Origin of the sequence: Nocardia flavorosea, from assembly GCF_015477805.1 — a bacterium.
GTDB classification, from domain to species: Bacteria; Actinomycetota; Actinomycetes; order Mycobacteriales; family Mycobacteriaceae; genus Nocardia; species Nocardia flavorosea_A.
Map to the genome: position 1 here is coordinate 918,583 of NZ_JADLQL010000002.1, position 115,343 is coordinate 1,033,925.

The 115,343-nt window shown below is 67.0% G+C and carries 94 protein-coding genes, 1 tRNA gene and 1 pseudogene (2 of these 96 only partly in view); 39 read left to right on the top strand and 57 right to left on the bottom strand.

The genetic code is table 11. From position 1 onward, the window contains the following. The 5 genes and pseudogenes from IU448_RS13170 to IU448_RS28920 form a co-directional block, all read right to left on the bottom strand. Positions 1-328, bottom strand: the 5' portion of a protein-coding gene (locus IU448_RS13170; protein WP_280457420.1) for a putative glycolipid-binding domain-containing protein. The gene continues 287 nt to the left of window position 1, outside the view; the window shows 328 of its 615 coding nt (coding positions 1-328); it begins with the start codon at positions 326-328; its stop codon lies beyond the left edge, outside the window. A 168-nt stretch (positions 329-496) separates the two neighbouring features. After that, positions 497-910, bottom strand: a complete 414-nt coding sequence (locus tag IU448_RS13175; RefSeq protein WP_195055809.1) for a type II toxin-antitoxin system VapC family toxin — start codon at positions 908-910, stop codon at positions 497-499. Beyond that, positions 903-1,154, bottom strand: coding sequence for a type II toxin-antitoxin system Phd/YefM family antitoxin (locus IU448_RS13180; RefSeq protein ID WP_195055810.1), 252 nt, complete (start codon positions 1,152-1,154; stop codon positions 903-905). Before IU448_RS13180 ends, IU448_RS13175 begins: the two co-directional genes overlap by 8 nt. Before the next feature lie 54 nt (positions 1,155-1,208). Beyond that, complete coding sequence (locus IU448_RS13185) at positions 1,209-2,075, bottom strand: DEAD/DEAH box helicase family protein (RefSeq protein WP_228812664.1); 867 nt, start codon at positions 2,073-2,075, stop codon at positions 1,209-1,211. A 43-nt stretch (positions 2,076-2,118) separates the two neighbouring features. After that, positions 2,119-2,202, bottom strand: a pseudogene (locus IU448_RS28920) (type I restriction-modification system subunit M N-terminal domain-containing protein); the annotation flags it as partial. Between the two features lie 228 nt (positions 2,203-2,430). Here IU448_RS28920 and IU448_RS13195 point away from each other — a divergent pair. Beyond that, positions 2,431-2,664 (top strand): type II toxin-antitoxin system Phd/YefM family antitoxin, encoded by a 234-nt coding sequence (locus IU448_RS13195; RefSeq protein ID WP_228812666.1) that lies wholly within the window; start codon positions 2,431-2,433, stop codon positions 2,662-2,664. On the opposite strand, the gene IU448_RS13200 is transcribed toward IU448_RS13195, so the two are convergent. Next, positions 2,646-2,730 (bottom strand) — tRNA-Ser (locus IU448_RS13200). The two genes, IU448_RS13195 and IU448_RS13200, sit on opposite strands and share 19 nt — an antisense overlap. A 78-nt stretch (positions 2,731-2,808) precedes the next feature. Beyond that, positions 2,809-3,984, bottom strand: coding sequence for a lactate 2-monooxygenase (locus tag IU448_RS13205; protein ID WP_195055813.1), 1,176 nt, complete (start codon positions 3,982-3,984; stop codon positions 2,809-2,811). 204 nt (positions 3,985-4,188) lie between these two features. Here IU448_RS13205 and IU448_RS13210 point away from each other — a divergent pair, with 204 nt between their 5' ends. Then, complete coding sequence (locus IU448_RS13210; protein WP_195055814.1) at positions 4,189-5,184, top strand: NAD(P)H-quinone oxidoreductase; 996 nt, start codon at positions 4,189-4,191, stop codon at positions 5,182-5,184. Between the two features lie 24 nt (positions 5,185-5,208). On the opposite strand, the gene IU448_RS13215 is transcribed toward IU448_RS13210, so the two are convergent. Beyond that, the gene (locus tag IU448_RS13215; protein WP_195055815.1) at positions 5,209-6,411 is read right to left on the bottom strand and encodes a cysteine desulfurase-like protein; all 1,203 of its coding nucleotides are present in this window, start codon (positions 6,409-6,411) and stop codon (positions 5,209-5,211) included. Between the two features lie 146 nt (positions 6,412-6,557). Between IU448_RS13215 and IU448_RS13220 the strand changes: the two genes are divergently transcribed. From IU448_RS13220 to IU448_RS13235, 4 genes are all read left to right on the top strand, one after another. Then, the gene (locus IU448_RS13220; protein WP_195055816.1) at positions 6,558-7,148 is read left to right on the top strand and encodes a bacterial proteasome activator family protein; all 591 of its coding nucleotides are present in this window, start codon (positions 6,558-6,560) and stop codon (positions 7,146-7,148) included. A gap of 204 nt (positions 7,149-7,352) precedes the next feature. Further along, entirely contained in the window at positions 7,353-8,207 is an 855-nt protein-coding gene (locus IU448_RS13225; protein ID WP_280457427.1) for an ABC transporter permease, read from the top strand. A gap of 13 nt (positions 8,208-8,220) precedes the next feature. Then, the gene (locus IU448_RS13230; protein WP_195055817.1) at positions 8,221-9,102 is read left to right on the top strand and encodes an ABC transporter ATP-binding protein; all 882 of its coding nucleotides are present in this window, start codon (positions 8,221-8,223) and stop codon (positions 9,100-9,102) included. 242 nt (positions 9,103-9,344) lie between these two features. Further along, positions 9,345-10,220 (top strand): glycosyltransferase, encoded by an 876-nt coding sequence (locus IU448_RS13235; RefSeq protein ID WP_416383006.1) that lies wholly within the window; start codon positions 9,345-9,347, stop codon positions 10,218-10,220. Between the two features lie 102 nt (positions 10,221-10,322). On the opposite strand, the gene IU448_RS13240 is transcribed toward IU448_RS13235, so the two are convergent. Further along, positions 10,323-10,664, bottom strand: a complete 342-nt coding sequence (locus IU448_RS13240; RefSeq protein WP_195056354.1) for a hypothetical protein — start codon at positions 10,662-10,664, stop codon at positions 10,323-10,325. 60 nt (positions 10,665-10,724) lie between these two features. On the opposite strand from IU448_RS13240, the gene IU448_RS13245 reads away from it, so the two are divergent. Both IU448_RS13245 and IU448_RS13250 read left to right on the top strand, forming a co-directional pair. Then, complete coding sequence (locus IU448_RS13245; protein WP_228812668.1) at positions 10,725-11,066, top strand: hypothetical protein; 342 nt, start codon at positions 10,725-10,727, stop codon at positions 11,064-11,066. 429 nt (positions 11,067-11,495) lie between these two features. Continuing rightward, positions 11,496-12,347, top strand: a complete 852-nt coding sequence (locus IU448_RS13250) for an SDR family oxidoreductase (RefSeq protein WP_195055818.1) — start codon at positions 11,496-11,498, stop codon at positions 12,345-12,347. A gap of 269 nt (positions 12,348-12,616) precedes the next feature. Here the strand turns inward: IU448_RS13250 and IU448_RS13255 are convergent, their stop codons facing one another. Continuing rightward, a complete protein-coding gene (locus IU448_RS13255) occupies positions 12,617-14,515 on the bottom strand; it encodes a glycosyltransferase (protein ID WP_195055819.1) in 1,899 nt (632 codons plus the stop codon). A 137-nt stretch (positions 14,516-14,652) separates the two neighbouring features. Further along, positions 14,653-15,171, bottom strand: coding sequence for a GtrA family protein (locus IU448_RS13260; protein WP_280457416.1), 519 nt, complete (start codon positions 15,169-15,171; stop codon positions 14,653-14,655). A 195-nt stretch (positions 15,172-15,366) separates the two neighbouring features. On the opposite strand from IU448_RS13260, the gene IU448_RS13265 reads away from it, so the two are divergent. Then, positions 15,367-16,362 carry a glycosyltransferase gene (locus tag IU448_RS13265; RefSeq protein WP_195055820.1) on the top strand — a complete coding sequence of 332 codons (996 nt, stop codon included), beginning with the start codon at positions 15,367-15,369 and terminating at the stop codon, positions 16,360-16,362. Continuing rightward, positions 16,359-17,879: a DUF2142 domain-containing protein gene (locus tag IU448_RS13270; RefSeq protein WP_195056355.1), complete on the top strand. Its 1,521-nt coding sequence runs from the start codon at positions 16,359-16,361 to the stop codon at positions 17,877-17,879. The genes IU448_RS13265 and IU448_RS13270 overlap by 4 nt, the downstream gene beginning before the upstream one ends. A gap of 38 nt (positions 17,880-17,917) precedes the next feature. On the opposite strand, the gene rfbB is transcribed toward IU448_RS13270, so the two are convergent. Continuing rightward, positions 17,918-18,928, bottom strand: coding sequence for a dTDP-glucose 4,6-dehydratase (gene rfbB, locus IU448_RS13275; protein ID WP_195055821.1), 1,011 nt, complete (start codon positions 18,926-18,928; stop codon positions 17,918-17,920). Positions 18,929-19,200: 272 nt separating this feature from the next. Here rfbB and IU448_RS13280 point away from each other — a divergent pair, with 272 nt between their 5' ends. Continuing rightward, positions 19,201-19,902 carry a hypothetical protein gene (locus IU448_RS13280; protein ID WP_195055822.1) on the top strand — a complete coding sequence of 234 codons (702 nt, stop codon included), beginning with the start codon at positions 19,201-19,203 and terminating at the stop codon, positions 19,900-19,902. 99 nt (positions 19,903-20,001) lie between these two features. Here the strand turns inward: IU448_RS13280 and IU448_RS13285 are convergent, their stop codons facing one another. Both IU448_RS13285 and IU448_RS13290 read right to left on the bottom strand, forming a co-directional pair. Further along, positions 20,002-21,984 carry a hypothetical protein gene (locus tag IU448_RS13285; RefSeq protein WP_195055823.1) on the bottom strand — a complete coding sequence of 661 codons (1,983 nt, stop codon included), beginning with the start codon at positions 21,982-21,984 and terminating at the stop codon, positions 20,002-20,004. Positions 21,985-22,095: 111 nt separating this feature from the next. After that, positions 22,096-23,136: an ATP-grasp domain-containing protein gene (locus tag IU448_RS13290; protein WP_228813069.1), complete on the bottom strand. Its 1,041-nt coding sequence runs from the start codon at positions 23,134-23,136 to the stop codon at positions 22,096-22,098. 596 nt (positions 23,137-23,732) lie between these two features. Between IU448_RS13290 and rfbA the strand changes: the two genes are divergently transcribed. The 3 genes from rfbA to IU448_RS13305 all read left to right on the top strand — a co-directional run bounded on the left by rfbA (position 23,733) and on the right by IU448_RS13305 (position 26,069). Beyond that, complete coding sequence (gene rfbA, locus IU448_RS13295) at positions 23,733-24,605, top strand: glucose-1-phosphate thymidylyltransferase RfbA (protein ID WP_195055824.1); 873 nt, start codon at positions 23,733-23,735, stop codon at positions 24,603-24,605. A gap of 8 nt (positions 24,606-24,613) precedes the next feature. Further along, a complete protein-coding gene (locus IU448_RS13300; protein ID WP_195056297.1) occupies positions 24,614-25,168 on the top strand; it encodes a dTDP-4-dehydrorhamnose 3,5-epimerase family protein in 555 nt (184 codons plus the stop codon). 409 nt (positions 25,169-25,577) lie between these two features. Next, entirely contained in the window at positions 25,578-26,069 is a 492-nt protein-coding gene (locus IU448_RS13305; RefSeq protein WP_195055825.1) for a hypothetical protein, read from the top strand. A 142-nt stretch (positions 26,070-26,211) separates the two neighbouring features. Here the strand turns inward: IU448_RS13305 and IU448_RS13310 are convergent, their stop codons facing one another. Then, on the bottom strand, positions 26,212-26,580 hold the full coding sequence (locus tag IU448_RS13310) for a GtrA family protein (protein WP_195056298.1): 369 nt from the start codon (positions 26,578-26,580) through the stop codon (positions 26,212-26,214). Positions 26,581-27,140: 560 nt separating this feature from the next. Here IU448_RS13310 and IU448_RS13315 point away from each other — a divergent pair. Next, positions 27,141-28,622, top strand: a complete 1,482-nt coding sequence (locus tag IU448_RS13315) for an FAD-binding oxidoreductase (protein ID WP_195055826.1) — start codon at positions 27,141-27,143, stop codon at positions 28,620-28,622. Next, positions 28,619-29,398, top strand: coding sequence for a decaprenylphospho-beta-D-erythro-pentofuranosid-2-ulose 2-reductase (locus tag IU448_RS13320; protein WP_195055827.1), 780 nt, complete (start codon positions 28,619-28,621; stop codon positions 29,396-29,398). Before IU448_RS13315 ends, IU448_RS13320 begins: the two co-directional genes overlap by 4 nt. Before the next feature lie 230 nt (positions 29,399-29,628). Here IU448_RS13320 and IU448_RS13325 read toward each other — a convergent pair whose 3' ends face one another. The 6 genes from IU448_RS13325 to IU448_RS13350 form a co-directional block, all read right to left on the bottom strand. Beyond that, positions 29,629-29,790 (bottom strand): hypothetical protein, encoded by a 162-nt coding sequence (locus IU448_RS13325; protein ID WP_195055828.1) that lies wholly within the window; start codon positions 29,788-29,790, stop codon positions 29,629-29,631. Between the two features lie 122 nt (positions 29,791-29,912). Beyond that, positions 29,913-33,272 carry an arabinosyltransferase domain-containing protein gene (locus tag IU448_RS13330; protein ID WP_195055829.1) on the bottom strand — a complete coding sequence of 1,120 codons (3,360 nt, stop codon included), beginning with the start codon at positions 33,270-33,272 and terminating at the stop codon, positions 29,913-29,915. A 197-nt stretch (positions 33,273-33,469) separates the two neighbouring features. Beyond that, positions 33,470-35,710, bottom strand: a complete 2,241-nt coding sequence (locus IU448_RS13335; RefSeq protein ID WP_195055830.1) for an arabinofuranosyltransferase — start codon at positions 35,708-35,710, stop codon at positions 33,470-33,472. Positions 35,711-35,862: 152 nt separating this feature from the next. Further along, positions 35,863-36,234 carry a VapC toxin family PIN domain ribonuclease gene (locus IU448_RS13340; protein ID WP_228812675.1) on the bottom strand — a complete coding sequence of 124 codons (372 nt, stop codon included), beginning with the start codon at positions 36,232-36,234 and terminating at the stop codon, positions 35,863-35,865. 53 nt (positions 36,235-36,287) lie between these two features. Further along, positions 36,288-36,509 (bottom strand): type II toxin-antitoxin system VapB family antitoxin, encoded by a 222-nt coding sequence (locus IU448_RS13345; RefSeq protein ID WP_195055832.1) that lies wholly within the window; start codon positions 36,507-36,509, stop codon positions 36,288-36,290. A gap of 85 nt (positions 36,510-36,594) precedes the next feature. After that, a complete protein-coding gene (locus tag IU448_RS13350) occupies positions 36,595-39,912 on the bottom strand; it encodes an arabinosyltransferase domain-containing protein (RefSeq protein ID WP_195055833.1) in 3,318 nt (1,105 codons plus the stop codon). 193 nt (positions 39,913-40,105) lie between these two features. Between IU448_RS13350 and IU448_RS13355 the strand changes: the two genes are divergently transcribed. Beyond that, positions 40,106-40,606 carry a peptidylprolyl isomerase gene (locus IU448_RS13355; protein ID WP_195055834.1) on the top strand — a complete coding sequence of 167 codons (501 nt, stop codon included), beginning with the start codon at positions 40,106-40,108 and terminating at the stop codon, positions 40,604-40,606. Between the two features lie 68 nt (positions 40,607-40,674). On the opposite strand, the gene IU448_RS13360 is transcribed toward IU448_RS13355, so the two are convergent. The 18 genes from IU448_RS13360 to IU448_RS28925 form a co-directional block, all read right to left on the bottom strand. Further along, a complete protein-coding gene (locus IU448_RS13360; RefSeq protein WP_195055835.1) occupies positions 40,675-42,219 on the bottom strand; it encodes an acyl-CoA carboxylase subunit beta in 1,545 nt (514 codons plus the stop codon). Beyond that, positions 42,216-47,786, bottom strand: coding sequence for a polyketide synthase Pks13 (pks13, locus tag IU448_RS13365; protein ID WP_195055836.1), 5,571 nt, complete (start codon positions 47,784-47,786; stop codon positions 42,216-42,218). Before pks13 ends, IU448_RS13360 begins: the two co-directional genes overlap by 4 nt. A gap of 296 nt (positions 47,787-48,082) precedes the next feature. Beyond that, entirely contained in the window at positions 48,083-49,993 is a 1,911-nt protein-coding gene (fadD32, locus tag IU448_RS13370) for a long-chain-fatty-acid--AMP ligase FadD32 (RefSeq protein WP_195055837.1), read from the bottom strand. Positions 49,994-50,179: 186 nt separating this feature from the next. Next, positions 50,180-51,199 (bottom strand): LLM class F420-dependent oxidoreductase, encoded by a 1,020-nt coding sequence (locus IU448_RS13375; protein WP_195055838.1) that lies wholly within the window; start codon positions 51,197-51,199, stop codon positions 50,180-50,182. A 346-nt stretch (positions 51,200-51,545) separates the two neighbouring features. Further along, entirely contained in the window at positions 51,546-52,487 is a 942-nt protein-coding gene (locus IU448_RS13380) for a cutinase family protein (protein WP_324188587.1), read from the bottom strand. Positions 52,488-52,550: 63 nt separating this feature from the next. Further along, complete coding sequence (locus IU448_RS13385) at positions 52,551-53,093, bottom strand: DUF732 domain-containing protein (RefSeq protein ID WP_195055840.1); 543 nt, start codon at positions 53,091-53,093, stop codon at positions 52,551-52,553. 359 nt (positions 53,094-53,452) lie between these two features. Beyond that, positions 53,453-55,303 (bottom strand): alpha/beta hydrolase-fold protein, encoded by a 1,851-nt coding sequence (locus IU448_RS13390; RefSeq protein ID WP_195055841.1) that lies wholly within the window; start codon positions 55,301-55,303, stop codon positions 53,453-53,455. A gap of 176 nt (positions 55,304-55,479) precedes the next feature. Then, positions 55,480-56,499: an alpha/beta hydrolase gene (locus IU448_RS13395; RefSeq protein ID WP_195055842.1), complete on the bottom strand. Its 1,020-nt coding sequence runs from the start codon at positions 56,497-56,499 to the stop codon at positions 55,480-55,482. 436 nt (positions 56,500-56,935) lie between these two features. Beyond that, positions 56,936-57,985 (bottom strand): alpha/beta hydrolase, encoded by a 1,050-nt coding sequence (locus IU448_RS13400; RefSeq protein WP_195055843.1) that lies wholly within the window; start codon positions 57,983-57,985, stop codon positions 56,936-56,938. A 284-nt stretch (positions 57,986-58,269) separates the two neighbouring features. After that, a complete protein-coding gene (locus IU448_RS13405) occupies positions 58,270-59,364 on the bottom strand; it encodes an alpha/beta hydrolase (RefSeq protein ID WP_195055844.1) in 1,095 nt (364 codons plus the stop codon). Positions 59,365-59,534: 170 nt separating this feature from the next. After that, positions 59,535-61,496, bottom strand: coding sequence for a flagellar motor control protein ZomB (gene zomB, locus IU448_RS13410; protein ID WP_324188588.1), 1,962 nt, complete (start codon positions 61,494-61,496; stop codon positions 59,535-59,537). Beyond that, positions 61,474-62,400, bottom strand: a complete 927-nt coding sequence (locus IU448_RS13415) for a decaprenyl-phosphate phosphoribosyltransferase (RefSeq protein ID WP_195056299.1) — start codon at positions 62,398-62,400, stop codon at positions 61,474-61,476. The genes zomB and IU448_RS13415 overlap by 23 nt, the downstream gene beginning before the upstream one ends. A gap of 1 nt (position 62,401) precedes the next feature. Beyond that, on the bottom strand, positions 62,402-62,968 hold the full coding sequence (locus tag IU448_RS13420) for a phosphatase PAP2 family protein (protein ID WP_195055845.1): 567 nt from the start codon (positions 62,966-62,968) through the stop codon (positions 62,402-62,404). A 5-nt stretch (positions 62,969-62,973) separates the two neighbouring features. Next, positions 62,974-64,908, bottom strand: coding sequence for a glycosyltransferase (locus IU448_RS13425; protein WP_195055846.1), 1,935 nt, complete (start codon positions 64,906-64,908; stop codon positions 62,974-62,976). Then, the gene (gene glf, locus IU448_RS13430) at positions 64,905-66,134 is read right to left on the bottom strand and encodes a UDP-galactopyranose mutase (protein WP_195055847.1); all 1,230 of its coding nucleotides are present in this window, start codon (positions 66,132-66,134) and stop codon (positions 64,905-64,907) included. The genes IU448_RS13425 and glf overlap by 4 nt, the downstream gene beginning before the upstream one ends. 174 nt (positions 66,135-66,308) lie before the next feature. Beyond that, positions 66,309-66,935, bottom strand: coding sequence for a hypothetical protein (locus IU448_RS13435; RefSeq protein ID WP_195055848.1), 627 nt, complete (start codon positions 66,933-66,935; stop codon positions 66,309-66,311). 135 nt (positions 66,936-67,070) lie between these two features. After that, positions 67,071-67,844 carry a MerR family transcriptional regulator gene (locus IU448_RS13440; protein WP_195055849.1) on the bottom strand — a complete coding sequence of 258 codons (774 nt, stop codon included), beginning with the start codon at positions 67,842-67,844 and terminating at the stop codon, positions 67,071-67,073. Positions 67,845-67,929: 85 nt separating this feature from the next. Then, positions 67,930-69,630 carry a SpoIID/LytB domain-containing protein gene (locus IU448_RS28925; RefSeq protein ID WP_228812681.1) on the bottom strand — a complete coding sequence of 567 codons (1,701 nt, stop codon included), beginning with the start codon at positions 69,628-69,630 and terminating at the stop codon, positions 67,930-67,932. Between the two features lie 238 nt (positions 69,631-69,868). Between IU448_RS28925 and IU448_RS13450 the strand changes: the two genes are divergently transcribed. Then, on the top strand, positions 69,869-72,220 hold the full coding sequence (locus tag IU448_RS13450) for an N-acetylmuramoyl-L-alanine amidase (protein WP_195055850.1): 2,352 nt from the start codon (positions 69,869-69,871) through the stop codon (positions 72,218-72,220). Between the two features lie 640 nt (positions 72,221-72,860). On the opposite strand, the gene IU448_RS13455 is transcribed toward IU448_RS13450, so the two are convergent. Next, positions 72,861-73,718, bottom strand: a complete 858-nt coding sequence (locus IU448_RS13455) for an HAD family hydrolase (RefSeq protein WP_195055851.1) — start codon at positions 73,716-73,718, stop codon at positions 72,861-72,863. Between the two features lie 537 nt (positions 73,719-74,255). Between IU448_RS13455 and IU448_RS13460 the strand changes: the two genes are divergently transcribed. The 5 genes from IU448_RS13460 to IU448_RS13480 are packed head-to-tail and all read left to right on the top strand — an operon-like array spanning position 74,256 to position 80,514. Then, on the top strand, positions 74,256-75,233 hold the full coding sequence (locus IU448_RS13460) for an ABC transporter permease (RefSeq protein ID WP_195055852.1): 978 nt from the start codon (positions 74,256-74,258) through the stop codon (positions 75,231-75,233). Then, a complete protein-coding gene (locus IU448_RS13465) occupies positions 75,230-76,207 on the top strand; it encodes an ABC transporter permease (protein WP_195055853.1) in 978 nt (325 codons plus the stop codon). The genes IU448_RS13460 and IU448_RS13465 overlap by 4 nt, the downstream gene beginning before the upstream one ends. Continuing rightward, positions 76,204-78,105 carry an ABC transporter ATP-binding protein gene (locus IU448_RS13470; protein WP_195055854.1) on the top strand — a complete coding sequence of 634 codons (1,902 nt, stop codon included), beginning with the start codon at positions 76,204-76,206 and terminating at the stop codon, positions 78,103-78,105. The genes IU448_RS13465 and IU448_RS13470 overlap by 4 nt, the downstream gene beginning before the upstream one ends. Positions 78,106-78,148: 43 nt before the next feature. Further along, a complete protein-coding gene (locus IU448_RS13475; RefSeq protein WP_195055855.1) occupies positions 78,149-79,825 on the top strand; it encodes an ABC transporter family substrate-binding protein in 1,677 nt (558 codons plus the stop codon). Next, a complete protein-coding gene (locus IU448_RS13480) occupies positions 79,822-80,514 on the top strand; it encodes a hypothetical protein (protein ID WP_280458639.1) in 693 nt (230 codons plus the stop codon). The genes IU448_RS13475 and IU448_RS13480 overlap by 4 nt, the downstream gene beginning before the upstream one ends. Before the next feature lie 366 nt (positions 80,515-80,880). Here the strand turns inward: IU448_RS13480 and hemC are convergent, their stop codons facing one another. The 4 genes from hemC to IU448_RS13500 form a co-directional block, all read right to left on the bottom strand. Beyond that, positions 80,881-81,807, bottom strand: coding sequence for a hydroxymethylbilane synthase (gene hemC, locus IU448_RS13485; RefSeq protein ID WP_195055856.1), 927 nt, complete (start codon positions 81,805-81,807; stop codon positions 80,881-80,883). Positions 81,808-81,911: 104 nt separating this feature from the next. Further along, positions 81,912-82,112: a DUF397 domain-containing protein gene (locus IU448_RS13490; RefSeq protein WP_195055857.1), complete on the bottom strand. Its 201-nt coding sequence runs from the start codon at positions 82,110-82,112 to the stop codon at positions 81,912-81,914. Further along, positions 82,112-82,993, bottom strand: a complete 882-nt coding sequence (locus IU448_RS13495; protein ID WP_195055858.1) for a helix-turn-helix domain-containing protein — start codon at positions 82,991-82,993, stop codon at positions 82,112-82,114. The genes IU448_RS13490 and IU448_RS13495 overlap by 1 nt, the downstream gene beginning before the upstream one ends. A gap of 311 nt (positions 82,994-83,304) precedes the next feature. Next, positions 83,305-83,589, bottom strand: a complete 285-nt coding sequence (locus tag IU448_RS13500; protein ID WP_195056356.1) for a hypothetical protein — start codon at positions 83,587-83,589, stop codon at positions 83,305-83,307. Positions 83,590-83,658: 69 nt separating this feature from the next. Between IU448_RS13500 and IU448_RS13505 the strand changes: the two genes are divergently transcribed. Then, positions 83,659-85,122 (top strand): ATP-binding protein, encoded by a 1,464-nt coding sequence (locus IU448_RS13505; protein ID WP_228812683.1) that lies wholly within the window; start codon positions 83,659-83,661, stop codon positions 85,120-85,122. Between the two features lie 41 nt (positions 85,123-85,163). Here the strand turns inward: IU448_RS13505 and IU448_RS13510 are convergent, their stop codons facing one another. Together IU448_RS13510 and IU448_RS13515 are read right to left on the bottom strand one after the other, a co-directional pair. Continuing rightward, positions 85,164-86,741, bottom strand: a complete 1,578-nt coding sequence (locus tag IU448_RS13510) for a Rieske 2Fe-2S domain-containing protein (protein WP_195055860.1) — start codon at positions 86,739-86,741, stop codon at positions 85,164-85,166. A gap of 44 nt (positions 86,742-86,785) precedes the next feature. Further along, positions 86,786-87,751, bottom strand: coding sequence for a hypothetical protein (locus IU448_RS13515; protein WP_280458642.1), 966 nt, complete (start codon positions 87,749-87,751; stop codon positions 86,786-86,788). Positions 87,752-87,850: 99 nt separating this feature from the next. Here IU448_RS13515 and IU448_RS13520 point away from each other — a divergent pair, with 99 nt between their 5' ends. The 4 genes from IU448_RS13520 (at position 87,851) to IU448_RS13535 (ending at position 93,148) form a co-directional block, all read left to right on the top strand. Beyond that, positions 87,851-88,612 (top strand): lysophospholipid acyltransferase family protein, encoded by a 762-nt coding sequence (locus IU448_RS13520; RefSeq protein WP_195055861.1) that lies wholly within the window; start codon positions 87,851-87,853, stop codon positions 88,610-88,612. Positions 88,613-88,671: 59 nt separating this feature from the next. Further along, positions 88,672-89,412, top strand: coding sequence for a lysophospholipid acyltransferase family protein (locus IU448_RS13525; protein WP_195055862.1), 741 nt, complete (start codon positions 88,672-88,674; stop codon positions 89,410-89,412). 510 nt (positions 89,413-89,922) lie between these two features. Continuing rightward, positions 89,923-90,843, top strand: a complete 921-nt coding sequence (locus IU448_RS13530) for a hypothetical protein (protein WP_195055863.1) — start codon at positions 89,923-89,925, stop codon at positions 90,841-90,843. 25 nt (positions 90,844-90,868) lie between these two features. Beyond that, positions 90,869-93,148 (top strand): heavy metal translocating P-type ATPase, encoded by a 2,280-nt coding sequence (locus IU448_RS13535; protein WP_195055864.1) that lies wholly within the window; start codon positions 90,869-90,871, stop codon positions 93,146-93,148. Positions 93,149-93,242: 94 nt separating this feature from the next. Here IU448_RS13535 and IU448_RS13540 read toward each other — a convergent pair whose 3' ends face one another. The 4 genes from IU448_RS13540 to serS all read right to left on the bottom strand — a co-directional run bounded on the left by IU448_RS13540 (position 93,243) and on the right by serS (position 99,525). Then, entirely contained in the window at positions 93,243-94,265 is a 1,023-nt protein-coding gene (locus tag IU448_RS13540) for a DMT family transporter (RefSeq protein ID WP_195055865.1), read from the bottom strand. 486 nt (positions 94,266-94,751) lie between these two features. After that, positions 94,752-96,170 (bottom strand): MFS transporter, encoded by a 1,419-nt coding sequence (locus IU448_RS13545; RefSeq protein ID WP_280458647.1) that lies wholly within the window; start codon positions 96,168-96,170, stop codon positions 94,752-94,754. Positions 96,171-96,325: 155 nt separating this feature from the next. Further along, complete coding sequence (locus IU448_RS13550; protein WP_280458648.1) at positions 96,326-98,179, bottom strand: putative bifunctional diguanylate cyclase/phosphodiesterase; 1,854 nt, start codon at positions 98,177-98,179, stop codon at positions 96,326-96,328. Between the two features lie 83 nt (positions 98,180-98,262). Further along, entirely contained in the window at positions 98,263-99,525 is a 1,263-nt protein-coding gene (serS, locus tag IU448_RS13555) for a serine--tRNA ligase (RefSeq protein ID WP_195055866.1), read from the bottom strand. Positions 99,526-99,679: 154 nt separating this feature from the next. Here serS and IU448_RS13560 point away from each other — a divergent pair, with 154 nt between their 5' ends. From IU448_RS13560 to IU448_RS13580, 5 genes are all read left to right on the top strand, one after another. Continuing rightward, positions 99,680-100,963, top strand: a complete 1,284-nt coding sequence (locus IU448_RS13560; protein WP_195055867.1) for a septum formation family protein — start codon at positions 99,680-99,682, stop codon at positions 100,961-100,963. 14 nt (positions 100,964-100,977) lie between these two features. Beyond that, on the top strand, positions 100,978-101,328 hold the full coding sequence (locus IU448_RS13565) for a metallopeptidase family protein (RefSeq protein WP_195055868.1): 351 nt from the start codon (positions 100,978-100,980) through the stop codon (positions 101,326-101,328). 175 nt (positions 101,329-101,503) lie between these two features. Then, entirely contained in the window at positions 101,504-101,836 is a 333-nt protein-coding gene (locus IU448_RS13570; RefSeq protein WP_062971714.1) for a PE family protein, read from the top strand. Between the two features lie 99 nt (positions 101,837-101,935). Further along, a complete protein-coding gene (locus IU448_RS13575) occupies positions 101,936-103,093 on the top strand; it encodes a PPE domain-containing protein (protein WP_195055869.1) in 1,158 nt (385 codons plus the stop codon). Further along, complete coding sequence (locus IU448_RS13580) at positions 103,090-103,920, top strand: ESX secretion-associated protein EspG (RefSeq protein ID WP_195055870.1); 831 nt, start codon at positions 103,090-103,092, stop codon at positions 103,918-103,920. Before IU448_RS13575 ends, IU448_RS13580 begins: the two co-directional genes overlap by 4 nt. Positions 103,921-104,059: 139 nt before the next feature. On the opposite strand, the gene IU448_RS13585 is transcribed toward IU448_RS13580, so the two are convergent. The 3 genes from IU448_RS13585 to IU448_RS13595 form a co-directional block, all read right to left on the bottom strand. Continuing rightward, positions 104,060-104,722 (bottom strand): histidine phosphatase family protein, encoded by a 663-nt coding sequence (locus IU448_RS13585; protein WP_195055871.1) that lies wholly within the window; start codon positions 104,720-104,722, stop codon positions 104,060-104,062. Further along, positions 104,719-105,636: a prephenate dehydratase gene (gene pheA, locus IU448_RS13590; RefSeq protein ID WP_195055872.1), complete on the bottom strand. Its 918-nt coding sequence runs from the start codon at positions 105,634-105,636 to the stop codon at positions 104,719-104,721. The genes IU448_RS13585 and pheA overlap by 4 nt, the downstream gene beginning before the upstream one ends. 83 nt (positions 105,637-105,719) lie before the next feature. Continuing rightward, positions 105,720-106,151, bottom strand: coding sequence for a hypothetical protein (locus IU448_RS13595; RefSeq protein WP_195055873.1), 432 nt, complete (start codon positions 106,149-106,151; stop codon positions 105,720-105,722). A 225-nt stretch (positions 106,152-106,376) separates the two neighbouring features. Between IU448_RS13595 and IU448_RS13600 the strand changes: the two genes are divergently transcribed. The 5 genes from IU448_RS13600 (at position 106,377) to IU448_RS13620 (ending at position 110,743) form a co-directional block, all read left to right on the top strand. After that, positions 106,377-107,135: a DUF2470 domain-containing protein gene (locus IU448_RS13600; RefSeq protein WP_195055874.1), complete on the top strand. Its 759-nt coding sequence runs from the start codon at positions 106,377-106,379 to the stop codon at positions 107,133-107,135. 76 nt (positions 107,136-107,211) lie between these two features. After that, on the top strand, positions 107,212-107,991 hold the full coding sequence (locus tag IU448_RS13605) for a CPBP family intramembrane glutamic endopeptidase (RefSeq protein WP_195055875.1): 780 nt from the start codon (positions 107,212-107,214) through the stop codon (positions 107,989-107,991). Between the two features lie 113 nt (positions 107,992-108,104). Next, a complete protein-coding gene (locus IU448_RS13610; protein WP_195056305.1) occupies positions 108,105-109,475 on the top strand; it encodes an LCP family protein in 1,371 nt (456 codons plus the stop codon). A 69-nt stretch (positions 109,476-109,544) separates the two neighbouring features. Next, the gene (locus tag IU448_RS13615) at positions 109,545-110,099 is read left to right on the top strand and encodes a ferritin (RefSeq protein WP_195055876.1); all 555 of its coding nucleotides are present in this window, start codon (positions 109,545-109,547) and stop codon (positions 110,097-110,099) included. Positions 110,100-110,191: 92 nt separating this feature from the next. Continuing rightward, on the top strand, positions 110,192-110,743 hold the full coding sequence (locus IU448_RS13620; protein WP_195055877.1) for a ferritin: 552 nt from the start codon (positions 110,192-110,194) through the stop codon (positions 110,741-110,743). Between the two features lie 276 nt (positions 110,744-111,019). Here the strand turns inward: IU448_RS13620 and IU448_RS13625 are convergent, their stop codons facing one another. The 4 genes from IU448_RS13625 to IU448_RS28930 form a co-directional block, all read right to left on the bottom strand. Further along, positions 111,020-111,940, bottom strand: a complete 921-nt coding sequence (locus IU448_RS13625) for a DUF5926 family protein (RefSeq protein WP_195055878.1) — start codon at positions 111,938-111,940, stop codon at positions 111,020-111,022. Between the two features lie 78 nt (positions 111,941-112,018). Next, positions 112,019-112,804 (bottom strand): glycerophosphodiester phosphodiesterase, encoded by a 786-nt coding sequence (locus IU448_RS13630; protein ID WP_195055879.1) that lies wholly within the window; start codon positions 112,802-112,804, stop codon positions 112,019-112,021. Next, positions 112,801-113,757: a DUF4328 domain-containing protein gene (locus IU448_RS13635; RefSeq protein WP_324188589.1), complete on the bottom strand. Its 957-nt coding sequence runs from the start codon at positions 113,755-113,757 to the stop codon at positions 112,801-112,803. The genes IU448_RS13630 and IU448_RS13635 overlap by 4 nt, the downstream gene beginning before the upstream one ends. Positions 113,758-113,865: 108 nt before the next feature. Then, positions 113,866-114,234, bottom strand: coding sequence for a rhodanese-like domain-containing protein (locus IU448_RS28930; protein ID WP_280456703.1), 369 nt, complete (start codon positions 114,232-114,234; stop codon positions 113,866-113,868). A 477-nt stretch (positions 114,235-114,711) separates the two neighbouring features. Between IU448_RS28930 and IU448_RS13645 the strand changes: the two genes are divergently transcribed. Beyond that, positions 114,712-115,343, top strand: partial view of a hypothetical protein gene (locus IU448_RS13645; RefSeq protein ID WP_195055881.1) — the 5' portion only. It continues 7 nt past the right edge of the window; 632 of the gene's 639 nt are visible here — the first part of the coding sequence; the start codon lies at positions 114,712-114,714; the stop codon falls past the right edge of the window.

Sequence of the window (115,343 nt, forward strand, 5' to 3'; positions counted from 1 at the left end):
CGCCGGTGGCGTCGATGAGCCAGTAGTTCTCCTCGTCGCGCGCGATCGACGCATGCCGTTCCCCGGCCGCGGTCGTGCTGCGCAGCGATAACCGCCTGGTCGCCCCGTTCTCGTCGGTGACCAGATCGTAGGAGGCGCTGAACGCGGGATGCTCCCCGCAACCCCCGCCGATGATGCGCCCGCTGGCCCGGATCCGGTTGCCGTTGAGGGTTACGCGAACCGATTCCATCCGCGAGGAATCGTGGGAGCGCCAGGTGAGCACAGCGGGCCACCGCACCGGCTCCGGCACGGTGCCCGGACCAGGGGTTTCGTCGCTCGTTTCCGTCACATGTCCACCGTACGCAACCAACCGGCTACACAGCTGACGCCAGGCGCCGCGCCGGACGGTGTTTCCGTACCTGTGGCCCGCCATCGGTCCACGAACCCGACGTTCTCCGGAGACCGACGTGGCGGCCGGGGGTGGGCCCGGCTCCGGGCCCAGGAAAAAGGTAACGGGCTACACCGGGAGAACATTCAACAGTGGACCGAGCCCCTTGAAATCGTCGGGATTTCGGGTGTACAGCGGTAGGGCATGTTGCACCGCGGTAGCGGCGATCTGCAAATCGGCCACTCGCTTACGCGGCTTACGGCCGATCTGCTCCACGAGCAATGCCAGCGACCCGTACACAAGGGCCGTCTCGTTATCGAACGGCAACGGAGCGAAGGACCGTAGCACCCATTGCAACTGCAGCTGGCGCTGCGCTTGCCGTACCGGGTCCTTCGTTGCGTGCACACCCGCGGCGAGTTCGGCGAGACTGACGGCGCTGATCGCTGCCTCCGCATCCTCGGGGAGAGCGCGGTGCACGTCTGCATAGTCGATCAGCACGGAGGTATCCAGAAGGATATGGCGGGGTGCGGCGGATTCACTCACCTTCGGGCATTTCCTGGTCGATCAGCGAATCCATCTCCGCGCGCCATTCGTTGTAGTCGATGCGCGGCAAGTGGGCGGAGGTGCGGGCCAGCTCGGCGATCGGCACGAAAGTCCGCTGCGTCAACGGCTTCAGCTCGGCGACCGGCTTGCCGTTTCGGGTGATCGTGAAGCTCTCGCCGCTCTCGACCGCAGCCAGGACTTTGCCACTGTCGTTGCGGAGGTCCCGCTGCTGGATCGTTCGCATACCACCAGTGTACCCGCATGCTACAGCGTGTACACAGTGCTACGGCGGAGTCGCTCAGCACGAGCCCGCTTGGGCCGGTCGCGCTGTGGGCGAGCGCGGCTCGGGGCGAGGTAGAGGGCTTCGGAGCGCAGGCGGCGCAGGTCCAGCAGATTCCAGCGGTCCGACGGTGACCGGGCCGGGTTGGTGGTCCGGCCATTCGGCGAGGAATGTCAGGGCCGCCGATAGGCAGACCGAATAATCGAACCGAATGCCGTGAAGCCGAAAGGTCGGCTGAATATCGGGCTCGTCTGGGCGCGGACTGGAAAGGGTCATCGGCCTGGCCGGCGGAACGTCCGATGGGCCGGGTCGGGGCCTGCACCGAGGCCCGAACTTCCCTTCCTGGGAACGGTGGGCCTCATCGACGAGCACCACGATATTCGACCGGTCGTTGAGATGCCCGGCCTCGGCGAACTTGTGCACCGTCGTGATGATGACTCCGGGCTCCCCGCTACGGAGCAGGGCGAACAGTTCACGCCGGTTCCTGGGCACGGTCATGCGCGGCATACCGGCGGTCTCGAACATCTCTGCGGTCTGCCGGACCAGGTCCTTGCGGTCGGCGATCACGATCACCGTCGGCGCACCACCGAACTTCTCGGTCACGGCGGGATCGCGCAGCAGACGGGCCGCGGCGAACGCCATCAGTTCTGTCTTGCCCGAGCCCTGGTGATGCCGGATCAAGCCACCGGGCCGGCCGTCGAGGACTTTCCGGTGGATCCCCAGGGCCGCTTCGAACTGCGGGTAGCGCGGCAGGAACTTGATATCGACCTCGGACGCGTCCCGCGCGTGCCGGAACATCACCAGGTCCTTCAGGATCGGCAAGATCGTCTCCGGCCGCAGCAGCAACCGCGCCGCCCGATCGACCCGGGCCGGGCCCGTACTCATCGACCGCCTCATCGTGCTCGTAGACCCAGGTATCGCTGATCCACTTCCAGAACAGCATCGGGAAGACGTAGGTCTTGAAATCGGCCGGATCGACGGGTCCGCGCAGTGCGTTCGCCGCAGCCCACAGCCGGGATTCGAGCTATTGCTGAGTGATCGTCACCGAGATGAGGTCCTTCGTCGGATGTCGGTGCACTCAGTATGGCGGAGGGCTCCGACATCCGGCGGGGGGATCGACATGCTCGGACACGGACTCGCCGCATGAGTACGCTGAGACCCATCGGAGTCTCCTCGACGCGGCGCTGGACGAGGTTCAGAGCAGGCACATATGGAGGAGCCTGGCGAAGGAGTACCTGCCGTGACGGATCATCTATCCGATGCCACCTCGTTAAACGTGCACGGTGAGCCTGCCGCGGTGCTCGTTGCCGTCGAGTACCTCGAATCTCTCGAAGAAACGATCGCTGTGCTTTCCGACTCGGAAGCCGTCGCGCGACTGATCGCCTCGGACGCCGAGATCGCGCGCGGTGAAGCCGTCACCGTCGATGACTTGGCGACGGCCATGGCCAACCGCAGCGGAGACGGAGGGATTTGAACCCCCGGTCGCTCTCACGACTCTCGCTTTCAAGGCGAGTGCATTCGGCCGCTCTGCCACGTCTCCAGGGCCTCGATGTTAACCGATACCCCCGGCCGGAACCGAAATCCGGGCGGGCGGCCCCGGGCGGTGGCCTATCCCGGCTCAGCGTGGAACGGCGAGCAGGTCGCGGGTGATTCCGGCGAGGTCGGCGCAGCCGGACAGGCCCATGGCGGAATCGAAATCGGCCAGCAGTAAACGCAGGGCGTGGCGCACCCCGGAGGCCCCGGCGATGCCGAGGGCGTAGGCCCAGGGGCGGCCGTAGCAGACGGCCTTCGCACCGAGAGCGAGTGCGGTCAGTATGTCCGAACCGGTGCGGATACCGGAGTCGAACAGCACATCGGCGCGGTCGCCGACGGCGGCGACGATCGGGCCCAGCGCATCGAGGGCGGCGATCGAATTATCGATCTGGCGGCCGCCGTGATTGCTCACCAGAACGCCGTCGGCGCCGGCGTCGACGACCAGGCGGGCGTCGTCGGGATGCAGGACACCTTTGACGGCGATCGGCAGATCGGTCCAGTCGCGCAGTTTGGCCAGATCGACGGGCCGCAACGTGTGGTTGCCGAACAGCCCCACCCAGGTGAGAATCGCCATCCGCATGGCGTCCTCGCTCTCCTCGGGCGGGGTGGGCAGCTTGGCGCGGAAGACCGGGTCGGAGAGATAGTTCGCGATGCCCTTCCCCAGCAGGAACGGCAGATGGGCGAGTTCCAGGTCGCGGGGGCGCCAGCCGAGCGACGGTGTGTCCACGGTGACCACGATCGCCTTCGCGCCGGCCCGTTCGGCTCGCTGGACGAACGATCGGGCCAGCTCGTCGTCGGCGGGCCAGTACAGCTGATACCACCAGTCCCCCGCCGCCTCGCCGACTTCCTCGATCGTCGACGAGGACGCCGTGGACAGGATCGTCCCCACCCCGAGTTCCTGCGCGACCCCCGCCACCACGACCTCGCCTTTCTCGTGCAGCAACTCCAGCACCCCGACCGGAGCGGTGAGCACCGGCGCGGCGAGTTTCGTGCCCAGAACCTCCACAGCGGTATCCCGCGTGCCGGGACCGCTGGTACCGCGGAGCATGCGCGGTACCAGCCGGAACCGTTCGAAGGCCGCCAGATTCGCGGCGGCGGTGCGTTCGCTGGAGGCACTACCGGCCACATAGGCGAAGGCGCGCGCATCGAGCAACTCCCGGGCCCGAACCTCGAACCCGTCCGCCGTCATCGGCAGCTCGGGCACCGCACCGCCCATTCCCTGGAGGTAGATCTCGTTCTGGAAGTCGATGAAGCTGCTCACGGACGCACACGCTAGCCCCGCCGGGCCGATCCAGGGCGCATATCGGCGAGGACCTTGCGGTCACGCGGTGCCGCCCCCGGCCGGAACCATACAAGCCGCCTCCATGGGCCGTGGTGCGGTGTGGTCCTCGTACCACTGCGGCGGCTGACTCGCCGACAGGTACGCCAGACCCCGTTCGGTGATCGCTGTTGGCACTATGGGGCGATGCGCGCGATCAATTTGAACGGTTTCGGCGGCCCCGAGGTGATGGAGTGGTCGGACGCACCCGACCCGGTACCCGGGCCCGGTGAGGTGCTGATCGAGGTGGCGGCGGCCGGGGTGAACCGGGCCGATCTGCTACAGCGCCGCGGTTTCTACGCACCGCCGCCCGGGACGACGGCGGTTCCGGGGCTGGAGTGTTCCGGCGTTATCGCGCAGGTCGGCGACGGTGTCCGCGAATGGTCGGTGGGTGACCGGGTGTGCGCGCTGCTGTCCGGTGGCGGTTACGCCGAAAAAGTCGTGGTGCCCGCCGGTCAGGTACTGCCGGTACCGGACGGCCTGGATCTGGCGGCGGCGGCCGGGCTGCCCGAGGTGGCCGCGACGGTCTGGTCGAATCTGGTGATGACCGCCGGTCTGCACTCCGGGCAGCTGTTGCTCGTACACGGCGGCGGCAGCGGTATCGGCACGCACGCCATCCAGGTGGCGCGGCAGCTGGGCGCCCGGGTCGCGGTGACGGCCGGCTCGGCGGCCAAGCTCGAACGCTGCGCGGAACTCGGGGCGAATGTGCTGATCAACTACCGGGAGCACGATTTCGTCGATCTGATCCGCGCCGAGCAGGGTCTGGGCGGGCCGGGCGCCGATATCATCCTCGACAATATGGGCGCCGCCTACCTCGGCCGCAATATCGAGGCGCTGGCCCTGGACGGCCAGGTGGTGGTCATCGGCATGCAGGGCGGTGTGAACGCCGATCTGAACCTGGGTGCGCTGATGGCCAAACGGGGTACGGTCCGCGCGATCAAACTGCGTGACCGTCCGGCCACCGGACGCGGCAGCAAGGCCGACATCATCGCCGAAGTGCGCGCGCACGTCTGGCCGCTGCTGGAAAAGGGCGAGATCGTGCCGGTGATCCACGCCGAGGTACCGGTGGCCGATGCGGGCCGCGCGCACGAAATGCTCGACGAGCACGACACATTCGGCAAGGTGATCCTGCGGGTCGGATAACCGGTCCGCGGCGCGCCGCCGGCCTCAGCCGAGGGACGCGAGCGCCCGGCCGAACAGATCGATCTCGCGCCGGGTGGTGTACGGCGCGAGACCGATCGTCACCGCACCACCTTCGTCGTTGACGCCCAGCGCGTCCAGCAGGCGGCTGCCGCCGTGCGAACCGGCGAGCACGGTGATCCGTTTATCGGCCAGTTCGGCCGCGATCTTCTCCGCCTGCATACCGTCGATGGTGAAGCTGACCGTCGGGATCCGGGTGGACGCCCGGCCGATCACGGTGAGACCGCTGATCTTGTCGAGCGTGCTCATCAGATGCTCGAACAGCTGGTCGTGATAGTCCTGCAGCGAGGTCACCGATATTTCGAGCCGTTCCCGCCGGGTGCCCTCGGCGCGTTCGTCGAGACCGGCGAGATAGTCGATCGAGGTGGTGAGCCCGGCCAGTAACGCGTACTGGTGCCCGCCCACCTCCAGCCGTTCGGGCCCTTTCGCGTACGGGTTCAACGCCATGGACGGGATCCGGTCCAGGAACGCCGGGTCCCGGAAAACCAGTGCGCCCACCTGCGGCCCGCCCCAGCTCGGGCCGCTCAACGCGACCACATCGGCGTTCAAGTCCTCGATACCGATCAGCGCGTACGGCGCCGCGCCGACCGCATCGGCGACCAGCAGCCCGCCGACCTCGTGGACCCGTTCCGCGGCGACCCGCACCGACGGCGCAGACCCCACGATCGGGGACGCCGCCGTCAACGCGACCAGCCGCGCGGTGGGACCGATGAGCTCCTCGAACTGCCAGGCCGGCATCTCACAGGTTTCGATCTCCACCTCGGCCCAGCGCACATGCGCGCCGTACCGGTTGGCGATCCGCAGCCACGGCGCGACGTTCGCCTCGTCGTCGAGGCGGGACAGCACGATGCCGGTACCGAGGCCCAGCCGGGAACTCAGCGATTCTGCCAGCCAGGACAGCAGCACCGCGCGGTCGGGCCCCAGCACGACCCCGCTCGGGTCGGCGCCGACGAGATCCGCGACGGCCACCCGGGCCTCGTGCAGGATGTCCGCGCTGCGCTTGGCGGTGCCGTGCCGGCCGATATGGGTGAAAGACGACGAGCGGAACCCGATCGACACCGCGCGCGAGACAGAATCCGGAACAAGCATGCCCGCCTGCGGAGCCAAGTTGATCCAGCCGTCGGCCAGGGCGGGGATCAGTCCCCGGACCCGCGCGACGTCGTAAGTCATGCAGGCCACTTTAAGGCAGCGCGCTCAGCTCGGTAACCCTGGTCCGGCCCAGTGCGGGGAGCCGCCGCGGGCGGCACAGCCGGGCCGACCCGCGCTACCACCACCGGCTTTAGCGTGTTCGCCGCGAACACGACATGATGGGGAGCATGACGCATTCGGATGATGCCTCGGATCCCGTTGTCGTGATCGGCCCCGAAGGCCGCCCGCTGGTGTTGCCGCCGGGCGCCGCGTCGAACGCGTCGTATTCCGGCACAGAGAACTCCCCGGACGACGAAACCGAGGGCGACCGCACCGAAACGCTCGCCGATATGGTCGAGCAGCCGGCCAAGGTGATGCGGATCGGCACCATGATCAAACAGCTGCTGGAGGAGGTGCGGGCGGCCCCGCTCGACGACGCCAGCCGCACCCGCCTGGCCGAAATCCACAAATCCTCGATCCGCGAACTGGAGCAGGGCCTGGCGCCGGAGCTGCGTGAGGAGCTGGAACGACTGGCGCTGCCGTTCAGCGAAGACGCCGTCCCCTCGGACGCGGAACTGCGGATCGCGCAGGCACAGCTCGTGGGCTGGCTCGAGGGTTTGTTCCACGGAATCCAGACGGCGCTGTTCGCCCAGCAGATGGCCGCGCGGGCACAGCTCGAGCAGATGCGCCAGGGCGCCCTGCCGCCCGGTATCCACGCCGGTGAGGGCCGTGGCGGCCAGCAGGGGCACTCCATCGGGGGCACCGGGCAATACCTCTGAACCCGGTGGTGTATATGCCAGGCGTTACCGAGTCGTGTTGCCGGGGTAGTGTCGTGCACCGTGCCTGCAGCTTCCGCTCGCCCCGACCTGGTAACCCCTGAAGATCCGGCGAGCACCGACGAGAGCTCGGTGCGCGCCGACCACACTCCCGCCGCAGATGAGAAGCCCGTGAGTTCCGAGCAGACCCCGGTAGCCGATACCGATATCGCCCAGGTGAGGACCCCGGCGCCGATCGAGGCCGATTCGCAGTCCTGGGCACGCGCCTGGCGCGATATCCGCGACGGCTTCGGGCAGCGCGAACTATGGCTATCGCTCGGCTGGCAGGACATCAAACAGCGCTACCGGCGTTCGGTGATCGGGCCGTTCTGGATCACCATCGCGACCGCCGTGCAGGCCACCGCCATCGGCATCCTGTACGCGGCCCTGCTCGGCCAGCCGCTGCAGGAATACCTGCCCTACGTCGCGGTGGGCCTGATCGTGTGGAACGTCATCAACGCTTCGATCCTCGAGGGCGCGGATGTGTTCATCGCCAACGAGGGCCTGATCAAACAGTTGCCCTCGGCGCTGAGCGTGCACGTGTTCCGGCTGGTGTGGCGGCAGATGCTGTTCTTCGCCCACAACCTGCTGATCTATGTCGTGGTCCTGGCGCTGTTCGGGGTCTGGCGCGATCTGCACTGGACGGCGATAACCGCGCTACCGGCACTGGCGTTGCTGTTCATGAACGCCATGTGGGTTTCGGTGCTGTTCGGTATTTTCAGTACGCGCTACCGCGATATCGCGCCCATCCTCGGCAGTATGACGCTGATGCTCTTCGTGCTGACCCCCGTGATGTGGAGCACCAAGAGCCTCGAGGACCAGGGCGGCGAGGTCGCCGAACGGGCCCGGGTGGCCGAAGTGGTTCCCACCTACCACTACCTGGAGATCGTGCGCGCGCCGCTGCTCGGTGACGACCAGAAGCTCTACCACTGGGCGATCGTCGGCGCGATCACCGTGGTGGGCTGGATCGCCGCCGCGGTCGCCCTGAAGAAGTACCGTTCGCGCGTGCCCTACTGGGTTTAGGAGTCAGCCGGTCATGACCGATCAGGTGAGTATCGAAACCCGCGACGCGTGGGTGGAGTTCCCGATCTTCGACGCGAAATCGCGGTCGCTGAAGAAAGCGTTCCTGGGTAAGGCGGGCGGTTCGATCGGCCGCAACCAATCCGATGTGGTGGTCGTGGAGGCGCTGCGCGACATCACCCTGTCGTTGCAGGAAGGCGACCGGGTGGGCCTGGTCGGCCACAACGGCGCCGGTAAATCCACCCTGCTGCGACTGCTGTCCGGTATCTACGAACCTTCGCGCGGCAGCGCGCGCATCCGCGGGCGGGTGGCGCCGGTGTTCGATCTGGGCGTCGGGATGGACCCGGAGATCTCGGGGTACGAGAACATCATCATCCGCGGCCTGTTCCTCGGGCAGACGCGTAAGCAGATGATGGCCAAAATCGACGAGATCGCCGATTTCACCGAACTCGGCGAATACCTGTCCATGCCGCTGCGTACCTATTCGACCGGTATGCGGGTCCGGCTGGCGATGGGTGTGGTGACCTCCATCGACCCCGAGATCCTGCTGCTGGACGAGGGGATCGGCGCGGTCGACGCGGAGTTCATGAAGAAGGCCCGGGTCCGGCTGCAGGAACTGGTGGCCCGCTCGGGCATCCTGGTTTTCGCCAGCCACTCCAACGAATTCCTCGCCCAGCTCTGCGATACCGCGATGTGGATCGATCACGGCCATATCCGGTTGCAGGGCGGAATCGAAGAGGTGGTCCGCGCCTACGAGGGGCCCGAGGCGGGTAACCATGTGGCGACGGTGCTGCGGGAACTGGAGGCGGAGAAGGCCGCTGTTTCCGCAGCCGGGACCGGCGAGCCCGAACCACAGCCGGCCGACGGCGAACGAGAACTGGAGAACAATCAGGTATGAGCGAGTCGAGCCCGGAGGGGGCGGCGAAGCGTGACGACGCGGAGCCCTCGCTCACGTCCGATGGCCCGAGCCCGATCGAATCGGCCGCCTCGGCGGCGGTAACGCAGCACGACGACGCAGAGTCGTCTCTCGCCGCCGATGGATCGACCACGGTTGCCCGGGGAGTATCGGCCGCCGGCGTGCCGGCCGACCCGGCAGCGGCGGCACTTCCGGAAGTCGACTACAGCGCGAATGCCACCGTCGTGGCCGTGGTGGTGACGCATAAGCGGCGTGACCTGCTCGCCGAATCACTGAAAGCCGTGGCGACCCAGTCGCGTCCGGTCGATCACCTGATCGTGGTCGACAACGGGAACGAGGGCGAGGTGGCCGAACTGGTCGCCGACCAGCCGGTGCCGACCACCTATCTCGGTTCGGCGCACAATCTCGGCGGTGCCGGTGGTTTCGCGCTGGGCATGCTGCACGCGCTGAGCCTGGGCGCGGACTGGGTGTGGCTGGCCGACGACGACGGCCGGCCCGACGGCCCGGAAGTGCTTGCCACGTTGTTCGATTGCGCCCGCCGCCACGAACTCGTGGAGGTTTCGCCGGTGGTCTGCGATATCGACGAACCGGATCGGCTGGCCTTCCCGCTGCGCCGTGGCCTGGTGTGGCGGCGGCGGCGTTCCGAACTCGGCGACGACGATTTCCTGCCGGGTATCGCATCCCTGTTCAACGGCGCCCTGATCTCGGCGCAGGCCGTCGACGTGATCGGCGTACCGGATCTGCGGTTGTTCGTACGCGGTGACGAAGTGGAGGTCCACCGGCGGCTGGTGCGTTCCGGGTTACCCTTCGGCACCTGTCTGCAAACGGCCTACCTGCACCCGAACGGGGCGGCCGAGTTCAAGCCGATTCTCGGCGGGCGGATGCATACCCAGTACCCGGACGACCCGGTGAAACGCTATTTCACCTATCGCAACCGCGGCTATCTCATGTCGCAACCGGGTATGCGAAAGCTGCTGCCGCAGGAATGGATTCGTTTCTCCTGGTTCTTCCTGGTGACCCGCCGCGATCCGGCCGGGTTGCGCGAGTGGTTCCATCTGCGCAGCCTCGGCCGCAACGAGCAGTTCCAGAAACCGGATTGATCGCGGAACCGCCCGGACGACTCGAATCGGTCAGCCACGGCGTAACAGGGGTTGACGGCGGATGCGAGAGTTTCCTCCCCAGCAGGTACCTTCGGCTGGCAATCAGCATGATTCGGGAGGAGATCGATGAGTTACCCCGGCGGTCAGCCGCCACAAGGCATGCCCGCACCCGGCCAGTTCCCGGCGTCGCAACCACAGTTCGCGCCGCCGGCACCGCATCCGGGTGGGCAGCCGCAGCAACCAGGGGGACCACAGGGGCAGCAGCAGTGGGGTGTGCCGCCGCAGGGATTCGGGCCGCCCCCGGGACAGCCGCAGTACCCGAGCAGCCCGCAACCCCAGCCGGTGGGGCAGCCACAATTCCAGAGCGGGCCGTATCCGCAGCCGGCCGGACAACCGCCGGCACAGTTCGGGCCGGGCGGGCACCCCGCGCCGTACGGTCAGCAACCGGGGCAGCCGGCGCCGAACGATCCGCCCGGTATCACGGTGGACTGTTCCTACACACCCATGGAATTCCTGCTCGCCATCACCAAACCGAAAATTTTCGTGAACGGGCAGCAAGTGCCGAATACGCGCTGGGGAGCGAACCATATCCCGGTCGGCGCGGGTAACTATCACGTACGCGTGGTTACACCGTGGTTGTTCGATATGGGCCCGGCGGATGCCCCCGTTTCTGTTCAACCCGGGCAGGCGGTTCGTTACTACTACCGGGCGCCCGCGATCATCTTCATGAACGGCGCGATCGGGCCGGTACCGCAGAAAACACCCGGCATGGTGTTTCTCTACGTGTCGTGGGGGATTGCGGCGCTGATCATCCTGATGAACCTGCTGATGATCGCCGCCATGTGAGTTGACTCGTACCGCTCGGCGGATCGCTACCGGTCCGCCGAGCGTCCGCACACCCGAGCGCCCACGCGGTCGAGCAATCACGAATACCGGTGACGGACGCCGCGGAACCGCCGGTGCCCGATTGTCCCCGAACACCGCAGAGCAGAGTGGGAAGCAGATGTAGCCGTGCTCCCACTCGGAGCGCGGTCGCGACGATCGCGCCGAACCCGGATCGCCGAGACCTGTCGCCATCCGCGCGAACCGAGCGCGTCGACGGTAACTGCCATTGCCGCGGGGACACGGTCATGCAGCGAAGGCAACCCCTGTCTACCTGCGCTGATCGCGCGTCCCCTGGGCAACGCAGGGCCGGTGGGCCTACGCTCGAACCCGCATGCGCCGAGCGCGTCGGGTAGAACGTGGCGGCGGCCGCAACGACTGAAGGGGCAGGCTATGACGGCAACCGGAGGCAAACCGCTGAGCGGGCGGACGATGATCATGTCCGGTGGCAGCCGGGGGATCGGCCTGGAGATCGCCAAGCGGGCCGGCGCCGACGGCGCGAATATCACCCTGATCGCCAAAACCGATCAGCCGCATCCCAAACTACCCGGCACCATCCACACCGCGGCAGCCGAGATCGAAGCCGTGGGCGGAACGGTGCTGCCGTTCGTGGGCGATATCCGGCTCGACGATTCGGTGGCCGAAGCCGTCCGGCAGACCACCGAACGTTTCGGCGGAATCGATATGGTGGTGAACAACGCCTCCGCCATCGACCTGTCCCCCACCGATGCGCTGGCGATGAAGAAGTACGACCTGATGCAGGACATCAACTGCCGCGGCAGTTTCCTGCTGTCCAAACTGTGCATCCCGTATCTGCGCGAATCCGCCGCGGCCGGGCGTAATCCGCATATTCTGACCCTTTCACCGCCGCTGAACCTGGACCCGAAATGGGCGGGGTCTTCCCTGGGTTACACGATCGCCAAGTACGGCATGTCGCTGACGACGCTGGGTTTGGCCGAGGAACTGAAATCCGACGGCATCGGCGTGAATTCGCTCTGGCCGCGCACCACAATCGCCACCGCCGCGGTGCGCAACCTGCTCGGCGGTGAGGAGATGGTGAGCACCTCGCGCACCCCGGATATCTACGCCGATGCCGCCTACCTGGTGCTCACCGCACCCGCCGCCGAAACCACCGGCAATTTCTTCATCGACGACGACGTCCTGGCCGCCCACGGCATCACCGACCTCGATAGGTACCGGGTAACCCCCGGCGACGGCCCGCTCACCACCGACCTCTTCCTCTGATCGCCCGGCGGCACCGAATCGCCCACTGGCACCGGTACCCGCGGACGGCCACAACCCCGTACCCGAACCCGGCCGACGGCGGTCACCCCCGCCACATCGCGCCGGGTGCGGTGCGCCGCGGGGTTCGGTGCGCCGGTCGCCAGTGGTGACCGCGGATCGCGAGGAGTGACCCCGGCAGCGGCGGCGGACAACTGCCCGTCACGGATCGCTGCGGCGGGGCCCGGAAAGAGCGGACTGTTACGGGTGGATCGGCACCACCCGTAACCGGCTCATTTGCCGTTGATCCCGTACAGCCGTTCCCAGTTCTCGCGGCTGGTCAGTTCGGCGTGGGCGCTGCGGTAGCGCTCCTGCAGTGTCGGCAGTTCCTTGCGCAACCGGCGCAGGACCCGCAGTGTGCGCAGCAGCAGGGCACGGGCCCGCGCCTTGTCACGCTTGCGCACGCGCACCCCGGATTGCGAGGCATCGGTGACGACCACATGGTCGAACAGCGAGACATGCCACCAGTGCGCGTCCTCGCGGGTCACCCCGACCAGCCCGTACTGCACCCGGCCGGTCCACTGCTGGATAGCCCGCTTGATCAGCACCGCCAGCAACCGGCTCGGTTCGCCGCCGGCCCGGCGCACCCGGATATCGGCGGATTTCACCGGTGCAGTGGCGGCCGGGTGTTTCACGGTTTCCGAGTAGTCGGCGCGGCTGGTACGGGCCCGGCGCAGGACCTCGGTGCCGCCGTCGCGCAGGATACTCGGGCCTTCCAGGAAGTCCTCGATACCCTGCAGCGTGGTGTGCGCGAGACCGTACTGCATCCCGACCAGATATTCAGCGATATTGCGGAGCAACTGCCGGGAGACCGTGCCGGGGTCGAGATCGGTGTGCATGGCGCTGACGATCAGCGAATTGCGGGTGCTGAAGTAGCGAGCCCAGTCGTCGAAATCCTTCCAGTAGAAGTCCGCGTGCCAGACCGCCGCGTTCGGCAGCGTGACCGTGACGAATCCGTTCGCACGCGCGCGGACCCCGTACTCCACATCGTCCCACTGGAAGAAGATCGGCAGCGGCAGCCCGATCTTCTGCACCACCTCGGCCGGGATGAGGCAGGTCCACCAGGCGTTGTAGCCGGCGTCGACGCGGCGTTCCTGGTTCTTCTTGAGCATGCTGGTGTTGCGCAGCGCCTTGGGCACCTTCTGGCCGTGCATCAGCTTGTTCAGGTGCACATCCTCGGCGCCGACGTTCAGGTAGTCGGGGTTGAGCAGGAAGAGCATCTGCGCGCCGACGAGGGTCGGTTCGACGGTGAGGTTGGCGAATGCCCGCAACCGCAGGACGGTTTCGGGTTCGCAGAGGATATCGTCGTCCATGAGGATGACGTCGGCGTGTTCGTTGGCCGCCGACACCTCGTACAGCCCTCGGGTGAAACCGCCGGCGCCGCCCAGGTTGGGTTGGCGGATATAGCGCAGTTTTTCGCCGAGCGCGGGGCGTGTTTCCTGGTATCGCGGCTGGTTCTCCACCAGATCGGTGCCCTGGTCCACCACGTAGACCGCGTCGAGGGTGCCGAGCACGGTCGGGTCGGAGGCCAGTGCCGCCACGGTTTCGGCGCAGTCCTGGGCACGGTTGAAGGTGCAGATGGCGATGGCCACCGGGCGGACGCTGTCGGGCGCGGGGGCGGTCCATGTGAGGTCCGAGACGGCCAGTTCGGCCCCTACGGCGTCGAATTCGAGCCAGAGCGCACCGCCGTCGACGAATTGGTCCAGCGGTGCGGTCAGGGTCACCGGGCCGCTGGCGTTGACCTCGGCGCTGCCGACGATGCGGCGGTGGCCGGCGATATCGGAGGCGACGATCCGCACTCGGGCCTGTTTGCCGACGTGCAGGGTCATGGTCGCCTGTACTTCGGTCACCACGGTCCAGCGCTGCCAGTAGCTGGCGGCGAAACGGCCGAAGTAGGTGTTGGTGTGTGCGGTGGCGCCCTTCTCCAGGTGCAGGCTCAGCCGATCGCGGGTGGCGCGGCCTTTGACCACTGCGTACAGCTCGTCGTTGATCTTCGGCGACGGTCCGGTGAAGATGCCCCGGGCCAGCACCAGCCGGTCGGGCGCCTGGTGGTGTTCGGTGCGCAGCGACTCCGGCGCGACCGCCGAGTGTTCGTTCGTCTCGCTAACGGCCTGCATAGCCGACTGGTCCATGAAGTCCTCGAAATCCTCGTATATCGCGCATGAGCGAGGGCCCTGCGTGGTTACACTCCTGCCACCGCCTCCGGGCCCGACTCATTCATGCTGGACCGATATGTCCCGGAATACGGTTCGCGGCGGGCCCGACAATATCAATCAGCCACGCCGGGCGCCCGTTCGGTCGTTGCCCTTTCGCCTTCGCCGGTAAACACGAACTTGTCATAAGCCCAATACCGGAACACCACCGCGACGATCTGACCTATCAGTGTTCCAGAAATATTGTCGGCCAGCGGCGTGGACAGATCCAGCACATAGCGGGAGAAACCCAGGCAACCCAGCTGCAGCCCGATGGCGATCACATTGATCAGCGCGTACATCACATATTCGCGGGCCGGGCTGCCGGATTGCTTGTGCGAGAACGTCCACCATTTGTTGCCGAAGTAGGTGACCACGGTCGCCACCCCGATCGCGATGATCTTCGCGGGCAGCGGGACGTGGAACATCACCCCCTCGCCACCCCAGGCGCCGAAGTTGAACACCAGCAGGTTATAGGTGCCGGCATCGACCAGGAACCCGATCACCCCGACCACCAGGAACGCCGCACTCTGACGCAACCCGGCGCGCACGCGCGCGGCGAACGAACGCGGGACCGGCGCGCCGGTGTCGACCACGGCCGACGACTCACCAGATGACACGCGCCGACGGTACCGCAGCGACCTGAGCCGCCGGTCGGTACACGGCAGAAGCGAGTCGGGCGCGGAGGCGGCAGCCGACGCAACCACGCAGGGCCCTCACTTCTGCCCGGCCGATACAGCCCGGTACTCTCCCGGTGTTCCCATATCCATCGATTTCGAGGATTTGACCAGGTGGAGTCCACCGTTCTGCGCGTTGCCGCCGTGGTTCCTTGCCACAACGAAGAAGCGTCGGTCGCCAAAGTCGTCACCGACCTGAAGGCGGCTGTTCCGGGGATCGTCGTATACGTGTACGACAACCTCAGCACCGATGCCACGGTCGAGAAGGCAGCGGCCGCCGGCGCCATCGTGCGCAGAGAACTGGCCAAGGGCAAGGGCAATGTCGTACGCCGCGCCTTCGCCGATATCGAGGCCGATGTGTACCTCATGATCGACGGCGACGACACCTACGAGGCGTCGGCGGCCCCGGAAATGATCGAAACCCTGCTGTCGGGCCCCTTCGATCACGTACTCGGTGTCCGGAAGCAAGACGTGGGCGGATCGGCCTACCGGGCCGGCCACGAAACCGGCAACAAGGTGCTCAACGGCGTGGTCGGCAAGGTTTTCGGCGAGAACGTCGAAGATATGCTGAGCGGGTTCCGGGTGTTCTCCCGGCGCTTCGTCAAAAGTTTTCCCGCCGTCTCCCGGGAATTCGAGATCGAAACCGAACTCACCGTGCACTCGCTGCATTTGCGCGTCCCGCAGACCGCGGTCCCGGTCGGCTTCCGGGATCGCCCCGCGGGTAGTGAGAGCAAATTGCGCACCTACCACGACGGATTCAAAATCCTGGCCCTCATCTTCGGGTTGGCCCGGCACGAACGGCCGGTCGCGTTCTACGGCCTGTTCGGCACGCTGAGCTGGTTCGTCTCGGTGGTACTGACCATCCCGATCATCGCGGAATACTACGAATCGCATACCGTGCCGCGCTTCCCCACCCTTTTCCTCGCGTGCACACTGCTGCTGGTGGGCTTCCTCGCCTGGACAGCGGGCCTGATCCTGGACGGCATCCGCCGCTCCCGGCACGAAGCCGCCCGGCTGATCTACCTGCGCTACGAGGCACCGACCGCGCCGCGATCGGCCGCACCCACCGGCGAACCCCAGCCGGACCCCGTGGCCGGGGATATCCGTTGAGCGCCGATACCGAGACCCGCCCCGCCGGAACCGAGCGGGTTGCGGGCAGTAAAGCCCGGTCCGGACCGGTTCGCGCCGGCCGTGCCCTGGTCCACCGCGCCGGCCCGGCGACCGTCGCCTTCCTCCTGCTCGCCGGGATCTTCGGCCTGGTGTTCGCCGTGATGAGCCCGCCGTTCTGGGGCCACGACGAACTCACCCAGTTCGGCCGCGCCTACCAGGTATCGCAAGGCGGACTGGGCCCCACCGAGATCGAGGACGACCGTGGTGTCGCGTACGGCGGTGAAGTACCGGCCTCGGTGGAAGCGCTCATGGGATTCGCCCTCGACGATTACACCCACAACCCGGGCGAACCATTTCCCATGGTCGCCGAACCCGATACCTACCAGCGGCTCAGCGACGCACCGGTCACCGACGAGCGGAAAACGGTGTGGTTCACCAACACAGCGGCGTATTCGGCGGTGCCCTATATCCCGAACGCGATCGGCATCTGGGCCGCCGATCTGGTCGGCGCCGATACGGGCACCCTGGTACGCCTCACCCGGCTCGCCGGATTGGCCTCCTACCTACTGGTGGTCGGTTTCGCGCTGTGGGCGCTGCGCGCACACCGCGTCCAATGGCTGGCATTCACCGTCGCCGTACTGCCGATCGCGGTGTTCCAGGCCGGCACCGTCACCGCCGACACCCTCACCAACGCGCTCGCCCTGCTGGTCTCCGCGCTGCTGGTCAAGGGACTGTTCCTCGGCGATCGGCTGGGTCGCACCGAAACGGTCGCGGTGATGGCCTGCGCCGTCCTGCTGCCGCTGTGCAAACCGACCTACATCCTGCTGGCCATGCTGGTGGTGCTGATCCCGGCCGAACGGATGGGCTTGACCGGGTGGCGCCGCTGGATCACCTGGGTCTGCGCCGCCGTGGGCGCCATCGGTTTCGCGGTATGGATGAAGATCGCGGCGCCGACCGGCGAGGGCACCAGCCTGATGCGCCCACAACACCAGTGGTACACGGTCGATACCGGCGAACAGCTGATCGGCATCCTGACCGACCCGTTCGGTTTCCTGCGGACCTTCTGGGAAAGCATTCTGCGCCGCGACCACGAATGGTTCACCGAATTCTTCGGCGAACTCGGTTTCGCGTACGTGAACGTCCCCGCCACCGCGATCGTGGCCTGCCTGCTGGCACTGGCCGTGAGCGTCGGGACCGCCGAACGCTTCGCGAGCCCGGATTTCCGGCGGACCCTGGTGGTCGCACTGACCATGGCCGCCAGCGTCGCGATGATCTACGTAACGCTGTACATGTCGTTCACGCCGGTCGGCTATTACATCATCGACGGGGTCCAGGGGCGGTACTTCATTCCGTTGGCCATCGTGACACTGGCGGTGCTGCTGCGGTGGATGCCGCTGCGACTGCGGGGTCCCGGGGATCGTGAACCCGGGCGCGGTGCCGAGGTGACGATTGTTGTGGCGGCGACGATCGCGTTGATTGCCACGGTTGCGAAATACCATATCTACGTCTGGGCGTAGTCGGGTGTGTTGTGCACAGCCTCCAGACACCCTACGACTCAGGGGGACGCGATGGTTTGTTCGCCGGCTTCGGCGTAGGCGCGTTCGGTAGCCGCTTTGACCGGGCGCCACCAGGATTCGTTGTCCCGGTACCAGGCGACGGTGGCAGCCAAGCCGGTTCGGAAGTCCGCATAGTGGGGGCGCCAGCCGAGTTCGTCGCGGAGCGTGCTCGCATCGATGGCATAGCGTTGATCGTGGCCGGCGCGGTCGGTGACGTAATCGAAATCGTCGGGGGCGCGGCCGAACTCGGCCAGCAGCAGTTCCACGACGGTGCGGTTGTCGAGTTCGCCGTCCGCCCCGATCAGGTACGTCTGCCCGATCCGGCCGCGTTCCAGCACATCCCAGACGGCGCGATTGTGATCGTCGACGTGGATCCAGTCGCGGATCTGATGCCCGCCGCCGTACAGCCGCGGGCGCACGCCGTCGATCAGGTTGGTGATCTGGCGCGGAATGAACTTCTCGACGTGCTGATACGGCCCGTAGTTGTTGGAGCAGTTCGACAGGGTGGCGCGAATGCCGAATGACCGCACCCAGGCGCGGACCAGCATATCGCTGGCTGCCTTGGTGGCCGAATAGGGACTCGACGGGTTGTAGGCGGTGCGTTCGGTGAACGCGGGATCGTCGGCGGCGAGATCACCGTAGACCTCGTCGGTGGACACATGGTGGTAGCGCACATCGTGGCGGCGCACGGCCTGGAGCAGGGCGTAGGTGCCGACGATATTGGTCTGCACGAACGGCCACGGCTCGGCCAGCGAATTGTCGTTATGCGATTCGGCGGCGAAATGGACCACCGCGTCCACTCCGCTGACCAGTTCGTCGACCAGGTCCAGATCCGCGATATCGCCGTGCACGAAATCGATGCGGTCGGCCACCGGATCCAGTGAGGAACGGTTACCGGCGTAGGTGAGCGCGTCGAGCACCGCGACCGTGACCTCCGGCCGTTCGGTGACGGTCTGCTGGACGAAGTTGGCTCCGATGAACCCGGCCCCACCGGTCACGAGAAGACGCACGCACCCACTCTACGTCCGGACCACTCGGTCCGGGATACCTTGCCCCCGGTGCGGCATGCGGGGGATCGCGTCACTGCACGACCGAACCCGCGGGCGCGTCCATGGCATCCGGGAAGTCAAGGGCCGGAGCGTATTCCGTATCCCCTGTGCTGATAAGACGAGAAAAGTAAAGCTAAGGTAAATACCCGGATCCGCTTGTGGCCGCTATTTCACCGGCCGGCTCCGATCGATGCGTTGCGCTCCATCCCAGCACTCCCACATGAGGTGATCACATGCTTGTCAAAAGAACAGCCGCGATCGCGGGGCTGCTCGCCGCCGTAATCGGTATCGCCACCGGCACAGCCCAGGCGGCGCCGGTGGCCGAGCCCGCAGCGGTCGGCTTCACCGCGGAGGTCGTCGGCGACCGCGCCGTCGTCACCACCGATTCCGGGTCTCTGGTGGTCGAGGACGGGATGCTCGAGATCGAAGCATCCGACGGAACCGTACTGGCGGGCGCACCCCTGACATTCCGGGTCGACGATTTCGAGTTCCCGATCGCCGCCGAAATCTCCGGCCGGACCGCCACGCTCACCCCACAACTGGATCCCGCGCAGGCCGTGTACCGGCCGATCGCCCTGCCGCACCAGGACTCGGCCCCGTGGAAAACCCCGTACGACCGGGAAGTCGCGGCTTTCACCCGGCTCAAGGACACCATCGCCACCGGCGCATCCATCGGCACCCTCGTCGGCGGACTGGGCGGTGCGGGCCTCGGCTGCGTACTCGGCGGGATCGCCGGCGCGACCGTGGCCGCGGCGACCATCGTCGGCCTCTTCGGCCCCTTTGTCCCGGCCGCGGTGGTCGGTTGTCTGGGCGGGGTCATCGCGGTCGGCGCCCTGGGCACGGTAGCCGGGCAGCTGCTGATCACCGCACCGGTGGCGATCGGGGCGATCATCCAATACGTCACCACGATCAATGAGCCGTTCCCGGTGAAATAAGTCGTCCGCCGGAAACGGAGTTCCGCGCCGGGCCGTGCCGTCAGCGTTCATCGACCGAGATGGCCCGGTCCGGGTACCGCGGTCCGGACCGAGCCGGCCTCACGCAGGCAGTCGGTCGGCGCCCCAGCTACGGTGCACATATCCCACGACCCGGTCCAGTTCGGCGCGGTCCACCGAGGCCAGTTCGCCCGGCTCGAGCGGATCGAAGTGGAAGATGTAGAGCCGGGAGGCGAACTGTTCGAACGGCAGTGATGCCTCGCCGAAGCGTTCGCCGTGCCCGGCGGTTCCGACCACGACTCCGTCGCCCCAGTCCTGACCGCTGTCGTTGTTCGGGTTGTAGAAGTAGACCCGCATCCGGTCCTGCGGATCCAGCGCGACCCGCAGAATCGTGATCGCATGCCAGCCCACGAACCGGGCGGCGCTGTCGGTCACCGCGACTCCGGCCGGCTGCGGGTGGATCAGCGGCTGGTTGCCGTTGTGGAACGGGTGATAACTGGCGTAGAAGTGGCGCAGGAACTCGTCCAGTTCGGTGAGCTGCCCGGTGGCCACATCGACGTTGATCCGGAATCCCCGGCCCGACCACCAGCCGTGGAATTCCGGGTTCACCCAGCGGTGCGGATCACCTTCGCGATCGGCGCACTGCCGGCCCATTTCCGCGTAGATACGGTCCAGATGCGGCACCACCAGCAGCGATACCGGGTCCAGGTCGACCGGCAGTTTCGTGGCGAGCCCGCCCGCGCTGTCACGTGAGGAGATGGGCCGGCCCTCGAAATGCATGACGACCTCGTCGTCGCGCGCCGCCCACGCCAGTGTTTGCAGCAGGTAGTCGGGGTCGTTGTAGGCCCACATCGACAGGGCGCGGGCCGACTGGCAGGTCGGGTTGTCGCCCTGACCTACGCCGAGCGGCAGTCCCAGGATGGACAGCATGCCCGCGAGCAGGCGGGCGCGCGGATCCGGATCGGGTCCGAATGCCCGGGTGAGGCGTTCGGCCGAGTACGGCGACAGCTGCAGCGCGAGCTGGCGCCACAGTGCCGGGGCGACCGGCGGCTGATAGAGGATGCCGCGTTCCAGTAGCAGCGCGATCCCGTAGATGCACTGTGCGGTTTCGACGTGCACGGCGTCGGCGATGAGACGGCGGACCAGTTCGTGGTAGCAGAGCAGGCATTCGCGGCCGGTGCTGGACAGGCCCAGCGCCTCCCCCAGCAGGTACTCGCCCTTGCCGAGCAGGAACCGCACCAGTACGGCGTGATACGGGGAAACCAACCCCGTATCGTGCATGGACCGGGCGAAACCCGCCGTCTCGTACGCCAGCGCACTGTCGTCCATGGTCTCGAGGCGTGCGCGGTAGATCTCGACACCGGGATCTTCCCGGCACGCCTCGGTGGTGCCGTACAGGCTGCTGATCAGCCGGTCGGCGCCGAGTCCGGCGGAGCCCAGATCGATATCGGGGTTGGTCCGGGCGACGGCTATCTGGGTGATCATCCGCTTCACCGGCTCCACCTGGATCGGGCGCTGGCGCAGAATCCGCCAGATCTCGTCGACCAGGTTCTCCAGCACCTTCTCGTAGCCGATCTCCTCGACGAGATGGCGCAGCAGTTCCCGCGAAACCTGGGCCATCCGGCCCTGCTGTTCCCGTTCGGCCTCGGTCGGGGGCGTGAACAGCAGAGTCAGATTCATGGCCAGCACCTGGGACAGGTGGTGATCGGCCTGTTCGGCGGAGATCATCGGGTGCAGGTATTCGCCCTTGGCCACCGCCAGCAGCCGCAGATTGCTCACCGTCTCCAGCACGACGGTGTCGGCGTTGGCGCTGCGCAGCGAACCGGTGCTCAGCGACGGGATGAGGATCTGCGGCTGCGCCCAATCCGTACCGCGGAACAGGCCGGCCGATTCCAGCCGGGTGGCCCGCGCCCGTACGGCCGCACAGCCACCGGGTAGCAGCAGTGCGCGACGCAGCGCCGCGAGAACCCTCGACAGTTTCAGGTGCTTGCCGAAATCGCTGGCGTCCGCGAGCAGTTGGGTCGCGTCGTCCAACACGGCCAGGCGTCTGTCGAGGGTTGCCCCGTCGCCGCTGAGTGGGGTCAAATGCGGATCCTCCCCGTGATCAGTGTCTATGGCGTATGAGCACGGTCCCACGTGGTTGCGCTACCGCCTCCGGGTCCGAGTGCCGCTCATACGCGAAAACTGCCGAACGAATCAAATGTAGAAATCGAGCTCTTCCTGTCGCTTCAGCAGATCCCGCAGAGTGTACGGGTCGTCACCGAAGAAGTACAACAAGCCCCAATGGTTGCCGAATGCGGTACGTTTGGTCACTTTTTCCGTCAGCGGCTCCGTGAGCTCGTGAGTTTCGAAATATTCGTGGTCCTCGGTCTCCTCGGGTAACGACAACTGACTGACCACGCGCCGCCGCGGATAGACACCGAAGCACCCGGCATGCCCTTTCGCGTCCTCGACCTCTCGTGGAAAGAAGTCCTCGATCTCTTTCTCGGTCGTCTTCGGGTCGAAGGCGAGAACGAGGGCGTGGTAGGCGTTGAATCCATAGGAACGCTCCAGTAGTTCGAACACTTTGAACCCGGGCGGCCGGTAGGCGACCTCGCCGAAGTACATCTCACCGTCACTGGTGACGAAATATTCCGGATGCACGAAACCGAACTCGATATCGAAGGTTTTCACCAGCCGTTCGACCTGGCGCGTGATCTCCGGCCGATACTTTTCCAGTTCAGGCGTCGCAGGGACGAAAACAGAATACCCGAGTGTGACATATTCGGAAATGTTCAGGAAACATATCCGGCCGTTGTGTATCCACGCCTCCACCGCGAATTCCCAGCCGTCCAGATGCGATTCCATGAGGACCGGGAACTCGTCGTCGGGAATCGTATCGATCTCGTCCGGTGTCCGGATGACCCGATGCCCGAGGCATCCGGCCTTGTCGAAAGCCTTCACGTGGATGGGATCGTTGGGGTCGCCGTCGAGCTTCAGCAGGGTCTGGTTCACCCGTTTCAGGAAACGGATCACGTCATCGCGTTCGTGGGCTTCCTCGAATATTCCGACGCGTATCCCGCCCAATTGCGCCCGCCGCTTCATCAGCGCTTTGTCACGTAACAGCATGGCCTGCCCGAAAAGGCGGGGATTGTCCATCAGCACCGAGTTGATGGCACCCGCCCACTCGACGGTTTCCTCGAAGATGGGAATGGCGACGTCCACTCCCATGTCCTGAAGTGTCTCGGCGATTTCCATCGATCGATCGTTGAGCCGTTCGAAATTCCAGGGAAGATAGGGTATGCCGTTTTCGGCGCAGTAATCCGCCACCCACTCCGGCGCCACCACCACATAGCGCCGGTCGAATCGGTCCACCGCTTCCACAGCGTTCAAACTCCACCCCAAAAGGGCAACATAACCTTTTTCCGGATCGTACTTGTCATCCGTTTTCCGGACTCTGGACTCCGATACCGAAATCGACAAAACCTCTCCCCTCTCGACCACATCTGCAGCTCGTTGAATCACGAGGGCGTCGGTTCACACGCGAAGAATCCGGCCGCGCCGCCGGCACAGATATCGGGCCGCTACCGAATCCGCGTCGAGAGTTCGAATTCGCCGTGGACCGGATAATGTAACGCCCTCATTTCCTCCGAGTACCCGATGTTGCCGGAACGAAACCGTGCGCGGGCCCGGCGCACCGCGGACCGCACTCGAAAGCCGCGGCGCCACACCGCCGATCGGGTCGTCCGCGCCGGCCGTGGCCCGGGGCCGCACACCCGGCCGGTGCGGCGATCCGGCACCCACGGGCCTGCCGCACGAGCGTCTCCGCATCCCGGCTGGCACACTGATCGAACATGCGCGGAATCATTCTGGCGGGCGGCACCGGGTCACGGCTGCATCCGATCACGCGCGGGGTGAGCAAACAGCTGGTCCCGGTCTACGACAAACCGATGGTCTACTACCCGCTGTCCACGCTCATGCTGGCCGGTATCCGGGATATTCTGGTCATCACCACACCCGAGGACGCCGAATCCTTCACCCGGCTACTGGGTGACGGCTCGCAGTTCGGTATTTCGATCAGCTATGTCGTGCAGCCGGTACCCGACGGTATCGCGAAAGCCTTCGTGCTCGGCGCCGGCCATATCGGCGGCGACAGCGCCGCACTGGTCCTGGGTGACAACATCTTCCACGGGCCCGGTCTGGGCACCAGCCTGCACCGGTTCACCGATATCGACGGCGGCGCCATCTTCGCCTACCGGGTCTCGGATCCGACCGCCTACGGTGTCGTCGAATTCGCCGACGGCAAGGCGATCTCGATCGAGGAGAAACCGAAGGTCCCGCGCTCCAACTATGTGGTGCCGGGGCTGTACTTCTACGACAACGACGTGGTGGAGATCGCCCGCGGTCTCGTCCCGTCGGCACGCGGGGAATACGAGATCAGCGATATCAACCGGGCTTACCTGGAGGCGGGCCGTCTCGGCGTCGATGTGCTGGCCCGGGGCACCGCCTGGCTGGACACCGGCACCTTCGATTCGCTGCTCGACGCCGCCAACTACGTGCGCACCATCGAGGAACGCCAGGGATTGAAGATCGGCGTGCCGGAGGAGGTCGCCTGGCGGATGGGCTATATCGACGACGAACAACTGTGCCTGCTGGCCGACCCGCTCACCCGCTCCGGTTACGGTAAATACCTGCTCGATCTGCTCGAGCACGGACGGAGTTGGTGAGTAGGTACATGCGGGTCAGTGAGATGTCGGTCCCCGGCGCGTGGGTTTTCAGCCCCACAGTCCACGGCGACGATCGCGGCTGTTTCGCCGAAACCTTCCGCGCCTCGGAGTTCGAGAAGGTCACCGGCCGGCCGTTCGATCTGCTGCAGGTCAACACCTCGGTATCCGCCGCCGGGGTGCTGCGCGGGATCCACTACACCGACGATCCGCCCGGCCAGGCGAAATACGTCACCTGCGTACGCGGGGCGTTCTTGGATGTGGTGATCGACCTGCGGGCCGGATCGCCCACCTTCGGCCGCTGGGACAGTGTGCTGCTCGACGACCGCGACCGGCGCTCGGTTTTCATCTCCGAGGGACTCGGACATGCCGTCCTGTCGCTGGCCGACGATTCCACCCTCACCTACCTGTGCTCTCTCGAATACAGCCCCGAACACGATCACGACCTGGACGCCTTCGATCCGGATCTGGCCATCGACTGGCCCACCGCCGGTCGCGACGGGCAACGGCTCACCTATCTCCGTTCACCGAAGGACGCGGCAGCACCGCGCCTGCGCGACCGCTGACCCCGGCTCCGGAAAGCAAACGGCGCAACGTCGCGCGGATTCCGTTCGCCTGGGCGGGTTCCACCGGATTCGCCGAGAGGCCGGTTCGGCGGTAATGTCGCTGCCCGGCGGTTCCGTCGCGGAACCGTCCCGCGGTGCCGGTACGACCACCGGCCCAGGCGCCCCGGCTGCTGCCGGGCCGGTTCTCGGGGATTCGTCCGCTGATCTCACTGGCCGTACCGGAATCCGCCCTGGATTCCCCACCGGAAGCCAACCGTGACCACGTATATCGGCGCCGGCCGCTGCTATACCCCCGTGGAGAGGAATGAGACGTAGCCGACAGTCGAAAAAATTCGCTGGAACGGCGTAACGCCACGGGGACCCGGCACCGATACGACCCATGAAAGCCGGAGCTGATCTAAACCGGGGAATGGAGATGACAGTGCGTACGACGTTTTCGACTTCCGTCTCGGCGGGCGCCAAGTCCGCGGCCGCGCGGGACTACGTCCAGCGTGGCTGGACGGTCGCCGAAACGACCAACGGCCTGTGCCTGATCACCGATGCCGACGTATCCGCCGTCGAGGTCACCGGGGAGTTGGCCGCGTCGGTACGCCGGTACCTGCGCGCGAACAACCTGACCGGTCCGGTTATCGAGATCCCAGGCGCAGAGCGTCGCGAGATCCACCTGGTCACCGGTATGCGCAAGGCCGAACGGGCCGTCGAGGCGCTGCGTGAGGCCGGTGCGGTCGTGCACACCGACGGCGCCGGGATCCCCCTGCCGCCCACCCACCTCTCGGCGGGTTCGGCAAGCTGGGGCGTCTCCCCCGACGAGGCCCGTTGGATCCCGCCGGTGGTCGCGCTCGGTGCGGCGGTGCGTTCGGCTCTCGCCCGGCGTCCGCGCCGGCTGACCAGCGTCGCCTGAGCAGGCACAACCCACAGCCGACAGTGAAAAACCCCGGTCGCAGCGTGCGACCGGGGTTTTCGGCGTGCCGGAACACTGCCGGGCCCACCGAGCCGCGCCCGGATACGCGGATCCGCATCGGGCCGGGTGGCGCCGAGCCGGATCAGCGGATACGGAAGATGACCAGTCGCTGCACCACGAAGTTGATAACCGTCGCGGTCCCCTGGGCGATCACGAAAGCCAGTGGCACCCGCCACCACAGCCCTTCATCGAAGGCTTGGTAGAACACCCAGTTGATGCCGACCTGGACGCAGAAGGTCAGCGCGTAGAGCACGACCACCGCGACGAAACGAGCCCGGCTGGGCGGTGCGTCGAAGGTCCATCGCCGGTTGATCAGATACGCCGTCGTGGTACCGGCGATGAACCCGATCGCTTTCGCGATATTCACCGGCAGCCCCGCCACCTCGAGCAGAACCCAGTACAGCCCGAAGTCGACCACTGCCGAGAGCGCACCGGTGGCCACGAACCGCATCAGCTGCGTCTTCAGCCCGATTCCCGCACTCTGCTGCCCGGAAACGTCCGGCGCGAGCCCCGGAGCCACCTGCTCCTCGCCCGAAACGGAAAGATCCCCGGCTCCCCCCGGCACTACCCGAGGTTCCCGGCTCACGGCATTGCTTTCAGGACCCACCGCCCGAAATCTACTTGCCGACCCCCACCGCAGCACCCCTGGGTACCCGGCACCCCCGTACACCCCGCTCCCCCGACCAGCATCCATCCCAGGTGCAGCGCCACCGGTGTCCCGTCCACCCCAAACCACTTCCACCGATCGCCTACCCCGAGACCGGAGACACCCCTGCTCCCGTCCGCCCGCTGGACCGTTCCCCGCCTGATTTCACCGCATTGCTCACCCTCGGAGTTACCACCCGACCACTCACGGATCCTCTGCCCCGCCGGCAGCCGCACCGCGCCCACACCCCGTGACATGGACCACTCCGAAGCACCCACCCTCCACGAACGCCCCACTCCGATAGCACCCGTCGATAAGCCCTCGACCCGCGACACCGCAGGGGTCGCAATGTTGCAGTAGCCTCTATGCCGATGTCCACGAAAGCTCCGACCTCGACCCAGTCGGCCGGTACCGAGACCCCGGCGGCCGGCGAACCCGATACTGCTGTTACCGGGTTCGCGCTACCCACCACCACCCGGAAACTCGCCGGATGGGCTCGTACCGCCGCGACCACCGCCGAGGTGCTCTCGACGAGCGACCCGGAACTCATCGCCGAAGCGGTCACCAAGGTCGCCACGGACAACGATGGCAAACCGGCGCATCTGCGGCGCGGTGTGATCGCCCGCGGTCTCGGCCGCTCCTACGGCGACAACGCGCAGAACGCGGGTGGCCTGGTGGTCGATATGACCGCGTTGAACAAGATCCACCGGATCGACCGGGACAGCCGGCTGGTGGATGTCGACGCGGGCGTGAACCTGGATCAGCTGATGAAGGCCGCGCTGCCGTTCGGTCTGTGGGTTCCGGTGTTGCCCGGGACCCGGCAGGTCACCGTCGGTGGTGCGATCGGTTCCGATATCCACGGCAAGAACCATCACAGCGCGGGCAGTTTCGGTAACCATGTGCGGTCGATGCAGTTGCTCACCGCGGACGGCACCGTGCAGACGATCAGCCCGAAGAAGAACGCCAAATTGTTCTGGGCCACGGTCGGCGGCTGCGGTCTGACCGGGATCATCCTGCGGGCCACCATCGAGATGACCCCGACCGAGACCGCGTACTTCATCGCCGACGGCGATGTGACCGCGGGCCTCGACGAAACCATCGCCTTCCACAGCGACGGTACCGAGGACAACTACGAATACAGTTCCGCGTGGTTCGATGCGCTGAGCCCGATGCCGAAACTGGGCCGGGCGGTGATTTCGCGCGGTTCGCTGGCCAAACTGGATCAGCTACCGAAGAAGCTGCAGAAGAACCCGCTGGATTTCACCGGGAAGACCTTCCTCACGTTCCCCGATATCTTCCCGAACGGCCTGCTCAACAACAAGACTTTCACGCTGGCCACCGAGGTCTGGTACCGCAAGGGCGCGACCTACCGGCAGAAGCCGCAGAACCTGACCGCTTTCTACCACCCGCTGGATATGCTGGGCGAGTGGAACCGCGCCTACGGTTCGCGGGGTTTCCTGCAGTACCAGTTCGTGGTTCCGCCGGAGGCGGTGGCGGAGTTCAAGCAGATCCTCATCGATATCCAGGCCAGCGGCCACTATTCGTTCCTCAACGTGTTCAAGTACTTCGGCGGAGGCAATCAGGCGCCGTTGAGTTTCCCGATGCCGGGCTGGAATGTCTGCCTGGACTTCCCGATCGCACCCGGCCTCAACGAGTTCGTCACCGAATTGGATCGGCGGGTCCTGGAATTCGGTGGCCGGCTCTACACCGGGAAGGATTCGCGTACCACCGCCGAAACCTTCCACCAGATGTATCCCCGGATCGACGAGTGGATCAAGGTGCGCCGCAGCGTCGATCCGACAGGCGTATTCATGTCCGATATGGCGAGAAGGCTGGAGCTTCAGTGATCAACGCGGTAGGCAATCCGCAGTCCATTCTGCTGTTCGGCGGGACCTCGGAAATCGGCCTCGCGATCTGTGCGGAATACCTGAAGAAGGGCCCGGCCCGGGTGGTCCTGGCGGTCGTGCCCGGTGATCCGCTACGCGATACCGCTGTCGCCCAGTTGAAGGCTTCCGGGGCGAGCCGGGTCGATGTGATCGATTTCGATGCGCTGGATACCGCCGCGCATCCCGAGGTCGTCGAGAAGGCTTGGGCCGAGGGCGATATCGATGTCGCGATCGTGGCGTTCGGCCTGCTCGGCAATGCCGAGGAACTGTGGCAGGACCAGCGCAAGGCTGTCCAGATCGCGCAGATCAACTACACCGCAGCGGTTTCGGTGGGTGTGCTGATCGGCGAGAAGATGAAGGCGCAGGGCTTCGGCCGGATCATCGCCATGTCTTCGGCCGCCGGTGAGCGGGTGCGGCGCTCGAATTTCGTGTACGGCTCCACCAAGGCCGGGTTGGACGGTTTCTACCTCGGCCTCGGCGAGGCGCTGCGGCCGTTCGGGCCGCGGGTGCTGGTGATCCGGCCCGGTCAGGTGCGCACCACCACCACGATCGAGCACTGGAAGGCCACCGGCGCCAAAGAGGCACCGCTGACCGTGGACAAGGAAGAAGTCGCGGCGCTGGCCGTCGCGGCTTCGGAGAAGGGCAAGGAGCTCATCTGGGCGCCGGGTGCGTTCCGGTACGTGATGATGATCCTGCGCCACATCCCGCGCCCGATCTTCCGCAAACTCCCCGTCTGACGGACGGTAACCAGGCGCTACGGCCCGCACGGGGCGAACCGTGGCGGGTACGCCGGGCCCGAAGAGTCGTCCGGGGCCGGGGGTGCGCCTCGTTCCGGCTCACCACGCCCCGTCGATCCTGATCGATAGAGTTCAAGGGCCGTCGCTACCGGATCTGGTCCGGTAGCGACGGCCCTTGTCGTATTTCGGTTCGCCCGGCACACGGCTACTGCCTGACCGGCGGACAAAGCTCATACCCGCGTCATACGCTGTCCGAGTTCCCGGCGCAGCACCTCCTGGGACGGCAGGCGCCCGAGGACGCGCAACACCGTGGGTCGTAGTTCTCGCTGCTCCTCATCGGTGAGCAAGCCGACGAGATCGCGCAATTCCATATCATCGAAGGCCGAGGTCATGTGCCCCAGGGTACGGCGCGATTCCGGGTTCGTCATCCGTTCGGGAATTCCCTCACCTGGAAATAAACCGAGTTGTGAGGCAGCACACAATATCGACGAGTTTCGATGTAGCGCACCGTAGTTCAACTCACCTTGATGGGATCGTCGGTCGCCAGACCGCTGCGAGTGCGCTGGGTAACGGTCAATTCCGCAGGTTGCGCGCCGGGCCGGTACGGGGTGTAGCGCTCGAGCGAACCCCAGTCCCGCGCCCAGTCCTCGGCGAGGTAGGTGGCCACCGAATCCGCCTTCAGGAGCAGTTCGGCCCAGCCCAGTGGACCGCCACCGATATGGTCCTGCCAGGCATTGGACGCATCGGACCCGACCCGGTCGGGCAGGATCCGCCAGCGCGGCACCTCCGCGACCCCGTTCGCATGGTCGAACGGCCGCTGACAGCCGAAGGCCAGCCCGACGTGCCAGTCGAGCAACACCGGATCGGTGTGCCCGACAACCGAATCCAGGGTCGCCAGGCGCGGCAGCCGGGGCGGGGTGACGGCCAGCCACTGCCGGCTGGTGATGTCGTTGTCCACCGCGACGAGCCGGACGGCGTTCACTTCACGCGGCAACTGGTCCAGCGGCACCCGCAGATTGCGCCAGGACGGATTCGGGCCGATATCCAGCGGAGCCACCGAACCCAGCACTTGCATACTGCCGTCCGCGGCCCGGGTTCCGTATTCGACGGTCAATTCCTGCCCGTAGGTGAGCACTCCGTCGGCATCCACCGATTTGATCCGGCCGGCGGCCGTGATCGCCAGCACCCGGTAGGCGGGGTCGGCGCGCATCTCGTCGGTCAGGTCCAGGCGGTACCACTGCGAGGTCAGTTTCGCCTGCTGCTGGTCGCCGGTGTGGTAGCTGCCCAGCACCGGGGTTCGGGCGGGGTCGAGACCGAACGGCAGGGCCACGGTGGAACCGTTGATCCCCGGCTGGGCTTCGGTACCGCCGCCGGTCCCGGCGCCGGTGGTGTCGGTGGTTTTGTTCTCGGTATCCGATTCGAGCGAGTTCGCGCTGCCGGAGACGGTTTCCTCGGCATCCGCGGTGAGATCGTCTGCCACTCCCTCCGGCGTGAAACCGATCGTCTCGGTGCCGGGATCGCTGGAGACCAGACCGTGGGCCGGGTCGCCCTCGTACGGCTGCAACAGGGAATCGGCGGTATCGGTCTCCACCAGGACCTCGTCGGCCAATCCGCACGGTTCCCCGGCCAGCGCCCGGAAATTCGATTTGGCGATCGAGTACGCCGGGTATTGGGCCACGGCCGCCTTGGTCAGCGAAGCGATCTCGAACAGCACCATCAGCGCCGCGGCGACGGTCAACGGCGCGGACGCGTAGCGGGACGAACGGGACGGCGGGCCGCTGCGATACGGCGCCCGGTAGTGAAACCAGAGGGCGGCCAGCAGGGCGAGCACGCTGAGCCCGAGGAACAGGGTCGAGAAGCCCTTACCCGCGATCAGCGGCGCCTTGTCCCACCACGGGACACCGTAACTGGACACATACCACCAGCCGTTCGACCCGGTGAACGTGATCGCCAGCAGGAACAGCACGGCGGCGGCGAACAGTGCCCGGTTGCGCGGCGCGCGAATACCGTTGGTGCCCACGGCGACCGCCGCCAGCGCGGCGAGCGAACCGGCCAGGCCGGCGTAGACGCCGAAGTGATGGGTCCATTTGGTGGGCGTGAACATCATCAGCAGCAGCGAGGCGAACACGATGCCGAGAATGCGCACCGACGGCCCCCGCGAGGTACCGGGGATCCGGCCCTTGCGCAGCACCTGTAGCACGCACACCAGCAGGCAGAGCAGCATCAGCAGCACACCGAAACGCCGGGCCAGCGAACCGTCCGGGGAGAGCATCAGCAGCGAATCCCAGCGGGTGCGTTCGTCGAACCACGCCACATTCGGGCCGACCGCTGTCCGCACCCGGGTGGCCTCCAGCACTGTGGACAGGGTCTGATCGGCGAAAATGACGACGAGTACCAGTGTTCCGGCGGCCAGTCCGGGCGCGAGCAAACTCGCGTAACGCCCCACCGCGCCCCACACGCTCGTGGTCTGCCTGTCGGGCATGGACGAGCGTCCCGGCTTCGCTACCGTCTCCGGGCGTGATTCGCTCAGATCGCCACGGGCCCGTTTGATGATGATCTGCAGAACCGGACGGGATCCCGCGATCAGCGCGGCGATACAGATCAGCCCGGTCGGGCCGGCGGCGAGCGAGAACGCGGCGATCAGGATCGCTATCGCGGCCGGCAGCAGGCGGGCGGTTGCGATGGCGCGTTCGATCGAACACCAGGTGAGCAGCGCACCGGCGGCGATCAGCGGTTCGGGGCGCAGACCGTTGTCGTAGGGCAGCCAGAACGCCAGGAACACCAGGCCGGCGGTCCACAGCGCGACCCGGTTACCGCGTACCCGGGCACCGAGCCGGGGCAGCACTTCGCGGCTGATCACCAGCCAGCACACGATCCCGGCCAGCAGCGTGGGCAACCGCATCCACGGACTCGACTCCGAGATCCGCGACATCCACGCCAGCACTTCGTACGACCAGCCGAACGGTGCCTCGGGTACCCCGAACCAGCGGTAGTAGTTCGCCAGATAACCGGATTTCTCCGACACCCGGGCCATGTTCAGGATGTAGCCGTCGTCGGAGGTGTTGGCACCGATGAAATGCCAGCCCACCAGCACTCCGAGCACCGCGCCGTCGGCGAGCCGGAACCGCCACCAGTGCGCGGGCAGGAATCGCCGGGCACACCGGCCGTCGGTGGTGTCGAGCAGGTGCAGGGCGAGCAGCGCGAGTGCGGTGAACCCGACCGCGCCGATGATCGCCGCCAGTTTCAGCGGTGTCGGCGAGGAGGTGAAACGGGAGTCGATATCGGCGTGCAACCGGATCCCGGCGAGCTGCTCCGCGGGCAGGTCGGTGAAAACACCGACCATTTGCGGCCGGATATCCCGATCTACCTGCGCACGCAACGGCGTACCGTCGGCGCGGACGGCACCGGTGAGCTCGGCGGTGGTCGAGGCCGCGGTCGAAATCACCGACAGCGATCCACAACCGGCCAGTTCCGCCCGGTCGGCGGTCAGCAGCGGTACATCGCGCAACACCACCGAGAGCGTGTCGCCGGAAACGGTGACCCGCAGGCCGCGCGCCGACGATTTACCCGATTCGTCGGGAACCGTGGTCACCACGGTCCCCTCGGCGCCGCCGAGCACCTGGCACGGCACCGTGAGCTCCAGCCGCAGCGGCTGATAACTCACCAGCGGCGCCTCGATATCGGTCGTGCCGGCCTGTGGCCACTCCAGGGTCGTCTCGTTCTGCCGGACCGGCAGCACCGGCGCCAGAATCGCCAGCGCGAACCCGAGTAGCCCGGACACGAGGGCCAGCAGACGGATACGGTTCGACGCTCGGGAGGATCGTTGCGGTCGCACGGGGCTCGACTCTAATGGGCGCAACCGGACACGACGCATCCGCTGCCGCGCCCGGCACGGCGGCGGTCCACCGGGGCTCGAACGCCTACCGGCCGATACACCGGGCGCACGGCGAACGAGCCATCACACCCCACTGAGACTTCAGATGGCCGATGTGGCTGGAAGGCTTTGGGGACAGACCGTCCGGGAGGGGGCGGGCTGCCCCGGCCCACGGCAGGGACTGGCGGCTCCGGCGCTCAGCGGTTCACCACGATCAAGGTGAACGGCCCGATATCGGTGGTGGTGAAGCGGGGATCGTCGAACAGTGCCGCCGGGAAGGTGACGGTGTAGCGGCGGACGTTGGGGTCGTTCGGGTAGGTGTCCGCGGCCAGCCGCAGGGTGTAGTCGTCGCCGCTGCGGCGGAACAGGAAAGCGTCGGGGGCGCGCCATGGGGCGGCCGCCATCGCGTCGAGGAGTTCCTGTGGCGTCTCCAGTTCGCTCCACGCCTCGATGGTCACCGAACGGTCCGCGTAGTCGGCCAGCGGATTCGCGTAATGCGAGGTCATGCCCTGGAAACCGAAGTACGGATAGTAGGCGAGGAAGGTGGTGTCGCCGGTGAGCAGCACGTTCTCCGACGGTTCGCGGCCGGTCTGCGCCCGCAGGGCGTCGTCGATATGCCGGTAGTGCCGGACGGCGGCCGGGTCGCGCTGGTCGGCGCGGTGACCGTCACCGTCGGTATCGGTGTAGGCGGTGGTGATCTCGGGAGCCAGCACATGCGGGATGTTCTGGCAGTAGGCCAGCGCGCCCACGGTCGCGAGCACGATCGCCACCCAGCGGAACCGTGCCGGTTCGTTCAGCGCCTGATACATCGCCCGGGCGCCCTCCACGAACCCGAATGCGCCGGCCGCCGCCAGCAATACCAGCAGCACCGGCTCCAGTCGAAAGGACAGCAGGGTCGTACCCGCCACCGTGGCCAGCATGGACAGCAGTGCCCACAGGTACACCGCGACCACGCCGAGCCCCAGCGATTGCGCTCGCCGCGACGAGCTCGCGCGCAGCACCAGCCAGATCACGCCGATCAGGCACAGGCCGCCGAGCAGCGAGAACTCCGCCATCGGCAGCGGCAGTTCGGATCCGGCCTCGGGCAGATAGTGGAAGGCGCCGCCGGACTCCAGTTTCGGGTTGTCCAGCATCCGCAGCAGGAAGGGCACGAACACCGGCAGCCCGACCAGCGCGGTGACCACACCCATCACGACCAGACGCAGCAGCGGCGCACCGATCGCGCGTCCGATCCCCTGGACCGGTTCGCTCGCCGCCCCGTGCTGCGCCGCGATCCGCCGCGGTGTCCGCGCGGCATAGCGGGCGCGGACTCCGAGCCCCGCCGCGACAACCGCCATGAGCACCACGGCGAATACCGCGAACGCGAAGTAGAGGGTGTAGAAGGTGGCCGCGAGGCCGAGAAAGAGCCCGGTACCCAGTACCGCGGCCCAGCCACCCGCCGTCGGTTCCACCGGTGCCGCGACGGTCCGCCGGGCCGCTCCGGAATCACGGGCAGTGGCTTCACCGGACCCAACAGCCGCCGACGAATTCTCGCCGACGGAACCGGACGCGGTCTCGCCGGTGTGCCGATTCGCTCGTTGCGCGGCCGCCGGTCCGGAGATTTCGGCGGCGTCTGCGTCCGCTGTGTCAGCGGCCGGATCGGCAGGCGAAACGTCCCGCGCCGGTACCTCGGTGCTCCCCGCGTGCACCCGGTTCCCGCGGCCGACCCGGTTGACGAGTTCGGCCGGGCGGTACAGCGCGCCCCACGCCATCACGAGCACCGGCGGGATGAGAATGGCGATCACGGCGCCGTAGGCCTCGGGCGCGGCATAGGTGACCGCCACCGCGGTGATCGCGGCGGTCACCCCCACCGCCCAGTCGGCCCGGATCAGCCGCGACCACAGCACCAGCGAGACCACCGCTGCCACCGCGATCGACCCGATCGCGTACGGCTTGAAAACCTCCCAGCCGTCCATCCCGAGCAGGTTCGCGACCCGTCCGCCGAGCCAGAACCAACCGGCCGGGTAGAACGGCGGCAGGTCCGCGTAGGTCATATCCCGCAGCGCGGCGCTGTCGGTGAGCCGGGTGAGGTATTCGGTGCGGAATTCCTGATCCACCGAGACACCGAACAGGTACAGCTTCGTCGCCGCCAGCGGCATCCCCAGGGTTACCGTGACGAACGCCGAGATCCCGGCCCAGGACAGCAGTTTCGCCCATCGCGGGGCCCGGTGTAGCCGCAGCAGTGCGATCGCTACCGCCAGCAGTACCGCGGCACCGACCTGCCCCACGGTAGTCAACGCCCGCAACACATTCGAGGAGTTGAACGCCGGCCAGTTCACCAGCGAGAACGCCAACAGGCCCACCGCGACCACCAGCACGGCGACCACCGTGGCGAGGACCGCCTCGCCGATTCCGGCCCCGACCTGACGCACCGATCGCGCGCCACGACTCGTCGTCATCGGCGTACTTACCTCCGGCTCCTGCTACACGAAACTGGCCGTCGGTCAGCCTAGTGGAGGATGTGCATGTACCACCGAGCACTGAACCGCACGCCAATTCTTCGATGTCGGCGCACCCCACACATCGACAGCAGCCGACCCTCCCGCTCGGCTCAGAATTCCGGTTCAGAGGGCCCCTCGTGCACATTGACCTGCTGGAGCTCGACCGACAAGCGAGAAGCGGTCACGAACTCCGAATCGTCGTGCACGACTACCAGTCCGTGATGGGCTGCCGTGGCGCACACCTGCAGGTCTACCGCGGAAAGGCACTGATGCTGCCCGCGTTCGGCGGCTCGGTATTGCAGCGTGGAAATCCACTGACCGGCCGACTTCGGCACCGTGACCTCTGGGTACAACTCAGCGTACATCCGGCAATAGGTGGAGTACTCCGCCAAGTTACGTGCAGAGCGGAGGAATTCGCCGCGCTGCGGATAACAAGAACGGAAAGCGCCTGCCTCGGCCACCGGCAGCCACTGCTCGACCATCTTCGGGTCTCGGAGAAATCGCCATATCGCGGACGAATCGACAAGGTATTTCGTCACTGGTACGCACGCTTATCCGCTGCATGCGCCGCCTCGGCACCCTCGATGTCCCAGTCCTTCGCCAGCTCGAAATAATGTTCGAAAGCGGCGGCACGGGAACGACGCTGGTTGTACTCGCGCAGCGCTTCCGCGACTGCGGCTGTTTTCGTCTTGTGTCCGCCCAGCCGTTTCGCGGTCTCCAGCTCATTGTCATCGATATCGATGTGGGTTAGGGACACAACGGCCTCCTGTACATAAACAGCCTGGGTGGAACCTGACTTATGTACATTCTAGCGAAGGTCCCCGACCCCACCGAATCGATTATCAGTACACGCGCAGCATGCCCGGATCCCACAAGCCGCTGCGGGTGGCGGTGCCGGTCTGCAGTTGAGCGGGGACCGCGTCGTAGTACTGGTCGTAGCGTTCCAGCGTGCCCCAGTCGCGACCCCAGTCGTGGTTCAGATAGGTCGGGATGGTGGTCGATTTCGCCAGCATCTGCGAGAACCCGAGCGGGCCGCCGAACTCCTGGGCCTGCCAGGTGTCGGTGGAGCTCACCGCCAGCGGGCGATCGGGCAGGATGCGGAACTTCGGCACCTCGGCGACCCCGTTCTCGTGCCGGAACGGACGCTGGCACGGGAACTGCAGCCCGACCGCCCAGTCGAGCAGGATCGGCTGCTCGGAACCCAGGTAGTCGTTCGCGCTCTGCAACGTCGGCACCCGCGGCGGGGTGAAGGCCAGCCACTGATCGCCGATGAGGATCGGATCATTGGCCACAATGCGCACCGCGTCGGCTTCGGGCGCGAGCTCGTCCAGCGGGACCCGCAGGTTGCGCCAGGACGGGGACGGGCCGATATCGCGCGGCACATAGGTCCCGATATAGCTGACCGAACCGTCCGGCTGCCGTTTCCCGTAATCCACGGTGAGCGACTGGCCGTACTGCATGACGCCGCTGTCGTCATAGGACAGGATGCGTCCGGCCGCGGTGATCACCAGCAGCGGCTGGTCCGGCGAGCGTTGCGGCAGTTCGTACCAGCTGGAGGTCACCAGCGCGGGCTGCTGCACACCTTCCTGGTAGCTGCCGAGGACCGGCGTGGTGGCCGGGTCCAGCCCGAACGGCAGGGCCGCGGTGGAGCCGTTCACGCCGAGCGCGCCCTGGCCACCGCCGGTACCGGCGTTCTGGCCCTCTGCGAACGAGGCGCCCACCGACTGATTGGAGGTGTTGCCGGTGCCCGGTTTCACCTCGACCGCGTCGGCGGACAGATCGTCGGGGATGCCGTTCGGGTCGAAACCGACCGGGTCCACACCGGCCAGCGGGTCGGCGGGATTGGTGGGCGGATTCGCCGGATCGATGATCGGGTTCAACCGGCCGGCGTTGGCATTCACTTCGACCAGCACATCGTTGGCCAGCCCGCAGGATTCACCGGTGAGCGCGTCGATATTGCCGCGCGCCAGCGAATAGCCCGGGTACTGCGCGTACGCGCCCTTCGCCAGGGAGAGCACCTCGAACAGCACCATCGCCGCGGCCACCAGGGTCAGCGGTATGGCGGCGAATTTCCGGATCCGCCGGCCGCGCACCGTCCGGGTGGAATCCGGCGGTTTGGCATACCCTTCCCGCAGTACGTGCCAGCCCACCAGCAACAGCGACAGCCCGAACAGCACCAGCATCACGGTGTTGGACGAGATACCGAACAGCGAGATCCGTTTGTCGAACCACGGGACCCCGTAACTGGAGACGTACCAGTAGCCGTTGATCCCGGAGAACGCGAGCGCCAAGGTGAACATCAGCCCGGCCAGAAAGATCGCCCGGTTCTTGCGCGCGCGCAACGCCGACGCCGACACCGCGACCGCCGTCACCGCTGCCAGCGAACCCGCGATACCGGCGTAGGCGCCGAAGTGGTGGGTCCACTTGGTCGGGAGGAACATCATGAAGAAGATCGTTCCGATGACCACGCCCATCAACCGCCAGGTCGGGCCGGCGGCGATACCGGGCACCCGGCGGCGGCGCAGCAGCACCAGCATGGTGGTGAACAGGCACAGCAGCATGACCAGGAACGCGAAGCGGCGCGCCAGCGACCCGTCGACGGTTTCGACGAACAGGTAGTAGTAACGCAGATAGTCCTCGTACCAGGCGAGGTTCGGCCCGGCCAGCTGCCGGACCCGGTTCGCCTCCCGAATCCCGGCGAAGGTCTGATCGCCGTAGACCACCGTGAGCACCAGGAAGCCGGCCGCCGCCAGCGGAGCCAGCAGTGCCACGGTGCCGTGTTCGCGATGCCGTTTCACGATGATGCGGGTGATCGGCCGGATACCGGCCAGCAGCGCGGCCACGCACATGAGGCCGGTCGGGGCCGCGGCCAGCGTGAACGCCGCGACCACTACCGCGACAGCGGCGGGCAGCAGGCGCGCGGTCGCGATGGCCCGTTCGATCGAAACCCAGGTGAGCAGCGCGCCCAGCGCGACGATCGGCTCCGAACGCAGACCGTTGTCGAACGGCAGCCAGAACGCCAGGAACACCAGGCCGCCGGTCCACAACGGGACACTGCCGAACCAGGCCCGGGCCCGGGCTCCCCGCAGACCGTTGCCCAGCCGCGGTACCACCTCACGGCTGATCACCATCCAGGACAGGATCCCGCAGGCCAGGGCGGGCAGCCGGACCCACGGGCTGGCCGTGGAGACCTCGGCGAACAGCTGGATCACGTAGTAGTACCAGCCGAACGGCGCCTCCGGGACCCCGTACCAGCGGAAGTAGTTCGCCATATAGCCGGCGTCCGGCGCCACCCGGACCATGCTCAGGATGTAACCGTCGTCGGAGGTGTTGGCACCGAGGAAATGCCAGACCAGCAGGGTGCCGATCACCCCGCCGTCGGCGATGGTCGGCTCGAGCCAGTTCGCGGGCAGGAACCGCCGGTGCCCGCGGCCGTCGCTGGTGTCCAGCCGGGCCAGTGCCACCAGCGAGAGCAGGGTGCACAGCACCGCCGCGATCATGGCGGCGAGTTTGATCCAGGTGGGGCTGGAGCTGAACCGGGTGTCGATGGTCGACTCGAGAGACATCCCGGCCGGGACGCCACCGGTCATATCGGTGAAGATGCCCACCATCTGCGGACGCAGATCACCGACCAGCTGCCCCGCATTGGGGGCGCCGGTCTCGGTGACCAGCCCTTCGAACGCCGCCGTGGTGCGCTCGTTGTCGGAGCTGATGGTGATGGCCGAACAGTTCGCCATCTCCGTCCGGTCGGCGGTGGCCACCACCGCATTGCGGTCCACCACATCGACCGATGTATCGGAGACCCGCACGAACAGCGCTTCCAGCGCCGCCCGGTCGCCCTGCGGCGGCGCGGTGGCCAGCAGCATGCCGCCCTCGGGCGGCAGCTGGTTCACGGCCGAACACGGAATGGTCGCGGTGAGATCGAGCGGCACCTGCGACATCAGTGGGGCCTGCACATTGGCCAGGCTGTTGTCCTGCGGCCAGGTCAGCGTCGCCGTGGTCTGGGTGATCGGCAGGAACGGGGTGGCGATCGCGAAGAGCGCACCGAGTACACCGGTGACGATCGCGACGAGACGCGCGACCCGGAAATCCTTCGGCGTAACCCTCGGCCCCGGTTCCGGTGGCGTCTTCGTCAGTACTGCGGTGGCGACTTCTGGCACGCTGGCATGCTACTTGGGCGCGCCGCGCCCGGCCCGCTGATACCCCGGCGCGTACCCGGCCGGAACGAAAACACTCCGGCGGACAGTGCATAAAAAGTAGTGGAACGGGGTAAAGAGGGGCGGCCGACACAATCGGCCCGGAAATGACCCCCTTATGCGCGGGGTATAGCGGCGGTAATGGAAAGGTAGGGGCATGACCAAGGTGAATCTCGAGACGAACTACGGAACCATCGGCCTCCAGCTGGACGAGGCGAAGGCGCCGGACACCGTCCGTAACTTCGTCGAATACGTCGAGTCCGGACACTACAACGGCACGATCTTCCATCGCGTGATCCCGGGCTTCATGGTTCAGGGCGGCGGTTTCGACGGTCAGATGCAGCAGAAATCGACCAAGGCGCCCATCCAGAACGAGGCCGCGAACGGCCTGAAGAACGATAAGTACACGGTCGCGATGGCGCGCACCAACGACCCGCATTCGGCGACGGCGCAGTTCTTCATCAATGTCGCCGACAACGATTTCCTCAACCACACCCAGCCGGCGGGCCAGGGCTGGGGTTACGCCGTCTTCGGCGCCGTCACCGACGGCACCGATGTCGTCGACGAAATCGCGAAGGTGTCGACCTCGTCGCAGGGTATGCACCAGGATGTGCCGACGGAGAACGTGGTGATCAAATCCGCGTCCATCGTCGGCTGAACTCGGTTTCGCGCAACGGTTCGGGTCGCGCCGGCGTAGTCACCCGGCGCGCCCCGGACCGTAGCCCGTCACAGCGGCAGCAGATGGTGTTTGCGCGGGTTGCGGATCACCGTCTTGTCGCGCAGTAGTTGTAGCGCACGGCGCAGTTCCAGCCGGGTCTGCGCCGGCTCGATCACCGCGTCGATGAAACCGCGTTCGGCCGCCACCCACGGCGTGGCCACGGTGGCGTTGTAGAAATCGACCAACTGCTGGCGGACGGCCGCCTTCTGGTCCTCCGGCGCGGCGGCGATCTGGCTCGCGCCGATCAGGCTCACCGCGCTCTCCGCGCCCATCACCGCGATACGAGCGGTGGGCCAGGCGAGATTCACATCGGCACCGCACTGTTTGGACCCCATCACGGCGTACCCACCGCCGTAGGCTTTACGGATCACCACGGTCACCTTGGGCACGGTGGCCTCCACGAACGCGAACAGGAACCGGCCACCGCGTTTGATGACGCCGATCTTCTCCTGTTCCACCCCCGGCATGAATCCGGGAGTATCGACCACGAGTACCAGCGGAAGCTCATAGGCATCGCACAACCGGATGAAGTGCGAGGCCTTGTCCGAGGCACGGGCGTCGAGGGCCCCCGCATACACCATCGGCTGGTTGGCGACCACGCCCACGCTGCGACCGTCCACCCGGGCGAAACCGGTGATGATGTTCTTCCCGGCTTCCGCACCGTATTCGTGGAAGGCGCCGTCGTCGAAGATGCGCAGCAGGATGTCGTGCATGTCGTAGCCGGCGTTGTCGGAGTCCGGGACGATCGAGTTCAGTTCCCGGTCGCTGTCGGTGACCTCGGGTTCCAGCCCCGGATTGACGACCGGCGGGAGCTCCTGGCAGCTGGTGGGCATATACGACAGGTATTCGCGCACCCAGGCGAACGCCTCGGTCTCGTCCTTGGCGATGTGGTGGATATTGCCGTACTGGGCCTGCGCATGCGCGCCGCCCAGTTCCTCCAGGCTCACATCCTCACCGGTGACCTCCCGGATCACCTTGGGACCGGTGACGAACATATGCGCGGATTCCACCGCCACCACGACATCGGTGTTGATCGGCGAATACACCGCACCGCCGGCACAGTTGCCGAGAATCATCGAAATCGTGGGCACCATCCCCGACAGCGGTTCCTGCCGGGTGCTCAACTCGGCGTACCAGGCCAGTGAGGACACGGCCTCCTGAACCCGGGCGCCACCGGAATCGTTGATCCCGATCATCGGGCAGCCGACCTTGGCGGCGTACTCCATGATCGCCGCGACCTTACGGCCGAACATCTCCCCCACCGACCCGCCGTAGACGGTCTGATCGTGTGAGAACACCGCCACCGGGCGGCCGTCGACCAGCCCGTGCCCGGTCACCACACCGTCCCCGTACAGCGCGGCCGGGTCGCCGGGCCGGCGCACCAGCGCACCGATCTCGGTGAAACTACCCGGGTCGAGCAGCATATTGATCCGGTCGCGAGCGCTCGGAATCCCCTTCCGCGCCCGCTTCGCCACGCCCGCTCCGCCCGCCGGTTCCTGGGCGAGCTCCAAACGCTTCCGCAGGTCGGCGAGTTTTTCGGCGGTAGTGCTCACTTGCTCCCTTTCACACCCGATGAGTCGATCCGGGCGAGTTTAGCGGTGAGGTCCGCGCCGATTTTCCCGATCCTCGGCTCATCGATGATCTGCAGGTGGTCGCCGGGGATGTGGACGACCTCCAGGTTGGGCACGTACTCGTCCCAGCCGCCGTTCGGCTGACGTTCGGCGAAACGAGGTTCGAGCTCGATCATGCCGTCGTGGTACCGGTCGGCGAGATAGAGCACGACATCGCCTTCGTAGTGGCTGGGTTCTACCTGCTGCAACGCCTGGTTTTCGATCCAGGAGGTGCGCTGGTGTTCGATCACACCGCCGGGGATCTTCGCCCCGGTCATCTTGATCAGGCTGGATACCATTTCGAACTGTTCTTCGGGTGTGGCATCGGCCAGCTCACGCAACTGCTCGGGATCCAGTTCGCCCTGCACCCCGTAGGTCTTCTGCGCGAACGCCTGGTAGCGCTCCATCCGGCGCAGGCTTTCCTCGGAGCTGTTGTCCTGCGGTCGGCTCGGAATGGCGAGATCGATCAGGCCCACAACTCGCACATCGGCGCCCTCGGCACGCAGTACCTGCGCGACCGCCATGGCGAGAACCGCACCGAGCGACCAGCCGTACAGCACGTACGGACCTTCGCCCTGCAGTTTCCGCAATTCCGGAATGTAGTGCCGGGCCCGCTCTTCGATCGAACCTTCGACCCGTTCGAAGCCATACATCGGAGTCTCGGCGGGCAAACGCTTCAACAGCGGCTCGTACACGAGGGTGTTGCCGCCGGAGGGATGGAACACGAACACCGGAACGGCCTGGGACCCCTCGGGCCGCGCCCGCAGCGGCCGGACGAACCCGTCCACATCGGCACCACTGTCCTGCAGTGTGCGCACGATATCGGCAAGCTGTTCGATGGTTTCGCAGTCGAGCACATCGTCGACGGTGATCTCCGCGCCGACCCGCTCACTGAGCCGCTCCGCCAGTTTCTCGGCGGTGTCCTCGTCGAGAATCGGCAGGGTATTGAAAATCCCGCCTGCCGATTCGCCGGTGATCGTCGCCCAGGACGCGTAGGTCAGGCGTTCCGCAGCGTCACGTGGCGGAACGTTCTCCTCGTCCGCGGAACCGGCCGCCCCACCACCGAATACCGCAGTACCCGCGGCCGGAGCCGGTTTCGCCGCCGGCTGGGGCGCTACCGCAGGCTGGGTCGCACTGCGCCCGGACTCCGTTTCTGTGGCGGCACCACCGGATTTCGAACCGTTCGCGGCTGCACCGGAATCCGCGTTCGGGGCGGCACCACCAGAATTCGAGTCTTTCGCGGCTGCACCGGAGTCCGTCGTTTCGACAGCGGCGCTCGTGCGCGAATCGGTTGCGGCAGTCGCCGGTTCCGTACTCGCGGCCGAACTATCCGGTGCCGGATCGGACGTGGTTGTGTCGTGCGCCGATTCGGTTGCTTCGGTTTCTGATCGAGTTGCTTCGGCAGTGCCGGCGGCCGCCGATTCGGTTACGGTGGTTCCCTTACCGCCCGACGCCTGGTTCAAGGCCGCGACGGGATCCTGCCCCGATTCCATGGCCGCCTTGGCCGCCTCGACGAAGTTGTCGTCCACATTGAGCGCTCCGGATTCCCCGGCGGCCTGCTTCTCCGCCATCTCCCGCACCTCATCGCGATGCTCGATCGCGTAGCGCAGCACCTTCCCGACCTCGTGCAGGCTGGCATCGCGTACCGCCGAAACCTGGAGCTGCGGAATATCGAATTCGTATTCGACCCGGTTCTTGATCCGCATCGCCATCAGCGAATCGAGGCCGAGTTCCATGAGCGGGATCTCCATCGGCAGATCCTCGACCGCGTAACCCATGGATTCGGCGACGATGAGCGCCAGCCGTTCCTCCACGGTCTGGCCGCTGTCCGGGTTCCAGCGCTCGCCGAATCCGGCGGTGTCCACCGCGTCGAACACCTCGGGCTCGGTGGTGACCGCCGGTGTCACTGCCGCCGATTCGGCCGGAGCCGGGATCGCCTGGGCCGCACCCGAGGTGACCACCGCGTCGAACAGCAGCCGGAACTGTGCGCCTTCGCGGGCATGCACCTGCACCGAAGCACCGCCCGGGTGCGGGGTGAGGGTGGTGGTCAGCGTGCCGGTCGCGGGGAGTGGCGCATGGGCGATACTCGCGCCCGGGTTCACATCGGTCAGCACCTGCGCGGCCGCCGACTGCACCAGGGCCGCAAGCCCGTCCACGGCCGCGGCCTGCACTTCCCACACATGCCGGCCGTCCGGCAGCGCGACCGAGGCACCCGGCACCCGCGAACTGCCGCCGGTGGACAGTGGGGTCACCTTGGGCCAGTAGTGCTTGCGGACGAAGGCCGTGCGCGGGATATCGGCGTAGGGCCCGGCCGGGACCAACGACGCCAGATCCACAGAATGGCCGTGCACGTACAGCTGCGCCAGCGCCGTGATCACCGCCGCGGATTCGTCTTCTTTGCGCTTGAGCGTCGGGATGAGCTGGGCGTCGTGCAGACCGGCGGCGAAAGTGGTGCCGAGTACCTGCATGAGCGCCACCGAGTTCGGGGCCAGCTCCAGGAACGTCGTGATGCCGGCGTCGACCGCCCGTTTCACGGCATTGGTGAAGTACACGCTGTGGCGCATGTTCTTCACCCAGTAGTCCTCGGTGTGCACCGGGTCGTGCCCGGGCGCGTAGTACTGCTCCTTGTCGACCGTGGAGTACAGCCCGACCGTCGGTTTCGTCGGCTCGATCCCGGCCAGTTCGGCGGCGAGCTCCCCGAGCAGCGGATCCATCTGCGAGGTGTGACCGGCGCCCTTGGTCTGCAGGACGCGGGCGAACTTCCCGGCTTCCTCGACCTTGGCCACGATGGCCGCGACCTGGTCCACCGGGCCGCCGATTACGGTGTTGGTCGGCGCCGCGTACACCGCGACCTCGATATCGGGGTAGTCCGGCAGCATGGCGGCGACATCATCGGCGCTCAGTTCCACCAGCGCCATATTGCGGACATCGTCGTCGGTGAGCATCTGCTCGCCCTCGCGCATCAGGCGGGACCGCGCGCAGATCACCCGCACCGCGTCTTCCAGCGGCAGCCCGCCGCTGATATACGCACCGGCCACTTCGCCCTGGGAGTGGCCGACCACCGCGGTGGGTTCGGCGCCGTGTGCCCGCAGCAGCGCGGCGAGCCCGACCTGAATGGTGAACGTACCGACCTGCGAGGTGCCGATATCCCAGTCCTGGGCGTCGTCGAGCATCAGTTCGCGCACCGAATAACCGGCCTCGTCCTCGACGAGTTCGTCGACCTCGTCGACGGCGCGGCGGAAGATCGAATTCTCCCGGTAGAGCTGTTTACCCATCTTCCGGTGCTGAGCACCGAACCCGGCCATCACCCACATCGGCCCCTCGGCCGCGGGCGCGTCGGCGGTGAACACTCCGGCCCCCGGTTTACCCGCGGCGATCGCGCGCAGCCCGGCCACCGCCTCGGCGTGATCCTTCGCCAGCACGACCCCACGGGACCGCCAGTGGCTGCGCTTGGCCAGCGCACGCGCCACATCCGCCAGCGGAGTTCGCTGTCCCGCTTCGCTTTCCAGCCAGTCGGCCAGATCGGCGGCGGCGCGCCGACGGCGCGAGGGCAGATAAGCGGAAACGGCCAGGATCACCGGCAACGGCTCGACACGATCGGCCGACCATTCGGGTTCAGCGGCGCCGGCTTCGGTGCCGGATGCGGCTTCGGCCGCCGATACGGAGTTTGCCCCGGCAGCCGCGACCGCCTCGGCTTCGGCCACCACATCGGTGGTCTCCGCATCGAGTTCGGCGGTCTCCACCGAGCTGTCGACCGGCACGTCGGCCACGGCGACCGGAGCGAGATATTCCTGGAGCACCACGTGCGCGTTGGTTCCGCCGAAACCGAAACCGGAGATCCCCACGGTGGCGGTGCCGCTGTAGCGCGGGAACGGGGTCGGCTCGTCGACGACCTTCAATCGTGCCTGGTCGAACGGGATATACGGGTTCGGCCCGGCGTAGTTGATATTGGCGGGCACCACATCGTGCTGGAACGCGAGAATCACCTTGGCCAGGCTCGCGGCGCCCGCACCGGATTCCAGATGCCCGAAGTTCGTCTTGGCCGACCCCAGGAGCGCGGGCGTATCCGCGGCACGACCTGCGCCGACGACGGCGCCCAGCGCCTGCGCCTCGATCGGATCGCCGACCAGGGTGCCGGTACCGTGCGCTTCGATGTAGTCCACCGTGGCGGGCACGATGCCGGCGTCGCGATAGGCGCGGCGCAACACGTCGGCCTGGGCCTCGGGGTTCGGGGCGATGAGCCCATTGGAGCGGCCGTCGCTGTTGACGGCCGAACCCTTGACCACCGCGAGAATCTTGTCGCCGTCCCGTTCGGCATCGGCGAGCCGTTTGAGCACCACCAGACCCGCGCCCTCGGAGCGGACCATACCGTCCGCGTCGGACGAGAACGCCTTGATCCGGCCGTCCGCGGCGACCGCGCCGTTCTTGTCGAAACCGAGCGTGGTCATGGGGATGAGCAGCATGTTCACGCCGCCGGCCAATGCCACGTCGGCGTCGCCGGCGCGCAGCGCCTGCACGGCCTGGTGCACCGCGACCAGGGTGGAGGAGCATGCGGTGTCCACCGCGACCGACGGTCCGCGGAAATCATAGAAGTAGGACACGCGGTTGGCGATGATGCTGCTCGCGCTGCCCATGATCTTGTAAGCCTCGGCGGAAGCCGGGACATTCGGATCCGTCTCGCCGAGACTCATCGCCGCGATCAGCTGGAAATCGCTGGTCGAGGTCCCGATGTACACACCGACCGATTCGCCGCGCAGATCGCTGGCCGGGATACGCGCGTGCTCGAGCGCTTCCCACGTCAGCTCCATCATCAGCCGCTGCTGCGGGTCGATCCGCTCGACCTCGATCGGCGACATGGCGAAGAATTCGGCATCGAAATCGGTGACGACGTTCTGGTCCAGGTAACCACCGCGGGTGTTGCCCTCGGCGACGGCCTGCGCCACCTGCGGTTCACTCAGGAATTCCGCCCACCGTCCCTCGGGAAGATCGCGGATGGCATCGCCGCCGTTGATGAGGAATTCCCACGTCGATTCCGGGGTATCCCCGGCTCCCGGCAGCCGGGTGGACAGGCCGACGATCGCGATATCGTGCGCGTCACCTGGGGCGTAACCGGCGGTGTAGTACTGGTCGTCCAGAGCTTCGAGGGTGACCTCCGGCGGCCCGTTGACGATCACATCGGCCAGCGAGGCGATGGTCGGATGCTGGTAGACGACGGTGGCGTCGAGTACGACACCGGTGAGTTCCTCGATCTCGCCGCCGAGCGCCAGCGCATCCCGCGAGGCGAGCCCGAACTCTTCCATCGGCCGATCGACGGTGATCTTGTCCACGGTCTGACCGGTGGCCTCGGCCACCCAGCGCCGCAACCACTCTCGTAGTTCCGCCACCGACATCTCGGATTTCGCGGTGCCCGATTCGGCTGCGGCCTCCGCACTCGCCCCGGCGGCACCGCCCTCCTGCTCGGCGGGAAGGTTCTCGGTCTTATCCGGTGACGTGCCCTCGTTATCAGCCATCAGTCCTCAAGCTACCTGTCTGTGTGCGGTGCCTGGCAACAGCCTGCATCGCAGGGATGGGTGGACGGCAACCGCCGGCGCCGCGGTGGTCACGAGCCACCACCTCCGGCGCACGGCACGGGCCGCTCGGTTTCGTTCGGCCGACCACCTGCGCCGATGCAGGTGAACACCGTGCGGCGCTCGCTCGCCGCCCGGTGGGGTGCCGCCGCGTATCCGTGATCACGCTGCGTTACCTCCTCCGGCACTACGATCAGCCGCCTATCATCCCGGACGCTGCGTCACCGCGTCGACCGGGCTCATTCCTCAGGTGCATCGGGGAACGCCTGCTGCGTGTAACCACCGCGCAGCGTCCCTTCGATGTATGCCGCCTTGCAGGCACGCCGCGCGATCTTCCCGCTGGAGGTGCGCGGAATCGAACCGGCCGGAACCAGCAGCAGATCGCGTACCGTGACGCCGTGGCGCTGGGAGATCGCCGCCCGGACCGCGTCCGCGATGGGCAGCGGATCGGCCTTACCGGCGCCCGGACCGCGCTCGGCCACGACGACCAGCTGTTCGGAGGCGTCGTCGGCGTCGAACTTCAGGCCGGAATGGCTGCCCTGGGCGAAGACCTCGGCGGGCAGCTGATTGGCCGGAACCGAGAACGCCGCGACGAACCCGGGCCGCAGCGCGCTGCTGGCTTCCTGCGCGGAGTATTCGAGATCCTGCGGGTAGTGGTTGCGACCGTCCACGATCACCAGGTCCTTCACCCGGCCGGTGATGTAGAGCTCGCCGTCGAAGTACACGCCGTAATCGCCGGTTCGCATCCAGTTCGCGTCCGCGGCGGCACCCTCGGCGTGGCTGCCTTCGGGAAGTCGCTCGGTGATCTTGTTCCGGAACGTCGCGTCGGTCTCGGTCTCGCGTCCCCAGTACCCGATCCCCATATTGTTGCCGTGCAGCCAGATCTCGCCGACGTGCCCGTCGGGCTGCTCGCGCGGCGTACCGTCGACCGATTCGGGATCCACGATCACGGCCCACTGGGAGCGGGCGATATAACCGCAGCTCACCTGGGCGATCGCGTTCTCCGACCCCGGTTCGACCTTCACCATCCGGCCGGCGTTCAGCTCGGCGCGGTCGACATAGGTGACCTTGGCCTCGTCCTCGGCCTTGGTGGCCGAGACGAACAGGGTGGCCTCGGCCATGCCGTAGCACGGTTTGATGGCGGTCTTCGGCAGGCCGTACGGGGCGAACGCCTCGTTGAACTTCTTCATCGAGGACGTGGTGACCGGTTCGCTGCCGTTGATCAGGCCGATCACATTGGACAGGTCCAGCGATTCACCGTTCTTCGGCAGCCCGCGCACGGCGGCATGCTCGAAGGCGAAGTTCGGGGCCGCGGCGAAGGTACCCGCACCGTCGGACGCCGCGGCGAGCTCCTTGATCCAGCGGTACGGCCGCCGCACGAACGAGGCCGGCGACATGATGGTGATGAACTTGCCGCCCACGGCGGGCAGGATCACGGTCAGCAGGCCCATATCGTGGAACAGCGGCAGCCAGGTGACCCCGCGCGAATTCCAGTCCAGATTGATGGCGTCGACCATCTGCAGCAGGTTGGTTCCGACAGCGCGGTGGGTGATCTCCACACCGGCCGGAGTACGGGTGGAACCCGAGGTGTACTGCAGGTAAGCGATATCGTCCACCGCGATATCCGGGCGCACCCAGCTCTCCCCGACACTGTCGGGAATGGCGTCGACGGCGATGATGCGCGGGCGCTGCGCGGCGGGCAGCGAACGGAAGAACTGGCGCACCCCGGCCGCGGACGAGCTCGCGGTGAGGATCGCCGACGGTTCGCAGTCGCCGAGCACTGCGTGCAGCCGGTCGGTGTGGCCGGGCTCGTCGGGATCGAACAGCGGCACCGCGATCGCGCCCGCGTAGATCGCAGCGAAGAAGGAGATCACGTAGTCCAGCCCCTGCGGCGCGAGTACCGCGACCCGGTCACCGGGTTTGGTGACCTGCTGCAAGCGACCGGCCACCGCGCGCAGCCGGACCCCGAACTGTTGCCACGTCAGCTCGTGTACCTCACCATCGCGTTCGCGCGAATAGTCGATGTAGCGGTACGCCAAGGTGTTCGCGTCGTTGCGGGTGTGCTTCTCGACGTGGTCGACCAGGGTGCGATCATCGGGAATGGTGATGTTCCCGTTCTCGTCCAGGTAGTCGTCGAAAGTCTCGTCCATTCCTTCTCCTCCGAGGCGCACGCGGCAACGGCACGATAGCCGTTATTTACTGTGTGGCCCCGACTCGCTTTCGCCACGGTGTTCTCATCCGAGAACTTTCCCGCAGGTTCGGTGTGCGGTCTGCGCGGTGACCGCTATCGGCTAGATGTTCTCAAACCAGAGACATGTTACAGAGACATGAGCCTGTCACTCCTCCCGGAGCAAGGGAATCACCGGCGCGAAAGCGTCCATCTGGGTCGGGTAGATGCCGATATAGGACATGCCGGTGAGTTGGCGCACCCGGCGCATCTGCTCGGCGATCTCCTCGAACGTGCCGATGGCCACATATGGGGAGTTCAGGATGTCGGAGACAGTGAGCTTCACATCCACCTCGAGATCGGGAAGCTGCCCGCGGTCCAGGGCCGCGAGGGCCATTTCCGCCATCTTCTCCCGGTCGTCGGTGATGACGATCGCGGTAACCGCCCAGTTCAGCTCGATCCGGGAAAACCGCTCGCCGGCGGCTTCCTTGATCAGGTTCACCTTCTCGATGGTCTTCTCGAGGGTGATGCTGGACAGCAGACCCTGACCTTTCGGCGTGGTGACCGGGACCACCGAGATGATATCGGCGTGTTTGGCCGCCAGCTTCAGCATGCGCGGCCCACCGCCGCCGGTGCACAGCGGCGGACGCGGCCCCTGTCGCGGCCGGGGAGTCCCCTTGATGCCGCGCACCTGGTAGTACTTGCCCTCGAAGTTGCATTCCTGCCCACGCAGCAGCACATCGAGAATGGTGAGAGTCTCGTCGAGTTTGGCCAGCCGGATCCCCGGACGGTCGTAGTCCAGCCCGGCCGCGGCGAATTCGTCGGCCTTCCAGCCGGCCCCGATGCCCACCTCGAGCCGGCCCTTCGACAGCACATCGATCGTGGCGAGGTCCTTGGCCAGCACCACCGGGTGCCGGAAGCCGTTGGCCAGCACCGAGGTGCCGAGGCGGATCTTGTCGGTGGCCTGGGACAGCGCGCCGAGGGCGGCGATCGGACCGATCTGGTCACCGAGATGATCCGGCACCACGAAGGTGTCGTAGCCGTATTCCTCGGCCTGCTGCGCCGTCTGGATGAACTTGCGGGCGCCACCTTCCTGCTTGTTCCCCTCGCCCGCGGCGGCGAAGCGGAACTTTCGCAATGGAGTGCCCAGCGCGCTCAACTCATCCACCGGTGCGGCGGCTTCTGTCATGAACTCATGCTCCTGGATATCGGAAGTCCCTGCGAATCCCGGCCGGCGCAGGGCCGGGACGCGCGATCACCAGCGCACTTTACAGCGTGCTGCGGGGGAAGGAACACGCTGCGTACGGTGAATTGTCACAACACGCCGCCCATACTTCGCCCCGCCACCGTAATAGCGGCTCACCAGGGACAATTTGGCCTACTCGAGCCGATCGGCCCACGCAGGTGTCTGGGCCGCCATCCCGCCCATTCACGGCCGGCACCCGGCTGGGCGTATCACCCCGCATCGCGTGCCCGCGCGTGGTCGGACGCACACACCTGCCGGTGGCTGGACACGCACATCTGCCGGGATCAAGTCACAAATGCGGTGGTCGTGGGGCGTTTTCCACCAGACCGATAGCCCAGTTCGCCGCCCACTGGGTGGCGGTCGTGCCGTCGGGTTCCACCACGAAATTGTGATAGAGGCTGTGCACGGGGTTACCGATCGCCGCCGTCAGCGTGCCCAGACTGCCGAGAACATTGGCGGGACTGAGCGCATTACGGGGTGCATCACAGATCAGGTCACCGGGCGCGCAGATGGTGTACACCCGATCGGCGATCTCGCCGAAACCTCCCTCACGCGCGCCGGTCATCGTGATTCCGGGCACGCTCAGTCCGGCGAGTGCGACCTCCGCGCCGACCCCGGGCGGTGGGGTGCCCACCTGAATGGGCTGCCCGGGGCCCGGCTCGCCGGAACGGCGGCCGTCGGCGATCAGGGTCACCCCGAGCACGCGGTCGGCCGGCACGGGACCGTTGCCCTTGCCGATCTGCTCGGCGATATCCCCGGCGATCACCGCGCCCTGCGAGAACCCCGCGAGCACGTACGTGGTGAGCGGGCATTCCTCGTGACGCTGGGTCAGGAAATCGAATGTCCGCCGTGTGCCCTCGGTACGCGAGAGGTTGTAGGACGCCTGACCGTCCGGCGGGAATGCCACCGGATTGGAGAACTGGGCGACGTAGGGAACCGTGTACACGTCGACGCGTTGGGACGACGGGAACTGCTCCCGCACCGGATTGCTGATGTTCAACATCAGCGACGCCGGATTGGCCGACGGGTTGTAGGGGTCGTCGGTACTGCTGGACTCCCAGGTGCCCGGCACGGAAACCATCTGCACATCCGGGCAGCTCGCCGGCTGACTGGTCGGCTCCTCCGGACCCGGGCCCGGCCCGGGCCCCGGCGGCGGCTCGCGCAGGCATCCGGCCAGCAGGTACCAGAGCAGCACCACGATGACGAGCCCGGCCACGCCGAGCGCGAGCACCGTAAGACAACCCGCCGACCGCGACCGGCGGGCTCCGGAACGTCCCCTATTCACCGGCAACCACTAGCAGTAGTGCGCTTTCGCGGTATCGATGTAGATCTGTCCGGCCTGCTCGACCGGCATCTTCGCGGGATCGAACGCCGCATCGGCCCCGGCCATCGCGGTCACCCAGGTGAGCATGGCGGGATCCGGGGTTCCCTGCGCCACCTGACTGCACACATACGAGCCGATACTCAGCGCGGTATCCGGGACCGAAGGGGTGACACCTTGTTTCGCCAGCTCGTCGATATAGGTCTGCTCCTTGGGCCCGAGCTGCGCGGTCTCGGTTACCTGGGGCTCCACCGGCGCGGGGCGTTCCATCTCCTCCGGGGGTGCCTCCGGTGCGGCCGGCTCTTCCGGAGCCGGAGCCGGTGCCTCGGGCGCGGGGGCCTGTTCCTCCGGCGCGGGAGCCGGAGCCGGCGCCGAGCTCTCGGACGATGCGGCGGCCGGGGTCGACAGCGTCGGGGTGCTGGTCGCGGTCGATTCCTCGTCGCCGCAGCCGGCGAGCAGTCCGGCGGCCGCCACGGCCGCCACCACACCGAGCATCGTGCCTCGGGTCCGATACATACATTCCATCCTGTTTTCCGGCGCGCCGTTGCGCGCTGGTTCACGGCGCCCGTGACGAGCGCCGCCGAACCACTGGTTTGACCGTCGGTTACGTCCAGGCCCGGCGAGCTACTCGCGGGCCGCGACCACCGAGGGTAGTACCACCCACCGGATGCTGCTGCGCTGTGCCCGACCACACACTGCACATCGGCTATTCGTACCAACACGACACCCTGCCGTTGCGGCCCGAACCGAACGCCCCGGCGGCACGCGATCCAGCGCGTCACTCCCGGAGTGCCGGCGATACCGCCGAGTCGTATGAGGCGCGGAGCGGCCCGGCCCCTCCGCGGGACCGAATCCCGCACCGGCACACCGGGCCATCAGCGCACTTCGGCCCGATTGTCCCGGACAGTGATGACGCCGTGCTGGAAGTTCTGCTGTACCCCGCCCGGAATGGCGAATTCGTCGCTGATCGGGAACCCCAGGCGCCCGTTCTCGAATCCGGCATCGCGCCAGGCGTCCATGATCGGACCGTTGTGGACCGCCCAGGCGCCCGAGAGCGGGCTCCAGTAGATATTGCCGCCCTCGAACCGGCTGTACCGGCCGAAATCCTTCAGCGGGAGTTCGCCGGCCACCGGGAAACCGAGCCGGCTGTTCTCGAAACCCAGTGCGGCGTACTTGCCGAGGATGAGGCCCTCCACCCGGTGCGCCCCGGTGGCGGGGCTGAAGTAGAACGGGCCCCCCTCGAAAGGTTGCACGGCCCCATCGCGATGCGGTGTCGGTACTTCCGGCCCCACCGGGTATTTCGCCGGACCGCCCTCGTACCCCTGGCGACCCCATTCGGCCAGGATCGCCCCGCGCACCATCTGCGCGCCGGTTTCCGGTGTCCAGTACAGGGATCCGTGCTGGAACGGCTGATAGCGACCCCGGCCGTCCGGCAGCGGCGCTTCCGGGCCGACCGGCAGGCCGAGCGCACCGTGCGGGCCGGCCACGGCCTGGTATCCGCCGCCGATCCGGCCGACCACCGGATGCGCGCCCGCCTCGGGGCTGAAGAAGACCCGGCCGTGCAGGAAATCCTGGGCCACACCGCCCGGCACCCCGTACTCGCCGGTGAGACAGGTGCCGAGCCGGCCGTTGTCCGCTGCGGCGCCGATGGCGCCGCCCACGGCACATTCCGGTTTCGCGGCGGGTACACCGAGCGCGGCGGCGGCCTGCGGCCAGGACTGGCGCATTTCGAAGTCCCAGTACGGCCAGGTGTGGGTACCGGCGGAGCGGTAGTTGACGGTCGCGGGGATACGCAGTTCGTGCAGTTTCGCGACGAAATTCTGAGAGGTGATCAAAGACAGTGTCTCCAGCCCCATCCCGAACATATTGGGGGTGACTCCCGGGATCTCGGATCCTTCGTCGTGCTTCCCGGAAGCGCCGGTTCCGCTGGAAATGTAGAGGGATTTACCTTTCAGGCGGTCGGCGAGATACACCGGATCGTGTTCCTCCCACTGCGGGCTGCCGGGCGGACCCCACATCGCCGCGGCGTCGAATCCGCCGGCGTCGATCATGGCGAGCCGGATCGCCTGCGGCATACCCGTACTCGTGGTGGTGAGGAAACCGGAGTAGGAGGCGGCGAATTTCGTGAAATCGCTGTTGCGGGCGGACAGGAACATTGCCGCGGTGCCGCCCATGGAGAGTCCGGCGATTCCGCGGGTATCGGTGGCGCGCCATTGACTTTCCAGCAGCGGTGGAAGCTCCTCGGTGAGAAAGGTCTCCCACTTGTAGTTCTTGCCGTTGTTCGGTTCCAGCCAATCCGAATAGAAACTGGCCTGTCCGCCGACCGGCAGCACCACGGTGACGTTCTTGTCGGCGAAGAAATCGACCGCGCCTGTCTCCTTGATCCAGCCGCTGTCGTCGTCGGTGGCGCGCAGTCCGTCGAGCATGTAGAGAACGGGGAATTTCGCGTTCGGCCGGGTGTTCCAGTCCCGCGCCAGCAACAACTGCACCTGGATGGGTGCGCCCATGGCAGGTGAATTCACCCAGACGGCGACGTGCCGGTCGGAATGCCAGACGATAGTGCGGATCGTCGCGGGCGCGGCGGCCGCGGTGGGCTGGGCCGGCGCCGGGGCCTGGGCCGCGGCGAAGGGCAATATCAGCGCGGCCGCCAGAACGGCGAGCCCGCGCCGGGCGTGTGTACCGGATCGGCCGGTCGAACCCCCTCGTGCGCGTCTCTTCCCTGCCACACACTGTTTGTACCGCCGTCACCGGCGGATTCGCGGTAGACGCGCGGACAGCAAATCAGTTGATCACCGCCGTGGGCCGCAAACAGCAACGGCGCCACCTGCGTGTACTGCTCTGCAGGTGGCGCCGTTGCGCGATGCTATCGGTTCAGCGGCAACCGATCAGCGAGTTCTTCTTCTCACCAGCCGTTGGTGGAATCCAGGAACATCTTGCGGGAGGCGAAGAGCTGGCTCTCCCAGTACTTCCAGGAGTGGGTGCCGACGTTCGGGAAGTCGAAGTGGGCGGCGATGCCCAGCGACTTCAGCCGCGCCTGGAAGGCCCGGGTGTTCACCAGCGACAGCGCTTCCAGGGCCATGGCGTTACCGGTGTTGAACGCACCGACGGCGCCGACCGGCTTGTCGTGCGGGCCCGGCAGACCGCTGGCCGCCGAAATGTACATCGGCAGGCCGCGCAACTGCGGCGCGAAGACGAACGGGTCCATGCGCAGCCACTGCGGGCTCCACGGGGCGGCCATCGAGTCGACGTTGTAACGGCCCGCGTCCAGCATGGCGATCCGGATGGCTTCGCGCATACCCGGCGCCGAGATGTTCAGGTAGCCGGAGTAGGAGGCGGCCGACTTGAACTGGTCGCGGTGGTAGGCGGCCAGCGCCAGCGCGGCGCTACCACCCATCGACAGGCCGGCGATCGCGTTGTTGGTGCGGGAGACGCCGTGGCCTTCGAGGAAGGCGGGCAGTTCCTGGGTGAGGAAGGTTTCCCACTTGTAGGTGAACTTCTGGCCGTTGGTATTGCTCGGCGAGTACCAGTCGGTGTAGAAGCTGGACTGGCCGCCGACCGGCATGATCAGCGAGATGTTGTCGTTCGCGAACTGCTCGAGCGCATTGGTCTCGAAGGACCAGGCGTTGCGGTCTTCGCGGGCGCGCAGACCGTCGAGCAGGTAGAGCCCGGCATTACCGCCGCGGGCCGCCCACTGCACCTGGACCTTGATGGGGCCCATGCTGGAGGGAACCATCAGTTCCTCCAGGCCGGCCCGGTGCACCGGTGCCGCAGGTGAGGCCACGGCGGTCGGAGCCGCGATACCCGCAGCGACCGGTAGCGCGAATACCGCCGCACCGATTGCCAGAATCCGGTTACGCCAGCCGCGAGGTGCCCGTGACCGCCCCATTCTTCTCTTCGGGCCGGCTGCCCTGCCGAAACGCATGAATTCTGCTCTCTTTCTGCTGTTGTGGTGTTGTACGCCACCGCTGCGCGGACAACACCCCCGTTTCTCCTCGGCGGCGCCGGCGGCCGGTCCCGACCAACCATCGGCCGACAGCGCTACAACGATCTGGTCACAGATGCGCTCGCTGGACCTTATTCGACCTCATCGAGCCCAAGCAAGGCCGTGCTGTCGGATGGCCGAAATCCGCCGCGAGAACGTTGTGATCGCCCCGTGACGATACCTTGCCGAGGCGTTGATGTCTCGGTGGGCCGAGATATTCCCCCGTTATCGAAAACGGGCTCCGACCGGGCTTGTGTAACGGAATACGAACCATGGGCGAATTCACACCGACAGCAGTGTGCCCGCCACCGAGAAGTCCCGGTGGCGGGCACACTGCTGTGATCGAGGGCCCGTGCCGCGGACCCACGACCGCCGGTTATCCGATATTCGCCGACAAATCCGGAATCATCCGATGAACCTCGGCTTCCCAGTACGTCCACGAGTGGATACCCGCCGACGGGAACGAGTACGTGACATTGTTCGCACCCAGCGACATCATCCGCAGCTGGAACGACCGCGTGTTGGCGAGCGCGAGCGCCTCGAGCGCCATCCCGTTCACCGTATTGCCGTTGAAACCGTCGGCCGGTGCCGGCAACCCGCTACCAGCGGATATCCAGAGGCGAGTGTTGTGGTCGCGCAGCAGCGGCGCGAAGACGAACGGATCCATCCGCAGCCACTGCGGACCCCACGGCGGCGCCATCGAATCGACGTTGTATCCACCGGCATCGATCATCGCCAGCCGGATGGCCTCGCGCATACCCGGCGCGGAGATGTTCAGGTAACCGGAGTAGGAACCGGCGAAACTGAACTGGTCGGGGTGATAGGCGGCCAGGGTCAGCGCACCGCTGCCGCCCATCGACAATCCGAATACGCCGTTGCGGTACGGGTTGAACCCGAGCCGGTCGCGCAAGGCCCAGCGCAAATGCTGATTTATAAACGTTTCCCAGGCGTAGCGATAGCTTTTGCCGGGGCCCTCCGATATCACGTTGAGCGCGCCCGATCCCGAGGAAGAGCCGGTCGGCGGCACACCGAAGAAGGAACTCGGGGCATTCCAGTCGGCGTAGAAGCTGGACATCCCGCCGACCGGCATAACGACGTTGATATTCCAGTCGGTGAGCGCATCGGCGATATTGGTGTCGAACTCCCAGCCGCTGTGCGTCTCCGGGGCGCGCATACCGTCCAGCGCATAGACGACGCGGTTGGTATTGCCGTCCTTGGCCCGGAAGATACGCGATCTGATCGGCCCCATCTCCGGGGAATCGACCCAGAAATCGAACCCCGCCGGGTTGGGCGCCGCCTCGGCCCGAGGACCCGCATCGGACAACGCCACCGCGAGCGGGGCGAGCAGTGCCACGGTGATACCCAGTGCCCAACGACCGATCCACCGCCGGGATCGGACCGATCTGAGCCTTCGCGCACTTCGCATTCGACTAGACCTTTCGCCTGGACAGCCGGACAGCAAACCACGAGCTACGTTACCGGCCCCATATCGGATACATAGACCTCGGCACCCGCTGGATGCGGAAGCCGTTACCTGGATACATGTTCCTGGTGTATCAATCGACCAGATGCACGTTCATGTTGCCAGATAGTGTCTCAGGTCACACGCATACGCGTGACGCGGCCGCGATTTCGTTGCTGCCCACCCGATCGGAAGGGTCTGGCAACGATTCCGCAAAACGGGCGGTCCGAGACCGCACAGGGCAGGTATCAGCCGATATTCGCCGACAGGTCCGGGATCATCCGGTACACCTCGTCGGTCCAGTACCGCCAGTTGTGCACCCCGACGGCCGGGAAGTCGTAGGTGACATTGTTCGCGCCCAGCGACATCATGCGGGCCTGGAAAGCCCTGGTGTTCACCAGCGCCAGCGCTTCCAGCGTCATGGCGTTCACGGTGTTCACATCCAGCCCGTCCGCGGCCGCGGGCAGCCCGCTTCCGGCCGAAATCCAGAGCCTGGTGTTGTGGGCGCGCAACATCGGCGCGAAGACGAACGGGTCCATCCGCAGCCACTGCGGGCTCCACGGTGGCGCCATTGCGTCGATATTGAAACCACCGGCGTCCAGCATGGCGACCCGCAGGGCCTCGCGCATACCCGGGGCGGAAACGTTCAGATAGCCGGAATAGGAAGCTGCGTACCGGAACTGGTCCGGATGGTAGGCCGCGAGGGCGAGCGCCGCACTGCCACCCATGGACAGCCCGAACACACCGTTTCCGTTGGGGTTGAAGCCGAGCCGGTCGTGCAGCGCCCAGCGCAGATGGCGGGTCAGGAAGGTTTCCCATTTGTAGGTGTTCGACCGGCCCAGTCCGGCCGCGGACCCCGAGGCCAGTCCCGAGCCCGTATCCGCAGCCGACCCGGTGGCCTCGCCGGCGCTACCGGAACTGCCCAGGCCGAAGAAGTTGCTCGGCGCGTTCCAATCCGCGTAGAAACTGGAACGGCCGCCGACCGGCATGACCACATTGATATTCCACTTGGTCAGCTCACGGGCGACATCGGTATCGATCTCCCAGCCGCTGAGGTCGTCCCGGGCGCGCATACCGTCCAGCGCGTACACGACCCGGGCGGTGTTCCCGTCCGCGGCGCGGAAGATACGCGATTTGATCGGCCCCATCTCCGGGGATTCCACCCAGAAATCGAATCCGAACGCCGGGTCGTAACGCGCCGAGGCCGGAGCGTCCGGACCGGCGACCGACATCCCCACCGGCAGCAGAACCGCCAGGGAGAGCAGCGCCGCTCGTTTCAGCCGGCTACCCAGCCGCCGTGCCGGGTGGCCGGTCGTTCGACCGCGACCGATAACGCCTCGCATTGCTCCCGCCCTCCGTCGTGCGATCCATCGATCGCGTGGTCCGACGCCGGTTCCCGGCTGCGTGCGTACCGAGAACGGACGCCAGCACAATAGCGTGACACGGCGACAGCCGCCCGTCCGGAACCCACGCCGACCCCGCACTGCCGGAAAGCTATAGGCGAAACGGCAGCTCAGCGCACGGGCGGTACTGGATCGACCAGGCCGCAGCGTTGAATCTCATACTCCGGAACGCGATCGATGCGGTAGGAGGCGAAATCGAAGGCGTGCAACAGATTGTGCTTGAACCGTTCGAAGGTCAACGGTCCCTTGTAGGACAGCATCAACGCATGGGTCTGCGGGCAGGACATGGCGACATGGGCCTGTTTCACCCAGTCCTCGTCCATGTACCAAGGCAGCCACGGTTTGCGGTCCACCATGCCGGTTTCCACGATCACCCAGTCCGGATAGAGGCTCTTGTCGTGGCCGATACGCCCGTCTTCGAGCCGTTCGGTATGCGCCGCCAGCGGGAAGGCCAGGCCCATCGGATCGATGACCCGGACGTCCAGCGGAACGTTCATGCTGGTCATACCCAAGTTGAGGAAGTAGACCGTATGTCCCGCACCGCCCGGCGGAATCGGCATCGGCGGCGGCGCCACGTACCAGAACATGAACGACGGCGAATTCAGCAGCAGGCCACCGTCGGGCGTGTTCTCGATGGTTTCCACCATGGGCCGCATCCGCGCGTAGTCGAGGTAATCCTCGGCGCGAATCGGATGGTCGTGACCGGTGTTGAGGACGTAGTAGATACGTTCGTCGACGATGCCGGATTCATTGATCTTGGTTCCGGTTTTGATCGCGGTGGTACCCGAGGCCAGCAACGCCCAGACCACCGTTCCCACGAGCGCGAGCACCATCAGCGCGAATGCCGGGGCGTCCCGGCGCGTCAGCGCCCGCACCCCGCCCTCGGGCAACCGCAGGGGAAGCACCGCGACCGGCAGCAGGAACAGGAACAGCTGCGGCAGCAGCATCCGGCCGTGCATGAAATCGCCGCCGACCCGCAGCGCGTAGACGGTGAGGATCACCGCGGCGCACAGCACCAGCGTGACCACCGCGGCCGGGGTCCGCAGCCGGGCACGCAATCGCCGAATCCGCCCGGGCCCATGCTCCGCGGCCGAATCCACGACAGCCGGCTCGGCGCGGTACACCCGCGCCGCCACCAGACCGGCGATCAGCAGAATCGCCAGCGGCACATAGAGGTAGTACGGGCCCGCGAGATCCCACAGGTAGGTGAAGCCCTGCCCCCATTTCGCCCCGCCCGCGTCCTTGGCGACCGCGGTGTTCGGGTACGGCAGCCCGTAATAACCCATCCGCCAGATCTGGTAGCACAGCGGTACCGCACCGGCCACGGCGACGACCAGCCCGCGCAGCAGCCACGGCCGCAACCGGGAGGCCGGCATCGGAGCGAAGAAGATCAACAGCAGCGCCAGCCCGCCGACGACCGCCATCTCCGGCCGGATCAACGGGGCCAGGCCCGCCAGGAAAGCCAGCCCGAGCAGCCCCGGAACACCGGGCTGCTCGGCTTTGCTCCAGCGGATCAGCAGCAGCCACAGCAGCGCGATCCAGCAGATGACCAGGCAGTTCTCCAGGCCGGAGGTCACATAGTCGCGGGCCGGGGGGACGGCGATATAGGCGAGCGCGCCGGCCGGCAGCAGCAGTGTCGAAGAGGCCGGACCCCACAGTTTGCCCGTGCCCAGCATCGCGAACACCAGCGCCAGCAGCGATAGCGTGAGCGCGACCCCCAGAACGACGTATTCGAGCCGGGCCTGGGTCACCCAGCTGAAGAACCACACGATGTAGGTCCAGGCCGTACTGGTATTGGTCTCCACCCGTTCACCCGCGTTGAACACCGGGCCGTTACCGGCCAGCAGGTTACGCACGGTGCGCAGGACGATGAGACCGTCGTCGGCGATCCAGCGCCGTTGCCAGCCGCCGAAGGCGAGCAACGCGACGGTCGCCACGATCCCACCCGCGAACACCGCACGCGGTATCCAGGTGGGACGCGCCGGCGAGCGGGACTGCTCGGTGGCAGCCCGCTCGCCGGTCTTCTCTTTTTCGGCTACCGCAATCTCGTCAGAAGAGATAGACAGCGACACCTACCGCTCCGATCCAGGCAATGGCGAGCAACTGCAGGACGCGGTCCCCGAAGGCGATCTCTTCCGGCTCCCCGGCCTCGCCACCGTCGACATCCACGGCGTAACGCAGAATCGCGATGGTGAACGGGATCATCGAGAGAGCGAACCACTCCGTATCTTTGGCCGCACCCTGTTCGAAGGCCCACAGTCCGTAGAAGACCACGACCGCCGTGGCAGCCAGGCTCCAGGTGAATCGTAGGTAGGTCGGGGTGTAGTACTCCAGGGATTTGCGAATCTTGGCCCCGGTGGAGATCGCCAGCTGTAGTTCGGCGTACCGCTTACCGGCCGCCATGAACAGCGACCCGAAGGCCATGATCAGCAGGAACCACTGCGACAGCGGGATTCCGGCGGCCACACCACCGGCCACCGCGCGCAGCAGGAAGCCCGAGGACACGATGCAGATGTCCAGGACGGCCTGGTGCTTGAGACCGAAGCAGTAAGCCAGCTGGACGCCGACGTACACCCCGATGGCGGCGGCGAGCTGCCAGTTCGCCGCGAACGAAAGCCCCACCGAACCGATCAGCAGCACCGCCGCCAGCGCGAAGGCCAGGTTCACCGGAACCACGCCCGCCGCGATCGGGCGGAACCGTTTGGTGGGATGCGCCCGGTCGGCCTCGACGTCCATCGCGTCGTTGACCAGGTAGATACCCGAGGCCGCCATACAGAAGACCACGAACGCGATCGCGACACTACCGAGCACATCCAGATCGGTGACCGACCCGGCGGCCATCGGCGCCGCCAGAACCAGGACGTTCTTCACCCACTGGCGGGGTCGAGCGGCCTTGATCAGACCGCCCACCAAGGTCTTGGGCGGCCCCTTGACCTCGGCTTCGGCCAGATCGACGCCGGTGGGCTCTTCACTCATATCAGGCAGCGCCTTCTCGTCTTTTACGGTCACTGTCGAGTCTCTTTTCGGCGGCGAGCAGGACGGCGGCGGACGCGGCGCCGAGCGCGGAACCGGCGATCACATCGGAGGGGTAGTGCACCCCGAGAACGACCCTGGACAGCAACATCGGCGGTACGAGCACCGCAGGCAAGGGTAGCCCGGTCAATTTTCCGAGCAGCACCGCCGCCGCCGTAGTCGAGGTCGCATGCGAGGACGGGAAGCTCAGCTTGCTGGGCGTACCGACATTGACCTGCACTGATGGCGCGTGCGGCCGCGGACGGCGAACGACGCGCTTGATCACGATGGACGCCGCGTGGGCGCCGAGGGCACCCACGGCCACCCCGGCCCACTGCCGCCGCCGGGGTTTGTCGGCCAGCGCTCCGGCCGCGGCGATCGCGACCCAGCCCAGCGCATGCTCCCCGAAATGCGACATACCGCGCGCCGCGGAGATCACCGGCGGGGTCGCGATGGCGCCCTGCACCGCCTCGATGATCCGCACTTCCGGCGGGGCCTGCCCGGCGGCCGAATCCTGCAGGCTCGGGTTCATCGCGTTCACCGCTGGGTCTCCGAACTGCCGTCGATTCCGAAAATCTTCTCCCACGCGGCGGCACCGGTGAGTTCCGCATGCGCGGCCCGGTAGCGCTGCCGCATCTCCGGCATCCGGTCGGCGAGTTCCTTGCGCAACCGCAGCGCCTCGCGGAACAGGCCGTACGCCTGCCGCGGATCCCGTTTGCGGTACACCACACCGCGTCCGTCAGCGGTGGTGACGGTGACACCGTCGACCTGGGAGAGCAGGAACCAGCGCGCGTCCAGAGTCGGCACATTGAGCTGCGGGCGCTCGTGATGCTCCGGATGCGCCGGCCGCAGATTGTTCAGCACGCCCTTGCCGAGTCGCACGATCTTGGCGATCGGGTTCGCCGGTTCGCCGACCGCGCCGACCCCGATACCGCTGGCCAGCGGCAGCTCGGTCGAGGACGGCAGGATCACCGCGTCCGGATATTGTTTGCGCAGTTCGTGTACCGCGCCCAGCGCGCTGGGCAGCAGTTCGAAAAGACGCTGCGGGCCGGCCAGGAAATCGCGGATCGCGAGGTTCTGGATGGCGACCGTCGAATACTCCAGGCAGAGCAGATGCTTGAGGGTCGCCTTGACCGTGTGCGCGATCATGGCCCGCCCGTTGCCCGGCTGGTACAGCGAGGCCACCACCAGACGGTTGCGCAGATGGAAATAGGCCTGCCAATCGATGGCGTCGTCCTTATCGCTCCACGCCATATGCCAGACCGCGGCACCCGGCAGGGTGACCGTCGGATAACCGGCCTCGCGGGCCCGCAATCCGTATTCGACATCGTCCCACTTCAGGAACAGCGGCAGTGGCTGCCCGAGTTGTTCGGCCACCTGCCGCGGAATGACGCAGGTCCACCAGCCGTTGAAATCGCCGTCGATACGCCGGTGCAGCAGTTTCGAATTGTCCCGGTCGCGCAGCGGATACTTCGCGAAATCGTGGTCGTATTCGACATTCGGCGCCGCCGACCACATGAAGATATTGCGATCGACCACTTCGCCCATCACATGCAGATGCGAACGTTCCTGCAGGTTGAGCATCTGGCCGCCCACCAGCACCGGGGATTCGGCGAAACGGGCGAAAGCCAGGGCGCGCAGAATCGAATCGGGTTCGATCTCGATATCGTCGTCCATGTAGACGATGTATTCGGCACTGGTCGATTTCAGCGCCTCGTACATCACCCGGCTGTAGCCGCCGGATCCGCCGAGGTTCGGCTGATCGTGAATGGCGAGCCGGTCACCGAGCACGGCGGCGGCCTCGTCGAACCCCGGTTCGTCGACCACTTTGCGGGTGCCCTGATCCGGAATGATCACCGCGTCGATCTGCGCCAGCACCAGCGGATCTGCGCCCAGCGCGGCCAGCGTTTTCACCGCGTCGGTGGGACGGTTGAACGTCGGCATACCGACCGCGATCCGGCCCTCCCCGGGCGCTTCGATCGGTGCGTACCAGCCGCCGGACACCAACGTCACCGCGGTATCGGTGGTGATATCGAACCAGAGCCAGCCGCCGTCCTCGAACGGTCCGAAATCGGTCTCCAGTTCGAGCGTGACGGTTTCGGCGCCCGGCGCCACCGCGAACTCGCGACCCTGCACGTGGATCCGCGACCCGTCCGCCTTGGACCGGTACATATCGACCCGGCCGTGCCCGGCCAGCTCCAACCGCAGCACCACCGAATCGAGCATGCTCCAGCGCCGCCAGTAACTGGCCGGCAGCGCGTTGAAATAGGTGCAGAACGACACCTCCGACTCCGCGCCCACCGAGAGCGAGGTCCGGGTGGTGGCGTGCGCGCGCCGCGCGTTGGTCGCCGACTCCTCCAGGTAGAGGGTGCGCACGTCCAGCGGCTCGCCCGGGCGGGGCAGGATCACCCGCTGCAAGAGCGATTTCGCACGGGTGGCGGACGTGCTGTGCGTCAGTGATGCGGAGGTCATACGTTGTTGTTCTCCTCGGCCAGCGGTGCACCCGACTCCAGATGCGGCCGCAGCACATTGTCGAACATGTTCAGTGCGCTCGCGATGGCCATATGCATATCCAGGTACTGGTAGGTACCGAGACGGCCGCCGAACAGGACCTTCGCCGAGGCCGTCTCCTGCTTGGCCAGCGCGCGATACGCGGTCAGTTTGGCTCGGTCTTCAGGGGTGTTGATCGGATAGTACGGTTCGTCGCCGGTCTTGGCGAAACGCGAGTACTCGCGCATGATGACCGTCTTGTCCGTCGGATAGTCCCGTTCCGGGTGGAAATGCCGGGGTTCGATGATGCGGGTGTAGGGCGGATCCGCGTCGTTGTAGTTCATCACCGAGGTGCCCTGGTAGTCGCCGGTCGGCAGGACCTCGGTTTCGAAGTCGATCGTGCGCCAGCCCAGCTCGCCCTCGGCGTAGTCGAAGTACCGGTCCAGCGGGCCGGTGTAGACCACCGGGGCGTCCGGGTTCTGTGCGCGCAGCTCATCGCGTACGTCGAACCAGTCGGTGTCCACCCGGACCTCGATCAGCTCACTGGCCGCCATGTTCTCCAGCCACTTCGTGTACCCCTCCTTGGGCAGGCCCTCGTAGGTGTCGTTGAAGTAGCGGTTGTCGAACGTGTAGCGGACCGGCAGCCGGGTGATATTGCCGGCCGGCAGCTCCTTGGGGTCGGTCTGCCACTGTTTGGCGGTGTAATCGCGGACGAACGCCTCGTAGAGCGGGCGGCCGATCAGCGAGATCGCCTTCTCCTCGAGGTTCTGCGCATCGGCGGTCTCGATCTCGGCGGACTGCTCGGCGATCAGCGCGCGGGCCTCCTCCGGGGTGAAATACCGGCCGAAGAACTGCGAGACCAGGCCCAGCCCCATCGGGAACTGATAGGCCTGGCCCTTGTGCATGGCGAAAACGCGGTGCTGATATCCGGTGAACTCGGTGAACTGCGTGACATAGTCCCAAACGCGCTTGTTCGAGGTGTGGAACAGATGTGCACCATATTTGTGGATTTCGATACCGGTTTCCGGTTCGGGCTCCGAATAGGCGTTACCGCCGATATGCGGACGGCGGTCCAGCACGAGAACTCTCTTACCGAGTAAGTTCGCGCTGCGCTCGGCGACGGTCAGCCCGAAGAAACCTGAGCCGACGACGATCAGGTCGAACTGTGCGTTGTTATCTGAGTTACCCGGAGACGATGCGGCGGTCACGGGAGCCCAGCGTATCGGAAGCATTCCCCGGCGCCAGTCGGGATCAGGGGACAGTTGGTTACAGCAGGTGAGATGGTTCCGAACGGTCCGCGCCGGAACCGTACGCCATGGTCGAACATCCCGGGCCGATGCCCGCGGAGGGCAGACATCGGCACCGGAGTGATTCGTGGATCATCAGTAGCCGTACGGGGTGGCTCCGTAGCCGCCCGCCATGGCGGGCACAGCGGGCATCCGGGCGGCGTCGATCCAGCGCTTGGTGGAGCCGACAGCCGCCAGGATCAGCGTCAACAGGGCGAAGAGGCCGGAGATGAGGTTGACGATACCGAGCATGAGAACCGAGAGAATCACGAAAGCGACGCAACCGACGATCACCGTGACCCGCCCGGCGTTGCGGCGGCGCAACAACATGATCCCGCCGATCAACAGGGCCAGCGCGATCACCGTGTAGATGAGGCCCCAGACTATTCCGATTCCGGCGAATTCGAAATCGATGTCGATATCGGGCCCGCTGCTACTGCTGGAGGAACTGCTGCGGCGGCGCGCTCCGGTCGCCAGTACGGCTCCGTTGGTCAGCGAACTCTCGGAGGTGGCGAAGGCGAGGACATACATCGAGATGGCCGTGATCGCGCTGACCAGCCCGCCGAGCAACGCGAGAATACCGGCGGTGATACCGGTTCCCCCGCTCGGCGCGGGCGGATGTCCGTACGGGCCGGGCGCGGCCGCATAGGCCGGGGGCGGGTAGCCGAACCCCGGAGCCGGATACCCCGGCTGATGCGGCGGCTGACCATACGGATAACTCATGGGACCTCCCCCTCGTAAAGGTTTCGGGGAACTCTACCGTGCCGCAGTAAAGTTCGCCGACGTCTCGCCCCAGCCGGTGTGAAACGCAAGTGTCCGCACACCTTTCGTGTGCGGACACTTGCGCTGTGCCGTTTTCTATTCGAGATAGGTGTCCGCGTAGTACTTCATCGCGTCGCGAACCAACTCCACCGTGCCCTTCCCGTGCCGATCGTAGTTGACCCCGAAACGTTCGTCGGCGACATACATTTCACCGAGCCCGGCGAATTCCTTCGCACACGGTCGCCGGTTCTGCCAGCCTGCCGTCACCCATTCGTAGTGCCGTCGGGTGATCTCCAGAACCTCGGCGCTGTCCGGCGCCAACCCCGCCTGCCACGCCCGGCCGTAGTCCGCGGCGATATCGAGCTGGTCCTGCTGGAACCGCTGTTTCTGTTCCGGGGTGAGCGCCTTCCACCACCGGTCGCCGCGTTCGTACGCCTGCGCGCCCCAGCGCTCGGTGACCTCATCCTTGTATTGCGTATGGTCGAATTCTTCGAAAACTTCTGCTGCCACGAGCCGTTCACCTCTCTCCAATTTGCCCAATGTGGTGCGTACCGACTCGATCCGGCGGCGGATCCGGTCCTGTTCACCGTGCAACAGGTCCAGTTGTGCACGCAGAGCGGTGGCGGTGTCCCGTTCCCCGGCCAGGATCTCCCCGATCACGGGCAGGCCCACGCCGAGTTCGCGCAGCAGCAGGATGCGCTGCAGTCGCACCAGGGAACGCTCGTCGTAGTAGCGGTAGCCGTTGGAGCCGATCCGGCTGGGCGGCAGCAGTCCCAGCTGCCCGTAGTGGCGCAGCGTACGACTGGTGGTGCCGGCCGCCCTGGCCAGCTCCTGGATGGACCATTCGCCGGTGTTCGAACCCGCGCCCACGACCACTCACCTCTTCCGTATCGCGTCGGTTTCCCCAGAGTGCAAGTTGACGCTGCGTAAAGGTCAAGCGATCGCGGGGCGGCATTCACGAACCACCGGAAAGGTCGGTCACTTCCAGGTCCATGGGGATTTTCTGGGCACCCGGTATCGCGGCCGGGCGGTCGCCCGGCAGCACCGGCCCATCGGCCCCGGCCTGCGGCGTATCCGCGGCGCCGGCGCGCCCGGCGGGCACCCGGGCCGGAGCCGCACCGGAGGCGGCGCCTTCGCCCGTTCCCGAACTGCCCGAATCGGCAGCCCCGGGCTCGGCTGTTCCCGAACTACCGGAATCGGTGCCACCCGGCTCGGCCGCTTCCGATCCGGAGCTGCCCGCCGCGGGATCCTCCAGATTCGGCACCATCTGCATGAGCGTGGTGAAGTCGACGACCTGCGCCCCGAGAGTCGGGGTGTAGACGATGACGCCGTTCTCGAACAACCGATAGCTCCCGGCGTCGTCGGGCAGCGGCATTTCCGGGGTGACGGGCCGGCCGACCACACTGTGTACGCCGCCCATTTCCGCGTAGGCGGTATCGATCGGCGAGGGCGTTTCGCCCGGTTGCACGCCGGGCAGCGCCGGATTCTTGCCGTCCGGCGACACCGGCAGGCTGCCTTCCGGGGTCCGCGGCACCGGCGCGCCTGCGTTCGGGCTCGACTTGTCGCCTTCCGGCGACACCGACGGTACGGAGTCACCGGGCACACTCGGCGTGGCGCGGTCGGGCAGCGCCGCCTGGATCTCCGGGTCGGCCGGAGCAGCCGGCATGGGGCCCGCGACCGCGAGTTCCGCGGGGGTCGGGCCCACCTCGAAAGTCTGGATATCGGCGGGTTGCCCGCCGTCGGGAGCGGCCGAATACTCCGACCGCAGAATCCGCCCGTCACGCAACAGCACCCGGCCCGCGGTCGCCTCTACTGCGGCCGTGGTGCGTGGATCCTCCTGGGCGGTACCGGTGTAGACCTGGCAGTCGGTGGTATCGCAGGTTTGCGCGTACGGCCAGCGGGTTTCGGCGAGGGCGTAGGAGCGCGCCGCGATGGCCTGGGCCTCGAGCGCCACAGGGTCCCAGCCGGCGGGCATTTCCGCCGGAATCACGCCGAGCAGATAGTCTTGAATGTCGACGCGGTTGACCGTGCGGGGTTCACCGTTCTCACTGGCGACCCCCAAGGAGCCCCGGTAGGTCCCGCCACCACACAGGGTCAGGTGCTCGTTCGCCGGACGGTTGGGGTTCGGATCGACCGGATAGACCCAGGGGTCGCCGGCGGAGGTCTCCCAGAGGACGGCACCCTCGCATCCGTCGGTGACCACGATATGCGCGCCACCATCCGCCAGAGGTATCAGACGGGCAGCTTCTCCCGGTTTCAGCAGTCGGCCCGCGACCCTGGCACCCGCGTCCGAGAAGACAACCGGTTCGGCTCCGTCGTAGCCCTGCAGCCGGACCGATACCGAAGCCGGGCCGACGGTACCGATCTCGGCGCCCGGGTAGTAGTGCCCGAGGATCTGCTCGACGCTCTGGCCGTTGTGCGCATTCTGCAGGGCGCCGTGCTGACTGAGCCCCCGGCCGTGCCCGGGTCCGGCCTCGGCAACCATCCGGTATACCTCGCCGGCCGAGGGCATCAGTAACGATCCGCCGATCACCAGGGCGGTGGTGCCACAGGCGAACAACGGTCCCGGCCTGATCCGGCGCCCTCGCACGGAACCGGGTAATCGGCGCGTTACCAGCGGATTGGAAAGGCGCAGCGAAACTTTCGAAGAATTCATGCGGTTTCGATATGGCATACGAGCACTCCCATTCGGTTCGCCCGGACGTTTGCCTCGACACGACGTCGGCATGTCGGATCGATCGGCCACGCTCCGGGAGCTACATTCGAGCGACCAGGTAAGCCTCAACCTCAGGTTTAGATTTGTGACGAATGTGGCTAGTGTGGTCTGTGAGACTCGAGTACGCAAGCATGACTTGCTCACCGATCACCGGTTGCAACCCTGATTGGAGAAGCTCGTGCCCTACCGCAAACCGAAGCGTTCCTACGTCCTGCCGGTTGTCGCGCTGATTGCGGTAGCAGGGCCGATCCTGGTCCCCACGGTCGTCAGCCCACACAAAACGGCCGACCAGGTGGAACTCACCGCCGTCCCACCCCTGCTCACCGAGCTGGCATTGAAAAACGCCACCGATATCGTCCTGCCACTGGCCGAATTGACCGGCCTGCAATTACCCGACCTGCACTTATCGGACTTACAGGCGCTCGATCTACCAGAACTCACCCCGGACCGGATCCCCGGCCGGCAGCAGGTTCCCGGATTCGTCACCGGGGCCCCCGGCAGCGGCACCCCCGCCGCCGACACGCCGGCGCTCACCCCCGGCGTCATCCCCCCTGAATTCATGAACGCAGTCGGCGCCCAGGTCAAAGAGCTGACCCGGGAAGAGCCGTTCAGTATGGTCGCCCTCACCGCGCCCGACCTGGCGAACACGACCGTCATGGTCCGCGCGAAACAGCCCGACGGCGCCTGGGGCCAGTGGTACGAAGCCGGCCCGATCGACGGCGCCGACGGTGTGGCCGAGGGCGCGCCCGCGGGCACCGATCCGATCTACGTCGGCAACACCACCGCGGTGCAGGTTCTGGTCACCCGCAAACCGCAGCAGAACCCGGGCGGGCCGCTGACCCCCACGCCGGCCGCGGCCGGTGAACAAGAGCCGCCCCCCGATCTCACCGCCGTCCTGATCGACCCCGGTCGCGGCGCTGTCGACGATAAGCTGCAGGACATCGCAGCCGCCTTGCCCGGCGGCGGACCGCGGGTGATCACCCGCAACCAATGGGGCGCCGACGAATCCATCCGCTGCCAGGAACCCACCTACGACGACGGCCTCGGCGGTATCACCGTGCACCACACCGCCGGTCGCAACGATTACAGCAAGGGCGAATCGGCCGGAATCGTGCGCGCCATCTACGCCTATCACTCACAGACGCTCGGCTGGTGCGATATCGGCTACAACGCCCTGGTCGACAAATACGGGCAGATCTTCGAGGGCCGCTACGGCGGACTGAACGAGCCGGTCCAGGGCGCCCACGCGGGCGGATTCAACGAGAACACCTCCGGGGTCGCGATCATGGGCGACTACCAGGTCGAACAGCCCACCGACGCCGCTATCGAAGCCACCGGGAAATTCGTCGGCTGGCGCGCGAAGATCGCCGGACTCGACCCCAAGGGCCATACGACAATGTATTCGGAGGGCACGGAGTTCACCCCGTACGCCCGCGGAGAAGAGGTGAAACTGCCGATCGTCTTCGCGCACCGCGACGTCGGCAACACCAGCTGCCCGGGCGATGCCGCCTACGCGCAGATGGACCGCATCCGCACCATCGCCGCCGGGGAAGCGAGCGGAACCCAATCGCAATCGCAGTCACCGCGCAGCCAGGCCTCCCGCTCCGACCTGGCCGCCCTCGCCGACCTCACCGCGAAGCTGCTGACCATGGTCAACGACAACCTGATCGCCAAATACTGGGTCTCCAAGGGCGGCCCCGACGGCCCGCTCGGCCAGGCCGCATCCGAACCGCTGCCCGCAACGCAGGGCCAGCAGTACGCGAAATTCGTGAACGGCTACGTCTACACCTCCCCCGACGGGCAGGCTCACGAGGTAGTCGGCAAGATTCTGGACCGCTTCCTCGAACTCGGCGCCGACGCCGGAGCCCTCGGCCTGCCGTTGACCAGCCCGTACCCGGTACCCGAGGGTTTGCGCGCCGATTTCCAGAACGGTTCGCTGATCCTGAACCAGGCGACCGATGTGGTCAGCACGCTGTGGAAGACCTACAACGAACTCAACCAGCAGCAGGTCCAGGGCGCGCCCGGCCAACCACCGCACCCACCGGCCGCTCCACTGCCCGCACCGGGTCTGCCGCAGGGGATCACCCCGACACCGGCGCCCGCGCTCGCCGCCCCACCGCCTGTACACGGCGGGGTACCGGGGGTTCCCGCACCGGCGTCGGCAACCCCCGCACCGCAGCCGCAAGCGCTGGCTCAGGCCCCGCAGGCTCTTGCCCCAGCACAGGCGCCCGCCCCAGCACAGGCGCCCGCCCCAGCACAGGCTCCTGCTCCTGCTCCTGCTCCTGCTCCTGCTCCTGCTCCTGCTCCTGCTCCTGGAGACAGTTCCACGCCGAGCAATTCCGTCGCGCCACCACCGGCCGGTACGCCGATCCACGAAACGCCCACGGGACAACCGGCATACGCCGGCGCGCCCGACGCCCAGGAGCAGCAACCGCCTACCCCACCACCGGCCCCGACCGGGCCGGAAGGGTCCCCACCGGCCCCGGCAAGCACCAGTGAACCAGTCGCCCCGCCCGCCCCGGCAGCCTGAATCGAGTCCGGACCTCCGCGCCGACCGTGAGCCACGGTCGGCGCGGTCATTTGTCCGCCCGGCCAGTGTGCACCTACGCCCGGCCGGTGCTTCGCTGCCGGGTTCCGGCGAAACCGACGGCTACGACGGGTAATTTCGCCGGCATCGCCGCCCTGCCCGTCTGACGCGACTCCACCGGGCCCGGCAATCACCAGCGGAGCGATGCCATCGGACCGACCACCTGAACCGAGTCCGGATCCCCGTGCCGGCCGTGCGCCACTGTCGACGCGTTCTGCCTCCGGCCGGTCTTTTTCAGGTCCGGCCCGTGCTTACCGGCCACTGCCAGTGACCGCACGAAGGCGGGCGGACTCCCGCGGTTGGAGATCTTCGACCGACACCCGCCCCTGTCGGCGAGCCGGCGGCACCGCCTGCACCGGCCGCTCGAGAACAGAACAGGAACCGGCCGCACCGACTGTGCGCCGCGCAAGCTGCGTGACGATTTCATCGGGCCCCTCGGCACGCGCCTGCCGTAGAGGCGGCGCGGGGTATCCGCCGACGGACAGCGTCTGCTTGTATCGGATGTTGTTCGGGCCGAGCCCCGAGCCGATGGAGTGGCCTGCCGGGTCGCCCACCCGCACGCGAGCTGCCGGCGCGAATCCGCTCAGCGGCGCGAACCGCCCCGCGGCCACCAGCGTTCCAGTATCTGCGCGACCCCGTCTTCGGAGTTCGTGCCGGTCACCTCGTCCGCGGCCGCGATTGCCTCCGGGTGCGCATGTCCCATCGCCACGCCCAGCCCGGCCAGCCGCAGCATCGGCACATCGTTGGGCATATCGCCGAACGCGACCATTTCGGCCGGGTCGATCCCGAACCGCTCACCGATCAGGCGCAATCCGTGCGCCTTGGTGACGCCGGGCGCGGAGACCTCGACCAGCCCGTGGTCGGTCGAATAGGTGATATCCGCCCGGTCACCGATATGCCCGGCCAGCGTCGCCGCCATCTCGCCGCTGTCGACCCCCGGTAGCCGGATCAGCATTTTGATCGCCGGGGAGGCGATGACCTCCTCGCGTGCCACGGCCGTATCGTCGGGGTTCAGCCAGGCATGCACATACTCCGGCGAGCTCACGAACTGCGGTGTCGCCGCATCGTGGGCGCTGGCGCCCACTCGTTCGGCCGCCAGGCCACATCCGGGAAGTACCTTCTCCGCCAGGTCGGCGAGCCAGGCCAGTGTCGGCACGTCCAGGACGGTGGTGCTCAGCACCCGGTCGGTTTCGGGGTCGTAGAGCACGGCCCCGTTACCGCACACGCACAGCGGCGCGAACCCGAGCCCCGCGACCACCGGGGCAATCCACCGCGGCGGCCGCCCCGTCGCCAGCACGAACTGCACTCCGTCGGCCACCAGCGCCGCCACGGCATCCCGGGTCCGCGCGGTGACACGTTCGTAGGGATCGATCAGAGTGCCGTCCACGTCGGAGGCCACAAGCTTGGGTTTGGGCAGTTGCGATGCGGTCACCTCGTCCATTCTGCTGTGTCCCGGCCGGCGGGCTCCGCAGTGTCCCGACCGGACGTGTCCACAGTCACCGACCGGACGGGCCCGCAGTACACCGACCGGACGTGTCCACGGTGCCGTGCGGGCCGCCACGATGCCCCGGCCGAACGGTCCACGATGTCCCGGCCGAACGGCCCGCGATGCTCACGGCCGAACGGCCCGCGATGCTCACGGCCGAACGGCCCGCGATGCTCACGGCCGAACGGCCCGCGATGCTCACGGCCGAACGGCCCGCGATGCTCACGGCCGAACGGCCCGCGATGTTCCGACTCGAACGGTCTCCAGCGCCCCGGCCGGACGGGCCTGCGGTGCCGCGCGGCCGCCGCAATGTCCCCCACCGGCCGCCGGAGGACTCCCATACGAGCCGTGGTCGCCGCACGTGACAGGCGTCGCGAATTCCGCCCGCGACCAGGCCCCGTCGCGGGAGTAACACGCAGCCCGGCCATCCGGCGCGCAGGTCGCGGGAACGCTCCCTATGATCAGGGACCACACCTGATATCGAGGGGAACGATGGCCGGCTTTCTGTTGCGACGCGCACTCAACTACGTCGTGCTGTTGCTGCTGGCGTCCTTCCTCACTTTCAGTCTCGCCTCCCTGACTTTCCGCCCGCTGGACAGTCTGGAGCAGCGCAATCCACGGCCCCCGCAGTCGGTGATCGATGCCAAGGCGGCGGAGCTGCATCTCGACGAGCCGATCCCGCAGCGCTACGTAATCTGGATGAAAGGCGTGGTGCAGGGCGATTTCGGCGAAACTCTCGGCGGGCAGCCGGTGAGCGAGGAACTCGGCCGGCGCGTGGCGGTGAGTCTGCGCCTGCTTATTCTGGGTTCGATCATCGGCACCGTGCTCGGCGTCCTGATCGGCGCGGCCGGCGCGATCCGCCAGTACAGATTCAGTGACTACTTCACCACCGTCGTTTCGTTGCTGATCCTGTCCACCCCGGTCTTTCTGCTGGCCACACTGTTGAAATTCGGCGCGCTGGAGATCAACTCGATAACCGGCCAGCAGATCTTCTTGTATACCGGTGAGACCTCCGCCGGCCACATCGAAGGGTTCGGCGCACAACTCCTCGACCGGCTGCAACATCTCGTACTCCCCACCCTGACGCTCGCCCTCGGCGGTATGGCCGGATACAGCCGCTACCAGCGCAATGCCATGCTCGACGTGCTGCAGAGCGATTTCATCCGCACCGCGCGAGCCAAGGGACTCACGCGGAACAAGGCGCTCTACAAGCACGGTCTGCGCACCGCGCTGATCCCGATGGCGACCCTGTTCGCCTACAGCCTCGGCGGGCTGATCACCGGCGCGACCTTCACCGAGAAGATTTTCGGCTGGCACGGCGTCGGCGAATGGCTGGTCGATTCGATCAACGCGCAGGACATCTACGTGGTCGCCACGGTTACCGCGTTCGCCGGTCTGGTGGTGCTGGTGTCCGGGCTGCTCTCCGATATCGTCTACGCGATTCTGGACCCGAGGGTGCGAGTGGCATGAGCATCAACGAAACCGAGGTTCTGGTACAGGGCGCCCCGGAGCCGGCGGCGAGCGGCCGGCGCAAACTCGTACTGCGGCGCTTCCTGCGCAACAAACCGGCGCTCTTCGGCGCGGCGGTCCTGATCCTGCTGTTCCTCGCCGCTTTCGTGCTCCCGTCGTTTCTGCCGTACGACCACAAACAGCTCGACTACACGGCACTGCTGCAGCCCCCGAGCCCGCAGCACCCCTTCGGCACCAACGAAATCGGGCAGGATGTGCTCGCCCAGACACTGCGCGGTCTGCAGAAGTCGCTGATCATCGGGTTCTGTGTGGCGGTGGCCTCCACCACCCTCGCCGCTGTGGTGGGTGCGATCGCCGGCCTGCTGGGCGGTTGGACCGATCGGGCCCTCATGTGGCTGGTCGATCTGCTGCTGGTGGTGCCGAGTTTCATCATCGTGGCCCTGTTCGCGCCCCGGACGAAGGGCAGCGGGTCGATCATGCTGTTGATCGTGCTGCTCAGCGTGTTCGGCTGGATGATCAGTGCGCGGATCGTCCGCGGTTTGACCATGAGTCTGCGCGAACGCGAATTCGTGCGGGCCGCACGCTATATGGGCGCGCCGACGCATACGGTGATCCTGACCCATATCGTGCCCAATATCGCCTCGATCCTGATCATCGATACGACGCTCACCGTGGGCGCATCGATCATGGCCGAAACCGGGCTGAGCTTCCTGGGTTTCGGTGTGCAGCCGCCGGACGTCTCACTGGGCACCCTCATCGCCAACGGCACCAGTTCCGCGATGACCTACCCGTGGTTGTTCCTGTTCGCGGGCGGTCTGCTGATCATCACGGTGCTGTGCGCGAACCTGGTCGGTGACGGGTTACGCGATGCCTTCGACCCCGGAGCGAAGAATGCCCGGTCCCGTCCGTCCCGGAAGAAACGGAAAGCGCAGCGAGCGCAGGAGGCCCGCACAGCACAGGGAGCGGGAAAATGACCGGAGACAACACCGTGACGGAATCGGCGGCGAAACCGACCGGGTCAACCGGTGCGACGGCGTCCACAGCGCCGCTGCTCGAGGTCAGCGGCCTGCGGGTTTCCTTCCCCAGTGAAGAGGGCCGGGTCGAGGCGGTGCGCGGTGTGGACTACACGGTCGCCGACGGCGAAGTCCTCGCCATCGTCGGCGAATCCGGGTCCGGTAAGTCGGTGTCCTCCCTGGCTGTCATGGGCCTGCTGCCGGAGCAAGCGCGGGTCGCCGGCTCGATCCGGTTGCGCGGCCGGGAGTTGATCGGGTTGGGCGACAAGGAATTGTCGCGGCTGCGCGGCAGCGCGGTGAGCATGGTGTTCCAGGACCCGCTCTCTGCGCTGACTCCGGTGTACCGGGTGGGCGATCAGATAGCCGAAGCGCTGCTCGCGCACGGTTCGATGAGCAAGGACGCCGCCGCGAAACGTGCGGTGGAACTGCTGGACCTGGTCGGTATTCCGGATCCGGAGCTGCGGGCCAGGGCTTTTCCGCACGAGTTCTCCGGCGGGATGCGCCAGCGGGTGGTGATCGCAATGGCCATCGCCAACGATCCCGCGCTGATCATCTGCGACGAACCGACCACCGCACTCGACGTGACGGTGCAGAAACAGATTCTGAACCTGCTGCGCAAGGCGCGCGATATCACCGGCGCCGGCGTCATCATGATCACTCACGATATGGGTATCGCGGCCACGATCGCCGACCGGGTGGCGGTGATGTACGCGGGGCGGATCGTGGAAACCGCGAGCACCGCGGCGCTGTTCCGGAATCCGCGGATGCCCTACACCGTGGGTCTGCTCGGCTCCATTCCCCGGATGGACGGGCCCGCGCGGGCCCCTCTTATCCCGATCGTCGGCGCTCCCCCGGCCATGCACGCGCTGCCACCGGGATGCTCGTTCGCGCCGCGCTGCCCCGTGGCGATCGACGAATGCCGCACCGCCGAACCTCCGCTCACCGAAACCGATCCGGGCCAGGCCGCCGCGTGCATCCGCACCGCCGAACTGAGCTCCGGCGCGTTGTTCGACGCGTACCGGCAGGAAGTGGGCGCGGAACCCGTCACCCCGGCGGCCGATACCCAGGTCGTATTGAAGGTCACCGACCTGGTGAAAACGTTCCCGATAACCTCCGGTGTGCTGCTGCGACGCCGTAGGGGTGAGGTACGCGCGGTGGACGGGATCAGTTTCGAGATCCGCGCCGGCCGCACACTCGCCCTGGTCGGCGAATCGGGGTCGGGGAAGTCGACCACCCTCACCCAGATCCTCGACCTGGTGCCGCCCCAATCGGGGTCCATCGAGGTCATGGGCCACGATGTGGCCACCCTGACCCGCTCCGGGCGCCGCGAACTACGCCGGAAGCTGCAGATCGTCTTCCAGGACCCCACCGCGTCCCTCGACCCCCGCCTGCCCGTGGCCGATGCCATCGGCCAGCCGATGCGGATCGCCGGGCGGCCCAAATCCGAGATAGCCCAGCGGGTACCGGAGCTGTTGCGGCTGGTGGGCCTGCGGCCCGAACATGCCGACCGATATCCGGGCGATTTCTCGGGCGGCCAGAAACAGCGCATCTGTATCGCCCGGGCCCTCGCACTGGACCCGGAACTGCTCGTGCTCGACGAACCGGTGTCCTCGCTGGACGTATCGATCCAGGCCGGGGTGCTGAACCTGCTGCGCGATCTGCAAACCGAACGCGGACTGTCCTACCTTTTCGTTTCGCACGATCTGTCGGTGGTGCGGAATCTGGCGCACGATATCGCCGTGATGTATCGCGGCGAGATCGTGGAAGCAGGTCCGGCCGAGCAGATCTTCCAAGCCCCGGAACACGCGTACACACGGTCGCTGATCGAGGCGGTACCCGTGCCCGTGGTACAGGGTTGACAGGCGCGCTCGCCGGGCCCACCGGCAGGAAGGAAGTATCGCCATGAGGATTCGATCTGCGGGGAGCAGGCTCGCGGTACCGCTGCTGGCCGTAGCCCTGCTCGCGGCCGGATGCGGCGCGAACGACGCCGGCGCGCCGGAGGGCGCGGTCGCCGAACTGGGCACGGTCAACGACATCAACCCGCACGATGTGAGCGAACTGCGGGACGGGGGCAATCTGCGGCTGGTCATGTCGTCGTATCCGGAGCAGTGGAATCCGCTGCAATTGGACAGCGACGGCGGGACCGCTTCCCTGGTCAGGCCGACTTTGCCCAGGTCGTTCGTCACCGACGCCGCGGGCAAGATCTCCGTGGACACCAATTACTTCACCAGCGTCGAGCTCACCGCCACCGACCCCCAGCAGGTGACCTACACGATCAACCCGAAGGCCGTGTGGTCCGACGGCAGCCCGATCACCTGGGAAGATATCGCCTCGCAGGCGAACGCGCTCAGCGGCCGCGACGAGCGCTTCCTGATCGGCCACACCATGGGGTTCGACCGGGTAGAGAAGGTGGAGCGCGGCGTCGACGACCGCCAGGCGATCATCACTTTCGACAATCATTTCGCGGACTGGGCCGGGCAGTTCGCGGGTAACAGCATGCTGTTGCCCAAAGAGGTGACAGCCACCCCCGAGGCATTCAACGAAGCCTGGCGCAACGGCGTGACCAAGACCGCCGGCCCCTTCATCGTGCAGTCCACCGACCGTGCGCAGGGACGCGTGGTGCTCGGCCGCAACCCCAAATGGTGGGGCGATACCCCCAAACTCGACACCATCACCTTCAGCCAACTGGCATCCGAGGCCATGGTCCCGGCGCTGGCGAACAACGAGGTCGACGCGGTCGGGCTCGGCACCCGCGATGATATGGAGACCGCGCGCAACACACCCGGCGTAGTGATCCGGCGCGCGCCCAGCAATTTCTGGAACCACCTGACCTTCAACGGCGCTCCCGGCTCGATCCTGGAGGATCCGGCGGTACGCGTCGCGATCATCAAGGCGATCGACCGCGACGGTATCGCCAAAGCCATGCAGAACGGGCTGGTACCGGACCCGAAACCGCTGAACAACCACATCTTCCTGCAGGGCCAGGAAGGCTATCAGGACAACAGCCTGCCGTTCGACCCCGAAGCCGCGGCCCGCGAACTGGATGCCCTCGGCTGGAAACTCAACGGCGACGTCCGCGAAAAGGACGGACGCCGGCTCGAGATCCGCGACGTGATGTACAACGACCAGACCTGGGTGCAGATCGCCCAGATCATCCAGCAGAACCTCGCCCAGATCGGGGTCGAGCTGATCATCGAGACCAAACCGGGGAACGGCTTCTTCACCGATGTGATCCAGCCCGGCAACTTCGATGTGGGCCAGTGGAGCTGGCAGGGCGATGCGTTCCCGCTGAGCAGCATCCCGCAGATCTGGGGCTACTACCCCGACAATCTGCAGGGCAACTACGGCCGCATCGGTTCGCCCGAACTGAACGAGCTGATCGAACGGACACTGTCGGAACTGGACCCGCAGAAGGCCATCGAACTGGCCAACCAGGTCGATGAAGAGATCTGGGCCGAAGGGCATTCGATCCCGCTGGTGCAGTCCGCCGGGAACGTGGGCGTGCGCGACAACCTCGCCAACTACGGTGCCGCCGGACTCGCCTCACTCGACTACACGAAAATCGGTTTCCTGAAGTGAAATCCCGGATAGGTCACCCACTGGCCTATCCGCTGTGCGTAACGATCGGCGCCCTCGCGGTACTCACCGCGTGGGCGCCGTTCGCCGATCCGGACCAGCTCAGCGCGTTGGCGGTGGTCGCGATCGGGATCGTGGGTTACAGCGGATACCGGTTCGCACTGGCCCTGGGCGCATTCCGGTATGGGACCGGAGTCTCCGGCACAGTCGAGGTGCGGCGGGTCCGGCAGGAGTATCAGCTGGTCAGCCGGTCGTGGCTGGAACTGCGTGACGAGGACTGTATCCGCTGGCTGCCGGTGTACTTCGATCCCGAACTGATCCCGTACACCGACGGCACCGCCGAACTGCGTGACCGCCGGATAACCCTGCAGGCCGGCACCGATCCCGGCGCATTGCCCGGCAGCGGATTCCGTGTGTTTCCCTCGGGCCGAACCCGTGACCGGGAACCGCCGGGACGCCTGATCGACAACCCCGCCCGGACCGACCCGGCGGCCCCCGAACGCGCAAAGACCGACACGAAACTCACCCGGCGCCTACTCCTGGACGCCCAGTCCGCGGTCGCGGCGCCGTTCACCGGCCTGCTCTGGGTCTACGTCATGGACGGCGGTATCCCCGCCTTCACCGGCGCATGCTGCGTCACCGCCGCAGCCTGCATCTGGCTCGCCGCGATCCGCGGCTCGGACCCGAGCTGACTCGAGACCTATTCGGGGCGAGAAGTCGCCGCCGAATCGCGCGGAGCCGACTCGCCTCCGAAGCATGGGGATCCGGCTCAGCTGTCCACGTCAACGGCCGGCGCCGTCGGCGAGTCGGCTCGGTCTCCGGGTACCTGCGGCATCCGTACTGCGAACACCCGCGCGCTTCGCGGAACAGTTCGCCGATATGGCCGCAACCTGCTGCGCTACTGCATGCGGTGGGCCCCGTCCCGCTACCGTCTGTCCCGGACGAGCGCGGTAAGGCAGGCATCCGCTCTCATCCGACGATATCGGCTGGGTGAACGGCGCGGCGATCACCGCAACCGATTCGTTCCCGCCACCCCGAGTCGTACCTCGTCGGCCGGCTCAGTGCGGGATGGAGTCGATGATTGCGCGCGCTCCCTGCCGCAGCAGGTCCGAGCCTACGAAGAAGCCCAATGCTTGGGGGTCCTCCGGAACACCCCAGTGCTGCGAATCCAGCCACTGCGTTCCCTCGAGGTTGAACACCTTGCCGTGCAACGCGAGCCGCCCGGTGGGTTCGATCACGCAGACCCCGGCGATCGGCGAGTTGCAGTGCCCCTGCAGAGCGTGCAGCATCGCGCGTTCGGCCTCGACCACGCGGCGGGTCTCGGCGTGATCGATCCGCCCCGCGAGTTCGCGGACCTCATGGTCGTCGGCACGGCAGGCCAAGGTGAGCACACCGGCGCCGATCGGCGGGCACATGACCTCCAGCGGCAGGATCTCGGTGATCCGATCCTCCTGGCCGATCCGGTACATACCCGCGACCGCGGCGATCAGCACATCGCAGTACCCGTCCTCGAGCCGCATCAGCCGGGAGTTCATATTCCCGCGCAGCGGCTTCATCTCCAGGTGCGGATAGTGCAACCGCAGCTGCGCGGCCCGGCGCACCGAACTGGTGCCGACAACGGTCCCCGGCGGCTGTTCCGACAGCGGCCGGCCGTCCTTGGTAATGATCGCGTCGCGCACATCGTCGCGTTTCGGGAAGCCGGCGAACGCGATGCCTTCCGGAATCGGGATATCACCCGGAATATCCTTCAAGCAGTGCACGGCCAGATCGGCCTCGTCGTGCAGCAGGGCGTCGTCGATTTCCTTGACGAAAGCCCCCTTGCCGCCGAGTGCTGCCAGATCACCCATCCAGCGGTCACCGGCGGCGGTCACCTTCACCAGTTCGGTTTCGACTCCGAACTCGGAGATCGCCGCCGCCACCCGCTCGGCTTGGGCAACTGCCATAGGACTGGCCCGGGTCGAGACCCGGATTATGCGCGAGGCCATAGCGTGACTCTACCGCCGCCCGAAACCGCGGCAACCGGCCGTCCCGCGACTACCGACCACAGAGTCATTTATCGAGGCAGCCCTCGGGAACTAGGTCAAGACGCCTAGCGGAACCGACCGGTCGCGACAGCGACGGTGAAGGCGTCCCAGGTCGCCGACTCGACCACCAGCGCCGGACCGGTGCGGGTCTTGGAGTCACGGATACCGACCCCACCGTCGGCCAGGAACGCAACCTCGACACAGTTCTTGTCCGCACCGCTGAAACTGCTCTTGAACCATTCGGCACCGGATAGGTCGTTGATCACTACAGGTACTCCTTTGCCAAACGCCTCAACATATCCCTGCTGTGTACCTCGTCCAGCGCCGCGTTGAGGAGAAACCGATTGGCATCAGCATAGCGGCGTACTGCGGACTCCTTCTCCAGATAGAGATCGCCGGTGAAGCTCTCGACATAGACAACCGTCGGCTCCCGATAACCGCGCATACCGCTACGCCCTGGCTCGAGGATGACAAAGGGCCCGATGGCGACACCCATCGGGAAGCCCGCCGAGAACGGCAGGATTCGAATATCGATGTTGTTCCGAGTACTCAGGTCTGCCAGGTAACGAAGCTGCGTGGCCATGATCTTCCGGCTGCCCACCACCGTGCGAAGCGCTGCTTCCCGCAGCACGATCCCGACGACCATCGGACTCGCCTTTCGGGTTATCCGCTGTTGACGTCGATGTCGCAACCCGACTCGGCGTTCGAGTTCGGCTGGGCTTTCGTCCGGATATCCAGCCCGCATCAGGGCATACGCGTACGCAGGCGTCTGCACCAGTCCAGGGATGATCTCGGGCTCATACGTCTGAAGTCGCCGCGCGCTCGATTCGAGATCGACGAATACATCGAAATGCTCCGGGATGAGATCACCGTACTCGTGCCACCAACTCTTGCCTGCTGCCTGAAGCGCCAGCCCTTTCAGCACTTCGGTGAATTCTTCGGTGAACTCGTAGATCCGGCACAAGGATTCCAGGTCCACCAGTCGTATCCGGGCAGTCGCGCCGACCTCCATCCGCTGAACCGTACTGACACTCCACTGCATCAGCTCGCCGACCTCGGCCAGCGTCAGCCCTACCGCCTCCCGACCGTTGCGCAAGTGTTTACCGAGCTGGCGCCGGGGAAGGGTCGATCGATCACACTCGGCCATACGGAAAGCTCCGTTCCAAGGGGACCAGACGTTCGCATCCTCGCCGGTGCCGCCACCGCCCAGAATGAAAACTGCCCTGGTGATTCGGATGATTTCACGATCGCGCCTGGTCCAGCACCGTTCTCCGATGCTGTTCTAGGCGTGCGCCCGGCAGGGAGAAGCCAACCCGAAACCCCTACACGCTTCCCCGCCCCGGCACCCCTTGCTCTCCGCCGGGACCGGGCGCACAGAACAATACTCCCGAACCGAGTCAGAGGTGTTGCGATAGAGCATTTTCCGGTCCGAAGTACTTTCGAGCTTGCTCGCGCACCTCAGAGCTTCACGTCGGGCACCGCGCAGCAGGCATGCTGCTCGGCCATCTCCACTGCTGCGTCGAACAGATAGCGTGCCGAGCTGCATCGTTGGTTCGAATGCCGTTTCGACCACTTCACGGACCGAAAGGACAGGATGTCGCAGGTCGGCGGATCGCCTCCGGCACGGCGGTATGGTGAGCGCACGAGCCGGTCGGGCTCGGACGATGAGGCGGGAGGGGCGATGAGGCGGGAGGGGCGATGAGGTACTTCAACACCACGGGTCCATGTGATGCCGAACTGCATTACATGCTCCCGGCGGCGGAAAGGCTTCCCGAAGCCTGCCGTCATATCGCTCGCGGTCAGTATTTTGTGATGCACGCCCCCCGGCAGACCGGTAAAACCACCACGCTGGCCGAGTTGGCCCGCCAGTTCACGGCCGGTGGCGAATATGTGGCGCTGCATTTCTCGTGTGAGATCGGGGAATCGTTCGGCGACGATTTCGCGGGCGTGGAACGGGTGCTGCTGACGAATATCCGTCTGGCCGGCCGGATTGCGGGCTTGTCACCGGAACTGCTGCCGCCCGACCCGTGGCCACAATCCGAGCCGGGCACCCTGCTTCGGGACACACTCACCGAGTGGGTCGGCCGGTGCCCATTGCCCGTCGTGTTGTTCTTCGACGAAATCGATGCCTTACGCGGCGACAGCTTGATCAATGTGCTGCGCCAGCTCCGGGACGGTTACACCACCAACCGTCGTGGATTCGTGCACTCGATCGTGCTGTGCGGGCTACGTGATGTCCGCGAGTACAAGGTCGCGTCCGGCGGCGATCCGAGCCGGTTGGGCACCGCGAGCCCGTTCAATATCAAGGTCGAGTCGGTGCGGCTCGACGATTTCACCCACGCCGAGGTCGGCGAGCTCTACGCCCAGCACACCTGCGAAACCGGGCAGGAGTTCAGCCCCCGCGCGATAGACCTGGCATATTTCTACACCCAGGGCCAGCCCTGGCTGGTCAACGCACTGGCCGCCGAGGTCGTCGATAATATGGGCGTCGAGACCACCATTACCGAGGACCATATCGACCGGGCAAAGGAACGATTGATCGTCACCCGCGCCACCCACCTCGATTCGCTGGTCGACAAGCTCGGTGAACCGCGGGTGAAGCAGGTCATCGAACCCTTGATCGCCGGAAAGAGCGTCGATGGCGATATCGACTTCCACAACGCCCGCTCCTATGTCGCCGACCTGGGTCTCATTGCGCCTGATCGGCCGGTCCGCATCGCAAACCCCATCTACAAGGAAGTCATCGTCCGCGTCCTGGGCGCGAGCGTCGAGGAAAACATCACGTCCAAGCCCAGCCAGTTCCGGCTCGACGACGGCCGCCTGGATTTCCCGAAACTACTCACCGCGTTCGTCTCGTTCTGGAAGGAGCACGGCGAGTTCCTGACCTCCCGACACAGCTATCACGAGGTGGCCCCGCAGTTGGTGATGATGGCGTTTCTGCACCGTATCGTCAACGGCGGCGGCTATATCGATCGCGAATACGGTGTCGGTGCCGGTCGTATCGACCTGCTGATCCGGCAGCCCTACAGCGGTGCGGACGGCCGGCAAGCGGTGCAACGCGAAGCCGTCGAGTTGAAACGCCGGGCGGAAAAAGAAAGTGACCCGCTGGACGCGGGCTTGGCCCAGCTCGACAAGTATCTCGACCGTTTGGAGTTGGAAACCGGTGTCCTGGCGATCTTCGACTGTCGCCCTGATGCCGCCCCGATTACCGAACGAACCCAGCTCAGCGAAATCACCGCACCTTCCGGGCGCAGGATCACACTGCTACGTGCGTGACGCCGGATCAGCGAAGATCCGGCGGCCGCTGGTGGCGATGACTAGCCGGCCGGTTCGGTCAGTTTGCGGGAGCGGAGTTCGTGGCCCTTCGAGGTCTTGCAGCGGCCCGATTCCAGATCCCACTGCCAGCCGTGCAGGTTGCAGGTGAGGGTGTTTCCTTCCACCACACCGAATTTCGACAGATCGGCTTTGAGGTGGGGGCAGCGGCGCTGGATTTCCCAGCCGGCCACCTCGACCGAGGCCGAATCATCGTGGGCTTCGGAGAACCAGCCGTCGGCGTAGGCGATACGTTCGTCGGTGAGGCATTTGAAGAACGTGTACAGGTACTCGTTGTAGCCGCCGATCCGCCACGCCTGGAAACGGGTGGACAGGAAAATCGTGTTCACCCAGTCGGGTTCCTGATCGCGCAGGACGGTGCGGACGAGTTCGGGGGCGATCCGGAAGCCGTAGCGGTATTTGCCCTCGCCTTCGCGGGGGGCGCGGACCTGGCGGGCCGGGAAGTCCAGGACCACGGTTTCGTCGCCCATGACCAGGCCGACCGGGTAGCCGATACCGTCGCAGATCAGATCGCTCTGCCGCATGATCGGCTCGAACAGTTCGCGCAGCGGTTCCAGGAGCGGTTCGCCTTCGGCTGCAGCCCAGGTTTTCTTCTCGGCGACCAGCACCGGTGCCTGCCGCGTCGCCATCTTCTCGATGTAGGCGGCTTTATCGCTCCAGATGGTGGCCGGATCGTACGGGTGGTTCAGTTCGAGTTCGGTGCCGTGCACGTCGACGGTCGACCCGGGAACCATCAACAGCCCGCGATCGTGACCATGCTCGCGCATCTGCTCCAGGAAGACCATCTGGTCGGGAAAAATATTTCCCTCGTCGCCGCGATCGTCGTTGAGATAGCGCAGTTCGTCGTCCAGGAAAACGGGCGGACCGGCCGAGGGGACCACCCAGGTGGCGCCGACCTGCTCGATATAGCTGCGGGCCCGGTCCATTCCGCGCTGCCGCTTCTGTTTCCCGAAATTCGATTTCGTCCGGGCCGGGATGTCGTACACCATCGGATACCAGATGGCGCCGGAGTACTGCAGCAGATGAATATCGATCTTGCCGAATGCTTCGTGCAGTACGTCCATATCGACCGGACGCGCGTCGTTCATATTGAAACAGGTGGTTTCCCGGTCGGAGACGATGAGCCCGGAATCGCCGATCGGGCCGTCCGCGGGAGCGCGCAGCGCGACGATCATGATGTCCAGTTCGGCGGTGGGATCGCCACCGCCGGCACCCATGGCGCCGGTCACCGTGTGCTTGACCGAATCCTCGGTTTCGAAGAATTTGTGGAAGCCGAGTTTCTCCAGCTCACGGCGCAGATCCGGGACCGGGTAGTCGGGCAGCAGAACAGTGGCGTCCTTGTTGACGTACTCCCGCAGATGCGCGGCATCGAAATGGTCTCGGTGCAAATGGGACACGTAGAGGAAATCGCAGTTACCGAGTTCCTCCCAATCGAGCTGGGTGTTGTCCGGGAACGGGAACCAGGAACCGAAGTACGCGGGGTTCACCCATGGATCGCATAGGATCGTCCCGGCCGCGGTCCGGATATGGAATCCCGCATGTCCGACGCTGGTGATCTGCACGTGCTCGCTCCTCTTGACCGATTGCAGGCTTCCAGGGTAGTGGCTCAGGACGAGATTTCGCCGATGCAGTAGCCGTCGTCACCATCGGCGAGGAAGAATGTCCGATTCTGCGTGACTCCGGAGGCATTTGTCACCGGCGCCGTCACCGACATATACCCCGCCGTCAACTGCTGGGAACTGATCTGCTGGTCGGCGTAACCGGTGGTTCCGCTGAGCACATCCGGGGTGTTCGCCAACGGCGCGGGCTCCGGCGCGCCGGTGCCCTGCGGATCCCAGGTGGCCGGAGACGCCGCGCAGACCAACGGATATTCGGCTTCCCGGTCGTCGGGGTGCAACGGCTGCCCGACCAACCTGGCCAGGTACCGACGCACCGTGTGACGGGCGTCGGCGGCGTCGTGCGCCGGCTCCACGCCGGCGGGGAACACCCGGCCGCAGGCATAACCGGACGCCACCCGATCACGCTCGACCGTGACGCTCGTCACTCCGTCTGTCCAGGTGAGGATTCCGTCGGTGGCCGTACCGGGCTCGGCCAGCGCACTCAGGACCGCATCGGGGTCGGCGTACATGGCCTGCGTGGTGAGGGGCGGGATGGTCCAGCATGCCTCTTGGATGGCCGCGAGATCGCCGGCGCGCACATCGGCGGCGAATCGTTGCAGAGCGGGCCCGGCCTCCGGGACCCCGGGTACCTCCCCGACCGGGGGCGCGTCCGCGGGAACCGGCGGCAGCGCAGGCGCCGGCGTTACGGCGGTGGCGGTGGCCGCCGGCGCGCTGCTCGTACCGGTATCGGCTGCCGCGGGCGCCGGATCGTCGACCGGAATACCGGATACCGAATCACATCCGGTGGCAAGGAGCAGACCGGCCGCGGCCAGCCCGAGCACCGCCGACCGTCCCCGGCGGCCGCGCGGCGCGGTCACGGCATCGGCGCGGAGATCGCCTGCACGATGCGGTGTGGTTGCGCGGCCGGGTCGGCGCGACAGTACGGGGCGGACGCGTTCCACTTCGACGATCACCTTTCCTGCGGTACATACCGGTTCGAACGGGCCCGCCGGGCGTTCTTTCGCGGGTCGGGCGGTGCCGGTCATCATGGCAGCGACTACGCTAGCGGACTTGTGGATCCCGTCTACCGGACTGTCATCGGGCTGGCCCGGACCGTCTTCTTCCTCGAGGGCCTGAAATTCACCGTCACCGGCGACCAGAACATTCCCGCCACCGGCGGTGCGGTGCTCGCGGTGAATCACACCGGCTACATGGATTTCACCTATGCGGGCCTGCCGGTGCGGACGCCCAAGCGCTACATCCGGTTCATGGCCAAACACGACGTCTTCGAGAACAAGATCTCCGGCCCGATCATGCGGGCCCTCAAACACATTCCGGTCGACCGCGCCGCCGGCGCCGACTCGTACCAGGCCGCCGTGGACTATCTGCGCCGCGGCGAACTCGTCGGCGTGTACCCCGAGGCCACGATCAGCCGCAGCTTCGAGATCAAACAGCTGAAATCGGGCGCGGCCCGGATGGCCATCGAGGCCGAGGTGCCGATCATCCCGATCGTCATCTGGGGTGCGCAGCGGGTCTGGACCAAGGGTTTTCCGAAACGTCTCGGCCGCACCAACACCCCGATCTCCATCGCCGTCGGCGAACCGATCCGGCCCTACGAGCCCGCGGCCGAACTCACCGCCGAACTGCGGGCCACGATGCAGCGGCTACTGCACGGCTTGCAGGAGAACTACCACCACGAGCCCGGCGCCTACTGGGTTCCCGCGCGGCTCGGCGGCAGTGCCCCTACCCTGGAGGAAGCCGACGCGATGGACGCCGCGGAGGCCGCGCAGCGCGCCGCCCGCAAACAGGCCGGCGAGGGCGCGGCGGAGGCGTAGCCACCGCGAGGGCGATACCCGGGAGCGGGTATATCCGCAGGTAGCGAGCAGGAGTCGCAATGGCGCGAGAGCCGGTTTTCGATATTCTCGCCGGGCTGGTGCACACGGTGTCCTTCGTCCAGGGGCTTCGCGTGGATATCCGCGGCGGGCAACACATCCCGCGGGCCGGCGGCGCGGTGCTCGCCGTGAACCACACCTCCTACCTCGATTTCATGCAGGTGGGGGTGGTGGGACGCCGCTCGGGCCGCAATGTGCGGTACATGATGAAGGCCGAACTCGACCACGGCGTCGTCGGTTTCCTGATGAAGCACTGCAAGGCGATCGGTGTGGACCGCACCGCGGGCGCGGAGTCCTTCGGGCGGGCCGTCGAGGCGCTGCGCGCGGGAGAACTGGTCGTGGTGTATCCGGAAGCGACCATCAGCCGCAGTTTCGAACTGAAGGAATTCAAATCGGGGGCAGCTCGCATGGCCCTGGAATCCGGTGCGCCGATCATTCCGCTGGTCATCTGGGGTGCGCAACGGATCTGGACCAAGGGGTTCCCCCGGCAGCTCGGCCGCCACAATTTCCCGATCCACATCCGGATCGGTGAACCGCTGGAAGCCGCGGGCTCGGCCGAGGAGATAACCCCCGCCCTGCGTACCCGGATGAACGACCTGCTGACCGCGGCCCAGGACGGCTACCCGATGCCCGCCGGTGAGCCGTGGGTGCCCGCCCGATTGGGCGGGAGCGCTCCGACGCTCGAACAGGCCGCGGTCCTGGAGGCCGAGGAGTACGCCCGCCGCCATACCCCGCGCCCGTAACCGGACTCGGGAACACCGCCGACCCCCTCCCGGGGACGGCCCCGGGCACGGGTGCGTTCGGTCTGCCGCCATGGTTCACGCGCTCGGTTCGGCGATCTGCCACCGGGTAGCGCTCCCGGCTCGGCAACGGTCGGTGGGCTCGGCAAGACCCGGTGCGGCAATTCACGACCGAACAGACCCCCGGCTCGATGCCGGGCAGCTCGGCACAGGCCGATGTTCGCTGCGGCCCGGTGGTCGAGCTGTCCCCACTCATCCACAGCGATCTTCGTCCTGGCGGGCGGACCGCTACCGCCTGCTCGGCGCTGTGCTTCTCTCACTGGCCGGGTGCGGTCCGTCGGACGGGCGGAAGCGGCCGTATGGACCGCGCCGATACCTGACCGCGAGTCCGGCCCAACCGTGTCTCGGAGTCAGTGCTCCCCTCACCTCCCCTGTTGACAAAATACCCTAGGGGGGTACCGTAACGAGCAGAGGCGGCGTGGACCGCCTGGAGACCGTTGGATGGAGCATCGGATGAGTACGTCGACCAAGTTCGCCGGCTTCGCGCTCGGACTTGTCGCGCTGTTCGGAATCGCGCTGGGCGTCGGATCGCTCGCAGGGTCACCCGGCAGCGAGCCGGAGACCCACGACACCGCCGCGCCCGATACCGGTACACCCGCCGGGCCGGGCGGCCTGACCGACAGCGCAGGCGGATACACCCTGGTGGTGGCGGACCCGATCACCGAGGCCTGGCGCGATGCCACGCTGCGCTTCCGGATCGAGGACAGTACCGGCCGGCCGGTGGTTCGATACACGACCGAGCACGAGAAAGACCTGCACCTGATCCTGGTACGCCGCGATATGACCGGATATCAGCATCTGCATCCCACACTCGGCGCGGACGGCACCTGGAGCACACCGGTGAATCTCGGCCGGGCCGGCGACTACCGGGTCTTCGCGGATTTCGTCACCGCCGACGGGCAGCCGTTCACGCTGGGAACCGACCTCCGGGTCGCGGGACGATACGCACCACAGCCGTTGGCCGCGCCCGCAACCATCGCGACCGTCGACGGTTACCGCGTCGACCTGAACGGAACCCTGGCCGCGGGGCGGTCCACCGAGCTCACCCTGGCGGTCTCACGCGACGGGCAACCGGTCACCGATCTACAGCCCTACCTGGGGGCGTACGGTCATCTCGTGGCCCTGCGCGCCGCCGACCTCGGCTATCTCCACGTCCACCCGGCCGGCCATCCCGGCGACGGAACCACCCCGGCCGGGCCGGGGGTGCAATTCGCGGTAACTGCGCCCGGCACCGGGGACTACCGGCTGTTCTTCGAATTCCGGCACGCGGGGACCGTGCACCGGGCCGAACTGACCGTTCCGGTCGCACCCGGCACCGGCACCGGCACCGCACAGCCGGCCCCCGAACCCACCGAACCCGGCCACGGCCACTGATCCGGCCCAGGGAGCGAACGAAACCATGACTACACAGACACCCCGCGATACATCCACCGCCCGACCCTCGACCGAACAAGTCGAACTGGTGATCGGCGGGATGACCTGCGCCTCCTGCGCCAACCGCATCGAGAAGAAACTCAACAAACTCGACGGTGTGACCGCGACGGTCAACTACGCGACCGAGAAGGCCCGCGTCCAGTATCCGGAGAACCTCACCCCCGACGACCTGGTCGCGGTAGTCGAACAGACCGGCTACACAGCCGCGCTTCCGCAGCCGCCCGCCGAAGAAAAGGCCAGCACCGAACCGGCCGACCCCACCGATTCGCTGCGTACCAGGTTACTGATCTCCCTGGTACTCACGGTTCCGGTGATCGCCATGGCGATGATCCCGGCATTGCAGTTCACCAACTGGCAATGGCTGTCGCTCACACTGGCGGCACCGGTCGTCGTCTGGGGCGCGCTGCCGTTCCACCGGGCGGCGTTGACGAATCTGCGGCACGCCACCGCGACCATGGACACCCTGGTCTCGCTGGGCACCCTGGCCGCGTTCGGCTGGTCGCTGTACGCACTGTTCTGGGGCACCGCCGGTACACCGGGTATGACCCACCCGTTCGAGTTCACGATCGCGCGGATGGACGGTACCGGCAGCATCTACCTGGAGGCCGCCGCCGGTGTCACCACCTTCATCCTGGCCGGGCGGTACTTCGAGGCGAAGTCCAAACGCCGCGCGGGAGCCGCGCTGCGGGCCCTGCTGGAGCTCGGCGCCAAAGAGGTGTCGGTGCTGCGCCCGGCCGGCCCGGACAGCTGGACCGAAGAGCGGATACCGGTGGAACAACTCGCCGCCGGCGACCGTTTCGTCGTCCGGCCGGGTGAGAAGATCGCCACCGACGGCGTGATCGTGGACGGTTCGTCCGCGGTGGATGTCTCCATGCTGACCGGAGAATCCGTGCCGGTCGAGGTCGGGCCGCAGGATTCGGTCGCCGGTGCGACCGTGAACGTGGGCGGCCGGATCACCGTGCAGGCCACGCGGGTCGGATCCGATACTCAGCTCGCGCAGATGGCCCGGATGGTCGAGGACGCGCAATCCGGAAAAGCGCAGGCACAGCGGCTGGCCGACCGGATCTCCGGAGTTTTCGTCCCGATCGTGATCGCGCTCGCCGTGGCCACTCTCGGCTTCTGGCTCGGCACCGGCGGTTCGGTGGCGGCGGCCTTCACGGCGGCGGTGGCGGTGCTGATCATCGCCTGCCCGTGCGCGCTGGGTCTGGCGACCCCGACCGCGCTCATGGTCGGCACCGGCCGCGGCGCGCAGCTGGGCATCCTCATCAAGGGCCCCGAGGTGCTGGAGAACACTCGCCGGGTGGACACCGTGGTCCTCGACAAGACCGGCACTGTGACCACCGGCAAGATGGCGCTGCTCGAGGTGGTGGCCGCGGCCGGTGAAGACACCGACGAGGTGCTGCGACTGGCGGGTTCGCTCGAAGATTCGTCCGAACACCCCATCGCCAAGGCCATCGCGGACGGCGCCCGCCAGCGCGTGGGCGCGCTGCTACCGGTCGAAGGTTTCCACAACAACGCCGGGCTCGGCGTGGAAGGCGTGGTCGACGGCCACGCGGTGATCGTGGGCCGCGTCGGGCTGCTCGCCGATTACGCCCTCGAACTGGACGACGATCTGCGCGAGGCCATGCGCTCGGCCGAAGCCGACGGCCGGACGGCGGTGGCGATCGGCTGGGACGGGAAGGCCCGCGGCGTGCTCGTGGTCGCCGATACCGTGAAACCGACCTCCGCCGAGGCGGTTTCCCGACTCCGCGCCCTCGGTCTCACTCCGATCATGCTCACCGGCGACAACACCACCGCGGCGAAGGCCATCGCCCGGCAGGTCGGCATCGACGAAGTGATCGCGGAGGTGCTGCCGCAGGACAAGGTCGCGGTGATAGAACGGCTGCAGGGCGAAGGCCGCACCGTCGCCATGGTCGGTGACGGCGTGAACGACGCGGCCGCGCTGGCCCGTGCCGACCTCGGCCTGGCCATCGGCACCGGCACAGATATCGCCATCGAGGCCGCCGACCTCACCCTGGTGCGGGGCGATCTCACCGCCGCCCCTGACGCCATCCGGCTGGCCCGGCGCACCCTCGGCACCATCAAGGGCAACCTGTTCTGGGCGTTCGGCTACAACGTGGCGATGATCCCGCTGGCCATGGCGGGCTTGCTCAATCCGATGCTGGCAGGCGCCGCCATGGCGTTCTCCTCGGTGTTCGTGGTGAGCAACAGCCTGCGCCTGCGCCGGTTCCGGCCGACCCACTGACCGGCACCCCCATCGGCCGGGGCACTCTCCTCGGGTGCCCCGGCCGAAATGCGTCGAACCGTTCACCCGTACACCGGTTCGGAGGGTGTCCGGGCTAGGCCCGTTTTCCTTCGCTGCCGCCGGTCCGATCACCTACCTGTGCCGGTTCCGCATTCGCGTGGAGCCCGCAACGCCCGGTTTGCAGAGTCGCGACGACCACCGCGGCCAGGGTGAGACCGCATCCCGCCACTTTCGCCGGTGACAGCCCAGCGCCCGCGGGCAGGAGCCAGTCGAGCAGCACCGAGGTCGTGAGCTGGCCGGCCACGGTACTCAAACCCATCAGCAGTACGCCCACCCAGCGCACGACGAGAACTCCGGCCGCGATGAACAGCACCCCGAGCGCGCCGCCGAGATAGAGCCAGGGCTCGCGCGGGAACTCGGCAGGCGGACCCACCCGCACCAGTACCAATGCTTCGACGGCCAGCAAGCCCAGCAGGCCGATCCCGAAGTTGATCACCGTGGCGGCGAACGGGCTCCCGGACGTGCCGACCCGTCCGTTCCACGCCTGTTGCCACGCCAGCCCAACACCCGCCAGCACCGGCAGAATCAGCAGGACCGGCCCGGCGGTCTCGCCGAGCCAGGATGCCGTTGCCGCCCCTGCCGTCCCCGGCCCACCGGACGCTGCCAGCAGCACAGCCCCGACCGCGAGCACCGCCCCGCCGAGCCGAGCCGCAGTCACCGGGGTACGGCCCTGCGGCCCGATCCCCAGCCGGTCCACGACCAGACTGCTCACCAACTGCCCGGATACCGCGCCCACGGTGAATGCCGTGACCCCGACAGCGGCCACCGTCAACGACTGGCTCGCCACGAACAGCGCCCCGCACAACCCGCCGAGCAACTGCCAGTACCGCAGCTCCCCCGCGGCCAACGCCACCCGCACCCCACGCAGGCCCGCCCGCAGCCGAGCGCTCAGTACCACCGCGACCAGCAGCAACACGAACCCGGTCCCGAAACTCACCACCGCCGCGGCGATCCCGTCCGCCAGCCGCGCCCCGAGCTCCCCGTTGATCCGCCCCTGTACAGCGACTCCGGCCCCGATCAGCAAGCCCAGCCCGAGACCCGACCGCCGCAACACCATGACCGGAACCCTACCGACGACATCTCCTGCGTCACGGACACCAACGGAGGGACGGCACGTACGGCCGCCGTGAGCGTCCCCCGTTCCCGCCTGAGCACTACCGGCTGTCCCGCCACCCGATAACGCTGTCGACGGTTCGCCGGACAACACGATCCATCGGTGCCGCTCGGCGAATTACCCGGACATTCGGCCGAGCGGCTCAGGAGAAGGGGCCGGTCGATCCCCGTGCCGATACGAACAGGTCCAGGAATCCGCCGCGTAACGAGCGTGAGCACGTGCGGAGCGAACCGGACAACCTTGCCCGGGAATACGGTTCTTTCCCGGCGCTGCCGATCGAGCGCTGTCGCGATGCGCACGCGAGCCGCGCCGCCAGACCGCTGGGCGGACTCCCGTGATGCGTATCGCTGCTCTTCCTGGGCTTCGCCGGCCGAATCGGCCTCGATACAGGGTGGGTCGGCGATCGGTGCGCGTGGGTCGGGTCGGACGTCACGCCCGATCGGTTTTCGCGGATCGCCGGTCCGCTTCCGGCACGGTTGCGTGCACTCGGGTCGGCAACCACACCGGTGTCAGGACCGCGATCGCGGCGAGGGCGATACCCAGCAGCGCGAGGGTCGAGGAGATCGGCAACCATATCGCCATCAGGCCCACGAAACCGAACACTGCCAGGGAAACCAGTTCCTCCGACAGCCCGGCAACCGACATCACGGTGGCTCGCGCCGGCCCCGTGATGGAATCCTGCAACCGTGCTTCGGCGACGATGCCCGCGTTGTAGACGATGCCGTAGGAAACAGCCAGCGCCACGAATCCAAGCCCGGTGAGCACGTACACAGCTCCCGGCCAGCGGCCCGCCGCACCGGCGAGCAGTGCGCCCGCACCGAAGAGGACAGCCGCCGCGCACAGTGCACGGGCCATGGTGCGGGCGCGCATCGCTTCGGTCCGGCCGGCCAGCAGCGAACCCAGCAGCGACCCGACGACGGTCACGCCCACCAGTACGGGCACCACCGAGGTCGCGGCACCGGCCTCTCCGGCGAGCAGACCGAACAATTCATCGAAGGCGGTGATTCCGTACAGCAGCGCGAGCAGCCCTACCCCGAACCGCACCCGCCGCACCCGCACCGCTTCGGTGACACCGGTCCGCAGCATGTGCAGATACCGCCGGATCGACCCGTATCCGCCGGCGGTGGGATCGGCGGTGGCGGGTCGCGGGCTCGGTGTCAGCACGGCCGGGCCCGTCGTACCCGAGCCGGAATCGCCGGGTTCGGGCTCGTCGAGATCGGCCTCCTCGAGATCGGCCTCCTCGAGATCGGCGACGTCGGCCGCCGAAACCGACCTCGGCGCCGCCGGCAGACCCCGGGCCAGGACGGTGTGCACGATGGCGCAGCCGACACTGGCCCAGCCGACCAGCTCGTACCCGCCCCACAGATACAGCGGGGTTGCGGCGAGTATCGCGAGCACCGCGCTGAATTCGCTCGCCGACCGGGTGTAACCGATAACGCGGGCATACGCGCGGGATTCACCGCGGACGGTGAGTTCGTCGTAGAGCAGGGCCTCGAAGGTCCCCGACCGCAACGCGCCCGCCACACCCCACAGCACGAACCCGAGCGCGAATCCGAGGTAGGAGGGCGCAACAGTCCACAGCAGGAACCCCGCGGCCATCAGCGAACCGTTGAGGATCAGCAGGCCGCGCCGGGAAACGGTATCGGCCCACGCTCCGGACGGGATCTCACAGACGAAGGCCGTCACCGACCAGAGCGCGAGCAGCAGCGAGATCTGGCCCGGCCCGAAGCCGTGATCGGCGAAGAGCAGCGCGTACAGCGCGTAGTACGGAATCAGGTCCCCGGTCGCGGCGAACAGCGTCGCGCGCAGTATCAGCCCGCGCAGTCCGGCCCGGCGCCCGGAACTCACCCGACGGTGTCAACAGTGGTAGATGACCAGACGCATAGGGCCAGTTTTCCGGCCGGGAATCCTCCGGTCAAGTCCTTTACGCCGAAGCGCTCGGGCGGCTCCGCATCGCCGGACGCTCCGCGGTTCGGCGGATCACCGGCCGCGGCCCGCGATGCTCAGAGTGGTACCCAGCCGTTCTCTGCTTCCGAGCCGACACCCAGTGCGCGGGTGTTCGCGGCACCCAGCCCCCGGTTCATATCGCTGATCAGATCGGCCACCGGATGTGAATCGCTGTAGTGGTACCCCTGGGCCAGCGCGAACCCCAGTTCGGTGAGTACCGCCGCCTGATGTTCGGTTTCCACGCCTTCGGCGATCACCTGCAGGTCCAGCGATTTGCTCAGCGCCGCGATCACGCCGAGCAGCGGTGGGGCGGGGGAATCGGAACGGATGGCCGCCACGAACGACTGGTCGACCTTGATGATATCGCTGGGCAGGGTCGCCAAACGGCTCAGCGACGAATAGCCGGTACCGAAATCGTCGATGGCGATCCGGACGCCGCGGTCGCGCAGGGTATGCAGGTTCGCGATCGCGGTATCGGATTCGGCGGCCAGTTCGGTTTCGGTCACCTCGAGCACCAGTTGATCCGCGGGCCAGCCGGTGCTCTCCAGAATTCCGGCGACCTTGTCCGCGTACCCGGATTCGGCGAGTTCCAGTCCGCTGACGTTCACGTTCAACGTGAGTTCCAGCGCGGCGAACGTCTCCTGGAGCTGGGCGGCGTCAGCGCAAGCCCGGCGCAGCACCAGTTCGTCGAGATCGGCGATGAGGTCGTACTCTTCGGCCACCCGGATCAGGCCTTCGGTGGTGACATCCGGTTGCGCACTCGACGACCAGCGCAGCAGCGCCTCCACCCCGACGGCCTTCTCGCCGCCGTCGCTGAGACTCACGATGGGCTGATAGTGCACGTCGAGACTGCCGTTGTCGATGGCTTCGCGCAGTTCCACCGCCAGGGGTGTGCGATGTCCCGATTCCAGCACCGTCCGGTTGCGTCCCGACTGTTTGGCCCGGTAGAGGCCCACATCGGCGCGGCTCACCAGCAGCGAGGCCGATTCCCCGGACTGCCAGGAGGTGACGCCCGCCGAGCATCCGGTGCTCACCGCGGCCCGCAGTTGCTCGGTGAGCAGAATGGCCGCCTGTTCGGTGGTGCCGGGCAGCAGCGCTGCGAAGACATCGCCGCCGTAGCGGGCCAGCCGCTGGCCGGGTCCCAGCAATCCGGCCCAGGTATCGGCGACCTTCTGCAGCACCGCGTCACCGGCTCGATGGCCGAGATGATCGTTGACCTTCTGGAAACGGTCCAGGTCGACCAGCACCAGCGCCAGGGCCTGACCCGAACGGTCGGCCTGTTCGATCGCGGCGTTCAGGGCCCGGTCGAAACCGCGCCGGTTCAGCAGACCGGTCAGCGTATCGATATCGGCTTCCGACGCCATCCGGGTGAGGATGCCGACCACGACACCGACCCCGAAGGTGATCCCCGCCGGAATCACGCCCGACCACCACGGCAGTCCCGTCCGGGTCGGCAGTACCCACAGGCACAGCGCCATACAGAGGGCGATATGGGCTGCGGCCTGCGTCCAGGCGAAGAACAGCGCGGCATCACAGGCGACGAAGACGTAGAACGAGGCCAGGGCGATCGCCGCGACGGTATTGGGGAACGAGTGCACAGCGACGGTGACCAGCACGGTCGCCACGACGACGTAACCGTGGTGCAGCCAATGCGGCATCCGCGGACCCCAGCCGAGCAGGCTGATCCCCAGCAGCAGCGCCACGGCCGCGGCCGAGCCCACCAGTACCCGGTTGCCCTCGTCACCCGGGTACAGCGGCCGGGTGGGCGCGATGGCGGTGACCAGGAGACCCAGCACCCCACCCATGACGTAGAACGCCCCGGTGGTCCGGGACATGACCATGGCCGTCGCCACACCCGACGCGGCTCGTACCCGCGTCCGGGTATCGCCGCGAGACCCGCTTCCTCGCACGGTGAACAGCCTAAACAACGAGTTCACTGCGTGGCGACCCAACCGAGGTAATCGAGTACCCCGAACCCGGTGGACCGAACCGCTCAGCCCGCCGGTGTCAGCAGATCGGTACCCACGAACGGCACCAGGGCGGCGGGCACCCGGACCGAACCGTCGGCCTGCTGATGGTTCTCCAACAGGGCGACCAGCCATCGGGTGGTGGCCAGCGTTCCGTTCAGTGTCGCCGCGATCTGCGGTTTCCCGTTGTCGTCGCGATAACGGACCGACAGCCGGCGCCCCTGGAAGGTGGTGCAGTTCGAGGTCGAGGTGAGTTCACGGTAGGTGCCTTGGCTGGGCACCCAGGCTTCGCAATCGAATTTGCGGGCGGCCGAACTGCCCAGATCACCGGCGGCGACATCGATGATCCGATACGGCACATCGAGGGCGGCGAGCATATCGCGCTCCCAGGCCAGTAGCCGCTGGTGTTCGGCGTCGGCGTCCTCGGGCCGGCAATAGACGAACATCTCGACCTTGTCGAACTGGTGCACCCGGATGATGCCCCGGGTGTCCTTGCCGTAGCTGCCGGCTTCCCGGCGGAAACACGACGACCAGCCCGCGTACCGTTTGGGCCCGGCGCCGAGATCGAGGATTTCGCCCGCGTGATACCCGGCCAGCGGCACCTCGGAGGTCCCGACCAGGTACAGATCGTCCTCCTCGAGGTGGTATACCTCGGCGGAGTGCTGGCCGAGGAACCCGGTTCCCGCCATGATCTCCGGCCGGACGAGCACCGGCGGGATCATCATCGTGAAACCGTTTGCCACCGCGCGCTGCGCCGCCAACTGCAGCAGCCCCAACTGCAGGAGAGCTCCGTAGCCGGTGAGGAAGTAGAACCGCGAACCGGATACCTTGGCCCCGCGTTCCATATCGAGCACGCCCAGCGATTCGCCGAGCTCGAGATGATCCCGCGGCGGGAAATCGAACTCGGGCACGTCGCCGACCGTCGCGAGCAGTACGAAATCGTCCTCACCGCCCGCCGGCGCGCCGTCTTGGACGATATTCGAGATCGCCCGGTGCGCCTCCTGCAGTTCCGCCTCGGCGGTGTGCTGCGCGGTCTCGGCCTCTTTCACCTTGACCGACATCTGCTGCGCCTGCTCCAGCAACGCCGGGCGCTCTTCCTTGCTCGCCTTTCCGACCTGCTTGCCCATCGCCTTGTGCTCGGCCCGCAGTTTGTCGGCGGTCGCGATCGCGGACCGGCGCGCGCTATCGGCGGTGAGCAGCGCGTCGACGAGTGCCGGGTCCTCGCCCCGGGCTCGCTGCGAGGCGCGGACCAGCTCGGGATCATCGCGCAGGAGTCGGAGGTCGATCATGGCTGACCAGCGTAATGGGCGCGGATTTCCGGCCTCAACCGAGTATCTCCCGCACTGCCCTACGGCCGGTCCCACCGGTCCTCGCGCAAGTGCGCCATACCGATCGGCCGGGTTCGTGGCACGTTCGGGTGTGGCGCTGCCATGATGGACCGCGATGTCCTCCGAAAATGAGCCTGCAAACCGGCCCGGCCTCCGTGGCGGCCAATCGTTGCGCTCGCGTACCGCCCGCCCGGGCCGCGGTCGCAAGACCGATACCGCGCGGACCCGGTCCGGTGGTCCGGCATCCCTCGACACCCCGGACCACGATCCCGCGACGGCGCGTGCCCCGCGCCGGGAGAACCGGCCCGGCCCGGCGGGATCACGTCCGGGCCGGGCGAGGAGTTCGCGTCCCGGTGGCGAAGGCAAGCCCAAGCGGATCCCCGCGCCGCGGTTGCGCTGGAGTCTGCTCGCGGTGGCCGTCGGCGCGATCGTCGCGGCACTGCTCACGCTGACACTCACCGGTTTCGACAACGATTCGAACCTGCAGGCGCGCAGCCCGGGCGGTGCCGTGGCCAAGGCGGACAAAGTATTCGCTTCGGTGTCGCCGGGCGATTGCCTCACCTGGACCAAGCCGGACCATTCGGACCTGGTGGAACTCGATTGCGCCGAGGAGCATCTGTTCGAGGTCACCGACACCATCGATCTGAGCCAGTACCCCGGCTCCGAATTCGGGCCCGGCGCGGTCTGGCCGGATTCGCTGCGGCTCACCGAACTGCGCGAGGAACACTGCGTGCCCGCCGCCCAGCGGTACCTCAACGGCCGGCTCGATCCGCGCGGCCGGTACGCGGTCGGGTTGATGTATCCGAGCAATGACGGCTGGAACAACTCCGGCGACCGCGTATTGCGCTGCGGTCTGCAGGTGCCCGGCCTGAGCGGTAACCCGTTGCCCAATACCGGACGCGTGGCCGAAAGCGACCAGTCCAAGGTCTACGAGCCGGGCGTATGCCTCGGGATCAGCCAGAATCTGCCGACCGATCCCGTCGACTGCACCCAGGAGCATTCCGTCGAAATCGCCGCCACGGTCGATCTGTCCGCCCGGTTCCCCGGCGGGCCGCCGTCCAAGGAGGATCAGGACAAATTCCTGGAAGAGGAATGCGGCCGGACCACCAACGACTATCTCGGCGGCCCGCATGTGCTGCGGGACAAGACGCTGACGGTGTTCTTCGATTTCATCGATGCGCGCAGCTGGCTGGCCGGTAGCCGGAAGCTGAACTGTATGGTCGGAAAAGGCGCGGACCAGGAAGGTTTCGCACCGATCGTGGGCCCGGCGCGCGGCCGCATCCTGATCGACGGACAGGAGCCGGTGCCGCCGCCGAACTCCGGGCGCTCCACCCCGGCGCCGCTGCCGGGCGCGGCGCCGCTGCCGCCGCAGCCGGAACCGCGGCCCGCGCCGCGCTGAGACGGAGTGTCATCGTGCCGGTAACCATGTCGGAGGATCGTTTCGAAGAGCTCGTCGGCGACGCGCTGGACCTGATCCCGCCGGAGTTGGCCCGGGCCATCGACAACGTGGTCGTACTCATCGAACCGCGCAATCCCGACGATCCGCACCTGCTCGGGCTCTACCACGGGATCGCGCTCACCGAACGCGACAGTCATTACGGCGGTTCACTTCCCGATACGATCACCATCTATCGGGAGGCCCTGTTGTCGATCTGCGCCGACGAGTACGAAGTGGTGGAGGAAGTACGGATTACCGTGATCCACGAAATCGCACACTATTTCGGGATTGACGAAGACCGGCTCCATCAGTTGGGATGGGGTTAAGCTGAGTCTGGTCCACGCGACGCGCCGGCAGGGGATGCACGGGGGCGGCGGCGGACCACACCGGAAGAAGTTGTGGATTCGATGGAACCGCTCGCGGGGGTATCGCGTCCAATGTACTCGTAGGGGGAATTCTCGTGGTTCCGCCCAAGAGCCGCCACAAGAAGGAGTCGAGGACATGATTGGCAATGTCGGTGTCACACCGGAACTCATCCTTGCCGCCGCGGTAGAACTGGACCTGCTCGCCGACCGGCTGGCCGGGGTCGCCGCGGCCACCGTACCCGCCACCTATGTCGCGCCGTCCGGCGCCGACGAGGCGTCGATACATGGTGCGATGCATATGAACAAGGGCGCCGCCACCCACCAGACCTCTCTTGCGCAGGCAGTTCTCGAACTGCACCACACCGCCGCGATCCTGCGTACCCAGCTCGCCGGATATCTCGCGCAGGACGCCGCCTCGGCCGGCGTCCTGGCACTCACCGGCGCACCGTTCGGCGCGATCAGCGCCTAGGTCACCGATGATCGCCGACCCGCCGCACCACGGCACAGACCACGAACGCGCGTGGCGCGACCGCAGAAGCATCGATAGTTCACAAGGGGAGAAACAAGCATGACCGCAGGTATCACCGGGGTGTTCTGGCTGCCCAGACTCGCCGAGGGGAATTCGATCGCGCTGAACGCGGGAGCGCACGCCATCCCGATGTCCGCGGCCGCCACCGCGTGGGGCACACTCACCGGCGCCTGGGTGGACGCCACTGCCACGGTGGTCCGGGTGATGGCCGAACTCGGCGTCGGCATGCAGAGCGTGAACGGTATCGGCGCATTGGCCCGGCTGGTCGGGTTCACCGGCTGGGCCGAGCAGCAGGGCGCTATGTCCGCCACCCTGGGCACCAAGGCCGCCTCGCAGGCCACCGCCTACACCGTGGCCTCGATCGCCATGCCGAGCCTGCCGGAGATCGCGGCGGTGAACGCGGCCCGTGTCGCGGCGCACAGTACCGGCGGCGTGCTCAACGGCAGCTCCGAGATCGCGGAAGCCGCGAAGGCCGCACTGGACCTGCGTGCCGCGCTCACCATGGAAACCTACGAGGCGGCCATCACCGCGCTGGTGCTGACGCCGGGTGAGTTCCTGAATCCGCCGCCGATCGCCAACGGCGCCGGGCAGGCCGATCCCGGCCCCGCCGAGGATGCCATGAAGGAAGCCAACGGTGATCCGGTGAAGATGCTGGCCGCGGCAGGCAGTGCACTGGCCCAGAACCCCGGCGTCGCCAGCGCGGTCACCCAGGCGGCGAATGTCGCCGGTTCGGTGGCCGGTACGGGTGTCACCACGGTAGGCAATCTGGGCGCGAATGCCATCGCGGCAGCCACCACCACGTCGGCGCCGTCCTCGATGGCGCCGGTTCCGGGCATGGTGACCGGTGCGGTGGCGGCGTCCACGGCCGCGGCCACCACCCGGGCCGGCGGTATGCCCGGCTCGGCCCCGGGCCTGAGCAACAGCGGCTTCAAGCTGCCCGAGGGCTGGGGCGCGCCGCCGGCCGGCAGCGCCGCGCCCGCCGGCGAATCCGTCGCCGTCACGCGCGGGGAGGCCGCACCCGTACGTCCCACCGGTACGGGCACGTCCGGCAGCCCGCTGATGGGTAATGCCCGCGCCAACGACGAGGACGATCAAGACCACGACGCGGCCGATTACCTGCGCGGTGATCACTTCGCCGACGGCCGCTACATCGCCGACGGCGTCATCGGCGCCGAACCCACACGGTCGGACAAGTGACGGTGCTGGGTGGGGGACGCGGGCCTTCCATGCTCGCTGCGGTCGGTCTGTCGCTCGACGAAATGCAGTATCTCCTGGAGAAACTGGAGATCGACGAGGTCCCGGTCGTCCTCGACGCGCGGGGTCGATACGACAACGAGGTCGATCACGACAGGGCAATGAACGCCGCCGAGCAGGTGCTCATCGAGCGGGAACTGCTCGACGGCGACCGTATCCAGCCCGACCTGGCCGATCGGCTACGCGGTCTGTACCGACCGCACTGGGTGGTGGCGCTCCGGCTCTTCGTCGGCGGCCAGGCGAGCCGGATGTGCCTGGCGAAGGGCGATGAACTGGTGACCATCGCCCTTCGCGGCCCGGATTCGTACATGATCGACGAGGCGGGCGAGGATCTGGCCGGCCCGGTGATCGCGGCACTCGGCCATGCCGAACCGCTGGAGCTGACCGGGATGAACGCGCCCACCGAACAGCTCGTGCCGATTTTCGACGACGCCGGGGATCCGGCGGCCACCGCGGCTCGGTTGGCGAAGGTCGGCAATCCCACTCGGGACGCGCAGACCATCGCCTCGGCCATGGCGCACTGCGAATCGCACGCCGAAATCGTCGGCGTCGTGTACGGGGATGCGAGTCGCGATGTCGCGGACAACCATATCGCCGTATTCAATACGCGGGCGGGCCGTTTCATCGCCACCGCCAGCGTCGCCGACGACGGAACGAAATGGACGTCGTTCAGTAGCGGTACGGATGCCCGGCTGCGAATCGCCCTGCAAGATTTGATCAATTCGCTGCCCGAACGGTCGGAATTCCCGAGCAACCCGGCGCTCGCCTGAGCGGAACACACTGTCGAACGCTCGCCAGAGTGTGTTGCGAGGCGACCGGGCGGCTGATCACGACCGGCCCGGCATCGAACGACCGGAGGTGTCGAGAGCGGTGAGCTGAGCCCAGGCCGGCAGGGTGAAATACCTTTACCTAGCCCATCGGGTCGTCGGCGCCGAATTCGGCTTTACCGCCGAACGGCGGGGTGAACCGGCCCCAGCGCCCGCACTCCCAGCCGCCGCCGGGCACGGCGACCAACTCGATCGTCTCGGTGTTGTCCAGGTGATTGTTGGTGGTGAACGGCGGGGCGACCCCGGCCAGCTCGCGACCCACCAGCCGCATGGCGGCACCGTGGGTCACCACCAGCACATCGCCGCCGGTTCCGTCTTCCAGGAATTCCGCGCGCAGGTCGGCGATGGCGGGGAGGAAGCGGTCGAGGACATCGCGGCCGGACTCACCGCCCGGGATCCGCTCGCTCAGCCCGCCCTCGTGCCAGCGGTGGTAGATCGCCTGGAATTGTTCGTGCGCTTCCGGTGTGGCGAGGCCGTCCAGATCACCCAGTTGCACCTCGTGCACACCCGCACGCCCTACTGCGTGTACTCCGGTGGCCGCTTCGATATAGCCGGCGGTCTGGTGGGCACGCAGCGCATGCGAATGGAAGAGCGCGCGCGGCGGGGTCGGCAGCGCCTCGCCGAAAGCCTTGGCCTGGGCGGCGCCGCGTTCGGTGAGCGGCAGGCCGGGCAGTTTGGTGTCCAGGATCTTGGCGACATTACCTTCGGTTTCACCGTGCCGGACCAGGATGAGTTTGGCGGTCACAGGTCGGCCACCCCTTTGCGTAGCTGAGTCAACCAGAGCGCTGCGTCCTCATCCGACGGCGGCGGGGTGCCGTTCGCGGAGGTGGCGGGCCAGGAGCCGAGGAAACGGATACGCGCCGTGCGGTGCAGCGCCTTCAATGCCTCGGCCACCGCGGCATCTTCGATATGGCCGACGCAGTCGAGGTAGAAGCGGTAGGTGCCCATACCGGTTCGGGTGGGCCGGGATTCGATCCGGGTGAGGTCGATTCCGCGAGTGGAGAATTCGGCGAAGGCTCGCATGAGAGACCCGGGCAGGTTCGGCAGTTCCTCGATCACGATGGAGGTGCGGTCGCTGCCGGTGGGGGCCGGTGCCACGCGTGGCGCGGTGACCAGTACGAACCGGGTGACTGCCTGGTCGTGGTCGGCGACTCCGGCGGCGAGCACCGCCAAGCCGAGTCGCTCGCCCGCCAGCGCGGTGGATACCGCGGCATCCGCCAGCCCGTCGCGGACGTCCTCCGCTGCCGCGGCATTGGAGTTCGAGGTGTGGATCGAGATATCGGTCCAGGTATCGGACACCCAGTTGCGGACCTGCGCCAGCGCGACCGGGTAGGCGGCCAGCGACCGGACGGCGGCGATATCGGTTCCGGGGCGCGCGAGGATGGTGAACGTCACTTCCAGTTCGGTTTCGGCGACGATCTGCAACCGCGGTCCGATGGCCAGGGAGTCCAGGGTCGCCGAGATGGAGCCTTCTACCGAACTCTCGATCGGGACCACCGCCGCGGCCACGGTGCCGGCACGTACCAGTTCCAGGGCGGCGGCCTGGCTGGGGGCAGCGATCCGCTCGACCGGCCCGTCGAAGGACCCCGAGCTCTCGAATTCGGCGAGGGCCATCTCGGTGAAGGTTCCGGACGGGCCGAAATAGGCGATACGCGGCACGGCTACGAGCCTACTTGTGCGGGCCGTGTGCTCGCCTCCGGTATCGAGCACTCGAATGCGCGGTCCGGGAGCTCCGACCGGGATCAGCCGTGGGCACCGCCGGTGCGCAATGCCGCACGGAGCGCACGCTCCACCTGGGCCGGCGCTTCGCTCTCGATCCCGAGCAGAATTTCCCGGACGGCGTCGACCGCTCCGACCGAAAGACCTGCCAGGAAATCGGTGTCCGGACTGTTCAGCGCCTTGCGGATATCGTCGCCGCACAGCGCTGCCGCGGTTGCGGCAAGGACTGCCAGCGCGCGGGCACCGTCCTCGGCACGGGCCACGAAACCATCCGGCCGGTGGGCTGCTTCGGCCAGGAAGTCAGCGGTATGTTCGTCCGGCAGCTCCGGGCCCAGCCGCCGTTCACCGGCGAATTGCCCCGGCGGTATCACCAGGCCGTCCACCAGTCCGCGTTCGACCACGCGTTCGGGGACGGTCAGTTCCACCAGTACCGGTTCAGAATCGCCCGCGACCACCCTTCGATCGTAGGCAGGAAGGCTCGGCCACGTGCCGCCCGGCCCCTCGCCGGGCTGCGGATGCCTTCTGCGGCGTGCCGGCACGGTGTTTCCCGGCGGGTCGGAATGCATCGGTGGCAGCCGCCCGCGCTCCTCGATCCTCTTGCGCTGCATTCGAGTTTAACTTAGCTTAGGTTAACCTAATTCTTGATCGTGAAGCCGGGTCCGCCCGCACTGGAGGTACCGATGGCGCCGACCGCCCCCGCCCCGACCACCGCCGAACGCGTTCGCAGCGCCTGCGCACAGGCCGAACACGCAGTTCTCGCGCTGCCGGGCGCCGACCCGACACCCGTACCGGTGCACTATCTGCGCCAGTGCGGTGATGTGGTGATCGCGGTACCGAACGAGAGCGCCGCGGTCTACGCCGCCCAGGAGCAGGTCGCCGGCGCGCCCGCCGTCCTCGAATTCACCGATCACGCCCCGCTGCCGCTACGGGAACCGGTTCGGGCGCTCGTCTGGCTGCGCGGCTGGATCCGTGCGGTGCCCGCACGTGCCCAGCGCACCCTGGTCACCGCGGTCGCGGAGGAACATCCACACCCCGGCCTGCTCGATATCGGCCACACCACCACCCTGCTCCGTTTGGTGTTGAACTCGGCGGTGGTCGCCGATTCCGCCGGGGCCGAATCGGTGTGTGTCGACGATCTGCGGCTCGCCGCCCCCGACCCGTTCTGCGGTATGGAATCCGCCTGGCTGCAGCATCTGGACGCCGATCACGCCGACGTGGTCGCGCAATTGGCCCGGCACCTGCCGGCCAGCTTGCGCCACGGTCGGATCCACCCACTGGCCATCGACCGCTACGGACTCACCCTGCGCATCGAGAGTATCGACGGCGACCACGATTTCCGGCTCCCCTTCGCCACCCCCGCCGAGGACGTCGAGGCGCTCGGCCGGGCGGTCCGCACCCTCGCGGGCTGCCCTTTCCTCAACGGCCTGCGCTCCATCTGACTACCTCCCTGCAGAGTGGGCCGAAACCGCCGGTGCCGGAGGTACCGCAGGCCAACACAGCCAATAGGTTCACTGCATGAGCGAAACCGGAGGGACGGTCGATGACCGGCTACGCGAACAGCGGGCGATCCGGCTCGAGATCCTCGTCGTCCTGGGTGTCACATTCGGTTTGAGCGGGATCAATGCCGCACTGTCGCTGCTGGAGAGCGCGCTGGCGCCGGGCGGTGTCGGGGCGCAGACCGTCGCGTTGAACTCGTCACGGACAACCCACGCGGCACTGGACTTGCTGTTCCAATTGCTCGGGGTGGTGCGGTTGGCCGCCTGGGCGGGGTTGGCGCTGTATCTGCTGTGGCGCAGTGGACTGGGCCCGCGGGCGATCGGGCTGACCCGGACACGTTTCCGGTCCGATGTACTGCACGGGGTGGTACTGGCCGCGGTAATCGGGCTTCCCGGATTGGGGCTGTACCTCATCGCCCAGGCTCTGGGGATCAACGTGACCATCGTGCCGGACGCACTGGCCGATCATTGGTGGCGGATGCCGGCGCTGGTGCTTTCCGCCTGCGCGAATTCCGGAGCCGAGGAAATCGTGGTGGTCGCCTATCTACTGACCAGGCTGCGCGCGCTGGGCTGGTCGGATAATTCGGCACTTGCCGCTTCGGCGTTGCTCCGCGGCAGCTATCACCTCTATCAGGGACTCGGCGGGGGGATCGGCAATGTGGTGATGGGCGTGATCTTCGGGCGGTACTGGCAGCGCTCGGGACGGTTGTGGCCCCTGGTCATCGCACACGCGGTGATCGATGTGGTGGCCTATATCGGCTACGGAGTGTTACGCGGGCGCGTCTCGTGGCTGCCGTAGCGATCGGCGCGTAACCCGACTGGACAGGATCCGACGCGCTCACCTGGGGCGCAGCACCGCCGGTTCGGCCGCTGACGAACGCGGGGGAAAACGATAAGTACAGTCTGATGATGATGAACGGCGACGACCCACGGATCCGCCGGGTGCCGCCGCACAACGGAGCACCCGGCCGAGGGCCCGCGCGCCGGCCCGTGCCGCCCCCGCCTCGCGGTGGACGACCACCGGTCGAACCGCCGCAGGTGATCCGCCGCGGTCCCGGCCCCGTCCGTGGCGGGCGACCGACCGAACGCTATGAACCGCCCCGGGCCTACTCACAGCCGCCCGAGGGAGGGCGGACCGCTCCCGCGCGTCCCCCGGCTCCGGGGCGTGGCGGCAAAACCGCTCCCCGTACGCACGCGCCTACACAGCGGCCGGTGCCCTACCGCGAATCCGAATACGCCCCTACCCAGCGCCCGGTGCCCGACCGTGGTGGTCGCAGGCGGCCACCACCACCGGGACGGGATAAGCCCTACGGCGGTGCCGCCCCGCGCCCGCGGCGCCGCCGAAAACGCCATATCGGCCGATGGGTTCTGGTCTTCCTGCTGGTAGTGGTCACCGCGCTGATCTACGGGATCGTGAAACTCGACGGTTCGCTCACCCGGATCGATGCGCTCGGCGACTACGAGGACCGGGTCGGCAACACCGCGGGAACCAACTGGCTGCTGGTGGGTTCGGACAGCCGGGCGGGCCTCTCCGACGAACAGACCCAGGGCCTGGCCACGGGCGGAGAGGTCGGCGACGCGCGCACCGACACCATCATCTTGGTGCATATCCCGCCCTCGGGTCGCACCACCTTGGTGAGCCTGCCGCGCGATTCCTACGTCGGTATCCCGGGCTACGGCCAGGACAAGCTCAACGCCGCGTTCGCTTTCGGCGGGGCCCCACTGCTCACCCAGACTGTGGAGATCGCGACCGGCCTGCGCATCGATCATTACGCCGAGATCGGTTTCGCCGGGTTCGCGGGCGTGGTCGACGGTCTGGGCGGTATCGATGTGTGTGTACCGCAGGCCATCGACGATCCGCTGGCCGGTATCAATATTCCCGCGGGTTGTCAGGAATTGAACGGCCCCCAGGCACTGGGCTTCGTACGCAGCCGGGCCACGGCCCTGGCCGATATCGACCGGATGAACAATCAGCGGCTGTTCCTTTCGGCGTTGCTGGAGAAAGCGACCAGCCCGGCCACCCTGGCCAACCCGTTCGCGCTGTGGCCGATGGCCAGCAATACCGCGCGTTCGCTGACCGTCGATTCCGGCGACCATATCTGGGATCTGGCCCGGCTGGGTTGGTCGTTGCGGGGCGACACCCTGGCGACGACCGTCCCGGTGGGCGGATTCGCCGATACCGCGAGCGGCAACGTCTTGTTGTGGGCCAAACCCGATGCCAGTCGTTTCTTCGAAGCGCTGGCCGAGGGGGACCCGATTCCGGCGGAACTCATCGCCGAATGAGCCGCCCGGGGCGGTGACAACCATCGGCCCGGGCCGCGGGCCGCTGTGCGGGCGCGCGATAATCGGTATATGCACGACAGCGACCTGGCTCAACCGTTCATCGCCCTGCTCCGGGCTCAGGTCCAGCACGGGCTCACCGCTTCCCAGCAGTATCTGGCCGCGGCGGTGTACTTCGATATCCAGCGGTTGCCGCGACTGGCCGCGCACTGCTACGAGCGGTCGGAGCAGCAGCGTGGGCACGCGTTACGGATCGTCCAGTATCTGATCGACCGGGACCTCGAGATCACCATCGGCGGACTCGGCGAAGTGCGCCAGACTTTCGAATCGCCGCGAGCCGCGGTAGCTTTCCTGCTCGCCCGCGAGCAGACGCTGACCGACCAGGTCACCGAGCTCGCCAAGGTGGCCCGGGAATGGGCCGATTTCCTGGGTGAACAGTTCATGAGCTGGCTGCTCGAATGCCAGCAGCAGGATGTGGCGGGCATGTCGACGTTGCTGGCTGTGATCGATCGCTCAGCCGGGAATTTGTTCGATGTCGAGGAGTTCGTGGCCCGCGAACTATCCGCGGTCGCTCCGCAAACGAACAGCTCGGTGCCGAAAATGGCCGGAGCGGGCCGAAATGGATAAGGCAACACTATCCTCAATCGAATAAGGCAACACTAGCCTCAATAAGGCTGCACTTGGATGACATAGCCCTTTACCGGCGTTAATGTCAAGGCATGTCCAATCATCCGGAGAGCCCCCGCAGCAAATTTCACGGATTACTGCACGATCAAATTCGGCACGAGTTCAATGCCGAGCATCAGTACATCGCCATCGCCGTCTGGTACGACAACGCAGACCTGCCACAACTGGCGAAGCGGTTCTACGCACAGGCGGTCGAGGAACGCAATCACGCGATGATGATCGTCCAGTATTTCCTGGATCGGGATATCAGCGTCGACATTTCCGGCGTCGACGCAGCAAAGTCTCATTTCGAGAATGCCCGCGAGCCGATCGCACTGGCACTCGATCAGGAGAAAACCGTTACCGACCAGATTGTCCAGCTGGCGAGCACCGCACGCGAAGAAGGCGATTATCTGGGCGAGCAGTTCATGCAGTGGTTCCTCAAGGAACAGGTCGAGGAAGTCGCGAAGATGACCACGCTGCTGACCGTCGCCGACCGCGCCGGGTCGAATCTGTTCGATCTCGAGGAGTTCATCGCCCGCGAGATGAGCGACGACCCGACCTATGCACCGGGTTCGCCGTCGGTGGCCGGCGGCCACATCTGACAGAGCGGACAGCCCAGCCCGAAGCCGAGCAACCGCCGCTGATGCGGAGGGCTCGGACGGTGGCTCGCAGGTTGTTTCCCGGGTGATGAATGGGAGCATCGGCCGTCCCGGCCTACTGCGCCGAGGTCGGGCGGCCGATGCTCCAGCACGTCAGCCGGCGCCGGGTCGTGTGTCGGCTGACGTTCGTCGCCGGGGGGTTCCAGAAACGGCGACCCCTGAAACCTAGCGGAGATCAGCTTCGGAAAGAAGGGTTTTTCGGAAAATTCTCCGTTTTATTCAGCGGAGCGTGACCTGACGCGACCGCAGCCCGTCTCGCGACCGTCGCTGCTCCGAGGTCAGCGGAGCGTCGACCGCCAGCGCTTCCGCCAAACGTTCACCGAATTCCGTTGCCGGGGCGGCCAATTCGCTCACATGACGCTCAGGGTCGAGATCGAAGACCGGCACCAGCAATCCATGGGTGCGGAACGAACCGGCGAACCGCGAACCCGCACCGAGATGCAGACCGCCCGCCGCGTGCAGCCGCGCCAGCGCCAACATCAGATCATCTTCCGACTCCGGCCGCACCCAGCGCAGATGGGCCTTCTCGCCCGCATCCACCCACCAGGGCGCACCGATCGCCCCGGACCCCAGATCCAGGCGATCCGACGGCATGATGGCCTCTTTGGCCTGTTCGATAGTGGCGGCGATCTGCGGCTCCGGCTGCACGCCTTCCGGCACCCACCAATCGAAATCCTGGTGCACCACCAGATCCAGTGCCGCATCCGCCACAACCACATCGGACAGCGCGGGCCCGCCCGGCGCGGCATGCGCGACCGCCAGCGAATCACCGGGTTCGGCGGACTGCGACCACAGAATCGACGCCGCGATATCCGCGGCCGGATCGCTCGTCGGCGCCTGCACCTGCATACCGACGTATCCGGTCGGCGTATCACCGGCACGCACCAGCGCCGCCACCGCGCCCGGCAGAACCGTCGCCAGGACTACCGGGCGCTCGGCGGCGACACCGGGAGCAAGCACCAACTCGGCGGTCGCCGACGGAACGAACTCGCGCAGCGCGACCAGATCGCATTCGGCGGCCAGTCCCTCGAAAGGACGGGCGACGGCCGTTTCGGCCTCCTGCAACGCCGCCCGCCGCTCGGCCAGACGCTGGGCCCGGTTGCCGCCGGGTTTCGGACTATTGCGTTTGCTCTTACCCACGGCTGGTCAAATTACACGGCATACCGGCCCACCGGCCGCAGGCCACTCGGTATCGGCAGCCAGCGGGTACCGGCGCGTTCAGCGGTTGGCCAGTACGGCCTTTGCCCGGCCCGGATGGTTCGTCGCCACCCAGCTCACCCCGAGATCCGCGCACAGCGCTATATCGTCCGGTTCGTCGACTGTCCAGCAGTAGGTGGCCCGGCCGGCCGCGGCGGCCTTGTCCACCAGGTCGGGATGCTCGCGCAGCGTTTTCACCGAGGGACCGACCGCGGTCGCACCCACCGTCGTCGCCGCACTACCCCCGAGGTAGCGGGAAGATTCACCGAGCAGCACGGTCGGCAGCAACGGCGCCGCCCGGCGGATCCGCCACACCGCGGTCGCCGCGAACGACATCACCACCGCCCGTGAATGGGCAGCCGACGCGGGGGTGGCGATCCCAAAACGCTGCAGTTCGGCCAGTACCTTGTTCTCCACCAGCGATCCGTATCGGACCGGGTGTTTGGTCTCGATGAACAGTTTCGTCGGGCGGCTGCGCCAATCCAGCACCAGGCCGATGAGTTCGCTCAGCGTGAGCACACCGGCCGGGGACCCGTCACCGAAATCCAGTTCCTTCAGCTCGGCCAGCGTCAGCTCGCTGACCAATCCGGTACCACTGGAGGTGCGGTCCACCGTGCGGTCGTGCACGCAGACCAGATGACCGTCGCGGGTGAGCCGGACATCGCATTCGACCCCGTCGGCGCCCTCTTCCAGCGCCAGTTCGTAGGCCGCCAGCGTATGTTCCGGCCGCGCCGCCGAGGCGCCGCGATGCGCGACCACGAACGGTGCGCGCGGGCCCTGGACCGACTGGTCGCTGTGCTCGCTCACTGGGCCACAACCTCCTGTGCTCGGCCGGCACCGTCCCGGGAATCTGCTGTCGCGGCGTCCGGCGCAGTGCTCACCGTAGCGGCACCGCTCGGGTGCACCGGTTCGATCAGCGGTGTGGCCGGGTCGACGGCCACCACCCAGCGGTGCGCGAGCCGGTCGCGGCCGCTCAGGTCACGCCCTTCGACCGTGCGCACGACCCAGAGGGTCAGCACGGCCACGGCGGCGGCGGCGAGATCGGTGAGCGCGGTGAAGAGCACGCCGTCGGCCTCGGCCTGCAGCGAATCGGCGGTCCGCCAGAACAGCGCCGCCACCGAGAGCAGTCCGCCGAGGACCCACACCGCCCACCAGATCCGCACGGCCTGCAGCGGGCGCGGGTCATCGCGTCCGGCGAGTATTTCCGAGAGGAACACGCCGGGCCAGATCAGGTTCACCACCGGGATCAGGCAGCCGAGCGCCAGGGTGCGCGGTGAACGCGGGTCCCGGCGGCCGGCCGCGGCGAACGCGGCGCGCCGCACCTCGATCAGCCACCCCAGTGCGGCCGCCGCGGCGACCAGGGCCATGATCAGCGCGAACAGCGCGGCGGTATTCACGAGCGCGTCGGAGAACCACAGCAGCGGCGGTTCGATCAACCGGGTGCGGTTGCGCAGCAGGATCAGATATCGGCCCAGTTCGGCCACGGCGGCCAGACCGAACAGCACCGCGGTGGCGAGCAATGCGGGGTACACCCAGCGGGCGAGCGTGCTCAACGGCCGGGGGTGCTCCCCGCGCTCGGCGGGTACCGGGTGGTCCCGCAACCCCCAGCGCGGAATCTCGGTGTACCGGGGAGTCTCGGCCGATGCCTGCTCGGTTGCGGCGGTAGGTCCGGAACGGTCGAGGCGACCGGGGCGGCGGGCGACCCAGCGATAATTACGGCGCTGCGGCGGAGCGTCGATCGGCCCCGGGGACAGCAGCACACCGCGGCATCGTGGGCACCAGTGCATCGGCGTGCCCTGCACCGCCCAGCGTGTACCGCAGCGGGCACAAGGCTGCACCACCGTACTCACCGCGCACCTCGCAATTCGTCAGTAGATCTTCGCGGGCCCGGGGCCCTCGCCGGCCAGCGGGCGGCCGAGCTGCTGCCAGGCCACCATCCCGCCTGCCACGTTGACCGCTTCGTATCCGATGTTCACCAGGTACTTGACCGCCTCCATCGAGCGGCCGCCCTGCCGGCAGACGACATACAGGTCGGCGTCCGGGTCCAGTTCGCCGTAGCGCGCCGGGATATCGGACAGGGGGATGTGCACGGCACCGGGCGCATGGCCGAGCTGCCATTCATCGTCTTCACGCACATCGAGCAGGACAGCGGCAGCCGCCTCCGCCTGCCCGGGCGGATGATCGAATTCGGCCGGTACGGCCTCGACCGATACCGACGGGACCCCGAAGCTCGTCACGTTACTGATCCTGCCACAAGCGCCGGTACCGCCGCCGGGTCCGGGGCGACCGCCCGCGAGCAGGCCCGCATCGCCGACAAGTGTTCCGAAACTGTCCGGACCGAACCGACACGCCGGACGGTGCCGAAAATTCGCCGAATCGGGAGATCGCGGCGATCCGGTTCTGCACCCGCAGCTACCGGTGATGGGCAATCTGCATAATTCGCATCGAGTTCGGACACGATCAGCTACCATTCAGCGCACCATTATCCCAGGTTCCCCGGATCAACGGCTCGACCTGCGGTAACGGTGGACCCGAACGGCCGATCCGGTACTCCCCTCCAAAAATCCCGGAGCGGCCGTCCGGCCACCGCATCGAGCCGCGCCCCGGCGCGACCCGATAACCAGTTGGACGCCGCCGACGCCGAATCGGTTCCACCGGAACCGGAAAAACCGAAAATCCCCTGATCCCAGCGCTGATCTCGGTAATCTGACGCCATGACATCGACCAGGGGGTTACTCGACGAATTGGACAAGGCCGGTCTCGACACAGCACTCTCGGAGGCCGGGTGTCTGGGCTTGACAGTCGATTCCGCGACGAAGCGACTGGAACTCGACCTCGAGGTACTGAGCCTGCCGGAGCAAATCGCCGGCATATCCATCGTGGACGCGGTGCCGGATACGGAGGCGGAGCGGGTACGGCTCACCTTCCACGGGGTCACGAGAATTGCCGCGTCGTTGCGGATACAGCGATGGGATGACCTGGAACCGCGAATCCTGCCACTGGAGCTCACCGGCCTCGAGGCCGCGGTGGCCAGTTTCGGCGGCAGCCGGCTCCACGGCTGGGAATTCATCGACCTGGACGACAGCTGCTGGACGCTGTGGAGCGAGCTGCTCAGTTTCGACACCACCATCGACACCCGCATCGCCCGGCACGTCCTGGAATTCTCCCAGGAGGAAGGGGTCGATCCGCGCGAACTCGATATCCGGGTCTGGTTCGATTCCGTTTCCGCACAACGTGCGAACGGGGAAACCATCCCGCTGCCCGACCTGGTCTCCGGGTCGCAGCGCTGGTGGGCCGCCCACGACAAGGGCGATCCACGCGCTTCCCACCCCGGTATCGCGCCACC

Coding starts and splice junctions, on each gene's coding strand:
- IU448_RS13180 (WP_195055810.1), bottom strand. CDS start 1,154: ATGCGAACGATCCAGCAGCGGGACCTCCGCAACGACAGTGGCAAAGTC.
- IU448_RS13185 (WP_228812664.1), bottom strand. CDS start 2,075: ATGAGTACGGGCCCGGCCCGGGTCGATCGGGCGGCGCGGTTGCTGCTG.
- IU448_RS13210 (WP_195055814.1), top strand. CDS start 4,189: ATGCGCGCGATCAATTTGAACGGTTTCGGCGGCCCCGAGGTGATGGAG.
- IU448_RS13215 (WP_195055815.1), bottom strand. CDS start 6,411: ATGACTTACGACGTCGCGCGGGTCCGGGGACTGATCCCCGCCCTGGCC.
- IU448_RS13220 (WP_195055816.1), top strand. CDS start 6,558: ATGACGCATTCGGATGATGCCTCGGATCCCGTTGTCGTGATCGGCCCC.
- IU448_RS13230 (WP_195055817.1), top strand. CDS start 8,221: ATGACCGATCAGGTGAGTATCGAAACCCGCGACGCGTGGGTGGAGTTC.
- IU448_RS13245 (WP_228812668.1), top strand. CDS start 10,725: ATGGAATTCCTGCTCGCCATCACCAAACCGAAAATTTTCGTGAACGGG.
- IU448_RS13250 (WP_195055818.1), top strand. CDS start 11,496: ATGACGGCAACCGGAGGCAAACCGCTGAGCGGGCGGACGATGATCATG.
- IU448_RS13255 (WP_195055819.1), bottom strand. CDS start 14,515: ATGGACCAGTCGGCTATGCAGGCCGTTAGCGAGACGAACGAACACTCG.
- IU448_RS13280 (WP_195055822.1), top strand. CDS start 19,201: ATGCTTGTCAAAAGAACAGCCGCGATCGCGGGGCTGCTCGCCGCCGTA.
- IU448_RS13290 (WP_228813069.1), bottom strand. CDS start 23,136: ATGGAAATCGCCGAGACACTTCAGGACATGGGAGTGGACGTCGCCATT.
- rfbA (WP_195055824.1), top strand. CDS start 23,733: ATGCGCGGAATCATTCTGGCGGGCGGCACCGGGTCACGGCTGCATCCG.
- IU448_RS13300 (WP_195056297.1), top strand. CDS start 24,614: ATGCGGGTCAGTGAGATGTCGGTCCCCGGCGCGTGGGTTTTCAGCCCC.
- IU448_RS13305 (WP_195055825.1), top strand. CDS start 25,578: ATGGAGATGACAGTGCGTACGACGTTTTCGACTTCCGTCTCGGCGGGC.
- IU448_RS13310 (WP_195056298.1), bottom strand. CDS start 26,580: ATGCGGTTCGTGGCCACCGGTGCGCTCTCGGCAGTGGTCGACTTCGGG.
- IU448_RS13315 (WP_195055826.1), top strand. CDS start 27,141: ATGCCGATGTCCACGAAAGCTCCGACCTCGACCCAGTCGGCCGGTACC.
- IU448_RS13325 (WP_195055828.1), bottom strand. CDS start 29,790: ATGACCTCGGCCTTCGATGATATGGAATTGCGCGATCTCGTCGGCTTG.
- IU448_RS13330 (WP_195055829.1), bottom strand. CDS start 33,272: ATGCGTCGTGTCCGGTTGCGCCCATTAGAGTCGAGCCCCGTGCGACCG.
- IU448_RS13335 (WP_195055830.1), bottom strand. CDS start 35,710: ATGACGACGAGTCGTGGCGCGCGATCGGTGCGTCAGGTCGGGGCCGGA.
- IU448_RS13340 (WP_228812675.1), bottom strand. CDS start 36,234: ATGGTCGAGCAGTGGCTGCCGGTGGCCGAGGCAGGCGCTTTCCGTTCT.
- IU448_RS13355 (WP_195055834.1), top strand. CDS start 40,106: ATGACCAAGGTGAATCTCGAGACGAACTACGGAACCATCGGCCTCCAG.
- pks13 (WP_195055836.1), bottom strand. CDS start 47,786: ATGGCTGATAACGAGGGCACGTCACCGGATAAGACCGAGAACCTTCCC.
- fadD32 (WP_195055837.1), bottom strand. CDS start 49,993: ATGGACGAGACTTTCGACGACTACCTGGACGAGAACGGGAACATCACC.
- IU448_RS13375 (WP_195055838.1), bottom strand. CDS start 51,199: ATGACAGAAGCCGCCGCACCGGTGGATGAGTTGAGCGCGCTGGGCACT.
- IU448_RS13385 (WP_195055840.1), bottom strand. CDS start 53,093: ATGTATCGGACCCGAGGCACGATGCTCGGTGTGGTGGCGGCCGTGGCG.
- IU448_RS13395 (WP_195055842.1), bottom strand. CDS start 56,499: ATGCGTTTCGGCAGGGCAGCCGGCCCGAAGAGAAGAATGGGGCGGTCA.
- IU448_RS13400 (WP_195055843.1), bottom strand. CDS start 57,985: ATGCGAAGTGCGCGAAGGCTCAGATCGGTCCGATCCCGGCGGTGGATC.
- IU448_RS13405 (WP_195055844.1), bottom strand. CDS start 59,364: ATGCGAGGCGTTATCGGTCGCGGTCGAACGACCGGCCACCCGGCACGG.
- IU448_RS13415 (WP_195056299.1), bottom strand. CDS start 62,400: ATGAGTGAAGAGCCCACCGGCGTCGATCTGGCCGAAGCCGAGGTCAAG.
- IU448_RS13420 (WP_195055845.1), bottom strand. CDS start 62,968: ATGAACCCGAGCCTGCAGGATTCGGCCGCCGGGCAGGCCCCGCCGGAA.
- IU448_RS13425 (WP_195055846.1), bottom strand. CDS start 64,908: ATGACCTCCGCATCACTGACGCACAGCACGTCCGCCACCCGTGCGAAA.
- IU448_RS13435 (WP_195055848.1), bottom strand. CDS start 66,935: ATGAGTTATCCGTATGGTCAGCCGCCGCATCAGCCGGGGTATCCGGCT.
- IU448_RS28925 (WP_228812681.1), bottom strand. CDS start 69,630: ATGAATTCTTCGAAAGTTTCGCTGCGCCTTTCCAATCCGCTGGTAACG.
- IU448_RS13455 (WP_195055851.1), bottom strand. CDS start 73,718: ATGGACGAGGTGACCGCATCGCAACTGCCCAAACCCAAGCTTGTGGCC.
- IU448_RS13460 (WP_195055852.1), top strand. CDS start 74,256: ATGGCCGGCTTTCTGTTGCGACGCGCACTCAACTACGTCGTGCTGTTG.
- IU448_RS13465 (WP_195055853.1), top strand. CDS start 75,230: ATGAGCATCAACGAAACCGAGGTTCTGGTACAGGGCGCCCCGGAGCCG.
- IU448_RS13470 (WP_195055854.1), top strand. CDS start 76,204: ATGACCGGAGACAACACCGTGACGGAATCGGCGGCGAAACCGACCGGG.
- IU448_RS13475 (WP_195055855.1), top strand. CDS start 78,149: ATGAGGATTCGATCTGCGGGGAGCAGGCTCGCGGTACCGCTGCTGGCC.
- hemC (WP_195055856.1), bottom strand. CDS start 81,807: ATGGCCTCGCGCATAATCCGGGTCTCGACCCGGGCCAGTCCTATGGCA.
- IU448_RS13495 (WP_195055858.1), bottom strand. CDS start 82,993: ATGGCCGAGTGTGATCGATCGACCCTTCCCCGGCGCCAGCTCGGTAAA.
- IU448_RS13500 (WP_195056356.1), bottom strand. CDS start 83,589: ATGCAGTTCGGCATCACATGGACCCGTGGTGTTGAAGTACCTCATCGC.
- IU448_RS13505 (WP_228812683.1), top strand. CDS start 83,659: ATGCACGCCCCCCGGCAGACCGGTAAAACCACCACGCTGGCCGAGTTG.
- IU448_RS13525 (WP_195055862.1), top strand. CDS start 88,672: ATGGCGCGAGAGCCGGTTTTCGATATTCTCGCCGGGCTGGTGCACACG.
- IU448_RS13530 (WP_195055863.1), top strand. CDS start 89,923: ATGAGTACGTCGACCAAGTTCGCCGGCTTCGCGCTCGGACTTGTCGCG.
- IU448_RS13535 (WP_195055864.1), top strand. CDS start 90,869: ATGACTACACAGACACCCCGCGATACATCCACCGCCCGACCCTCGACC.
- IU448_RS13540 (WP_195055865.1), bottom strand. CDS start 94,265: ATGGTGTTGCGGCGGTCGGGTCTCGGGCTGGGCTTGCTGATCGGGGCC.
- serS (WP_195055866.1), bottom strand. CDS start 99,525: ATGATCGACCTCCGACTCCTGCGCGATGATCCCGAGCTGGTCCGCGCC.
- IU448_RS13560 (WP_195055867.1), top strand. CDS start 99,680: ATGTCCTCCGAAAATGAGCCTGCAAACCGGCCCGGCCTCCGTGGCGGC.
- IU448_RS13570 (WP_062971714.1), top strand. CDS start 101,504: ATGATTGGCAATGTCGGTGTCACACCGGAACTCATCCTTGCCGCCGCG.
- IU448_RS13575 (WP_195055869.1), top strand. CDS start 101,936: ATGACCGCAGGTATCACCGGGGTGTTCTGGCTGCCCAGACTCGCCGAG.
- IU448_RS13600 (WP_195055874.1), top strand. CDS start 106,377: ATGGCGCCGACCGCCCCCGCCCCGACCACCGCCGAACGCGTTCGCAGC.
- IU448_RS13605 (WP_195055875.1), top strand. CDS start 107,212: ATGAGCGAAACCGGAGGGACGGTCGATGACCGGCTACGCGAACAGCGG.
- IU448_RS13610 (WP_195056305.1), top strand. CDS start 108,105: ATGAACGGCGACGACCCACGGATCCGCCGGGTGCCGCCGCACAACGGA.
- IU448_RS13615 (WP_195055876.1), top strand. CDS start 109,545: ATGCACGACAGCGACCTGGCTCAACCGTTCATCGCCCTGCTCCGGGCT.
- IU448_RS13620 (WP_195055877.1), top strand. CDS start 110,192: ATGTCCAATCATCCGGAGAGCCCCCGCAGCAAATTTCACGGATTACTG.